Consider the following 113,673-nt stretch of genomic DNA (forward strand, 5'->3'; position numbering starts at 1 on the left):
TCGCCTACTGGTCGCGGTTCGCGGCCACGGGCGACCCCAACGGCGGCGACCTCCCGCGCTGGCAGGCATTCCGCGGCGCGAACGCCCAGTCACTGGCCCCGGGCGCCATCGCCCAGGTCGACGTGGCGGCCGAGCACAACTGCACCTTCTGGCGCTGACAGGGCTCGCTCGCACGAGGAACCCACGACACTCGTCGGACCGCGCCGATATGGTTCGGCTCGTGTCGCCCGATCCGAGTTCACGTCTGGCAATGAGTGAGCCGTTGCCGCGACCAGTGCTGCTGGTGGCGCGTTTCGCGGCTACCGGCCTTCGGTGGCGTCGGTAGCTTGATGTCCGTGGACAACGACTACGACGGCTTCGCGCAGGCGTACGCGCGCAACAACGAGTCCAGCCCGTTCAACGCGCGCTACGAACGCCCCGCGATCATGGCCCTCGCCGGCGATGTGCGCGCCTTGCGGGTACTGGACGCCGGATGCGGGTCAGGGATGCACGCGGCGGAGCTGATCAAGCGTGGAGCGATCGTCACCGGTGCCGATCTGAGTGTGGGGCTGCTCGACACCGCGCGGACACGACTCGGGCCGGAGGTGCCGCTGCACCAGACCGACCTGGGGCAGCCGTTGGATTTCGCCGACGGTGTCTTCGATCTGGTGATGTGTTCCCTGGTCATGCACTACCTGGAGGACTGGGATCGCACACTCGGTGAGTTTCACCGTGTGCTGGTGCCAGGCGGCCGGTTGGTCATGTCCACTCACCATCCCTTCATGGACATGCGGATCAGCGGCAGCGACGACTACTTCGGCACCTACGCCTTCACCGAGGACTGGGTACGTGACGGCCGGACGATGCGGATGCGGTTCTGGCACCGCCCGTTGCGGGCCATGCTGGCGTCCTTCGCGAGGTCCGGTTTCGCCGTCGACGAGATCCGCGCGCCCGAGCCCAGGCCGGAGATGGCCGACGAAGCGCCGGACGACTACCGCCACCTCGTCCACAAGGCCCAGTTCATACTCTTCAGCTTGACGGCCACTGAACTGTGAAGTCCCTGTCCTCGGCGTCAACGGCTTCGCGGGCCTGGCCACATCCGTGCTCTGGCATGCCGCGACAGACGCGTCAGGGACATGGCCCGATGGGCTGCCGGGTCGTGGTGTGGACGCGAAGCCCTTCCCGAATCCGCGTCATTCGATGGAGTGAACCCGCTGGCGGAGCAGTGGTTCCGGAAGATAATAAGTCCTCATGGGACTCCGATCCGCCACCGCTCTCCTCGGGATAGTTGTCTGCGCGCTTGGCGCCGCGGGGCCCGCGCTCGCGGACCCGCCGGCCGCGCGCCCCGCCTTCAGCCTGGTGACGTTCGTGGAGTACACGCCGGGCGCGCACGGGGTCACCTACGACGCCGCGTCGGTTCCGGTCGGCTCGCGCGCCGCGGTGCTCGCCGCTCCTGATCACGGCGGGACCACGGTCGCTCTCCTGGTGCGCGGCCTGCTGCCCGGCCGGGCATACGGGGCGCACGTGCACCAGAAACCGTGTGGTGCCACGGGGGACGCGGCCGGTCCGCACTTCCAGCACGTGCCCGACCCCGTACAACCCTCCGTTGACCCGCAGTACGCCAACCCGCGTAACGAGATCTGGCTCGACCTCACTACCGACATGAACGGGAACGCGCGGTCGTCGGCCGGCGTGGACTGGCAGTTCGGGGACCGCCCCGCCGGTTCGGTGGTCCTCCACGCCGAGCACACGCACACAGGTCCCGGGCAGGCCGGCACCGCCGGTCCTCGGCTGGCCTGTGTAACGGTCGACTTCTGACCGGTCGCTCGTGCGGCGCGCCCGAATCCCGGCGGCCGTCGCGTGCCAGCCCGGTCCGCACGGCGCTGCGGGCCGCCGCGGCGGTGAGGCCAGGACATTCGCCGACGCCGGCCGGGACCGGCGCACCGGCGGCCTGGTGTTTCGAGGGCCGGCGTGGGTGGTGTTGATCAGTGGAACACATCCGCGGGTTCGGGAGTTGGGAATGGCATGAGTCAACTCGTGGACCGCACGATCACCGCCCTCCGTTCTGAGCACGACATGCTCGCCGGTCTCGTCCGCACCTTCACCGACGAGCAGCTGGCCTTCACCAGCGGCGCCGCGGAGTGGACGGTCGCCCAGGTCCTTTCCCACCTCGGCAGTGGTGCGGAGATCGGCCGTGCACCGATCGCCCGGGCCGTCGGGGAGACCGTGGCGGCCGAGGACAACCAGACGATCTGGGCCCGCTGGGACGCGTCCGCACCGCGAGCGCAGGCCGAGGGCTTTCTGGAGCACAACGGCCGCTGGCTCGAGACGGTCGAGGCGCTCACGCCAGAGCAGCGCTCGTCGTTGACGGTCGACCTCGGCTTCTGGCCGGAGCCGGTCCCGCTGCTGAGCGCCCTGGGCATGCGATTCAACGAGGTGGCCAACCACTCGTGGGACGTGCGGGTGGCCTTCGACCCACACGCCGGGGTCGACGCCGACTCGGCCGCGGTGCTCGTCGACCTCCTGGGCGGGCCCATGAGCTTCCTGCTGGGCTTCCTCGGGAAGCCGGCCGAGCTCGCGGCCCCGGTGTCCGTCGCGATCCCCGGCGCCGGTCTGGTGATCGACGACGCGGTCACCGTGGTGGACCACCTCGAGTCACCGTCCGCGAGGCTCGACGGACCGCAGGAAGCGTTCATCCGGCTGATCAACGGCCGCCTCAAGGCACCACACGACAACGGCGTCACCGTCGAGGGCAGCGTCACCCTCGACGACCTGCGCCGCGTGTTCCCCGGCTTCTGACGGAACCGGCCAGACCTCGCGACGTGACCGGTCTCGTCGACAGAGTTCGTCGACGAAGGGTTCGCGGCCGGACACGTCCAACAGTGGCCTGCGTTTGGAAGGGGTGCTCCGGCAGCTGCGCTGACCTGCAGGAATGTGACTCCGGTAGGTCAGCGCAGGTCTTTCTCAAGCAGGGAAGCCGCGGAACTGGTTGTAGCGAAGGGTCTCCGCGCACTTGAAGAGGGCGTAGAACTTCACGAGGCGGTGACGAGCGTTCACGTCCAGGTAGGTGCTCGCGGTCCTGAGTAGCAGGATGTCCATCGCGTCGATTTCGGCTGCGGACTGCTGCTGCACGAAACTGACGACGGCTTGGTGGGCGCTGTCGTCATCGAGTCCGAGCCAGCGATTGACAGTGACGATTTGCGCGGCATCGTACGCCACGTTGGCAACGGTGATGAACAGCTCTTTCCAGTCCATCTGGTGCTTTCGGTCGCGGTGGCTGGACTCGACCGGCCGCGGTCGGCCGATCCGACTCGGCGGTTGGTCAAACCACGAGGTCGTCGCGAACATGCCCTTCGTTACGGCCGGACCGCCGTGGAAACCGGCTGTCCGTGGCTTGGGAACGAATCGGCCGGGTACCGTAACGGCCGGGTCCGCGCGGCGATGATGACGTCGACACGATCTTCAATCTGGCGGGCAGGACATCGCATGCCGATCCCCCTCATCATCTGGGCTGCTGCCGGCGCGGCGGGAACCGCCGGGGCGTACCTCGCCCGGCGCCAGGTACGCAAGCCCCTCGAACTGGCGGTTCTCGGCCAGCGGCTGGTCGGCAAGACCCGGCTCATCAACACGTGGAGGGGAGAGTGGGAGCCGCCCGGGCGCACGCAGGCGCCCACGAAGGTCACGCCGGTCGCGGTCTCCACCGGCAAACAGGTGTTGAACGTGGACAAGAAGTTCGTGTTCCGTCAGCTCGTCGACATCAGCGGTGGCGACGAGTCCGCGAAGTCTCTCGGCACGCTGCTCACAAGTGCGGCGGCTGTGCTGTACCTGCTCGACGCGCGGACCTTGGCGCGGGAGGAACAGCGCGCGCGGTGGCAAGGCCAGGCGGACGACTGGGCCCGTGTGCAGCTCGATGCCAGCAGGCTCGTGCGTGCGACGTCGGCCAGACGGGTGGTGTTCGTCGTGACCCACTCCGACCTCGACGCGCGGTGCGACCGGATGTCGCACGACGACTACCGGGACCTGCTTGCCCGGCAGCTCGCCGATGTCATGGCCACGGTCGGCGACGCGGCGAAGGTTCGCCTCGTGGCCGGCAGCCTCGTCGATCCGCCACGCGCGCGGGCTTTGTCCGACTCGATCATCGAGCACCTGCTGTGAGCGACACCGTCCGGCTGGTCTACACGGAGTTCGACCCCGGTGCGGCTCCGTTTGCCTGGCTTCGCGGCCGCCGCTTGACCACCGACGTGGACCGCTCCGAGATCTACCGGATCATGGCGATGATCTCGGCAGCCGCCAAGGTGGTCGAGCGACCGGGCGCTCGCGCGATGCGCTACCTCGACGACGGGAACACCATGCTCGTCGAGCTGGACCTGTCCGAGCCCGACCCTGGTGGCGCACCCACCCGCCTTACCGTGGTGCTGGTCGTCGACGACAGCACACCGCGGCCACTCGCCGGTTGCGCCGGCCTGATCGTCGCTGAGCTGGCGGGGGCGGGTATATCCGCGGAGGAAGGGCGTGTGCGTGCCGCCCTGGAATGGGGGTGGGCGAACTCCGCCCTCCAATTTCCACGACTCGTTGCGTGGTATCGCCGGCTCATGGCGAAAGTCCGGGGTGGTCAAGGCTTTCACTCGGTACGGGAAGGGAAGGCGGTGTGACTGAACAGGAGCTGGCCCGGCCCGACCGGGTCGTCTTCCTGAGCCACGCCGATTATGTCGACGTGCTCGACCATCACCCGCAGATCCTCAAGGACGATCGGATCGTCGTGGTCCCGTCCCCGCTGATCGGATCGTGGGTGGCGGACCAGGAGATCGCCGCGGTCGAATCCGCGCCGAACACCGTGCTGCTCCGCGACGCGGGGAGCGACAAGCTGGTACCCGCCGAGTCCGCGCTGCGAACGCTGGCCCTCAGCCGGGTCTACGCCTTCATCGAGGTGTGTCAACTGCTTGGCGCGACCAGCCTGCGCACCACCGAGTTGGACGAGTCGACCATGAACGCGCACACAACCAACCAGTTCGGCGCGGGCAGCACCGACCCGGTCACCAGCAAGGGCTCGACAATCCTCGGTGTCACCGCGGATTTCGCCGCCGGATTGCGTCGTGAGGTCCGGAGCCGGATCGAAGCAGTTGGCACGTTCGCCGGTTCCGCTCCGGACGTCCCGGCGGCGGAAGCCGTCGTGGCCAGGTACGAAGACCTGTCCCAGGCACTCGGTTCGCTGATCAAACTGCGCTCCGCGCGGGCCAACACCATGCGCAGGCTGGAAGTCCGGGTCGACTTCCTCAGCGCGACCCACAGCGAGATGGACCTGCTACTCGGCTTCGACCAGGGACTGGGCACCGCACTGGGCAGGAACTCACAGCTGGGTCTGGTCGCTCGCCTGCGCAACCAGTTCCACCGCGACAGCGACGCGACCCGCCATCAGACCATGTCGATCGAGGTGGTGTTTCCGGAACATTGAGCACAAGCCCGGAGTACGCCGCACGTATCACGCACCGGCTGTGGCGGACGGCCATCGAAGGCACCCTACGGGGGATGGACGTCGCGGAGTGGCTGACCGCGGCAGCGGCGGTGACCTGCGACCGTGGTCTTGCCGTGGCGGTGCTGAGCGCGGACCTCGCCGCTGGCGCTCTCTCGCCGGTGGAGTCCGACGGCGCGAAGGCCGTGCTGGCCCAGTACCACTCCGTGCTCGGTGAGGCGCGGGACGACGACCGGCACAGGGCGATCGCCGCGGGCTACTTCCGCGACCTCGCCGGTTCCCGCCCGTGGGCCGTGCCCGGGGCCGGTGACGAAACCGCGGGGATGGCGCTCGCGGTCCAGGTCGACGTTCTGGCGACGCGGGTACACGGCGACCCCGAACCGCTTACGGACGCGGAACTCGACGACGCCATCGAAACCTCGCTCACCGTCGTCAACGGGTTCCCGCCGTTTCGGCCCGACCATCTGCGGGCCGTCAGCCTGCTCTCGGAACTCACGCGTCAGCGCTACACCAGAACCAGGGATCCGGCGGACCTCCTCACGGCCATGGTCGCCGCGGAGGACCTGGGAAAGGCGAACGAGCCCGGCACCGCGGACTTCGTGACGGGGCTGCTGCTCCACGCCGCCGCGACAGCCGAATGGGCGCACACGACGAACGCACCCGACAACCTGGACGTGCTCATCGGCCTGCTGGAGGGGCAACTCGCGGATGCGCGAGCACACGGCCTGGAGGCTGACGTACTGCGTGCCATCGTCATGGTCCGTGGGGTTCGGCTGGAGCTAGAGGGGGAGGACGCCGAGTCCGTCAGCCAGGCGATCGACGAGGCGCTGCGGGCGCAGAATCAGGATTCCTCCGCGGAAGGCCTGGTCAACTATGCTGGACTCGTCGTGAGGCAGGCACTGGCCGCCCCCAGCGACGAGGCGTTCCAGGCAGCTGTTTCCTCGGCGCGCCGAGCCGTCGAAGCCGGCGCGCGACACAACACCGCCGTGCACGCGGCCGCGCTGGGCACACTGTCGTACGCACTGCGCGCCCGGTTCGAGTTCCGAGGCGAGCTTCAGGACATCGCCTCGGCCGTCACCGCCGCGCGGCAGGCGGCGTCGTTGCTCACCGCTTCGGATCCGCGGTTCCCGGAGGTCCCGGCGTAGTTCTTGCGGGCTTTGGCGGTGATGTAGCGGCCGGGATCGTCGCCGAACTCTGCGAGCACCCGGGCGCCGAGGACCGGCCCCAGACCAGGCTGGGACAGGACGATCTCAGCGGCCGGGTGCTGCCCAAAATAGGCCTCGACCTGCCCTTGCAGGGTCTTCACCTGCGTGTCCAATACGGTCAGGACCGCGATCAGCGCCTGGACCGAGGCCGCGTAGGCGGTGGTCACGACCTCGGGTTGGCCGAGATGGTCAGCACGCAGCGCGGCCTGGACGGCCGCCGCTTTCTCCGCAACATTCTTGCGGCGCGCGCGTTTCAACGCGCCGCTGATCTGGGCGATCGTCAACCGGGCGGCCTGAGCCGGGGTGGGCGCCTTGCCGAGCAGTTCCAGGGTGTCGGTGGCGTCCAGGTCCTCGAACGCGACCAGCGCGGCGGGAAAGTAATCCCGCAACGCGTGCCGCAGCCGCTGGGTGTGCCGGGTTCGTTCCCAGATCAGGGTCTTGTGGGTGCGAGCCACGACCTTGACCGCCTCGGCCAGCGCGCTGTCACCGGCGACCGACCGCAACTCGTGGGCATGGGTGCGGACCATGTCGGCCAGCACGTGGGCGTCACCGGCGTCGCTCTTGGCGCCGGAGACCCCGAGCCGGTCACGGAACCGGGCGGCCTGCAACGGATTGACCGCCAGCACCGTGTACTCGGCCGCGACCAGCGCCTGCACCCACGGGCCCCGATCGGTCTCGATCCCGACCAGCACCTCGACCTGGTCGACATCATCACCCACCAACTCGCCGACGATCGCGTGCAGCCGGGCCATCCCGGCCACACCCTCGGGCAGCCGGGCCTTGGCCAGCCGCCGACCCGCACCGTCCATCACCTCCACATCGTGGTGATCCTCAGCCCAGTCATCCCCTACGAACAACCGCAACGGTCCTCCCACCCTCGACGCCGATCACCTACAGCAGCCAGCGGGAGAACCATCAGCGACCTAATCAAGCAGTGCTCACGCCAACCAGCAACGGGCACGACATCCCATCAGCGATCAACTCTCCCGACCCACCGACAGAGGCACGGTCTTTCACCAGGACTCAACGTCCAAGCGCAACGAGTGCTCACCCGCCAGTCGGCTACCAACCAGAAGTTTGCCGGATAGCTCACTCCCAGAACTGATTAGGCGCGTTGACGGCAGAACCGGCGTTTTGAGAAAAATACGCTTTCGGGACGCCGCGCGCCGGGCTCGCTTCACCAGATCTTCACGGAACCAATCACCAGCACAGGTCTCTTCTGGCCGACAGCGCGGTCGTGGTTGCCGTAAGGACGAAGCGGCGGAGAATTCTCTCGTCGCGTGGCCGAGTTCGCGCCGCGCCGAACAACCCTGTGTAAGATCGTTGCGAATTTGTTCGCATTCCTGGGGGAAGTCGCGATGGCTGGACGATCCGCGTGGCTGTGGCCGCTCGCGGTGGCCGTCACCGTGTCGGTGACCGGGATCGCTGTCAACATCGCCACGGAACTCAAGACCAGCGGACTGGCATGGGCTTCCGTGGTGGTGGCCACTGTCGCCGGTGGTGTCGTGACCTTCGGGGCACAGTCGGCGACCAGCGGGACACGGGTGTTCCGGCCCGCGGTCGCGCTTGGTGTCGTGGGTTGCGTGGCGGCGGTCGTGCTGGGGACCTTCGCGGTGGCGGGGGCGGCCGACACCGCGGCGGAGCAGGGTGCCGCAGGCCCGGAACGGGTTGTTCAGGACACGGCCTCCTACGAGCTCGTCTCGTCCGACGGCTTCTGTCCCACGGGCGACAAGGTCGACCTCGACACCGCTCAGTCCGGTCATGGCGGGCAGACCCAGCTCGGTGACTACCTTGGTGAATGCCGGGTCGAAGGCGGGCTGGCCGAGCTGATCCTCGAACAGGACGAGGTGCACGGGCCCGGCAACGCTCCGCTGTTCTCCGTGCCGCGGGCGGGTGCGGCCATCGGCTACGACGAGTGCCGTGCCGCGGTGGATGCGAGTGAGCGGCTCCGGAGCCGGTTGTTCCTGGACGAACTGCGGAACGGGGACACGTTCTGTGCCGTCACCGACGAGGGCCGGGTCGCCCGCATCTCGGTGCTCGACGTCTCCGTTGCTTCGAAAGCACGTCTGACCATCGCCTTCGTGACGTGGGGCTGAAGGAACAACGGTGCGAACGATCCCCTGACAGCCGTCTCGGCCATCCGACCAGTCGACACGAGGAGAGATGACATGACGAACGACATCAACAGCCCGGTGGGGTGGGCATAGCCCTGATCGAGGTCCCCCGCCAGCTCGGGCCTGGGCCTCTTCGCCGATCGGCCGGTTGGTCAGCCCCTCACCGATGAGGTCGAACACCGCGCGCTCCTGCTCGTCGAGCGGGTTCCGCTCCTCGCGTTCGCGGCGAGGACCGTGCTGTGCTCCGGCGTGGTGACAGGCCTGGCCGCGATCGCGTGGAACGATCTCGCGCACCGGCCGCAGGAGGACGTGAAGGGCCGCAAGCGCTTGTGGGCACTGGCGATCGCGGTGAACTTCGTCGGTCCGATCGCCTACCTGCGTTACGGCCGCCGGGAGAACACCACGTGACGGGATGACGGCGGCGACGCGCTGTCCCCGACGGACGCGTTACGTCGCCGAGCCGGTCGCCGATCATGAGAGCCGCCGCGGCGGCCAGGGCCGCACCGGCGGGTCGCAACCTGTCACGTCACCGTCGTCCCCCGCGGCGGCGCGGTGGCAGTGCTCAGGTTACTGGTCCGGCGTGACCATCCCAAGCCTCAGCCGTGTGAACACGTCGTGGTGACGGCCGGAGATCGGCGAACGCGACGTACGGGCCGTGCGCCGGCTTCTCCTCTGTCCGGCATGCCCGGGAAACGCTGTCCACTCCGGACGGACGGGCACCGGCGAGCCGGATCGTCTGGGGCCTGCGCCGGCAGTGGGTGCCGGGTTCTGACGGGGACGTGGTGCTCACCCCGAGCAGTCCACGGTGGACAAGTATCCCGATCGTGATCAGCGGCCTTCGTGATCGTTCCGTCACGCAGCGAAGTGCGTCAGGACGAGTTCGGTCCGCATCTTGTCGGCATCTCACTCGTTGGTGGGGTGGGAAGGACGAAAAGTCCGGATCATGGATGGTGCGGTCCACAATGGTGCTGTCGATGGCGGCCTGCGGGTCGCGACGTGTGTTGTGGGTGGTGAAGTGGCCGACTTCGTCGGACGGGAGTCCGAACTCGACCGTCTCGCCGAGATGGCCGACAAGGTGCGCACGGGACAACCGCAGATCGCTCACGTGCGGGGCGTGGCGGGCATCGGCAAGACGACGATGGTACGCCGGTTCGTCGCCGGGCTCGCCGACTTCACGGTCCTCACCGCCACGGCGGATCTCACCGAGACCGTGGTCGACAACGGGGTTGTCGACCAGCTGGTGCGGCGGGTGCCTTCTGCGGTCCGCGCCGCGGCCCCGTTGCTCGCCAGGGGGGTGCCCGCCGATGCGAGTCCGCTGGCGGTCGGGGCGCAGCTGCTGGACGTGCTGGGCACGCTCCAGGCCACCGGTTCAGTCGTGCTCGTCGTGGACGACGCCCAGTGGGCCGACGTGTCGTCCCTGCAGGTGCTGAGCTTCGTGCTGCGCCGAGTCTGGGCCGACCAGGTCATGGTCCTCATCGCGGCGCGGCCCAGCCCGGACGAGCGCGTGGCGAACCTGCTGACCAGGCTGGTCCGGGCCGGCCCGTCGGCGTCGACGACCATGGAACTCGCCGGGCTCGCCGCACCGGACATCGCGCGCCTGTCCAGGGCGGTCGTCGGCGACGACCTGCCCGCACCGGCCGCCGAACGGCTGCGGTCGTTCACCGGGGGACACCCGCTCCACGTGCGGACGCTGTTGGCCGAGGTGCCTGCCGAGCAACTGCGGGGGCGGCGGATCGCCATGCCGCCGTCGCTGGTGTCGGCCGTGCGCGCCACGATGGACCGGCTGCCCGACGCCAGCCGGAACCTCGTCGAGGCGCTCGCGGTGCTCGGCGCCCGGGGGCCGCTCGCCCGCGCGGCCCGCGTCGCGAACGTGCCGCAGCCCGCGGAGGCGTTGCAGCCCGCGCTCGCCGCCGGGCTCGCCCAGTGGTGGCCGGAGGAGCCGTCGAGCCCGGTCGGCATGGTGCACGAGCTGCAGCGCGAGGCGATCTACACCGGGCTCGCACCGGGCAGGCGGAGCGTCCTGCACGGGCGGGCCGCGGCCGTCGTGGACCGCGGCGCCTCCTGGGCGCACCGGGTCGCGTCGGCGAGCGAACCGGACGAGGCGCTCGCCCAGGAACTGGAGGTCGCCGCCGAGGAACAGGCCGACGAGGCCCACCACGGCCTGGCCGCCACCTACCTGCGGTGGGCCGCCGACCTGTCACCGGAACGCGCCGACCACGAACGCAGGCTGCTGACCGCGGGCGTCCAGGTGCTGTTCAGCCGCGACCGCTCGTCCGCGGCCGGGCTGTGGCCGGCCATGGAGAACTGCGCGCACTCCGCGCTGCGTTCCCTGTGCCTCGGCATGACCGCGCTCCTCGTGCGAGGTGAGTGGGCGGCCGCCCAGCGTTGGCTCGCCGAGGCGATGGAGCTCGGCGCCGACCCCGCGCAGCCGCGGTGGGTCCGGGCGACCGCCGCGGCGGGTCTCGCGGGCGCCTACGCGTGGGGCGGGCGCGTCGGGGAGACAGTCGAGGCGGCGCGGCTCGCCCTGTCGATCGGCGAGCTCCCCGCACTGCTGCACGACTACACCCGCGTGCTGCTCGCGGTCGGGGTGTCCCGGTCGGCCGGGATGCGCGCGGCGCTCGAGGAGATGGCGCACCTGCCGCAGCAACCCGGCGCGGTGCCGACGGCGCAGCTGGACTCGCTCGGCTGCCGGGGCGCGATGCTGACGATGCTCGGCCGCTACCCCGAGGCGGCGCGCGACCTGGCGAACGTGGTGCGCAGGCAGCGGACCGGCACGTTCATGATCAGTGGCTCGGTCCCGCACTGCTACCTCGCCGCGGGGCAGTACCAGCTCGGTGAGTGGGACGAGGCCGCCGTGACGATGGAGCAGGCGCGCATCCTGGAGGAGGAGGACGAACAGCCGCAGAACCAGGTGCTGCGGCGGATGGCCTCCGTGTTCGTGCCCGCGGGCCGGGGTGACTGGGAGGTCGCCGCGGAACACGTGCGGGCCGCGCACCAGCTCGCCCAGCGGATGGGGGGCCCGCAGGACCTGCGGTACGCCGCCATCGGCGCCGCGGTGCTTCACCAGGCGCGGAGCGACCACCCCCGGATGCTCGCGGCGTTGCGGGAGGTGCCCGGGCTGACCGTGGACGACGCGAGCGGTGGCGACGGGGCCCACCGGTGGTGGGATCTGTGGTGGCGGCCGCTGCTCGTCGAGGGGTTGCTGGGGACCGGGCACCTCGACGTCGCCGCCACCCAGCTGGCCGCGCTGACCGCGGCGGCGCGCGACGCGCCCCACGCACGTGCCACGGTCACCCGGTTGTCGGCGTGGCTCCTCGACGCGTCGGGTGACCGGCAGGCCGCACTCGACACCGCGGAGCGGTACCTGCTCGAGCCGGATCGCCCGCCCGCGCCGCTCGCGGAGGGCCTCCTCGAACACGAGCACGGACGCCGCCTGCTCGGCGCGGGCAGGCGCGCCGACGCCACGACCGCGCTGGAGACCGCGAAGGGTCGTTTCGGCAGGCTCGGTGCCGTGCCGTTCGAGCGGCGGGTGGACGTGGACCTGCGGCGCGCCGGTGCGACGGATCCGGTCACCGGCGCGACGATCGCGGGGCTCACCGACCGCGAGTGGGACGTCGCACGGCTCGTGGGCAAGGGATGCACGAACCGGGAGATCGGCGCTCGCCTCTACGTCACGACGAAGACGGTCGAATATCACCTCGGCAACATCTACGCGAAACTTGGGATCGCCACGCGGCGCGCGCTGCGGGTACGACTGGCCGAACGGCCCTCGGTGGACGTCACCCCAACGGCCCTAGGGGATGACTCGATCGGATCCTAGGGTCGGTCCCCAGGGCGCCGGGGCGTTCCGCGCAGCACGCTGTGTCCGTCCGCAACAGTGCGCGCTCGCCCGAGGAGGCACCCGATGTCCGGACGGATCCCTGTCCACGTGCACGCAACCGACGCCATCACCCGGTCCGGCCTGCGATCCCAGCTGCGCCACGAAGTGGAGCTCGACGTCGTCGACCGGGACCGGGTCGGTGACGGCACGGTTCTCGTGGTCGCCACCGACACCATGGACGAGGACACACTGCGGCAGCTGCGGGAGCTCAACCGCCTCGGCGGCAGGAACGCGGTCCTCGTCACCAGCACGCTCGACGACGCCGCGCTGCTGTCGGCGATCGAGGTCGGCATCTGCGCGCTGGTGCCGCGGTCCGAGGCCACCCCGGCCACCCTGACCCGGTTGGTGGTCAAGGCGGCCAGGGGCGAGGCCACGCTGCCGTCCGACGTGCTCGGCAGGTTGCTGCGGCAGGTGTCCCGGCTGCAGCACAACGTGCTCGTGCCGCGCGGGCTGACCGTCGCGGGCCTGTCGCCGAGGGAGACCGACGTGCTGCGGCTCGTCGCGGACGGGTTGGACACCGACGAGATCGCCGAGTCGTTGTCCTACTCGTCGCGGACGGTCAAGAACATCCTGTACGGGATCACGAGCCGGTTCTGCCTGCGCAACCGTTCGCACGCGGTGGCGTACGCGCTGCGCGAGGGCTACATCTGAGCGGGTCTCAGCCAAGCAGCGTGCCGGAGAACGACACCGACGGCGTGCAGCGCGGGGCACCGGCACCCGGCGCCACGCAGTTCACCTCGACCACCACCGGTAGCCCGCCCGCGACGTGCAGCGGGTTGACGTAGTGGTAGTCGAGGTCGCGGAAGTTCGCGAGCCCGGTCTCCAGCACGATGTCGTCGCCGATGCGGATGCGGAGGAACCCGTTGTCGCCACGTGGGTTCTGCAGCACCAGGTCGCCGACGGCCATCGCGCGCCGGTCCGGTGCGGTGAAGGTGAAGCGCTGGTAGGACGCGTCGGTCACGGTGGGCGCGGACGTGGCGATGCGGAAGTCCACCGGCTCCTCGCCCGGTGGCTCCTCGCCCGCCGCGCCGTCCTCGTCCGCGTCATCCGCGCCGCCACCTCCCGCGCCTGCCCCGTTCGCGCCGCCGCCCTCGTCGGCATCACCGCCACCGGCACCGGTGCCCGCGCTCTCCTCGGCCTCGGCGGCCGCGTCCTGCGCCTGCTCCGCCGCCGCGGCCGCCTGCTCCACCTGCGGCGCGACCTGTTCGGCGGCGACGGACTGCACGGTCGGCTTGAGCACGGCGAACCAGAACCCGGCCAGCACGGCCACGCCCGCCGCGACGGCGATCGCCGCGGGCAGGAGCCATTTGGGCAGCAGGCGTTCCTGGACCACGACCCCGTCGATGAGGACCGGCTCCGGCAGGTGGTCGTCGACACTGGACAGTTCCAGCTGGAACGGATGCTGCCGCGGCTCACCGCGCAGCATCCGCCGCCGTGGTTTCGCCGACACCCGCACGACCGTGACGGTGCCGGGCCGGGCGATCAGCTCCGCGGGGGTGAGCCGCAGGTCCAGCTCGTCGCCCTCGGTGTCGAACGCGGTCAGCTCGAGCGCCTCCGCCCGGTTGCCCGTGTTCTCCACCGCCAGCCGGTACCGCGCCCGGCGTCGCGCCCGGCGACGAGGCGGTACCAGCTCCGCAACCAGGTCGGTGAAGCCCTCGACCACCACCTCGCCCTCGGCGACGGTGGCGGAGTCCGGGTACTCCCGCGACCGGACCCGCACCCCGAACGGGATACCCCCCGCCGGTACGTCGGCGGAGCGGGGCGGCGCGAAGGTGAGGGTCACCGTGCCCTCGGTGCCCGGCATGAGGTTCACGGCATCCGTGGCGGTGGTGCACCAGCCCGCCGCGTCGCCGAGGACCTCGACGGTGAGCTGGTCGACGACATCGCCCTGGTTGGCGACGACGAGGTCGGTCGTCGCCTCCTCGCCCGCGGCCACGGCGAGCTCGGTGTGCGAGAGGCGTGCGGTGACGGTCATGGCGGCCAGTGTCGGCCACCCCGGCGGGACCGGGGTGGTGTGCTCGTCCCAGGACTCGGGCAACTCCGGTTGCCCGAAGGAGCACCGTCGAGCCCGCTCTGTTTCCCGATCGGGACAACCTCGATCCGGGTCGGCGACACGCGCCCGCGTGCCGCGTACGTTCGGACACGGCGCTGTCGTCATGGAGGTCCCGTGCGCTCGATATCGTTGCCGTTGCTGGCATTCGTTCTCCTGGCCGGGTGCACCGCCGCGACAGCGGCGGCCGCGGCGCAACCGGACACGGCCGAGCTGGTCACCGGTTCCGGTGACGGGCAGGCGCCGTCGGTCTCGGCGGACGGGCGCCTCGTCGCCTACGAGGCGGTCTCCCCGCGGACCGGGCGGTGGGCGGTGTACCTGCGCGACCGCCACGGCGGGACGGTCGCGCTCACCGAGGACGGCGACGGGGAGAGCCGTCGCCCGTCCCTCTCCCCGGACGGCCGGTACGTCGCGTTCGACACCACCGCCAGTGACCTGTCCGGTGCCCCGGCCGACGAGCTGCGCAGGCCCGGTGACCCGGTGGTGGTGGTCTGCGACCTCGACGACGGCCCCTCGGAGATGCACTGCCTGCGGGTCGGTGACCCCGCCGGTGGCCGCGAGGTCCAGGGTGACACGGCGCCGAGCCTGGCGGGCGGTGCGGTCACGGTCGCCTGGACGAGGGAGTACGCGGGGCTGTGGGAGACCATGGTGACCGAACTCGGCCGCGACGAGAACGGTGACCTCACCGAACTGGGCGCCGCGATCCCGCTCACCCCTGCCGAACCGGACGTCCCGTACGTCCTGGGGACGGGAGAGCCCGCGAGGGTGTCGGCGGACGGCACCACGGTGGTCTTCCCGGGCTCGTTGTGCTTCGAGTACTGCCTGCCCGCGCTCACCGGCCGCAAGCTGTTGTCGCTCAACGGGCAACGCGCGCAGACGCGGATCCCGGCCGTGTACTCCGCGACCCTCCACCCGCTGCGGATGACCAAAGTGGACGAGGACGCGACGGCTCCGGTCGTCTCCGGGGACGGCGGCGTGGTCGCCTACGTCCGGGACGGCCGCGTGGTCGTCGACGGCCAGGACGGGCGGCGTGCGGTCGCCGACGGCACCACGCCTGCCCTGTCCGCCGACGGGCGCTACCTCACCTACCGGGCGCCGGATCTGGTCGCGCGGGACCTCGTCGCCGACCGGGAGCGGGCCGACGCAGGCCTGCCCGCGCTGTCCGCCGAACCCGTGGCCCCCTCGGGCGACGGACCGCCCGCCGCCCTGTCCGCCGACGGCGCGACCGTGGTGTTCGACTCGGCCGCGCGGCTCGCCGCCGCGGACGTGGACGAGGCACGAGACGTGTACGCCCGCGCGTTCGCCCCGGTTCTCGCGGCGTCCGGCACCGACTTCGGCGCGCTGCCCGACGGCACCGGCCGGACCGTGTCGATCACGTTGCGCCACAGCGGGTTCGGTCCGCTGCGCGTGTCGGGGGTGGACATCGACACCGAGGACGCCGACGGCGCGGACTTCGCCGTGTACCCGGAGGAGACCTGCACCGGCGCGACCCTGTACGCCGGCGACGAGTGCGCCGTCGCGGTGCGGTTCACCGCGACGGGGTCGGGGGCGCGGACAGCGGCGCTGGTCGTGACGACCAGCAGCGGCCCGGTGCGGGTGCCGCTGCGCGGCGAGTCCGTCACGGCGGCTCTCGGCACGGTCACCGCTGCTCCGTCATCGGTCGCCTTCCCCGGCGCGCGGCTCCCGCTGACCTCGAGCCCACCGGTCGCGGTGACGGTGACCAACGGCTCCCCGGCGCCGGTGACGATCACCGGGATCGCGCCGTTCCCGGGCCCGCACGCGGCCGACTTCACCGCGACCGGGTGCACCGGGCGCCGCCTGGCGCCGGGGGAGCGGTGCGTGGTGTCGGTCGTCGCCACCCCGCGGGGCGGCGGTGCGCGCACGAGCGCGCTCGTCATCACCACGACCGATCGCCCCGGTTCGCTGGTCGTCGCGTTGACCGCCACCGGCGAGACGCCCGCGCTGGTCCTCGACCCGGGGGTGTCCGCGGGCGGGCGGGTCGTCACCGTCACCGGGGTGAACTTCCCACCGGGGCGGGAGGTGGCGGTGTCGGGCAGCGCGCTGCCGACCGGTCCGGTGCTCGCGGACCAGACGGGCCGGTTCACCGCCGCGCTGGTCGCGGTGGGCAGAACCCCGTCGGGCGGGGTCACGGCGGTGGTCACCGGCACTGACGTGACCGCGTCGGCGCCGCTGCTCGTGGTGGCGGGCACCTACCAGCCACCGGGGTTGCACGGGCGCCGCTGAGCGCGGCGGGACAGCCGGTACGGCGGGACCCGCCGTACCGCCGGACCCGCGGGTCCGGCGGTCCCGTGGTGGTCCGGCTCAGGTCTCGACGGTGTGTGGCACGTGTGCCGGTTTCGCCGCGTCGACGATGGCCGTCACGAGCGCGGGGTCGGCGCCCGGCGCGCGGACCCGCAGCCACGGTTCGGCGGCCTGGTCGTCGGTGGGGGTGGTGGACCAGGCGACGCCGCCGCTGTCCGCCACGGTCACCTCGACACCGGTGAGCGCGGCCAGCAGGTCGCGCAGCCCGGACACCGTGCCGCGGCGGCGGTGCAGGCGTGCCGCGGCGGCGACCGCGGCACGCCGGTGGGCCACCGGCAGGTCGGCTGGCAGGTCCAGACCGACCCAGCCGCCCAGCCAGCCAAGGAAGTCCGGCGGGGTCAGTGCCGGGTCGAGGTAGGCGTCGAGGCAGTCGAGGACCGCGATCGCGGGCGACAGCACGTCGTCGAGGCCCTCGGTCAGGCGCGCCAGCAGCGGGTCCTCCTGCAGCACCGCGGGCAGGAACGCGGTGATGGGGAACGGGTTGGCGATCTCCGGTACGGCACCACGCATGTCGGGGTTCCTCTCACCCGATGGCGAACAGTTCGAGTTCGGTCAGCGCGACCTCGGTGGCGCCCTCGGCCGGGTACACGTCGAGCACCTGGATCCGCACCTGATCCGCGGCGAGCCCGTTGGTCAGCGTGAACTCCTGTGTTTCCGGTGTGTCGCGCACCAGTACCGTGTCCGACTTCTCGTTCGAGTACGACAGGACCACGATCGAGGGCCGGTGCCGGGCTGCGAAGTCGTTCTTCGCGCCGCTCGTCACGATCAGCTTGGCGAGTGCGGTCGGCTTGCCGAGGTCGAGGGTCAGCACCGGGCTCTGGCCGGGGGTCCACTGCGCGGCCCAGTAGGTGTCGGTGAACTGGTCGATGGCTGCCTTCCCCGGGTGGTCCGGCGTTTCGGTGCTCGCGGTGACCGAGACCGGCCGCACCGGGTCGAGCGTCTGTTCCGCCGCGTCGGTCACCTTCTCCCTGGCCGCCTGGAGCCACCCGGTCACGGTCGTGCGCAGCGGCGGGTAGAAGCCCGCCAGCAGGCTGAACACCAGCAGCACCACCCAGAAACCGCGCCGGGCGAACCGCCACACCCGCCGGCCCGCGCCGGCGACGGCGAGGTTCCCCGGGCGCTTTCCCGCGGCGAGCACCTTCGGGCCCCTGCGGCGGAAGACGCGGCGCCACCACGGCACCCGCACCACGGCCGCGTCGGCGAGTGAATGGCCGCAACGGCCGCAGAACTTCCGCGTCGGCTGGTTGCCCTCGCCGCACTCGCCGCACACCTTCTCGCCAGGGCGCAGCTTCCGCGTCGGCGCGGCCCGGGCCACCACGGGGACCTTCGGTGCCTCCGGCTGCGGCGGCAGCTCCTCCTCGACCGCGGTGACGGGCACGACCAGCGCGGCCACCCGGGCCGCGGGCTCCGGGCCCGGTGGCGGCGGTGGTGGCGGTGCAACCGGGCCACCGGGCGGTGGTGGAGCAGGTGGTGGCGGTGGTGGTCCCGCTACTGCCGGGCCACCGGGAGGTGGGGGCGGTGGTGGTGGGGGTGGGGGAGCCGCTCCACCGGGCGGTGGTGGAGGCGGTGGCGGTGGTGGGGGAGCCGCTCTGCTCGGCGGCGGTGGTGGCGGCGGGGGCGCCCCGGGCGGAGCCGGTGCGCCGGCCGGTGTCACCGCGGCGGCCGGCTTCGCGGCCGGGTCCGGTGGCGGGTCCGACCGCACCATGGCGTCGAAGACCCGCTGCAGCACGTTCCGCCGCGGCGGCGTCGCGACGGCCGCGACGGGCTCGGGTGCCGCGGGTGCTGCGATCCGCTCCCCGGTCCATTCCAGGAACCGGCCGCACGACCCGCAGAAGCTGTCGCGGTCGCCGTTGCGGTGGCCGCAGTCGGTGCAGACGATCATCGTTCCTCCGTTTCCACCCGCACCTGGTGGTCGAACGAGAACACGAGGCTGTGCCGCGACACCTCGATGCTCGGTTGCTCGCCGCCGCGTTCCCCGGACACCGGGTTCGCGCTGAACAGGCGCACGTCCTCCACGTACTCGACCCCGCGCACCCGGTGCAGCAGCGCGTAGACGTCGCCGGTGCGCACGGCCCGGCCGAACGGCCAGCCCGCCCCGTCCGGTCCGCCGCCCGGCAGCGGACTGAACATCCGGTACAGCGCGGACACCGCCGCGTTCTCCACCGCCGCCGGGTCGGTCCGCGGCCGGGCCACCAGCCGGGCGACGACCGTCAGCCCGCGGTAGCGGGGCGGTTCGACCAGCACCCTGGTGCCGACGGTGCGCACCGCGTCGAGCCGTTCGGCCACCGCACGCAGCGTCCGTTCGTCGGGCACCAGATCGGCGAAGCGGACCTTGCCGTCCACCTCGGCCGCCGCGGGGACCACGAGCACCTTGACCGTGCCCGCGGGCGTGCCGTCCACACCGGACGGTGCGCACCGCACCCGCGCGAGACCGGGTACCGCCCTGATGGCGAGCGCCTCGTAGTCCTCCGCGGTCACCGCGCGGTCGCGGGTGCGCAGCAGCACGGGGGCGCGGTCGCGTGCCTCGTCGACCGTCTCCGCGTCCGTGCCGCCCTGCGCGGAGCGGCGGTTCTCCACCGCCGACACGAACGGCACCGACGAGCGCAGGGCGGTGACCGTGCCCGCGGCGACGTTGCCGCGGGTACCGCCGCCGGTGGCGTAGCGGCGGACGCGGATGGCGGCGCCGCGCGGTGGCACGGCGCCGTGCTGGGCCACGGTGCCGTCCGCGAGGCGCAGCACCGGCCCGAAGCGCACCTCGCCGAGCACCGCGTCGAGCGCGAAGTGCCGGTCGCCGGGTCCGCTGCCCGCGAAGTCGTCGACCTGCTGCCACTCCTGCCAGCCGTCCTCCGACGACGTCTCCACCACGACACCGCCGCCGAGGTCGGCCGCGTCCCCGAGGTCGCCGAGCACGGGTGCGGACCCGAGCCGCAGGGCGCGACCCGCCGAACCGTCGGCGGTGCCGAGTTCCTCGTGGTCCACGATCTCCGCGTGCACGGCGGGCGCTGTGACACCGACGGTCGACGCCGTGAGCTCCGACAGGACCGGGGGCGCGGTGTAGGCGGGCCGTCCATCGGCGGGCGCGACGACGACCGCACGCAGCCAGGCCGCGAGCGTCCCGTGCTCGAGTGTCCGCCGGTGCCCGGCAGGCACGTGCAGCACGAGGGCACCGGGCCGGTTCAGCCCACCGGTCCCGTCCTCCTCGACCTCGCAGTCGGTCCAGCCGTCGTCGGTCCGCGCCTGCCAGCGCAGCGGCGGGTGCCGGGGATCGACCCCCAGTCCGTCGACGTGCGCGACGACGTCGAACCGCACCGCGCACCCCGGGGCCGGGTCGACGAGGCCGACGAGCAGCTCGTCGCCGACCGCGGGCGGGCCGGAGAACACCGGGATGGGGCCCTCGACGACGGCGCTCTCCCCGTCCGCGCGGGTGCGCAGACCCGCTACCGCGCAGGGCGGCGCGGTGGCGTCCTCGGTGGTGCTGAACACGACCGGCTCGACGCCCTCCCCCCGGACCGTCCCCGCCTGGGTGCCCGCGGGCACCGTCAACGACGCGGTGGCGGGGCTGGAGAACCAGAACGTGAGCGGTGTGCGCGCCGGGGTGGGCGGCCGCAGCCGCAGCCCGATGAGGTCGAGGAACTTCAGGTGCAGGCGGTCGGGCACCCGGTTCAGCCGGTCCAGCAGGGCGTCGGTCAGGTAGGCGAACGTCTCGATCAACGTGATGCCGGGGTCGGACGGGTTGTGGTCCGTCCATTCCGGGCAACGCAGCCGGACGAGCCGCAGCGCGTCGTCGACGAGGTCGTCGTAGCCGCGGTCGTCGAGATCCGGTGCCGGCAGTGCCATCGCTACTCCTGGATGCCGTCGGGGTTGGTGTAGAAGGGGAAGACGAGGTTGCGCCGGTCGTTCGTCGCGCGGACGGTGTAGGTGACGGTGATGTGCAGCAGACCGCCGTGGCCGGGGTCCGGGCTCGTGTGCACGTCCTCGACCACCACCCTCGGCTCCCACCGCCACAGCGCCTCGCGCACCTCGTAGGACACCTCGGCGACGGTGTCGAGCGTGACCGGCCGGAACACGAAGTCGCGCAGCCGTGAGCCGAAGTCCGGCCGCGCGGGGCGTTCCCCGGGGTAGGTGGTCAGCACGAGCCGCATGGCCTGCTCGAGCTTGTCCGTGCCACCCGCGGTCGCGAACCGGCCGCTCGGCCCGGTCCGCAGCGGGAAGTGCCAGCCGGTCCCGACCTGGTCGCCGGACACCGAGTCGATCGACACGCCGCCTCCTAGTTGAGCTTGATCTGCTTGCCGCTGATCGCGACCTCGCCGGTGGCCGCGATCCGCACGGTCTGTGCGGACAGGTCGAGCCTGCTGCCGCCGTCGACCGTGACCGAGCCACCCGCGCCTGCCCGGACGTCGACGGAGCCACCCGCACCGCACTCCACGACGACCGCCCCCGCGCCGTTCTCCGGGTCGCAGCGAACCGTGATGGTGCCCGCCACCTGGTCGATCACCAGGGCGACGTCGCCCTTCGCGGTGCCGAGGACGATCTCGGCGGCCCTGGGCGCGCCCTGGTCGTCGTGGAAGGTCAGCCGGTTGCCCGACGGGCTGACGAAGCCGCGGCGCACCAGGGCGGTGCCGGTCTTGCCGCCCCGCACGGCTGGGCCGCCGAGGGTGTACCCGCTGTCGTCGTTGACGAGCCCGCCCAGCACGTAGGGCCTGCGCGGGTCCGCGCACTCGAACCCGACGAGCACCTCGTCGCCGACCTCGTGCCCGAACAGCGCGCCACCACGGGCACCGGCGCCGAACTGCGCGACCGGCGCCCAGTCGGTCTGGAAACCCGGCGCCAGCAACGGCACGTCGACCTTGACCCGGCCCTTGCCGAGCGGGTCGGCGATGTTGCTGACGACACCGCACACGAGCCCGGGGAACCGGCCGCGTTCGCCGTGCCGGGTACCCGTCACCAGCCCGATGATCGAACGGTCGTGGCGCCCGCTGACCTCGATCTGCGTGTAGTAGTCGGACTGGTCGAACACGTGCCGGGCCCGGGTGAGGGTCCACCGCCCGCAGAACACCTTCGGCACCCCGGACACCTCGACGACGGTGCCTGCGCGCAGCCGGGGGTCGCCTTTGGCCTCACCCTCCGCCTCGGCGAACGTGTCGCCCCAGTGCTCGGCGACCCGCCCGGCGGTGTGTGCCGCGCTCGCGTGGATCGCGGCGCCGTTGGCGACGGGCCGTTCGGTGACGACGTGCCCCGGCACGGGCTCCGGTCCGTGCGGCGAGGACGCCGATGGCGTCTGCCGCTGCGCGGCGAACGGTCGCGCGGCCGACGCCGCGGTGGTGTCGGGCAGGTCGACCGACCGCGCCGCGGTGGGTGTCGTGGCGCTCACGACCTTGCCCGCGATCGGGTCCCACACCCGCACCTCCGCCTCGGCGGCGAGGTTGCCCGCCGTGACCCTCGGCAGGAACGTGCGCAGCTCGTGGGGACAGCGCAACGGCACTGGCGGGGCGGGGGCGCCGCCGGTGTCGAGGAAGAACCGCCCGTCCCGCACCCCGAAGTCGAACCCGGTCTCGGTGGCGCGGGACCGGAGGAACTCCCAGTCGGTCTGGTTCACCTGTGCGACCTGCTCGTGGTGCGTCGGCGTCGGGTCCACGGTCTCCGGCCGCAGTCCCGCCCCGGTGGCGACGCGGCGGGCGATGTCGCTGTCGGTGGCGTTGAGGAACGTCGCGGACCGGCGGGCCCGCATCAGCCGGTGGTCGGCGGAGTAGCCGCGCACCACCGTGTGGTTGGACTCCGCGTACACGCCCTCGATCGCGGTGACCTCGCACACCAGCAACGTGTGCGGCGTGGGGTCCTGCGCACGGGCCGCGCTCACGGTCAGCACCGTCCCGAGTCGGATGCCCGCCTCGTCGAGGATCGTGCCGTCCCGGTCGTGGAAGGTGATCTCCAGCATGTCGGGGAGGTGGCGGTGGCTGTCCACGACGATCCGCGCGATGCGCTGGGCGAGGTGGGCGGGGAGCGGTGTCCCGGTGGCACCGACGGAGACCGCCGGAACCGGCCTGCCCGTTGCCGCGGTCATGTGCCCTGCCTGCTGACGAGCGGATCCCGGGGCCTGCCGTCGCCGCCCGTGCGGGGCTGCGCCCCGCGCTGCGGTTGCAGGGCCACGAAGCTCAGGTCGACGCTCGCCCTGCTCGGCGTGCCCATCCGGGTGAAGCGGGTGAAGGTGAGGCCCACGTTGGTGAGCGCGACGTGGCGGCTCAGCAACGTGTTGCTGCCGTCGCCGAGCCGGACGTCCAGCGGTGTGGGCGCCGTCGCGCGGGCCGGGTCGGGCACGATCCAGCGCCGCAGGAGGTCGGTGGTCGTGCGCACCGTCTCTGCGCCTTCGACGACGAGACCGTGGTAGGCGATGGTCCAGTCGCCGGGCATCCCCATCTCGTACTCGTACTCGTCGCGGCTCTGCTGGCCGAGCAGATTCATCGAGCAGCCGCGGCTCACCGTCACCGAGTCCGGGTTGTACTGGAAGTGGATCGACCCGCCTGGCCCGGACAGCACGAACTTGCCGCGACCGGCGACCGTCGACGAGCCGCCGCCGTCGGTGTCGAGGAAGCCGCCGTGCGCGAGGACGAGCTTCTCGATCGCGACACCGCCGCTCGACGTGGTGAGCGGCGGCGCCGACCACGACACGGGTACGACGTCGCGCAGTCGCCACGACGCGACCGCCGGCTCGTCGAGACGGTGGTACAGCTCGATCTTCGCGGCCGTGCCGGGGTGGAACCGGTCGCCGCCGCCGGTGGGCCCCTTCGGGGCACCGCCCTCGGGCGCGTTGACCCACGCCTCGGTCACGTGCCGCAGCCACTCCTGGACCTTCTTCGAGTCCACGGAGGTCATGGCCCGCTCGAGGGTGATGTTCCCGTAGGACACCGAGCCGGGCAGGACCGTCGGGCGGTCGTAGGTCCCGCCCACCTTCAGGGTCTCGGCCGCGAACTGCACCCCGAGACCGTTGCAGGCCGACCACAGCCCGAGGTTCTCGCCGGGAGCGCCGATACCGACGCTGACGCTGAACCACATGGTCATGCCGTACTGCGGCACGAACATCCCGCTGGAACGCTTGGGGATCGCGGAGCCGAGCGCCACCGGGGCGGCGAACGCGGTCTGGACCGGGCTCGCCGGGATCACGACGTCCTCCGCTCGTCGTCGAGGAAACCGGAGTGTGCGAGCGCCAGCTCCTCGACGGCGGTCTGCGCGGACGCCGAGTCGAAGCCGGTGATGGACCAGGAGATCGGGAAGAACTGCTTGAGCTCCCAGGTGATGATCGGCATGCCGAGGTAGTCGACCATGTGGATCGCGCCGGACAGCGGTGTCCGGCCGGCGGCCGTCTTCGTGAGCCATGCCTTCACCGCCGCCGAGTCCGCGCACGCCGCCCTGGCGAGCTTGACCGGCTGGTACCGCAGGGCGCCGCCGAACACCTCGGCGGTCGACTGCTCGCCGGGCCGGTAACGGACCTGCTCCCAGCCGATCTCGAGCCCGCTGACCCGCGACCAGCTGCCGAAGTTGTAGTCGCTGTCGTCCACACACGCCACGAACCGGTGCGTCATCGCCACCTGGTCGGGCACGAGGTCGAGCAGCGACTTGACTTTCGGGTGCATCCTGGCCTCCTACATGGGGTCGGCGAGCAGCCCGGACCGCTCGCGGTCGACGAGCAGTTCGGTGCGCAGCCGGGTGCGGACGTGCCGGTACAGGCGGCCCGCGAGGTCGTCGAGGGTGTTGGTGTCGTGCAGGTCCGGGCAGGAGTGCGCGGGTTCCCGCGGCGCGGTCACGACCGGCTGCTCCGGTCGCTGACCTGGTTGCGGAACGGCGCCACCGGGCCAGTCGTCGGTGTCCCGGCCCGTGTCCCGGTCGGTGTCCCGGTCCGGGTCGCTGTCGGTGACGTCGGTCATGTCGGCCGGGTCGGCGGGTTCGTCGTCCGGGCGGTCGTCGGTGGCGTGGGTGATCCGGTAGCCGCCGAGGCCCCTGCGCCTGCTCTGGCCGAGGGTGGTACGCGGCCTCGGCGGGGGCGGGGGAGGCTGGTCCTCGGGTGGTTCCCGCGGTGGTTCCGGTGACGGTTCCGGTGCCGTCGTCGCGAGTGCGAGGGCGGCGTCGAGTGGCAGGTTCGAGTACTCGGCGACCATCCGGTCGAACTCGGTGAGGCTGCGGAACGGCTGCTCGGGTGCGACGGGCCGGCCGACGAACCGTTCGTCGGCCACCGTCAGCGGCGGCCGGGTGACCGGCGTCGCGGTGACCACGGGCGGGACGGTGCCGGTGGGAACGCGGTAGCGCAGCTCCACCAGCCGGGCGCCCTGTTGCGCCACGGGTGCGACCACCGGGGGTGCTTCTCCCGGCACGGCGGGGAGTTCCGCCGCGACCACGGTCGCCGCGCCGGGGGTGACCGGGGTCGCGACGTGCCGCGAGTCCGGGAACGTCACCGCGACGGGAACGACCGGCTCGGGGAGCTCCTCCACTGTCACGGGGAACATCGCCGCGATCGGCACCCCCGGCACCGGGGGGGCCGCGCCGGGTACCGGGAGTGGGACCTCCCGCGGGTCCGCGTCCGGCACGTGTTCCACGATGGCGGGTCGCGTCGCCGTGGCGGTACCGGGTGCCGGGACGGCACCGGGGAACGCTGCCGACGGCACGTCCGCCACCGGAAAGGCCGGTGGGGCGGGGTGACTCACTGGGGCGGTGCCGTTCGGCGGCAACGTCAAGGGCGGGAAGGTGGGTACGGCGGCCGGGGTGATCGACGACGTCGGCGCGGCGGGCAGGGTGGTCGCGGGCGGGACCGGACCGGGTGCCGGTGCGACCGGGGGCGGTTCCCCCCGCGTGCGAACGGGTTCGGCCACGACCGGGGCCATCGGTGTGGGCTCGGCGGGCACCGGGACGGTGGCCGCGGGCACGATCGCGAAGCCCACGGGAGTCGTGCCGCCTGGACCCGCGGGCAACCGCGGGGCTTCTGTCGCGGCCGCAATGCCTGGCGCCTCGAAGTCCGCGACCGTGGGGGACTGCGGGGGTTGCGCCATGTTCCCGGCCGCCACGATTCCTGGGGTCGTTGCGAAGTCCGCAGGCCCCGCGAACTGCGGGGAGACCGTGGCGGCCATGACGCCTGGCGGCACCGCGAAGTCCGGTGCTGCCGGGGGTTCCGTGGCCGCCGTGCTTCCTGGCGCCGCCGCGAAGCCCGGTGCGGCCGCGAAGTCCGCGGCAGCCGTGACGCCCGGTGCCGCCGTGACGTCGGGTGTCGACGGGAGGCCCGGTGCCGCTGCGAGGTCGGCTGTTGCCGTGAGGTCCGGTGTCGTCGTGAAGGTCGATGGCGTCACGACACCGGCCACCGTCGCGACCTCCGGCCCGGGGAACGTCATCGTCATCGGCGTGACCCGCTCGTCCGCCACGTCGATCACCCGTGCCAGGCCGCGCACCCGGCCCGTCGGTGGCCTCCCGCCCCGCCTGCGCAGCGGTGGCGGCAGCGGGTCGCGGTTGGTCACCACGCTCGGCGGCCCCAGCAAGGTCAGGGGCGCCGCGTCCACCACGGGCCGCAGAGCGGGCAGCCGCGCCCATGCCCTGCGCTGCCGGGGCACGGCCTCGGCGTGCCGGGCGCGGCGGCGGCGGAACCGGGGCCAGCGCATCACGAACTCCTCACATGCCGTGGGACAGGCGGTTGTTGATGGCGCCGATCTGGCCGATCACCTCGGTGCGGGTGCGGTGGTCCAGGTCGGCGATCTCGGCCAGCGGCCAGTGCAGGTGGTAGGCGACGTACACGACCTCCTCCCAGAGGCGTGCGGTCGTGTACGTCAGCGTTCCCCCGGGCGGTCACCGGCCAGGCTGACGGTGAACTCCTGCGCGCAGGAGGGGCACCGGACCTCGGCCTCGGTGTGGCCGTCGGCGTTGACGCGGCGGTACAGGTCCTGCAGGAACGCCAGATCGGACGCGAACAGGCTCTCCACCACCAGACTGTCCACCGTGGACAGCGTGCCCAGGCGGGTGACGGTCCTGGCGAGCAGCAGCACGGTCAGGTATGCCGGGTTCTGGCGCACCCGCTGGTCGGTCTGCGTGGACAGCTCGTCACGCGCGGTCGCGAGCCGCAGGACGCCGTCGCGGTGGACGGTGCCCTGCTCGTCGACGAAGCCGCGCGGCAGCGTGAACGGGTACTCCGTGCGCAGAACGGTGGCTGGTGCCGGTGTCGTCGTGGTGCTCATCGGTGTCCTTTCCTGGACGTCACAGCAGCCCGGACTCCGGGACCTCGATGTCCTCGCAGGTGATCTTGCATTCGATCATCGCGACGGCGGAGTCGCCGGCCTTCATCGACGTGACCTGCAGTTCCGAGCACCAGCCGCCGTTGATCACGTAGGTGATCTCGTTCTTGCCGGACGCGTCCGAGACGATGAGGGTCCCCGAGGAACGCGCGGCCGGATCGCCCCGGCGCGACATCGCGTGCCACACCATCAGCTTGTGGTTCCCGTCCCAGTCCAGCCCGCGTTTCAGGGTGATCGTCGGCGGCTCGGTCTTCCCGTACTGTTTCGTGTGGACGGTCTCGCCCTTGTCGTTGTTGTAGATGTACTCCTGGGTAGCGACCTTGGTCGTGATGCCACCGAGCTCCGAGAACGCGATCTTGCCGATGTGCGAGAACTCGATGTAGAAGCGCGGTGCGGAGATCACCTGGTCCTGGGTCTTGCCGTCGCCCATGCGCGGAACTCCTTGTCGGGTGGGGGAACTAGAGCATGACGATGTCGTCGCACTCGATCGTGACCTTCATCATCACCACGTTGGAGCCGCCCGCCTGCGCCGGATCGATCTCCAGCCGCGAGCACCACGCGTTCTCCAACGTGCACGCCGCGACCGGCAACCCGCTCGCGGCGAGAATGGTGAACGTCGCGGGCACCTTGCCCACGGGGTTGTTGCCGCGCGCCAACGTGTGCCAGGCGAACAGCTGCGCGAACCCGATCGAGTCGAGCCCGCGTTTCAACGTGATCGTCGGCGGGGACGGCCTGCCGAACTGTTTGGTGCGGACGTTGCCGAGCCTGCCGTTGTAGGAGTACTCGCTCGCGTTCACCGCGGAGTTGAACCCGGCGAGCTCGGTGAACCCCAGACCCTGCGACCAGCCGAGCACGTTCACGAAGAACCGGGACGCGCTCACGGGTTCGACCAGCGGCAGGCTCTCCGTCGTCAGGTCGATCGCGGTCGGGTCGGGAGCGGACAGGTGGGGGAGCACGTCATTCCTCCAGCGCCGCGCCCTCGGAGAGCTGCGACAGGCGGAACACGACGAACTCGGCCGGCTTCACCGGCGCGATGCCGATGTCGACGGTCAGGATGCCCGCGTCGCGGTTCTCCTCCGGGTTGTTCTCCTCGTCGCACTTCACGTAGAACGCCTGCCCCGGTGAGCTCCCGAACAACGCGCCGCTGCGCCACACCCGGCGGAGGAACATGGTGATCGTGCGCCGCACCGAACCCCACAGGAAGCGGTCGTTGGGCTCGAACACCACCCAGTTCGTGCCGTTGAGGATGGACTTCTCCACGTAGTTGAACAGCCTGCGCACGTTCAGGTACCGCCACTCGGGGTCGCTCGACAGCGTGCGCGCGCCCCAGATCCGGATGCCCTGCCCCGGGAACGTGCGCAGGCAGTTGACGCCGATCGGGTTCAGCTGGTCGTGCTCGCCGCGGGTCAGCCCCGCCGTCAGCTCGACGACCCCGCGCACCACCTCGTTGGCGGGCGCCTTGTGCACGCCGCGCGTCTCGTCGTTGCGGGCCCAGACGCCCGCGACGTGCCCGCTCGGCGGCACGTTCATCCGCTTGCCGGTAACCGGGTCCAGCACGGTGAGCCACGGCCAGTAGAGCGTCGCGTACTTCGAGTCGTAGCCGGCGACCTCCATGCGCCAGTGCTTGAGCCGCTGCGGCGACAGGCCCGGCGGCGGGTCGAGGATGGCGACCCGGTCGGCCATCAGCTCGCAGTGCGCGATCATGGCCTGCTGCACGGCGCGCAGCCCGTCGTCGTCGATGAGGCCGTCCCGGTGTGCGCTCATCAGGTCCGGCACGCACAGCATGGTCACGTCGTCGACCGCCTCCAGCCCGGCGAACCCCGTGCGCTCGTCGGCGTCACCCACGTACTCGGCGGCGTCGACCGCCGGCCCCCGCGGGTCGCGGGCGAGCGTGACCCGCGACCCGATCGCCGGTGTCGCGAGTGGACCGCCCTTCACGTCCGCCACGGCCACCAGCGCCGACTCCCGCAGCGCGGTCACCACGTTCCCGGCACCGCGGCGGACGACGACGTTGTCGTACACCTCCTCGACGCCGTCCTTGCGCACCACCAGTTTGAAGGCGCCGTCCCCGGCCTCGGAGGGCTCGTGCACCTCGACGGACACGTCGCCGCCGTCGGCTCCGGGGTGCAGCGCCCGCAACGCGAGGGGACGGCCGGGACCGGCGGTGCCGAGCTGCGCGGGTGCGATCACCTGACCGTCGGCACCCGCCTCGTCGCGGGCCCCGACCCGGACGATGTACGCGGAACCGCCGCCGTTCTGGAAGAAGCCGTACACGGCGTGGGCGAGGTAGCCGCCCTCGACGAACCCGCCGAAGTTCTGCGTGAACTGGGTCCAGTTGGTGACCAGCACCGGCACGTGCGCAGGCCCGCGTTCCGCGAAGCCGACGAACGCGGCGACGGCCGTGCCGACCCCCTCGATGGGTTTCGTGCCCGACGACACCTCCTCGGTGTAAACGCCGGGCGACAGGTAGTTGGGCATCGGCCCTCCAGTGGTACGCGAACTGACGCCGTCGACTGTCCGGTCCGGACGCCGCCGGTTCCAGGTGCCCGGGAGCGAAGCCAATGCGCACGCGAGGTTGCCCGATCGCTTGGCCGGGAGTCCGGCCGGGACCGGCCTGGCCCGGTGACCATGGCGGGATGCTCCGCGACATCGACACCGCGCTCACCGCCCTGCTCACCGCCGCGGTTCCCGGTGCGCCGGTGCAGCTGGGGGCCGGTGGCACCGAGCACGGCCTGCGGGTGCTGCTGCACGACGTGCGTGAGGAGCCCGATGCGCTCGCGGCGACGTGGCAGGACGAACACGACGCGGACGGTCGCGTGGTGGCCCGCCGCCCGCCGGTGCGCCGGTACCGGTTGCGCTACCTGGTGTTCGCCGTCGCGGCCGACCGGGCGGCCGAGCACGACTGGCTCGGCAGGGTGCTCGTCGCGCTGGCCGCGCACCAGGTCGTGCCCACCGGGCTGCTCCCCGGGCCGCCCGCCCCGCTCCAGGTGGCGCCACCCGGCCTGTCCGCACCGGCGCACGCGGTCCTCGCGGCGATCGGCGCCCGGCCCCTCCTCGAGGTGGCCGTCCTCGCGCCCTGCGTCCAGCCCGCCCTGACCGGGCTGCCGTCCGCCCCCGACACCGTGGACCTCGGCGTCACGGCCGGACTGCCGCACCGGGCACCACCCGGCCGCCGGGCTGGTCCGGCCGGCAGGCGGATCCGGGAGGGTGGCCGTGGGTAAGGCGGCGGCCAAGCAGGGCGACCGGGTGGTCGGCACCGACGTGCACGTGGTCCTCGTGCCGTCCTCGGGCGGCCCGGTCCCGACACCGATGTCCCTGCCGTTCAGCGCCACGATCACCGAGTCGTGCAGCACCACCGTCCTCATCGAGGGCAAGCCCGCCGCGGTCGCCGGGTCCGGCACGGTGAACCAGCCACCGCACGTGGCACCCAGCGGCCGGTTCGCGAAGGAACCGGCCAACCGCGGCAAGGTCCTCCTCGGCAGCCCGACCGTGCTCGTGGACGGCAAGCCCGCCGCCCGGGCCGGTGACCGGGTGCTCACCTGCAACGACCCGGCGGACGTGCCGGTGGGGGTCGTGCAGGCCACCAGCACTGTCCTCATCGGACCGTGACGCCCTGTCCCCGGAGATCGGAGTCCCGTGAAACGTTTTCGCAGCAAGCTCTTGCTCGTGGTGGTGGCACTCGCCGCCGTCCTCGTCCCACCCGCGGCGGCCGCCACCGCGCGGCCGTGGGCCGGGACGTTGCTCGACCGCGACGCGGTCGCCGTGTCGCCCGCCGTCGCCGCGGCCGGGGGACAGGCCTACCGGCTGACCTACCTGTCGACGTCCTCGCGCGGCGCGCCCAGGGTCGTGACCGGCACCCTGGTGGTCCCACCCGGACCGCCGCCGCCCGGCGGTTTCCCGGTCGCGTCGTGGGGGCACGGCACGACCGGCGCGGCGGACGCGTGCGCGCCGTCCGCTTCGCCCGCGCTCGGCGGGTACGACACGCTCGTGGCGTCGCTGGTCGACGCGGGCTACGCGGTCGTGGCGACGGACTACGAGGGCCTCGGCACCCCGGGACCGCACGCGTACCTGGTCGCGGAGAGCGCGGGCCGCGGCATGATCGACGCGGTGCGCGCGGGCAGGCAGGCGCAGCGCGGCCTGTCGACGACGTGGGTGGCGCTCGGGCACTCGCAGGGCAGCCAGGCCGTCGCGGCGACCGCGGAGATCAGCGGCACGTACGGCCGCGGCCTGCGCCTGGCCGGTGCGGTCGCGTTCGCGGCGCCGATCAACCTGGCCGGGACCATCGCGCAGCGGCTGCGCGACGTCGAGGGTGACTTCGGCGCGCAGGCGCTCTATCCGCTGATCCTGTCCGGTCTGCGCACCGAGCACCCGCAGCTGCGGTACAGCGACTACCTCGGTCCGCGGGCGGCGGAGGTGCTGCCGCTCGTCGAGACCGCGTGCCTGGCCGACATCTACGGCTGGTTCGCGGCACGCGACCTGCCCGCGTCGGAGTTCCAGCCGGTCACCCAGCAGGCCATGACGCGGCTGGAGGACTGGCTCGCCGGGCAGGGCATCCCACGGCAGCGGACCGCTGCGCCGTTCACCATCCTCATCGGCGACCAGGACGAGATCGTCGGCGTCGACGAGGCGAGTGCCGTCGTCGCCGGCATGTGCCACCTCGGCTCGGCGGCGTCGTTGCGCGTCTACCCCGGCCTGGACCACAACGCCGTCGTCCCGGCCGCGACCGGCGACGCGATGACCTGGCTCGCCGACCGCCTGGCGGGCAGACCCGTCACCACCGACTGCTGATCGACCGACCTCGGGACCGGTGCCCGGCCGCGCGAGCGGCCGGGCACCGTCGCTCGGTCAGCGGATGCCGGTCAGGTCGTACTCCACCGGCACCTTCCCGTCGAGCTGGCCGAAGACCCGCAGCCCCGGGGCGCCCGTGTTGGCCGTGCCGTGCGCCCACTCGCGGGCCCCGCCGGAGGCGTGGACGAACAAGTAGACGGGCTTGCCCTGCCACGGCTGGTGCCACTGGCCCCGCACCATGTCCCCGGGCCTTCCCCCGACGATCTCCTGGTAGCCCTCCGGGGTCACCGCCCGGCGGGACCAGTCGGCGTACGCGGTGTCGTGCGGGCCGGTGACGGTGAACCGGTGTGGCGCGGCGACCGTCACGAAACCGGCCAGGTCCTGGTACCGGGCCCGGTAGCTGTCCTCGCCGGTGTCGGGGTGGGGCACCACGACACCCGCGAACACCTCGCTGAGCTTGCGGCCGAACTCGTCGGTGGTCGGCACGCCGAGGTACCGGGCGCCTTCGTCCTCGTCGTCGTCGACCTTGTCGAACTCGCCTGTCTCCAGCCACCTGCCGACGGTGCCGTCGGCGAGCCGGAGGTACACGTGGCGGCGCGGTGCGCTGCCTTCCACCCCGGACAGGATCGCCGTGACCGCCACGCCGTCGACCTCGGTGGGCAGCTCGAGCCCGGAGAAGCGGTCCTCGACGATCGACGGCTCGAGGAAGCTGGACTGGAGCTGGGCGGTCACGAGGCTCTCGATGTGCCCGCGCAGCGCGGCGCCGTCGATCAGCTCGGCCGGCTTGACGGGCAGCTTCTCGACGACCGCCGCCGCGATCCGGCCAGCGAGCGTGGTGATGAACGCGGTCGCCGCGAGCTTCATGGGGTTGAGCACCGCGAAGACGTTGCCCTTGATGCCCTCGAGGAGCTCGTCCAGGTACTCCTTGCCGAACACCAGGAGGATGTCCTCCTTCTCCGCTCCTTCGCCCACCAGCCGCAGTGCCCGCTGGATCCGTTCCTCCTGGTACTTCTCGACGCACTTGTTGATCACGTCGCAGACCATGGGCCACAGGTCGCCGACGCCGGGCGGGAACTTCACCGCGGCGGCGGTCCAGATCGGCTGGGTGAGCTGCAGGGCGAGCGCCACGTCGGCCTTGCGCTTGGTCGCCAGCCGCTCGGCGATCAGGGTCTTGTCGCTGTCGAGCTCGGCGTAGATCGCCTGCGTGCCGTTCTTCTTCTTGTACTGGGCGATCTGGATGTCGGCGCTGACGCTGTTCATCCACCGGTCGGTGACGGCCTTGCCCGTCTCCGCGACACTGGCGCCCACGGTCAGGCCGATCGACACGCCCTGGGCCTCCTCGTTCGGGAGGTAGCCGAGGATCTCGCCGGTGAGCGCGACCGCGTTGATGCCCTGGTCGGTGGCGGCGAGCGCCGCGGTCATCGCCTTGTGCCCCGCGGTCGGGTGCTTCTGCACCCATGCCTTGATCGCCTCATCGGTGAGTGCCTTCTGCCACTGCTGGGCGACGATGTCGGCGTGCTTGTCGATCACCTCGATCGCCCTGAGGAAACGCGGCACGAACCGGTTGAACGCACCCAGCCGCTCCTCGCTTGGCCCTTCTGGCTTGTTCATCTCCTCGGTGAAGGCGCCGATCTTCTTCCTGAGGTTCTCCGCCTTCGCGCGCGTCGCCCTGAGGTTCTCGACCGCGTGGAGCACGTCCTTGCCGCGGTTGGTGTTCCTGATCACCTCGAGTTCGGCGATGGGGTCGCACGCCGCCACGACCATGTCGATCTTGTCGATCTTCATGTCGACGGTCGGTGCGATGGCCGCGAGCGTGTCGAGTATCTCCTCCTTGCTGTACAGCGGGTCGTTTCTGGTGGCGGCGTGCACCTCGACGTCCTCGATCCTGTTCGAGAGGTACGCGGCCATGGTGTGCACGGTCCCTTTCCCCACTTCCAGGGGGATGAGGTTCTCGACGGCCCCGGTGACGGTCAGGAAACCCTTGTTGAGTTCCCCTGTGAGTTTCGCGACGAGCCTGGTCATGGTGTGGTCTCCGTTCCGTGCTTACCTGTTGGCCATGTGCTGCAGGAGGGCCTCGCGGACGGCCTCCTCCTTCTCGGCCGCGCTGAGCCCCGCGTACTCGGGGTTCGCGGCGAACACCGGCCGTACGACCTTGTCGAAGAGCTCGTCGAGCTCGGGGATCTGCTCGTCGTTCATCGAGTCGTCGGCGACCACCGCCAGGGGCAGGTCGTACGGACTCGCCGGTGTGGCCACGGTGTCCGTGATGGCCGTGGTGTCCGGGGTGGACGGGGTGGACAGCGGTGGCGCGGTCGTGGCGGCGGCGGGGCTCTCGAAGTGCGGGAGCCAGCCCGTCAGGAAGGTGAGGCGGTCGGCCACCGGGGCGCGCTCCCAGCCGACCCAGTTCTCGTCGAGCGCCTTCAGCAGTCCTTCGCGCTGGGTGTCCGGCAGCCGGGCGATGCGGGTGGCGAAGTCACCGGTCGCCCAGCCGAACGTGCGAGGGTCCTCTTCCTCCTGCTGTGGTCGCCCCTCGAAGTGCGGGAGCCACCCGTAGAGCCAGTCGGTCCGCTGTTCCACCGTCGCGCCCTCCCAGCCAGGCCACTGCTGGTCCAGCTCGGTGAGCAGCCACGTCCGCCAGGGGCCGCGGGCGGGGGTGAGCGCGTCGAGACGGGGATGCCAGGTGTCCGGTACCCAGCCCAGGCCGCGCGCCGCGGCGTCGCGTTCGAGGACGGGCAGTGCCTTGTCGAGCCAGTCGGCGAGTTCCTCCGGGCCCTTGCGCGTCCAGCCGGGCACCTCGGCGTCCAGCTCGTTCGGCAGCCAGTCCCGCCACGGACCCGGCGACGTGAGCAGCTCGAGCCGCGCCGACTGCTGCGGCGTGACCCAGTTGAGGCTGCGGTCGGTGAGCAGCTCGCTGAGCCAGGTCGCCCGGTTGTCCGCGGAGAGCTGCTCGATGTCGGCACGGCGGCGCAGGTAGGTGGCGAAGGGCTCGGACCAGCCGCTGCCCCAACGGTTCTCGATGGCGGTGCGCTGGTCGTCGGCCAGCCACGCCGGTTCGCTCTCGGACACGGTCGGGTTCCTTCCTGACGGCACGGTCCGCCTCGGACCGCGGAGTGACCGGACGACACCGGCCGACGTGGTCGCCGTGGTCGCCGCGAGGGTGGGTCGTGGTCCTCGCGCCGGGACCGGGGCACCTCGGGGAAGGGCGGGGAAGGGCCGCGGCACGGGACACCAAGTCAGGCTCGCGGAGCGGGGGCGACGGCAGGAGGGCTCGCGGCCAAGCGTTCGGGCAAAGTGCGGACCAGCCACGTTCGCGTTCGGGCAGCCGACGCGCAGCAGGTAGGGCAGCGCACTGCTGCGGGCCCGGGGGATGGGGAGATCCGGTTCTGCGGCGACACGACAACTCTGCAGCAGGGAAAGGTCTTCCCCGGTTCAGGATCCCGATCCGGTGGCGGGAGCAGGCGAGTGACCCGCTTCGCGCCGCATGCCGCGAAAGGCGCCGTGGGGGCGTTGGGCCGAGGCGCCTTTCGCGGCATCGCGCATGTCCGCGTGGCGACTACGTCGTCTGGAGAACCCGGCAGGCCGTGACGAACGAGATCAGCTCGTCGACCTTGTCGGACTTCGCGTCGACGGCACGGTTGACGACCTTGATCAAGTGGTCGTAGGCCTCCGTGTGGTCGTAACGGGCCGTGTCCGCGATCTTCAGCGCCCAGCGCCAGTAGCCGCGGATGGTGTCCGCGAGCGGCATCCGGAAGTCGGCGATGACCTCCCGGATCGGGCCGACCACGGCGTCGCCGTGGCGCTGGAGGTACAGCCGCACCATGTCCGCGAAGAACGAGAAGTGGCGTGCCTCGTCCTTGCTGAGCCGCACCAGGATCTCCCGCAGCAGCGGGTCGCCGACGACCTGGCGCAGGTGCTGGTAGTAGATCTGCGTCGCCTTCTCCTGCACCAGCGGGTAGGTGAAGAACTGCACGGCGTCGGTGTAGGGCAGGTCGAACGTCTTGTGCCCTTCCTGTGCCAGTGACACCCGCAGCTCGTCCGCACCGGCGATACCCGCGGCGACCTGGTAGCGCTCCAGCGCCCGCGCGTGGGTGTCCTCCTCCTGCGCCCACCGGATCGTGAAGTGGTACAGCTCCCTGTTGTGCGTGAAGGTCTCCAGGTCGACGCTGTCGTCGACCGGGAAGTTCTTCTCGTACAACGCGAAGTAGCCCGGCAGGTGGTCCTCGATGATCGTGATGAACTCGACCGCGGACCGTTCGCCGTCGGTGAGGCGGTTCGCGTCGGCGCCCGACCAGTCGAAGTCGAAGTCGACGTCCCAGCGCAGTCGCGGCGGCGAGGTCCGCAGGAACGCCGACACGGCCGCGTTGACGTCGCCGACCGGCAGCAGCGCGCCACCGACCTGGGTCCGGTGCATCGGTCCTCCTATCGGGACTTCTGACAGGTCAGTGCGTAGTGCTTGGTCGTGAAGCCCCAGCCCGCGTTGGCGGTCTTGAGGTAGCGGACCAGCTTCTCCGACAGACCGTCCTCGATCGCGTCGAGCGCGGCGGCGTTGCGCTCCACATTGGACAGCCAGTCCTCGATCGTGCGGTAGTAGTGCTCGGTGAGGTCGTCCACGGCGATCACCGTGAACCCGGCGTCCTCCGCACCCCGGATGAGGTCGGACAGCGGCCGCATGTCACCCCAGCCGAAGATCGAGTCGCGGACGAACACCGAGTTGTCGCGTCCGGCGAACTCGGCCCGCTTGGCGTTGTTGCGGTAGCAGCTCTCCGAGACGTACAGCCGTCCACGCGGCCGCAGTGACCGCCGGACCTTCTCGTACACGACCCCGAGATCGGGCATGTGCACGATCGACCCGAGCATCGTGATCGCGTCGTACCCGCGCTCCTCGACCTCGATGTCCTCGATCTGGCCGAGGCGGGTGCTGACCGCGCCGGTGAGCCCGCGCTCCGCCGCCCGCTCCGCGATGTAGGCGTGCTGGTTGGGCGCGGGGCTGATGCCGACGGTCGTGGCGCCGTAGTTGGCCGCCATGAACAGGATCAGCGAGCCCCAGCCGCACCCGATGTCCAGCAGCCGGTCGCCCGCCCCGATGCCCAGCCGGTCCGCGACGAAGTGCAGTTTCTGCTGCTGCGCGAGGTCGAGCGTGTCGTCGGGCCGCCGGTAGAGCCCCGAGCTGTACTTGCGGGTCTCGTCCAGGTACAGCCCGAAGACCCGGGGGTCCTGGTCGTAGTGCTGGTTGGTGCCGGCCTCCCCGGTGGTTGCCGTCGTGGTCATCGCGCCGCCACGGTGGACGAGACGGAGGTGGCGACGTCGCGGATGGTCTTGAACCCGAAGACGTCCTCGTCCTCCAGTTCGATGTCGTACGTGCGCTCGATCTTCGCCACTACGCGCAGCACCTTGACCGAGTCGGCGCCCTCGACCGTGCTGAGGTCGACGTCCGCGGTCAACTCGTCCCTCGGCACGCCGAACTCGTTCGAGACCAGGCCGGTGACCGTGTCGATGATGGTGTCCAGCGTTGCGGTGTCAGCCATGGTGTTCGTCTCCTCCGTTGGTGTTCAGGTCGGCGAGCGCCTTCTCGACGAGCGCGGCGTCGTGGTCGGACAGGTCCATCGCCGACCGGGCCTGCTCGGCCGTCATCGGCTGGTACGACCCGGAGGCGAAGACGATCGCCTGCCCGTCCGGGTCGAGGATCTCCGCACGGGCGTGGAAGGGGCCGGTGTCGCCCGCCGTCACGTCGGTCGTGGCGACGCAGCGGTAGTCGTCCCCGATCGCGAGCGGGGAGACGTACCGGGTCCGCAGGCTCGTGGTGAACACCGACCGCCCCGTGCGCAGCACGAGCAGGTTGCCCATGATCTCGTCGCACACGGTCGTCGACATGCCACCGTGCACGACCCCGGGGTAGGACTCGAAGGTCCGGTCGAACCGCAGTGCGCACTCGATCCCGTCCGGTGTGCGGGTGAAGCGCAGCCGCAGCCCGTGCTCGTTCGCGGGCGAACAGCCGAAGCACTGGTAGTCCGGCAGCACCGACCAGGGCACGTCGACGGTCTCGCCCGGCTCGGCCCTCGTCGTCATCCGAGCACGTCCGCGAGTGCGCGCCGCACCTTGCCGTTGCTCGACAGGTCCCGGTCGACCAGCTGCCCGAACACCCGGCGGATCTTGCCCTGCAGCTCCTCCAGTTCCTCGGAGTCGGCGACCTCCGCCAGGAACAGCTCGAACGCGGTGTCGATCGTCTCGTGGTCCGCCAGCTCGGTCAGGTTGCTCTTGAACACACTGACCGGGTGCTTGATCCGCTTGTCGGAGGTGTAGACGTAGAGCGTCTCCAGCACCGAAGCGACCTCCTCCCCGTGCTTGGCGAGGCGCTCCCGGCAGAAGTGGATGAACTCCCTGGCATGGCCCGCCTCGTCGCGGCTCGCCTTCAGCAGCAGGTCCTTGAGCACCGGCTCCTCGACGGCCGTCGCCACCCTGCGGTAGATGTGGTTGACGGTCAGCTCGGAGATGATGTTCGTGGCCAGCGTCGCGGAGGGCGTGGTACCCGGGTCGTACGGCGCGCGCATCGCCTCGACCGGGGCGTCGTCGACGCCCTCGCCGATGGCCTCCAGCCACGCCTTGAACATGTAGTGGTGCTGGACCTCCTGGTAGCCCCAGACGACCGCGAAGGCGGAGAAGTCGTAGTCGTCGACGAACTCGTTCATGAAGCCGTGCACGGCGGCGATCACGTTGGACTCGCCCATGACGGCGCTCTTCGCGATGGCGACGTACTCCGGCTTCACCAGGTCCCCGCGGACCGCCGAGAAGTCCACATCGGACAGTTTCCAGTGGTTGCGCTCGTAGTGCGTGAACACCTCGTAGGTGTGCATTGCCGTCCCTTCCCCTTCGACGCCTACCTGAACAGGCTCCTGGTGGCGAGCCGCTGAAGTTTGCCGCTGCTGGTCCGCGGGATCGACCGCGGTGCGACCGGGACGACGTGTACGTCGTCGAGCCCGGTCGCCGACCGGATGACGCCGCGCAGCCGTGCGGCGAGCGCGGGATGGTCGCCCGCGTCCGCGGTGGTCTCCGCGACGAGCACCATGCGTTCGGCGTCGCCGCGGTCGTCGACGAACGCGACGCATCTGCGGCGGTGCACCGCCGGGTCGTTCCGCACCGCGCTCTCCACGTCGTCGGGGTAGAAGTTGGCGCCCCGGATGATGATCATTTCCTTGCTGCGTCCGGTGACGAACAGCTCGCCGTCGGCGAGGTAGCCGAGGTCGCCGGTACGCAGCCAGCCGTCCGGGGTGAACGGCTGTGTGACCGCGCCCTCGTCGTCGACGTAGCCCTCGGTGACCGAGCCGCCGCGGATCTGCACCTCGCCGACGGTGCGGTCGGGCACGGGCGCGCCGTCGGCGTCCCCGACGCGCACCTCCATGCCGAGCACCGGCATCCCGACGCTGAGCAGGCCGCGCGCACCGGGAACGTCTCGTGCCACCGGGACCGCGACGCCCTCGTCGGACAGGCTGGCGCGGTCGACCCACTCCGCGCGCGGCCCGCGCCGCAGCGGCGGGAACGTCACGGCGAGCGTCGCCTCGGCCAGCCCGTAGACCGGCATCATCGCCTCCTGGACGAACCCCGCGGGTGCGAAATGGGTGAGGAACGCCTCGACGGAGTCGACCGCGATCGGCTCGGCGCCGTTGAACGCGACGCGCCACCGGCTCAGGTCGTAGGACGTGACCTCCTCCGCCTCGACGGCGCGCAGCAGGTAGTCGTAGCCGAAGTTCGGCAGTGGGGCGATGGTGTAACCCCCGTCGGCGAACTCGCGCAGCCAGTTCGCCGGGTCCTTGACGAACGCGGCCGGCTGCCACACCGTGGCCGAGACCCCGGTGAGAATCGACGTCAGCGTGCCGAACAGCCCCATGTCGTGGAACAGCGGCAGCCAGATCGCGGTACGGTCCCCCGGTTGCGGCAGATCGATGCCGGTCCTGATGGCCTGCATGCAGGTCTGGACGTTGCGGTGGGTGAGCCGGACACCCTTGGGATTGGCGGTGCTGCCCGAGGTGTACTGGAGGATGATGTCGCGGTCCGCCGTGACACCGTCCCCGTCGACACCGTCCACAGCGGCATCGAGGTCGAGCAGCTCCTCGGCCGGGATGCGCCGCACTCCCTGGAACACCTCGTCGAGGAACGGCCCGTATCTGCGCAGCCGCCGCGACACGACGACATCGCGCACACCGCCGTCGACCAGGACGCTCTGCGCTTTCGCGACATAGCCGCCGTCGTCGGCCCTCGTCGGCAGCGGCAGTGGGCAGACGCACGCGCCGAGCCTGCTCAGTGCGAACAGCACCAGCAGGAAGTCGGGCTCGTTCGTGCACAGCACACCGACCCGGTCACCCGCTCCGACTCCGAGATCGCGGAACCTGGCCGCGACACGGGCGGAATCCCGGCTGAGCGTGTCCAGCCGCAAGTCGATCCGCTCCGCGGGGAAGCCGACGACGACCTCGGGACTGTCGGCCGCGACCTTGTCCAGCGCGGCATGCAGTGTGGTGTCCCGCATTCCCTACCGCCTTTCCTGTGACAGCTCCGATGTGAGAGTTCTGGAGACGGCGGCGAGAGCGGCCGGTGCCTTCTCCGCTTCCGCCAGCCACCAGCGCCCGTGCGCCCTCGCCGGGCGCCAGACGCTGACCCGCACCGTCGGGGCGACCGCCCGGGCGGACACGGTGAGTGCGAGGTGCCGGGCGCCGAGGTCCACCGCGCGGGTGCGCAGCGGCATGCGGTCACCCCGCCAGGTCACCGGCGCCCAGCCGGCACCCGGATCGTCCTGGAACCGGATTGTCGCCAGCCCGGCGCGCAACCCGCGGCCGATCGCCTTGGCCGCGCTTTCCTTCGCCGTCCACGACTGCCGTGCGGACACCGGCACCTCGTCCACGCCGCAGAACCTGCCGACCAGGCCGCGCAGGTCGGACTCGGCCGTGTCCTCGACGTCGACGCCGCACGGGCCGGACCCGGAGACGAGGACGACGAGCCCGCCGTCGTGGCTGATGTTGGTGTGGGGGCTCCCCGTCACCGAGGGCCGCCCCCACCCGTCGACGGTGACCTCGACGGCACGGGGTGGTGTCCGGAGCGCGTGCCCGGCGACAGCGCGAGTGAGCAGCCGCGACACCGTGGCCTGGGCCCGCCGCGGGGCTCCTCGGTAGCGCGCCACCATCGCGAGTTCCGCGTCCGGCAGGTCAGCGACCGCCCCGTGGGCCGCCACGAGCGTCTCGGCGAGGTCCACGACGTGCACGCCGAGAGACTCGCCGGCATGGCCGGGCAATCGCTATCCCCTGCCCGACGCCGCGGGAAGCGTCGCCAGACCGCGGAACTGCAGGTTGTCGGCGCGCCACCGGTGTGGCCGGTCCCCGATGAGCTGGAGGTCGGGCATCCTCGTGCTCAGCTCGGTGAGCGCCAGCGCACCTTCCATGCGGGCGAGCCCCGCTCCGATGCAGTAGTGCACACCGGCGCCGAGTGCGACGTGCCCGGTCTCCTTGCGTCTGATGTCGATGCGGTCCGGGTCGGAGAACTTGGCGGGGTCCCGGTTGGCGGCGCCGCGCACGAGGTAGACGAGTTGCCCCTGCTCGATGCGGCGGCCGTGCAGCTCGACGTCCTGGGTCACGAGGCGGTGGGTGAGCTGCACCGGCCCGTCGTAGCGCAGCACCTCCTCGACGGCTCCGGGGACCAGGCTCGGGTCGGCCTTGAGCAGGTCCCACTGCTCACGCTGGGTCAGGAGACCGAGCAGGCCGTTGCCCAGCAGGTCGATCGACGTCTCGAACGTGGCGACGAGCAGCAGCAGGAGGTTGGAGCACAGTTCCTCCTCGTCGAGCCGGTCGCCGTTCTCCTCGGCCTGGACGAGGCGGGAGACGAGGTCGTCGTCCTTGGGTGACCTGCGGCGCTCGGCGATCACGTCGGTGAGGTAGGTCATCATGTGCTGCAACGACTCGGCGGCCGGCCCGCCGGACGCGGCCAGGTCGGGCGCGCCGCCGAGGAACACCTTGATCGTGTCGCACCACTGGGTGATCAGCGGGGCGTCCGAGCGAGGCAGGCCGTACAGCGCGCACAGCACGAGCGCGGGGACGGAGTAGGAGAAGTCCGGGATGAGGTCGAACTCGCCCTGCTCCACCATCACGTCCACGAGGTCGGTGACGATCTCCTGGACGAGTGGTTCGAGGTTGCGGACGTCCCTCGGGCTGAAGCCCTGGTTCATCAGTTTTCTGACCCGGGCGTGCTCGGGTGGGTCCAGCATCCACATCCAGCCGGACGCGAGCCGGATGAACTGCCGCATCGGTTCGGACGGGTCGGCACCACCGCGGGCGGCGAGCAGTCCGATCCGGCGGGACGAGAAGGTCCCGTGGTCGCGCAGGGCGCCGTAGACGTCGTCGTAACGGGTCAGCACCCAGCCGTTGAGCTGGGCATCCCAGTGCGCCGGGGATTTGTCCCGGAGCAGCGCGTAAGTGGGATACGGGTCGAGGAAGACTTCGTCGCTCAGTAATCGAACACCGATTTTCTCGGCCGTGCTGGACACGCCGTCCGACATTGGTTACCTGCTTTCGACTGATAACGCGCCGAATTCCGAATTGGCTTCCTGGGCGGACATCTGCGCCACGCCGGTGCCACGCAGCACCTCGGCGCCCTCCGCGTTCTTCACCGAGACCGAACAGGACAGCGCCACCTGGTCGTCGCCGATGTCGGCCGCCCCCGTCACCTCGACGACGGCGGTCACGGTGTCGTCGGCGAACACCGGGGCGAGGAAGGTGAGGGACACCTCGGACATGTGCACGCCGGGCCGCCCGAACAGCGGCGCCACCCCGACGGTGAGCAGGCCCTGCGCCATCTGCCTGCCCGCGAGCCCGCTGACGTGGTGCGACCCGAGGTCGCCGGTCAGCCTGCCGCACGCGGCGATGTCCTCGCCGGTGATCGTGCGGGTTGCGGTGAGAGTCGTTCCCACGTACCGATCCTTCGACTAGTCCGTTGTGTCGTGCCGCCGCGTCACGCCCCGACGATGAATCCCTTGCTGCGGCCCCTGCTGACCACCTCGTCGCCGACCACCAGGCGCGCGTCGAAGGCGATCTTGGTCATGCCCTCGGTCGGTTCGAGCCTGGTCACCTCGAGTTCGGCGGTGACGGCCTCGTCCCGGCGGACCGGTCTGGAGACGGTCCAGTCCATCCGGCCGGACAGGTAGTCGAGGTCGCCGCCGAGCTTGGTCAGCGGCGCGACGACGAGCAGGTACGGCAGGTGCTCGGGGACCTCGTCCGACGCGCCGCCGGTCAGTGCGAGAAAGTCGCGAATCTCGTCGTCGGTGTAGGACCTCGTCCAGGACAGGACGGTGCCGACCGAAATGTCTCCGTGCTGGGAGTTCTTGACACTCACCACCGAAAATGCCCCCATTTGCCGAAATCGAACGCGAATTCCGCGCACATCCCTGCCCTCAGCCGACACGAATCTACACAACGCAAATAGACGACCGTCCCGGGAGTGTGATCCACGTCATATGTCGCCGGTTAACATTCGACCGCACGCTCTGCAAATGTCATCCGATCGGCGTAGAACCGTCGCTCTGCGTCGACTTTCGCCACGGTATTTCGACGCGGCGAAACAGCAGCATCACCTATTCGGACGTAGCACCCGCTCGGGACGATCAAGTATTGAGTCGTCCACCTCGCCCAGGACCCACCCGGAGTCCGCTCACGCGGCCCGCGACCGGGTGCCGGTCGGGCAGATGGATGCGGCTACATGAGGACGACGTCACCGCGTGTGCCACGCCCAGCCGTCCCGGACAGCACCCCAGGACGCGGGACTGGAGCTGAGGGCGGTTGTCTGACCGTCCGCGAGATGGCGGAGCGGCCTGGCCTGGCGGGTGGGGACGGTGATCCGCCTTCCGCGACCATCCCGGGCCAGGCAACAGGGAACGGTATCTCGCTGTTGCGGGAAGGTGCAGTTCCGGCCCCCGTCGCAGGTGGTCATCGCGCCGATCCAGGACCGCCTGCTCGGTGCGGTGGGTCCGGCTGCCCGCCGAAACCTACAGTTCACCCATGTCGGTGAACGAGGGGCGCAGGGCCGCCCAAGCTGGGGAGTGGATCGCCGCAGGCCACGCCTTCGTCCGGGCCGCCGTGGCGGGCAGCGCGGAGGGCGCCGAACTGGCGGTCGAGGTGACCGTCGAACTGGTGCCGCTGGCGGACGGCGGGTCGGCGGAGGCCGCCGCGTTGCTCGCGGGCATCTATCTCGAGTACTCCGACCACGCGGCCCGGCCCACGGCCATGTCCTACGCCCGGGCGGCCGCTGAGGCGGGGTTGCCCGCCGGGCAGCGCATCTATGGGCACCTGCTGGCGATGGGCCTCGGTGTCGACGAGGACCGCGCGCGTGCCGTCGAACTGTTCCGGTCGGCGGCCGATGGTGGGGACGCGCTCGGTATGTACGACCTCGCCCTGCTGACCGATGACCCCGAGAAGTCCCTGACGCTGTTCGAGGCCGCCGCCAGAGCGGGAGTTGTGGTGGCGGGCGCCTCGCTCGCCGCCCGGCTCTCGGCGCTGGACCGGGACGCCGAGGCGCTCGGCTGGTACGTCTGGGCAGCCCAGCGCGGACACCTGGGGGCGATGAACGCCGCCGCCTGCTGGTATCGCGACGGCTTCGGCACCACGCCGGACCCGGTCCAGGCGGTCCGCTGGTTCTTCGGCATGCTCGCCAACGGCAACGGAGACGGCGTCCACGAGGCGGTCGATCTGGCGAAAGCCGGTGCCGTGAACGAGAAGCAGATCCGCGAGGCCGGGCGGCTCGCCGGCACCCCCACGGCCGCGGAGTCGCTGATCGGCACGGTGTTCCGCGGCGGCCAGGGCTGAGTTCCTGACCGGCTGGAGCCGCTACGCGCGCACGGGCCGTCGCCCAGCGCCTTCGGAGCAAGAGACGAGACCGGAACCTTGTAGCCGATGACCCGGCTCGCCGACGTCGACGAGCCGCTGCCGCGGCGGGCCTCCAGGGCCTGCGCGACCTCGGCTGTTCCGGAGCCCGCACCTCTGCACGCGATCTCTGTGGTGGCGCTGCGGAACGCCGCGACAGGCCGCTCGTCTCTTCTGAACCCCGGACTCGCTAGTCCATTCGAGTGAACGCATGGTCTAGACCCTTGTTTCTGCGTGGTCTAGACCACACATTTTGAGCAATGTCCCCTGCGTCTCTCGACGAAGGAGTTCGATGAGAAGACTGAGATGGGCCCACATGGTGGGGCTTTGCACCGTGACCGTCGCGCTCGTGCTGGGTGTCACCGCGGCACCGGCGAGTGGCGCGGGCGGTGTGTCGGCGACCTTCACGAAGGGTTCCGACTGGGGCACCGGCTACGAGGGCAAGTACACGATCACCAACGGCTCCTCGGCCGCGCGCTCCTCCTGGCAGGTCGAGTTCGACCTGCCCTCCGGCCACCGGCTCTCGAGCCTGTGGGACGGCAGTCACACCACGAGCGGTCAGCACGTGACCGTCATGGGCACCTGGAACGGCACCATCGCACCGGGCGCCTCGGTCAGCTTCGGCTTCAACGTCGCCTACTCCGGCGCGTTCGCCGCGCCCGCGAACTGCAAGCTGGACGGCGGCTCGTGCAGCGCCACCGGCAACCCGCCGACCGACCCGCCGCCGACGGATCCCCCGCCGACGGACCCGCCGCCGACCGACCCGCCGCCCAACCCCGGCGGTGCCAAGAAGCTCGGCTACTTCACGCAGTGGGGCGTCTACGGCCGCCAGTACTTCGTCAAGAACATCAAGACGAGCGGCTCGGCCGCGAAGCTGACGCACATCAACTACGCGTTCGGCAACGTGACGAACGGCCAGTGCGTCCTCGGTGACACCTACGCCGACTACGACATGGCCTACACCGCGGCCAACAGCGTCGACGGCGTGGCCGACACGTGGGACGCAGGCGCGCTGCGCGGCAACTTCAACCAGCTGCGCAAGCTCAAGCGCGAGTTCCCGCACCTCAAGGTGCTGTTCTCGTTCGGCGGCTGGACCTGGTCCGGTGGCTTCGGCCAGGCCGCGCAGAACCCGGCCGCGTTCGCCGACTCCTGCTACCGGCTGGTGGAGGACCCCCGCTGGGCCGATGTGTTCGACGGCATCGACATCGACTGGGAGTACCCCAACGCCTGCGGTCTGACCTGCGACACCAGTGGGCCCGCCGCGTTCAAGAACATGATGCAGGCGATGCGTGCTCGCTTCGGCAACAACAACCTGGTGACCGCCGCGATCACCGCCGACGGCTCCAACGGCGGCAAGATCGACGCGGCCGACTACGGCGGCGCCGCGCAGTACCTCGACTGGTACAACGTGATGACCTACGACTACTTCGGAGCCTTCAACCCGCAGGGCCCTACCGCCCCGCACTCGCCGCTGACGTCGTACGCCGGCATCCCGCAGGCCGGCTTCAACTCCGACGCGGCGATCCAGAAACTCAGGAGCAAGGGCGTCCCGGCGAGCAAACTGTTGCTGGGCATCGGGTTCTACGGGCGAGGTTGGACCGGCGTCACGCAGGAGGCGCCGGGCGGCACCGCGACCGGTGCCGCGCCGGGCACGTACGAGGCGGGGATCGAGGACTACAAGGTCCTCAAGAACCGCTGCCCCGCGACCAGGACGATCGCGGGCACGGCCTACGCCAAGTGCGGCAGCGAATGGTGGAGCTACGACACCCCGGCGACGATCCGCGGCAAGATGTCCTGGGCCAGGACCCAGGGCCTCGGCGGCGCGTTCTTCTGGGAACTGTCCGGCGACACCACCAACGGTGAGCTGATGACCGCCCTCAGCGGCGGCCTCGGCTGACCCGTCCCCCTGTGACCGCAGTCCTCGTGAGCGGGGCACCACCCCCGCTCACGAGGACTGTTCCACGTCCGGTGCGGCTACGGTGCGCGCGTGGAGACCACAGAGGACCAGACCTTCGCCGCCCCCGCCGTGCTCGCGGCGCTGGCCGGCACCGAGTACCGAGCGACGCTCGGCAGCATCGACTACGAGCCTTCCGAGGGAGTTCGAGTCGCCGAGGAAACAACGGCCTGGCTGCGGTGTGTACCGGCGACACCGACCTCGACGGCGGCGCGTGCGCGGTCGGCGAGGAGCACTCGGGCATCGCGCCACGCACGGCCGCCGAGGTTCCGGCGAGCGGTGGCCATGGCACTGACGGTCACACTGCCGGGCACACCGGAGGCCGCCGCCGGGCAGAACCGGCCGGAGTTGCAGGACGCCACGCAGGCGTTCGTCGACATCGGGTCGCCGGGATGCGTGATCAGTACGGCGCGTGCCCGCTAGACCAAGGCGTCTCTGTTCTCCCCACCCATGGTCACGTGCGCCGAGCGAGCCGCTCATGTTTCTCCGCGGCAGAGACACGAGTCGTGCGCTGGTGCGAGCGTCAACCGAAGTGCAGGTCGCGGGCGGTTCTGGATCGCCGGCCTTCACCGCATCGTCGAGGCACGGTGTCTAGAACGACCTTCCCCCAGGCGCCGGCGAGTTGCGGTCCTGCTGATGTGGGACGCGAGATACACGGGCAAAGAGGTCGGCGGGTAAGTACGGCCACGCGGTGTCGCGCTCGCCGTCGGCCGGCTCGCAGCGACGGTCGATCCGCGGCGGTCTTGCCCAGCGGATGTGTCGGCTGGTAAACCTTCTCGACTCGTGAGATTTCTGGGGGAGACGTGCGCGCTCGTGGCGTGGCCGCTGTGATGGCTCTGGTGTTGCTGGCTGGGTGCGCGGCCGAGGAAGGGGCCCCGCCTTCGGCTCCGTCGATGACCACGACGCAGTCGTCGTCCGGGCCGTCGGCGCCCGAAGTTGCGCATCCGATCGATCTGTCGGAGTACGACGCGTGTGACCTGGTCGGTCCGGCTGATGTGGGCATCGTCGGGTACGACTCGGACGTCCAAATGGGTTTGGGTGACGACGAGTGCTTCTACATGCCCAACAGTGGTGGTTCGGGCGGCATGGTGCTCACTGTCTACCGGGAGGCGTCACCGCTGGTGTCGGCTTACGAGCGGGACGCGGAGACGTACGAGAAGTTCGAGCCGTGGGACTTCCACGGTTACCCGGGTGTGGTCGAGGCCGAGACGATCGAGAGCGGGGTGTGCATCGTCATTGTCGGGACGGCTGACGACCAGGGCGTGATGGTGCTGAAGTACCCGGACGTGGGCCGCGACCCGGAGATGATCGACGCGGCCTGCGGCCTGCTGACGTTGCTCGGCGAGCGGATCGTGGAGAACCTCGGCGTCTGAGCCAGTCGCCTGTTGGCATCAGCTACCAGTTCCGCCACCGAGAACCAGGAACAGCGCGATGTCGCCCGGGCACTCCGGTCGCGCCGGACGGCTGTGCACCGGCGACGGGTACCGGCACTGGGTTGCCGGTGTCGAGCGCGCGCCAGATCTCGGCCAGCTGCGGCAGGTACCTGTCGTGGTAGACCGCGATCTCGATCGTCTGCCCGCCGGGGTCGCGGTAGTCCAGCGGGACGTCGAGCGTGGTGCACTCCAGCCCGGGCTTGGCGACGTCCGTCGGGCACAGACCCCAACTCAGCGGCGTCGTCGCCGACGCTGAGTTGGGGTCACCGCCGCCACCACGGTGGCGACGAGAACAGACAGGGTGGATCTGCGCACCGGCCCGTTCATCGGCGGGGCTCCCAGCGGAAGAGCCGGGTGGCCAGGGCGACGGCGACGACGACCCAGGCCAGGGTGGGCGCGAGCAGGAGCAGCGAGTCGGTGACGGCGACGCCGCCGTTCCAGGCGTTGACGGCCAGTTCGGTGGCCGAGCCGCCGGGCAGCAGCCGCTTGAGCAGGGCGAGGTCCTCGGTGCCGGTGATGCCGACCCAGCTGGCGACGGCGATGACGCCGAGGCTGACGGGCAGGGTGGTGACCTGGGCGTGCTCGGGGGAGTTGGTCAGTCCGGCGGTGGCCAGGCCGAGCCCGACCATCATGGCCACGGTGGCCAGTACGGCCACCGCCAGAAGGCCGATGTCGTCCGGCGTGCCGGTGACCACACCCAGCACGGTCAGGATCGCGGTCACCTGGACCAGTGAGATGACGGTGACGGGCAGCACCAGCCCGGCCAGGATGCCGGCGTCACCGGCTGCGGTGGAACGCAGCCGCTTGAGGAACAGGTTCTGCCTGCGTGAGGCCAGTGTGGTCACCGCGCTGGTGTAGAGCCCGAACGCGCACACGGTGAACAGCACGATCGCCGCGATGTAGCCGAGGCTGCCGATCTGGGCGAAAACGTCGTGCTGGTAGATGAAGAACGCGCTGATCGCGACGGGTATCACGAAACTGTTGATCAGCACCGACCGGTTTCGGAAGATCTGGATCAGCTCGCCATGAGCGATCGTAAGCATGACTGTGGTGTCCCTTTCTGGGAAGAGTGCGGTTGGCTGGTGGGGCGTCCACCGACGTCGGTGGACGCTCCTAGACGATTGATTCCGTGAAGATCATGTGAAGTGGCTTTGGCGTACGAACCCGGCATCAGACACGACACCCACACCCCCTGCGGTCGCCCGAGACGGGGCTGGGTCGATGCCGTGAACGCGCCTTTCGCAGCACCAAAGCCCGAGCGCCCCGGCACGGCGGACCCGCGAAGCGGGGCCCAGCCCACGCACCCTGATGGTGGCGCAAGCCCACCACCAAGGGGCTCCCTGCCATCCCGTCGACCTGCCCGTCCGGCGAGGACAACACCACAACGCGAACCGGAGCCAGCACTCCCACCCAACCGACGCGACCAGCACACGACGACCGACCACCCACTCACACCGACCTCACGGAAATCATCTAGTTGTCGATGGCGCGGAACACGTCGTCGAGCCGCGTCGGGCCTGCCTGCAGCTCTCGCAGTTCCACCGCGTGGTCCTGCGCCCACCGCAGCAGGGTGAACAGGTCCTTCTGCAGGGCGAAGGTCTCGACGAGGAACGTGCCGTCGCTCGCGCGGCTGCCCCGCAGCGGCAACGCGGGCGCCGAGGCCGGAAGGACGAAGCGGATCACGGCGGGCAGGGTCTGTGTCAGTTCGGCGACGGTGCCCTCCCGGTGGAAGGTGCCCTGGTGCATCAGGCCGACGCGGTCGGCACGCTGCTGCGCCTCCTCCAGGTAGTGCGTGGTGAGCACGATGGTCGAGCCGTCCTCACGCAGCTTGTCCACCGCGTCCCACAGCGCGTCCCGGGACTGGATGTCCAGACCGGTCGTCGGCTCGTCAAGGAACACCAGCTCCGGCGCGCCGTACACGGCGGTGGCGAAGTCCAGCCGCCGCTTCTCACCGCCCGACAGCTGCGACACCTTCGTGTTCGCCTTGCGGGTGAGGTCGACGATGCCGAGCACCCGCTCGACCCGGTCGGTGCGCTGGGTGAGCGCGCCGATCAGCCGGACCGACTCCTTCACCGTCAGGTCCGGGGAGAACCCGCTCTCCTGCAGCATGATGCCCATCCTCGGCCGCACCGCGGCCCGGTCGGTCGGGCTCTGCCCGAGCACCCGCACCGTGCCGGAAGTGGGTGTGCGGTGGCCTTCGACGGTTTCCAGGGTCGAGGTCTTGCCCGCCCCGTTCGTGCCGAGCAGGGCGTAGAACTCACCCCGTCCCACCTGAAAGGACAGATCCTTCACGGCGTGGAAGTCGCCGTACGTGACGTTCAGCCGGTCAACGTCGATCACAGGTGTCGAAGTCATGCTTCTGATCTCAGCGGCCTGAGTGGACAACCACCAGTGCGACCATGTCATCAGGTCGCATGACATTTCTTGGGGCAAGATATGACGCAGTGTCACTGGTGCCCGCCACCGGACTGAACGATGCTGAGGAGCAACCGCTGTTCGATCCCGGAGAGCCACCCATGGACGCCGAGCCTGCGCGGGGACAGCTGCGCAAACTCAACCTCACCATGTTCCTGCCGCTGCTCGCCGTGGCCGGGACGATCTCCGTGGCGGCCTACGCCCGGTCCTGGTGGGAGGCCGTCGTCCTCGGCGTCGGTGTGGTGGCGACCCTGGTCTGCTTCACGCGGTGGGCGGCAGGCGAGGTGCTGCGCGTCGCGCTGCCCTGCCTGGTCATCACCGCGGTCGTGTGGCCATTCGCGGTGCTGGTGGTCGGCAGCTCGACGGCGTTCTTCGGCATCTCGTGCGTGGGCTCCTACGTCGTACCCCAGCTGCCGCGGCACCGGATCGCGGCGGCTGCCGCGCTCACCGCCTACGTCGCCGTGATGGGCGCGGCGCGACTGCTGGTGTCGCATGAGGACATTCCAGGTGTCCTGTTCCAGTTCGTACTCGTCCCCACCGGCGTCACCGTGGCGGTGATCGGGCTGATGTTCCCCAACAAGGGGTTCTACGACATCGTCGAGGAACTGGAGGAGGCACGGGAGCGGGACGCGGAACTGGCCGTCATCCGCGAACGCGTCCGGTTCGCCTCAGACCTGCACGACATCCAGGGCCACACCCTCCACGTGGTGAAGCTGAAGGCCGCACTCGCCCAGAAACTGGTCGACAGCAACAACGGCAACGACATCGAACGAGCCAAACAGGAACTGCGCGAGATCCACACCCTCGTCAGCGACACCATCACCCAGACCAAGGAACTCGCCTACGCGCAACGGCGGCTCAACCTCTCCGCCGAACTGGAGAACGCGCGAAACCTCTTCGAGGCCGCGGGAATCCACGTGCGCGTCAACCGCGAAGCCGACGTCGACCAGGACGCGGGCGAACTGCTCGGCCAGGTCCTCCGCGAAACGACCACCAACATCCTGCGCCACGCCCAGGCGACACGAGTGCGGATCACCCTGACCGCGTCGAGCATCACCATCGTCAACGACGGCGCCCAGCAGACACCACTGCCCGAACTCCGAGGTCTGGCCGCCCTCGAACAACGCGTCACCGCCAACGGGGGTGAACTGACCGTCGAACAACACAACGGGCAGTTCCTGACGGCCGCGGCGATCCGTTCCGAAGCACAGGAGAACCGATGACCACGGTGGTACTCGCCGACGACGAAGCCCTGCTCCGCAAGGCCATGGCCGCGCTACTGCCGCTCGAGGGCGAGATCACCGTGCTCGCCGAAGCGGAGGACGGCCAGGCCGCCGTCGACGCCACCCTGCGCCACCAACCCGACGTACTCGTCGTCGACCTGGAGATGCCCGGTGTGGACGGTCTCGACGCCGTCGCGGAAATCCGCCGCACCCGACCGGACCAGGTCATCCTCATGCTCACCCGCCACGCCAAACCCGGAGTGCTCCGCAAGGCCCTCAAACTCGGCGTCCAGGGCTTCGTCAGCAAATCAGCCGAACCCGCGCACATCGCCACCGTCATCACCACCCTGCACGCAGGCAAACGCTGGATCGACCCGGATGTCTCCGCGCTCGCCGTCGTCGACGACTGCCCACTCACCGACCGCGAACTCGACGTGCTGCGCGCGACCCGAGACGGCTACTCGGTCGCCGACATCGCCACCCAGCTCCACCTCGCGGAAGGCACCGTACGCAACTACCTCTCCAACGCCATGCAGAAAACCCAGACCCGCACCCGCCACGAAGCAGCCCGCTACGCCCGCGAACACGACTGGCTGTAGGTGTCGCGGCCGACCGCGACGCCGTGTCGCCACCGCTGTCGAGGAACACACAAGCGATTCATCTCGACCCGAGCACGCGAGACACTGGCCGCGGGTCGGGCTGACCGGCAAGCGGTGTCATGGCGATTCCGGAGGAATCTGCTCGAGGAGGGTGTTCAAGCGTTGCAGGACGTCGATCTGCGCGGGGTTGTACAGCTCCACAAGCCCGTGGAGGACGACCGGCTTGCTGAGGGCCTCGCTCACCGCCACGTCCTTCAGGTCCGGGTGCTCCTCGAACTGGCGACGTACCACCGGTGCGTAGGCCTCGGCCAGCCGTTGCCGCGTGGCCTCGTCGGCGTCCGCGGGCAGCGTGTCGAACTCGTCCTGTTCCGGTGGCCGGGGTCTCGAATGCAGGTCCCGGAGCACGGCCATCTCCGGCTCGTCGAGCGCCCGCGAGTAGACCGTCAGCAGTGAACGCTCGGTATCCGACAGCTCGGCGACGTTCCCGACGAAGCCCGCGGGCAGGTCGAGGAGGTCGGGATGCCGCAGGAGCACCGCCAGCTCCTCCCGTATCCGCTGCTGCCGTTCGATGTTCGCCTTCAGCTCGGCGTCCAGCGCTCGCAACGTCTGCTCCGCGTTCTCGTCCGACGCCGCCATCGCCGGGATGCCGGACAGCGGCACCCCCAGGTCGACGAGCCTGCGGATGCGCAGCAACCGGATCAGGTGCTTGACGCGGTACCGCTTGTACCCGTTCGCCGCGCGTTCTGGCTCCTCGAGCAGTCCGATCCGGTGGTAGTGGCGGACGGTCTTCAGCGTCGTGCCTGCCAGCTCGGCCAGTTCCCGCGTGCTCCACGCCATCCGCGCGCGCGTCCTTCCGTCGTCGGCTCCCACCCATTCGACACCGTGCCCCTGGGGCACGCTCAAGCGTGGCACAGGGTGCTTGACCATGCCCCAGGGGCACACGTTCGACTGAGCGCGTCAGAGGAACTCCAGGGAGATCGGGGAGACCGGAGATGAGACGACGAAGGCGTGACGCGGTCCGGGGTGTGACCCTCGCGGTCGTGGTCGGCCTGGCGGGTGCGGTGGTCGCGGTGCCCGCGGCGGCCGACGAACCCCAGCCGGGGCTGACATGGGGTGCGTGCCCGGAGGACGTGGTGACCAAGGTGGCTGTCCTGCAGTGCGCCACGGTGCCGGTGCCGCTGGACTACAGCGAACCCGGGGGTGAGCAGATCGAGATCATGGTGTCCCGGCTGGCCAGCACGAAGCCGGACAAGCGGCGGGGCGTGCTGATGCTCAACCCGGGTGGCCCCGGCGGCTCCGGGTTGTCGTTCGTGGACGACCTGGCGTGGTTCGGCATGCCGGCGAGTGTGCTGGACAGCTACGACATCATCGGCATGGACACCCGCGGGATCGGGCACTCGGCACCGATCAGTTGCGGCTTCACCGCCGAACAGGACTACCTGGGCAACATCCCGCCGTATGCGGTCGACGAGCAGGCGGTCGCCGACCAGGCGGAGATCGCGAAGGGGGTCGCCGAGCAGTGCGCCGCCCACGACGACGGCCGGCTGCGGCACGTGTCGACGGCGAACATGGCGCGTGACCTGGACCGGATCCGGGCCGCGCTCGGCGAGGAGAAGACGAGTTTCCTCGGGTACTCGTACGGCACGGCGCTCGGCGCCGCGTACGCGTCGATGTTCCCCGAGCGGTCCGACCGGATCGTGCTCGACAGCAACATCGGCGACACCCACCTCGACCAGGACGGGATACGCAGGTTCGCGATGGGAATGGAGCAGACGTTCCCGGACTTCGCGAAGTGGGCCGCGGCACGACACGAGACCTACGGTCTGGGCCGCACGCCGGAACAGGTGCGCAAGACCTACCTCACGCTCGCGGAGCGGCTCGACGGGGCACCGGAGAACGGCGTCGATGGACGCCTGTTCCGGCTGGTCACGTTCGCAGGGCTGTACGGGAGGACGAAGTACGGTCTGACGGCGCAGCTGTGGCAGTCGGTACGGGACGGTGACGAGGCGGCGATCGAGAAGCTGGCCGCGGCCGCGACACCGTCCCCGACCGACAACGCGTGGTCGGTGTTCCTCGCCGTGACGTGCAACGACGTCGACTGGCCCTCGGATGTGCGGACCTACCAGCGCGCCGTGGCAGTGGACCGCGAGCGGTATCCGCTCTACGGCGCGGCGAGCGCGAACATCGTCCCGTGCGCGTACTGGCCCCACGAGCCGGCGGAGCCGCCGGTGGCGGTCGACGACGAGGGCCGGGCGAACGTGCTGGTGCTGCAGAACCGGCGCGACCCGGTGACCCCGCACCGCGGCGGGGAACTACTCGACGAGAAGTTCGGCGACCGGTCACGGCTGGTGAGCGTCGATGGCAGCGGTCACGGCGTCTACGTCACCGGCGACAACGCGTGCGCACTGAACACCACGACCACCTTCCTGGTCGACGGCACGTTGCCCAAGCGCGACATCTCCTGCAAGTGATCGACCGGGGCTGGCGGTGCGAACCGTGCCGCCAGCCCTCTGATCAGGCACCAGCGGCAGGCGGTGCGGAAGGTCCCGCAGCGTGACCAGCGCCGGCGACGCCGATCCCACCGTTCTTCGCGAATCCGGTCCCATCAGGCGCTTCCCGGCCCACGTCTCCCGGTGCGACACCCGCAACGCGTGCATCACGCCATGCCGCACCTGAGGCGATCTTGGTGAGATCACCTTATTGCCGACGGAATTGTTCTTGACAACCAGAGTCGGGGATGTGGAGACTGCCGTAAGGCAGTATGGGGATTCCTGAGCAGCATTTCGTGCATTCGGGGCAGAGTGGGGGAAACGTCTTGCGAGGAGAACTCGTCACGCTGGTCAATCCGAACAAGATCAGGCCGGTCGTGACTCCCTACGCATTGGACATACTCACCACCTCGCTTGAACAAGCCGGGTTCGTCGTCGACATAGTGGACCTGAACCTCCGAGTGGACGATTGGTCAGACGCCCTTTCGGAGTATTTCCGCACCCATGACCCGAGGTTGGTCGGGATCACGTTCCGGAACACAGATACGATCTACCCGCAGGAGCAGAAGGTCTTCATCGGTGAGCACCGTGAGGTCACGCGGCGCGTCCGCGAGTTGACCTCCGCCCCGATCGTCGGCGGTGGCGTGGGGTTTTCGTCCATGCCCTTCGCGTTGGTCGACTACCTCGGCCTCGATTTCGGCGTGAAGGGCCCGGGTGAACGCGTGGTCACCGAACTGGCGACCGCGTTGGCCACCGGCACGTCAACCCGCGCCGTGCGCGGGCTCATCTACCGCGACGGTGACCGGGTGTGTCGCGTGCCCGCCGAGGCGTCCGAGGACACCTCGCTGCTCACGCTCGCCGGGTTCGGCGAGAAGCGCTCCTGGCAGGTCAACACCGACACCCCGTACACCCGCCGTTCCGGGGTACCGCACAAGGTCGACAACCTCGCCTATTACCTGAACGGCGGACTTGGCAACATCCTCACCAAGAGCGGGTGCCCGTTCACCTGTACCCACTGCGTCGAGCCGGATGCCAAGGGCAGCGGTTTCGCCCGGCGATCGATCGATGCGGTCGTCGACGAGGTCGAATCCCTTGTCGCGCAGGGCGTGCACGATCTGCATACCACCGACAGCGAGTTCAACCTGGCCACCGCCAACACCAAGGCCTTGCTGAGGGAGATCATCCGCCGCAAGGACACCGACCACTCCTCGCCACTGCACCGGCTGAACCTGTGGATCTACTCCCAGCCCGCGCCGTTCGACGAGGAGTTCGCCGAACTGCTTGCCGGCGCGGGCTGCCGCGGTGTCAATGTCGCGCCCGACCACGTGCGTGACGACCTGCTCGACTCGTGGAAGGTCACCGGCCGTGGCACTCGGTTCTACACGTTCGCCGACACCGTGCGGGTGGTAGAGCTCGCACATCGGCACGGCATGCTGACCATGGTCGAGGTCCTGCTCGGCATGCCGGGCGAGAACGAGGACACGTTACGCGAATGCATCGACCGCACGATGGCGCTCGACGCCACGGTCACCGGCTTCACCCTCGGACTGCGGGTGTTCCCCTACTCGCCGTTGGGCATGAGCTTGGCCAAGCAGTGCGCCGGCCTGCGCACCGTGCCCGGCCTGCAGTCCAACACCGCCAACGAGCCGATCGTGCTGCGTACCAGTGAGCAGTGCGCCGACGTGGTGGAATACGAGCGACAGTTCATGTTCCAGTCCGACGGAAGTTTCCGCCCGCTCTACTACTTCTCGCCCGACCTGCCCGAGGATTCCACGACGATCGCCCGGCCGGACGGCCGCTGGTTGAAGACGCTCGAATTCATGTGGGAGTACATCCCGCCCGCTGACTACCCTCGCGTGATGCTGCCGACCGCGCCCGGGCTCAGCAGGCACGACAACAACTACGCGGACAACCCGTTCCTCACCATTCTCGCCCAACTTGGCTACCATGGCGCGTTCTGGTCGCGGTGGCGGGACCGGGACGCGATTATCGAGGAAGGGCGAGCCAGGAACATCCTGGTACCGGCCGACGCCTGACCCCAATATCATCGAGCACCATGAGCGAAGAAACCCCGGACGGCGACGTACGCCCGTTGTTGATACTCGTCAGTCCGATGGGCCGCACCACCCGCGGATATCTGCTGTCGTCGGTTGCGCAGGACCACCGAATCTGGTTGTTCTCCGACACCGAACCAACCTGGGAGCGGCCCCACATCGTCGGCCACACCGTCGTCGACACCCTCGATACCGACCTGATGGCCCAGGCTGCCGCGCACGTGCCGGCCGACGCGATCCTGTGCTGGGACGAGACCCGCATCCTGCCCGCGGCCCGGCTCGCCCGGGAGGTTGGCCTGCCCGGGATGGACCCGGAGGTCGTCGGTGTCTGCCGGGACAAACACCTCACCCGGATCGCCTGTGCCGCGGGCGAGGTGCCGCAGGCCGCGTCGTGCGCGGTGGCGACCCAGGCGGAAGCCGCGGCGGTCGCAGCCAGGTTCGGCTACCCCGTGGTGATCAAGCCGAGGGCGTTGGTCGGCAGCTTCGGTGCCGCGCTCGTCCGGTCGCCGGAGGAACTGGCTGCCGCCTTCCCGCACACCCACGACATGGCCATGCCCGAGGTGCGCGAGCGGTTCGAGCGGCCGGTGCTGGTCGAGGAGTTCCTGGACGGCCCGGAGATCAGCGTCGACGCGCTCTGCCATGGCGGTGAGGTCACCCCGCTGTTCCTGGCCCGCAAGGAACTCGGCTTCCCACCGTACTTCGAGGAGGTCGGCCACTTCGTCGACGCGGCCGACCCGCTGCTGTCCGACGATCGGCTGCGGACCTGCCTCACCGCCGCCCACCGTGCCGTCGGGCTCACGGCGGCCTGGACGCACACCGAGTGGCGGCTGACCGCGACCGGTCCGCGTCTCGTCGAGATCAACGCCCGCAGCGGTGGCGACCTCATCCCGTACCTCGGCCTGCTCGCCACCGGGGTCGATGCCGGTCTGGTCGCCGCGGACCTCGCGCTGGGCCGGGCACCCGACATCCGGGTCCGGTCGTCCGGGGTCGCGGCCGTGCGCTTCCTGTACCCGCCGCAGGACATGGTGGTCGGCGACGTGCGGGTGGATCCGGCCCGGTTGCCAGCGCTGGTCGACAGGGCCGAGGTGTTGGCCCAGCCGGGCCAACACCTCCGACTGCCGCCGCGGGCCCACGTCAGCGGTCGGCACGCGTTCGTCGTCGCCACTGGTGCCACCGTGGAGGAATGCCGCCAGGTGCTCGACGAAGCCGCCGCCGCGGTGGTGCTCGAACCCGCCGACGAGGTCATCGAAGGGGCCGTGGCCAGGCGGTGACCCGAACCAGCCCACCTCCCACCGGAATACGCGATACCTGGCGGGCAGCGCCGCTGCCGGTCCGGGCCGTGATCGCCGGCATGCTGATCAACCGGCTCGGCGGCTTCCTCCAGGTGTTCTTGGTGCTCTACCTGATCGAGCGGGGCAACAGTGCGGGCCAGGCTGGCGCGGCGCTGGGCGCCAACGGTGTCGGCGCGATCGCGGGTGTGCTGGCGGGCGGCTGGCTCACCGCCCGGTTCGGTGCCCGGACCACCATCGTGGCGTCGATGACCGCGACCGCCGTGCTCACCGCCGCGCTGCCCTACGTCGGTGGATACGTGTTCGTGGTGGTCGTGGTGGCCCTGGTCGGGGTGACCAGCCAGGTGTACCGCCCGGCGTCGGCGGAGGTGATCAGCCGACTCATCCCAGAGGAACGGCAGGTCATGGTGTTCGCCATGTACCGGCTCGCCACGAACATCGGCACCGCGGCGGCGCCGCTGATCGGGATCGCGCTCGTCGCGATCTCCTATGAGGTGTTGTTCTGGGGCGAGGCGGTCGCCGCGCTCGGCTGCGCGCTGGTGGTGCTGATCGCTCTGCGCGACATGGCCGACGGCCACGGGAGTTCGGGCCGCGAGCAGATCACCGGACCGCGATCGGGCTACCTGGCCCTGATCCGCGACGGTCGCTTCCTGGTGTTCCTGTTCGGGATTCTCGGCTATGCGACAGTGTATTCGCAGTACCTGTCGACGCTTCCCCTGACCGTCCGCGCGAATGGCATGCACGAGGCGGTGTACGGCGTCCTGGTCTCGACCAACGCGGTGATCGTCATCGCCTGCGAACTGCTGGTGACCAGGTACGTGCAGCGGTGGCACACCCGGGTCGCGGTGTTCGTCGGCGCCGTTCTGGTCGGGCTCGGCGTCGCGATGTACGCACTTCCGGCGGGCGTGGCGGTTTTCGTCGTTGCCACGGTGATCTGGTCGCTGGGGGAGACGGTGAGCGCCCCGTCGCTCGTCGCCTATCCCGCCAGGGCGCAGCCGTCGGCGGAGCTGCGCAGCCGCTACCTCGGCAGCTCTCAAGCGGCCTACGGCATCGGCTCCGCGGCTGGTCCGGCAGCCGGACCCGCGCTGTGGAGCGGGATCGGCGACGCGGTGTGGCTCGTCAACGGCGCGGTCGCCATGGTCGCCGCTGCCGCTGCCGCCGCAGGCGTGCGCCGCCACCGGTAGCGGCCGACAGGAACTGGAGCAGGTGGATGGCCCCGCCGAGGCCGAAGTCCGCGCCCGGCGGAACACATCGAGCCATTGCGCGTAACGGTGGGTCGTCGGCCACACGTCGGAGGTCCACAATGGCCAGCTGGCCGGGGGGGTGGCGACCTGGACGTCGACCTCGTGGTCGTCACCCCGCTGCGCCGCTTCTCCCGCGCCGTTGCGGGGGAGGAGGGCAGCAGCCGACGTCCTTCTTGTCCGACAGGGAAAGCGATCGCGTTCGGCTACCTTGAAACCGTGGCGAGCAGCGGGGAGTCGGCTGGTTGGCGGGTCGCGCGGTTGCCAGCGAACACCAATCCGGCGACCAGGGCGCCGAACGCCAGCAGCGTCCAACCGTCGGGGTCGGTCAGGGGCTGGCCGCGGTACGCCTGCCACGTCAGCAGGGCGAGCAGGCCCGTGAAGCCGGCCGCGCCGATGCGCACCAGGCGGGACCGGACCGGTTCCGGCCACCGGGTCCGTGCCAGCAGCGCGTGCCACAGCAGCACCGCCTGCAGCGCGTGCATGCCGACGAAATGGGGGATGCGCAGGTCGCCTCCGGTGGTGCTCCACCCGAGCAACGGCAGGCCGGGGCCGCCGTCGGGCGCACCCACCGTGTGCGCGCCCATCGAGTGGAAGCCCTGGCCCGCGTTGGCCGCCGCGATCTGGTCGCCGGTGGGGATGGTCATCAAGGCGCCCACCCCGATGCCGACGAGGGAGATCACCGCGCCGAGGCCGACGGCCAGCCTGAGCGGGCGGTCCTGGATGTCACTGCGGAACACCAGCACGGTGAGCACGAGCGTGCCGCACCACACGACGGCGATCGACGCGGCCATGATCTGGTACAGGACCGTGTCGAACGGGGTTTCGAGGTTGAAGTGGCTGCGTCTGCCGCGCAGCACCTGCCCGACGATGACCACCAGTTCCAGGCTGAGGAGGCCGACGATCACGGCGGACACCCTGCGCACGACGCGTTCGCGGCGGTCGATCAGCCCGCACAGCCACGACCACGTCGCGCCGTACACCACACCCGAGATCGCGAACTTGAGCGGTTTGGCCCAGATCGGCGCGCCGCCGAGAACGCGGTCGTCGATGAGCAGCCCCGCTGTGGCGACGACCGCGAGCACCGCGCACGCACAGGCGAACACGAACATCGGCCGGTTCCAGCTAGACATGACCGGCCACCACCCCGAGGGCGAGCGCGCCGCCCAGTGTGAGCACGAGACCCTGCGACGCGTTCATGAACTTCCTGTCTATCGGCGGGAGCTCCTCGGGCAGCGCGAAGATCCGCAGCGGCCACAGATGCCAGGACACGTACACGAACAGCAGCACGACCCCGATGAGCAACACGGACTTCGTCGCCATCAGCGACAACCACACCGTGCCGGTGTCGGCCGTCGCGATCCGCAAGGCGATCAGCGCGACCCACGTCGGGAAGATGACCGCCATGGTGCCGAGGACAATCCAGCGCACCCCGTGCACCATCTCGGTGACGAACACCTCCCATACCGCGGGTTCCCGCGCGCGCATCGGGTGCCGCTGCACGAACATCACGCTGTAGCACATGCACCCGAACCAGCTCGCCAAGGCGGCTGTGTGCACGGCTTCGAGGACGGCGGTGATCATGTTTCCATGGTGTGCCAAGGAACTTGACTATCGCATGACGTGCGTCGGTGCATAAGTCGTGGAGATTTTCATTTCACTCGGCCTTATCACAGGTAAAGGGCGCGTCCGGGAATTCCCGGACGCGCCCTGCTGCAACGGATCAGTGCACGATCGCGTGCGTCTTGAATGGACTGTCGCGTCGGCACTCACACCATCCCTCGCCGTGGGACAGTGGGGTTGAGATTCATCGAGCTTTGTCTGCGCGCCTGTGCGCGGTGTCCGAGGTGCGCCGGTGAGCGATCAACGGCGCTTTCGGGACTCAGACCAGGGCCTCCTCCCGCTGGGGGATCAGCCGCAGCAGAGGTGCCGCCATGAGCGTCGTCACGAGCGCCATCAGCAGCATGATCGTGAACACCGTGGGGGTGATGACGCCGAGTTCGAGCCCCACGGTGAGGATGACGATCTCGGTCAGCCCTCTCGTGTTCATCAGCAGCCCGAGTGTCACCGACGTATGCCAGGTCTCGCCCGTCGCACGCGCCGCCAGCGCCGCGCCGCCGAACTTGCCCGCGACGGCCACCGCGATCACCAGTGCGGTGACCGCCCACAGCGCGGGCGAGGTGAGCAGGTCCACGCGTGTGCTCAGACCCGCGACCACGAAGAACACCGGCAGCAGCAGGTAGGTCACCAGCGACTCGAGGCGGTCGTGCACCTCCTGGCGCCACGGCTCCCGCTTCGGCATCACCACACCGGCCAGGAACCCGCCGAAGATGGCGTGGATGCCGATCTGCTCGGTGGTCCACGCGCTCACCAGCACGAGCGCCAGCACCGCCCACAGCGGCACCCGCTCGAACCTGGCGAGCAGCGGCGCGACGACCTTGAGCATCACGAGCACGTACACGACGGCCAGCCCGATCGTCAGCAGGGCGTCTCCCATGCCGGTCGATGACGTGACCGCCACGATCACCGCCAGCAGGCACCACGCCGTCACGTCGTCGATCGAGGCACAGGTCATGGCAAGGACACCGGTGCGGGTCTTGAGCAGGCCGGTCTCCCGCAGCAGCCGTGCCAGCACCGGGAACGCGGTGATCGACATCGCGGCACCCAGGAACAGGACGAAGGCCAGCCGGTCCGCCCCGGCGCCGTAGGCCGGGTACAGCCACAGCGCGACACCGGCGCCGAGCACCATGGGTACCACGATCGACGCCTGGCTGATCGCGACCGCCCTGCATCCCCGGCCACGCAGTGACCGGAAGTCCAGTTCCATCCCGATGAGGAACATGAACATCGCGAGCCCCAGGTTGGCGATCGCCTGCAACGCACTGATCACGCCGGCGGGGAAGAGGAACTCGAGTGCCTCCGGCCAGACCAGCCCCAGGAGGCTGGGGCCGAGAAGGATGCCCGCGATGATCTCGCCCATCACCCTGGGCTGGCCGACCTTCGCGATCAGCGAGCCGACGGCGCGGACACTCACCACCACGACACCCACGGACAACAGCACCTGCACGTTCGCCGCGGCAGCGGACATCGTGTCTCCTCCAGCGTCAGAGCCGGTTGTAGCGACCGGGAGCGAAGATGTTGGCCGGGTCCGAAGCACCCTTGAGAAGTCCACCGGCGGCCCAGACCGGGGTCTCCTGCCCGGTCGGGTAGGCCATGTTCGCGATGTCGACGCGGTAGAAACGGAACCCGTCCCCGTACAGCGCGGTGCGGGGCTGCGCTGCGCTCGTGCGCGTTGCGCACCTGGGCCGGAGCAGTCCGCATCGATCACTCCCCGTCCGAGACCACGACTTCGGTACGTGTTCACGACAACGCCGCGGCCGGCGCACGATGGCCGGCCGCGGCGGTGTTCACTTCAACCGCAGAGCCTTCATGATCTTGTAGACCATCGTGTTCTGGCGGGCCGCCTGCTCGCGGGTCACCCCCGGCTTCAGGTCGAAGCTGATGCCGTGCTGGCTCGCGACGGTCTGCAGCTCACAGAACGACAGCAGGCCGTACTCGCCGTGGCGGCGACCGAGGCCGGAGGACTTCATGCCGCCCTGTGGGGCGTCGTTCGAGATGTGGACCGACGCGAAGCTCTCGTTGATGTTGATCTGGCCCGCTTTGACCCGCGTGGCGATGTCACGGGCGTGTGCGACGTCGCGCGACCAGATGCTGGCGCCGAGGCCGTACTCGGTCGCGTTGGCGAGCGCGACGGCCTGGTCCTCGTCGGCGAACGAGTAGATCGACACCACCGGGCCGAAGGTCTCCTCGGTGTACACCGTCATGGCGGGAGTGACTCCGGTCAGGATCGTCGGCTCGTAGAAGTACGGGCCGAGATCCGGTCTGGCCTTGCCGCCTGCCTCGACCTTCGCGCCCTTGGCGACCGCGTCCTCGACGTGGCGCACGGTCTTGTCGAACTGCCGCTGTGAGGACAGCGAGCCGATGTCGTAGCCGAAGTCCAGTCCGGAGCCGAGCGTGAGCGTGCGGGTGTGTTCGACCATGCGCGCGAGGAACGTCGCGTAGACCGACTCGTGCACGTAGATCCGCTCGTTGGACAGGCAGTTCTGGCCACTGCTCGTGAAACCGGCGCGGGCCGCGCCCTTGACCGCCTTGTCCAGGTCGGCGTCGGCGAGCACGATCATCGGGTTCTTGCCGCCGAGTTCGAGTGTCGCGCTGATCAGCTTGCTGCCCGCGGCCTCGGCCACCTTGCTGCCCGAGGCGGTGGAGCCGGTGAAGCACACGTGGTCGGCGCCGTCGATCAGGGCCTGACCGATCTCGTCCGGTTCGCCGACGACGATCTGCCACAGACTGGCGGGAAGCCCCGCCTTGATCATCAGCTCACGCGAGAGCAGCGATGTCAGCGCGACCTGGGTGTCCGGCTTGAACACCACGGCGTTGCCCGCCATGAGCGCCGGGATGACGTCGGTGTGGCCGTCCGCCAGTGGGTAGTTGAACGGCGCGATGATCGCGACGACGCCCTTGGGGTGGCGCAGCTCGGTCGGCCTCGTGGCGATCGGCAGACCGCCCTTGCGGCGGCGCGGCTCGAGGAACCGGCGCGCGTGGCGCGCGTAGTAGAGCGACATGCCCGCGACGTCGAGGCTCTCCTCCACCGCGTTGTAGCGCGCCTTGCCGGTCTGCGCCTGCACCACGTCCAGCAACTGCTGGTTGCCGAGCACGAGGTCGTGGTAGCGGCGGAAGACCTTGGCCCGCTCGGACACCGGCACGGCCGCCCATCTCGCCTGTGCACCACGCGCTCTGGCATATGCGGCAGCGACGTCCTCGCTGGTCGAGGTCCGGACGTCGACCAGCGGATCGCCCGTCCACGGCGCGGTGGCCGTCACGACCGGTCCGGTACCCGTGAGCTGCCCGGCGAGGTGCTGGGTCAGTGTCCTGGAGAGCAGTGGGCTCGCGCTGATGGAACGTGTCACGTTCGCAGTCCTTCCAAGGCGTCGCGATGCACGAGGTTTCGAGTCATAGGCCGGGTCCGGTTTCCGCAGACCTGCCGCGGTCAGCAGCCGAGCACCGCCGACTGCCGCGGTGAGAAGCGCTGTCTGGGCGACACTGAATCCCGACGGGAGGCTCAGGATCGTTTTCCGTGCGTTCCTGTGATCGCTGTGCGGGCCGAACAACCGGTAGGCCGCCGGCACCTGGGAACCGCTCCACAAGCGGTAGGCCAGCGCAGGGCTGGCCAGGATCTCCGGCCGCCACGGCGAGCATCCGATCAGCTTCGCCATGCCGATCATGAACCGGTTGTAGTGAACCAGCGTCCGCAGGTCGGGGTTGCCGAAGAAGACCTCGTTCTCGAAGGCCGCTTCCTGCTCGATGAGTTCCTCGAGCCGCGCCGGTTCCGGCAGCGTCCTCTTGCCGCTGCACAGGAGCGCGAAGTAGCGGCTCTGCATCTCGGAGCAGGCGGGCACGCCACCGGCGGTCGGCCTCGCCCATCCGATGAAGACCACACCGGTGCCGAGCTCCGGATGGATCATGTGCTTGTACATCTTTCGAACGTCGTCGATGTCGACGTCCTTCACGAGGCTGAAATCCTCGACGTACCCCGTGTTCAACATGATGGTGTCGACCGTCTCCCGGCGGCCGTCCTTGAACACGACGTAGTCCTTGCCAAGCCGCTCGATGCCCGATGCGTTGACCGTCAACGTGCCGTCGGTGATCCGGTGGAGGAAGGCCTCGTTCTTGGTGATGAAGTGGTTGAAGTAGTGGTCGTTCTTCGAGTTCCACGCGGCCACGGCCCTGGAAGCGACGGTCTTGCCGAACCGCTTGGCCAGCTTCGTCCCCAGGCGCTGGAACGGGGTGATGACAGACAGCGGCATCGCATTGAGCAGGTAGCTCGTAAAGGTGTCGTTCGTGTGTTCCCGTCCTCGCGGGTACCTCGCGATGACCGGCTGGTAACGCCGGACGGACAGGGCGCAGTGGTCCGCGACCTGGGCGATCTCACTGACGACGTCCGCCGCTGTCTCTCCGATCCCGATGCAGAGGACCCGCTTCCCGCGGAATCGCTCCGCGTTCCGGTAGTGCGCCGAATGCGTGATCTCGCCGGTGAAGTCGTCCTGGCCGGGGAGGTCGACGTAGTTCGGGACGCGGTGCGTTCCGGTGGAGACGACGACCGCGTCGAAGCGATGCACCGTCCGCGCGGCGGGATCGTCCACCGGGGCGACCTCGACGACATAGCCCTCGCCGCTTTCGTCCTTCGTCACGCCCAGCACGTCCGTCCCGTACCGGATGCTGGGGCCGAGATCGAACTTCTCGATGAAATCCAGCAGGTACTGCCGGTATTCGGCGGCCGACCAGTACCGCCGCTCGTCATCCCGCGGCGGGAAGCTGGAGAAGGTCATCATGTAGTTGGAGATGGTCAGTTTGGTCGAGTCGTAGGCGCCCGGTTCGTCGGACCCGACCCCGGCGCGGAACATCCCGCCGGGGCTCGCACTGTGTTCGAAACAGGTGACTGAATGATTTTCGGCCAGCAGCTCTTTCGTCGCGACCAAGCCCGACGGGCCCGCGCCGATCACGCAGACGTTCTTTCTCATTCCAACCTCGATATCTCGAGCGGTGCCTTGTCCGGATGACTGCGTTCTGTCGTGGCCGGCCTGCCGGGTCAGCATGGTGCGAAGCAAACCCTTCGGACTGTCGTGGCCGGCGATCAAGTTCGAGCTTTTACACCGGATCCACCATCACCGTTCGGTGGTAGCGGGGTCCTCACCCTTCGATAGTGTCAGCCACGGTTCCGCGTCCGGGTCAGCGCCAGGTCTCGCCCTCCTTTAACTCTGGTCGCAGGCGGCTGGGTTTTCCGCGCGACTTCATCCGCCTGATGTCGGCGGCGAGGGCGCGGAGCAGGGAATTCAGCCCAGTCCAGCCGAGGAAAGCGCCGAGGCGATTGTGGGACCGTGGCCGAAGAAAATTCTTGCCGAGCGAGTGGAACAGGGTGAACCGGCGCGGTTCGGCGAGAAACCGGCTCGTCATCGCTGCCGAGATGTTCCACACGGCGACGCGCTTCCGGACCGGAACTGTAAGACGTTCGGGGTAAATCCTGATCTTGAAAGTGTATTCGACGGCCGACGTGAGTTGCCGGTTCTGACTCAAAACGACCGCGGTTGCGCCGCCATTCGGCGGTACCCCGAGCTCCGTTCCGGTGCCCGATGCGTGGGTGCGGTGCAGTGTTCTGGTCGGCCACAGAACGGGAAGACCTCGCCGTTCTGGAAGGCCCGGACGAATTCGGAGCCCGGTATCTTCGATCGATGTAGTCGATACGCGAGCAGAACCAGGCAAGATCACAACCTCGCTTGTCTCCCCGCATGGACTGGGATCATGGCGACAGGTACGTACCTACCGCCAGGAGCGACAACGCGCGTGGCTGTCGATTCGCATTCAGCCGTATCGATACCGCCCGGACTCGCGAGACGTCACGACATGCTTGATCGAAAGACCAATTGCAGGTCCAGGCGCATCTTGATCAGTGCGCCGCTCGTACGCATACGCCGCTCGCGCGCGCCGACTACGCCAAGCAGACTCACCTCGCGTGCCCGATCTGCTATAGGTATTGAGGTGGTCGGCCTCTCAGGATGCGAGGCGCGGCGGCAAAGGCGAGGGTGGTGGTGCAAGCGCGATCGAAGCCGCACATCTGGTACCCCGGCGGACTGGCCCGTCAGCCGTGATCGCGGGAACACGCCGGGCTCGGATGGAGTGGTCGAGCACGCCTGTTCATCGAACACGTATCTGTATGGGGGAGAACCGCCATGGGGTCCCAGCACGGCCACCTGGTGCCGGCCGACGATTCGGAACCGGCCCAGCAGTCGAACCGCATCGCGGTGCGACTGCTGGGCCCGCTCACGGTCGTCGTCGGCGGACGGACAGTGGAGCTGACCACCGGACGGCTCCGCACGCTCGTCGCCGCATTGGCCCTGTCCGCAGGGCAGCCCGTGACCGTCGGCCAACTGGCGACCGCGGTGTGGGGCCAGAACCTGCCGGTCGACGTGCGACGGACAGTGTCGACCTACATGGCCCGGCTGCGTACCGCTCTCGGAGCGGAGTCCATCGTGTTCGACCCGGCGGGTTATGTCTTGCGGGCAGTGCCGGACGACGTCGACCTTCTCCGGTTCGACCGGCTGCTGGATGCCGCCGCGAAGACCGCCGACCCTGCTCGGGCAGCCGAGCTTGTCGACGAAGGGCTGGCACTGTGGCGTGGCGTACCGTTCGAGGGGGTGCAGTCGGCCTGGCTCGAGACCACCGAGGCGCCGCGCGTCATCGACCGCTACCTCTCGGCGGTCGAGCATCGGGTCGACCGACTCATCACGACGGACCGCGCCGCCGACCTGCTGCCCCAGCTGCGGCAGCTGACGACGCGGTTCCCTCTGCGGGAGTCGCTGTGGGCGCGCTTGCTCCTGGTGCTGGACCGGTGCGACCGGCCGATCGAGGCGCTCAAGCACTACGAGCTGATCCGGGCACGGATCGATGTGGAACTCGGCGTCGATCCTGGGCAGGAACTTCAGCGGATCCACCGGGAACTCCTGGGCCACACGCTGGTCAGCTCGACGGCAGTGCGCGCGCCAGGACTCAGGATCGTGCCGCGCCAGCTGCCGGCCGACGTGAACGGCTTCGCCGGTCGCGCCGCCGAGGTCGAGGAGTTGGACGACCTGATCGGCGGTGGTGACGCCAGGATGCGGTCAGCGCGGATCGTGGTGATCGGCGGGATCGCGGGCGTGGGGAAGACCGCGTTGGCGGTCCACTGGGCCCACCATGCCGCCCACCGCTTTCCGGACGGCCAGTTGTACATCGACCTGCGCAGCCATGACCCGGCCGGCGCGGCGATGACTCCGGCCGAGGCGATGGATGTCCTGCTCGACTCCCTGCAGGTGCCCGCACAGGACCGTCCGCGCTCCGTCGAAGGCCAGGCCGCGCTCTACCGCAGCGTGCTGTCGGGCAGATGCGTGCTGACGGTGGTGGACAACGCCAGGGACGCCGATCAGGTCCGACCCTTGCTGCCCGGGGGACCCGGCTGCGTGGCCGTGGTGACCGCGCGGAACCCGCTGACCGGCATCGTCGTCAGCCTCGGCGCCCGAGTGCTGCAGTTGAACCGCCCGACGGTCGAGGAGGCGCGGCAGCTCCTGGTCAACCGGGTCGGCGTCGAGCGGGCTTGTGCCGAGCCGCAGGCCGTGGCGGAGATCATCGAGTCCTGCGCGCGGCTGCCGCTGGCGCTGGCACAGGTGGCCGCCGCCTCTTCGGAGCGTCCACTGTCCGACGTGGCCGCGCACCTACGCGAGAAATGCGGATGAAGGCGATCTGAAGCCACTCGTTCCTAAGCTCTGATGGCATGACCGATTCCGCAGCCGGAACGAACGAGTCCGCACGCCGCGAGGCCGCCGAGGACCTGGCCGAGCTCGAATTCACCCCCCTCACACCGGAAGAAGCCGCCGAGGTGGACGACCGTGTCTACCTGCTGGGTGTCTGCCGGGAGTACTACAACGTCCGATAGCAGAGTGTGAGAGATCATTCTGTGCCGATCATGGACCCGGCCACGACCACCGCCGAACGGACAACGGACACCACGCAGGATCTCCGGACACCGATCAGCGGCGGAACGCTCGCGGAATCCGTCGCCACCCGCCACGCACGCGGTGAGCTCAGTTCAGCGCAGGCCCTCGCGGCCCTCGACCCGCGCGAACTGGAGCGTGCCCTGACGTTGACAGCGGACGTCAGCGGCCTGGTCACCGTGGTGCGTGGCCTCGGTGTGTCACCGGGCGTCGCGAGCGGTGTCCTGGTGTTCGACGGGCAGGCGGCGGTCGCAGCACGCGAGGACGGCCTCGAACCCGTCCTCGCGCTACCCGAGTCACGTCCCGAGGACCTGCCGGGGTTGCTCGCTTCCGCGGCCGTCGTGACAGAGCATGGTGGCCAGACCACCCACGCCGCCGTCGTCACACGTGCGCTGGGCCTACCGTGTGTCGCCGGCCTCGTGGACGGTGTCATCACCGATGGGAGAGGTCTCAGAGCCGCGCGCGGAGAGGTGCTTGTGGCAGGCGACGTCGTGACGGTCGACGGAGCCTCCGGGAAGGTGTACCGCGGCCGCCCGGCTGAGCCGCTCGCAAAGGGGAAGAAGAACGCGGAGCTGCTGCACTGGCTCGACGTCGTGCTCAAGGACATGCCGGGCCTGTCCGTGCAGGTCAACGCCGACTCGGCGGAAGCGGCGGCACGAGGGCGGGATCTTGGTGCGGTCGGCGTCGGGTTGTGCCGGATCGAGCACATGTTCCTCGGTGACCGTCGGTCACTACTCGAACGAGTCATGGTCGCCCGCCCCGGACCAGAACTGACCGAAGGTCTCGCCGAGCTGTACGCGGTGCTGCGCACCGAGCTCACCGAGCTCCTCGTGGCCATGGATGGTTCGACAGTGGCGATCCGGCTGCTCGACCCGCCCCGGCACGAGTTTCTCCCCGACCCCGCGTCGATCGCGGACCACGGCCTTCGAGTGGTGCTGGACAGGCTGCGCGAGCACAACCCGATGCTGGGGGTGCGCGGTGTGCGGCTCGGCATCCTCGTGCCCGCACTGACCGTGGCCCAGATCCAGGCATTGGTCGACGCGACGATGGCGGTTCGCCGGATGGGACACGATCCACGACCGGAACTGCTGGTGCCGATGGTCAGCACGCCCGCCGAGGTGGATGTGGTCCGGCGTCTGCTGGACGACGTCTGCGCACAGGTGAGGGTGTCGGCGGCGGACCTGCCGGTCACGGTGGGCGCGATGATCGAGACGCCGCGCGCAGCCCTGCTCGCCTCTCGGCTGGCCGAGCGAGTCGACGCGATCTCGCTGGGGACGAACGACCTGACGGCGCTGATGTGGGGACTGTCCCGCGACGATGCCGACCGGCACCTGCTGCCGGCCTACCGGGATCTCGGTGTGGTGGAACGGTCGCCGTTCGAGCGGCTCGACATCGAGGGTGTCGGTGCGTTGATCCGACAGGTGATCCGGGACGCGCGGAAGGTACGCCCCGGCATCCGGATCGGAGTCTGCGGCGAGCAGTCGGCCGAACCCTCGGCGGTGAGTTTCCTCGTCGCAGCAGGAGTCGACCACATCTCCTGTGCGGCACCCAGGATTCCCCTCGTGCGGCTCGCCGCGGCGCGGCAGCGGTTGCTGGACCAGGGGGGAGCCGGGTGAACGGCACAGCGATCGAGGTCGAGGGCGTCAGCCGGACGTTCAAGGCGCGCGGTGGGGATGTCAACGCGTTGAACGACGTGCACCTGCGAGTCGGGCAGGGCGAGATCGTCGGACTGCTGGGGAGCAATGGCGCGGGCAAGACGACGTTGACCAAGATCCTGGCCACCCTCCTGCTGCCCTCCAGCGGGACGGCGCGCATCTTCGGCCTCGATGTCACCAGAAAGCGGCGGGAGGTCCGCCGGATGACCGGCGTCGTCCTGGGTGGAGAACGCGGCCTGTACGGAAAGTTGAGCGGCCGGGAGAACCTGCGGTTCTTCGCGATGCTCGCCGGTGTCGGCCGGCGTCGCCTCACGACGCGGCTGGAGGCGGCGTTGGAGCACGTCGGGCTCGCCGACGTGGCGGACCGCGCCGTGGAGACCTACTCCAAGGGCATGCGCCAGCGGCTGCACCTCGCCATCGGCATGATCAACGAGCCGCCGGTGCTGCTCCTCGACGAGCCGACCGTGGGCCTTGACCCCGTCGAGGCCGAGCGCCTGCGACACGATGTCGCCGCCCTCCGGGACCAGGGCACCTCGGTGCTGCTGACCAGCCATCTCCTGCTTGACATCGAACGTCTCGCCGACCGGGTGGCGATCCTGGCCGACGGCCGGGTGGTGGCCGACGTGGGGGTCGCGGAGTTCGGGAAGCTGGCCGGATACACGGCGATCGTCACGGTCCGCGGCACGGGAACCCCGCCCGCACCCGAGGTCGGCTGGTCCTCGCAGGTCATGGTGGACGACCTCGTCGAGACGAGTGGGTTGTGGACGCTGCGCCTGCGAGTACGGGACTGGAGCGCCGAGTCGTTCGGCCGGCTGGGTGCGGCGCTGGGTGACGCCACGATCCTCGGCGTGGACGTAGCGGCGCTGCGGCTCGAGGACGTGTACTCCCACGTCGCGGCACAACTGGCCGCGAGCGACCGGACCGAGTTCGGCGAGGTGCGCCGGTGAGGGACCTGCTGACGTCACCAGATCGCCTGCAGAACGCGGTCTGGACCTTCTTCACCGCGGCGCGCACCGAACAGCGAAGCATGCGCGGAAATCCGCTGCTGTTGGTCAACGCAGGGTTTCTGCCCGTCGTGCTGCTCGTCATCGCGGTGGAAACGAAGCGTCCCGCGCCCGATGGCGCCGCGGAGGTCGTGGCATCGGTGATGCTCACAGCGCTGTGGGGTTCGACCGTCTGGACCAGCGGTGGCGTGCTGCGCCGCGAACGCACCTACGGAACGCTGGCCCGGTGCGTGTGCGGGGTCGAGTCACCCACGCTGGTCCTGTTCGGCAAGAGCCTCGGTGCCACGCTCTACGGTGTCGGCACGATCCTGGTCTCGACGATCGGAACCCTCCTCCTGGTAGGCCTGCCGGTCGCCGTCGCGCACCCGTTCTGGACGGCGCTGGGGCTGGCCGTCGTCGTCGTCTCCGCGACGGCGCTCGGGGCGCTGCTGTCCTGTCTCTTCCTCCTGACCCGCAACGGACTGATCTGGTCCGGCGCGCTGATGTACCCGGTGTTCGTGCTCGGCGGGTTGTTGATTCCCCAGGACGTGCTTCCCACGTGGTTGCGCTGGGTGCCGCAGCTGCTGAGTCTGCGCTGGATCAACGAGTTCCTCGCCGGTGCGGCGGGCGGCCGGCTCGCGGCCGCCCCGCTGGTGATCGCGGTGCTGCTGACCGCCGGGTACGGCGTGATCGCCTGGCGCACCTACCGGTGGTCGATCAACAAGGCGCTGGAGCGAGGCTCCCTTGACTACACGTGAGCGGGCGCAGACGAGCCTGTCGCTGTGGCGGGTCGCCGAGGCCGCACGATTCGGCTGGCGGGAGTACGCCGCGAACCTCCCGCCCGCCGCCACGATCTTCGCCACCATCCCCAAGGGCGTGCTGCAGATCGTGTTCTTCACGGTGCTCGGTGGTGTGGTCGCAGGCGAGCACCACACGCAGTACGCGTTCGTCGGTGGTCTGGTCATCGCACTGACCACGACGAACACGGTCAACGTCATCAACGTGCCGTTCGGGGACAAATACCACGCGACCTTCTGGCGGATCCGCACAGGTGACATGCCTGTCGCCGCGGTCCTGTACGCCCGGGCGGCGCCCTATCTCGCAGTAGGCTTCGGCCTCTTCCTCATCGAGGCGACCATCGCGGCAGCCCTGCTGGGACTGACGAACCTCGGCCTGCACGTGTTGCCCTGGCTGCCCATCTTCGCGCTGATGGCCTGTGGCTACGCCCTGCTGGGCATCGCCGCCGCGACACTGACGATCGCCAAGCGAGCCGACGTGCTCGCCCCGAACCTGCTCGGCTACCTGACAATCCTGTGCAGCGGCGCGTTTCTGCCACCGGACAAGGTCGGCTGGATCGACACGATCGGGTCGGTACTACCGGTGAGACACGGCTTGGCCGCCGTCCACGCGGGCATGGCAGGACGACCCTGGCTGGCCGAGGCACTCCTGGAACTCACGATCTGCCTTGTGTCGGCGGTGCTCGGCCTGTTCGCCGTCGCCGTCCAGACCCGCCGCGCGACCAGACACGGACACGACGACTTCGCCTGACCCCGGACACGACGAGTTCGTACCGACGAATTGGGGGATCTGATGACCCGTACCGAGATCCTGCTGTCGCCGTCGCGCCCGGCGGCGCCGTCCACCGAGCCGGACGTCGCGCCGACCCGGTCCCTGCGTGTCGCCATGGTGAACATGCCCTGGGCCCGGGTCAACGCTCCGTCCATCCAATGCGGACTCCTCCAGTCGATCGCCCGCCGCGCCGGGCACCACTGCGACACCCACTACCTCAACATCGAGTTCGCCGCGTTCCTCGGCGGACCCGGCTACGACAAGTTCGCCATGATGGACTCCCTGCGGCTGCACTTCCTCGGCGAGTGGCTGTTCTCCTACGCCGCGTTCGGCGAGGTGATGCCGACATCGGAGTACCTGACCACCTATCCCGAGGTCGTGGCCGACTGGTCGGAGTGGATGGGCGGGGATGCCGACCACCTCGTCACGACCCAGCGCGAAACGCTGCCGGAGTGGATCGCCGATTGTGCGGCACGCCCCGAATGGGGCGGCTACGACGTCATCGGGTTCACGTCGACCTTCCTGCAGACCACCGCGGCGCTCGCGCTCGGACGAGCGATCAGACAGGCACACCCGCAGACGGCACTGGTCTACGGGGGCGCGAACTTCGACAGCGACATGGGGCTCGAGTACGCGCGGAAGCTGCCCTGGCTGGACTACGTGGTCGCAGGCGAGGGAGATGTCACCTTCCCGGCTCTCCTCAACGCCATCGCCGACGGCCGGGAGGTACGGATCCCCGGTGTGCACCGATACGGCGAGCCCCCCGAACCGCCGTCGACCGGTCTGCTGGGACCATCCGGGCTCGACGAGCTCCCGGTGCCGGCCTACCGGGACTACTTCGACGCCCTGGACCGGTTCGGTCGCGAAGAGGTGCTGGTACCCAAGGACCCGATCAGGTTGCCGGTCGAGTTCTCCCGCGGGTGCTGGTGGGGGGCCAAGCACCACTGCACGTTCTGCGGGCTGAACGCGTTGAACATGGCCTTCCGGTCCAAGTCGGGACCCCGCGCGGTCGACGAGCTCGCGTCGCTACTGCGCGAATACCGGGTCGTGCACGTCGACGCCGTGGACAACATCCTAGACATGCGGTACCTCACGTCGTTCTGCGCCGAAATGGCAGAACGTCACTGGGACGTGAACATGTTCTTCGAGGTCAAGGCCAACCTCACCCGCGAGCAGGTCAGAACGATGAAGCTGGCCGGGATCATGCGGGTCCAACCCGGAATCGAGAGCCTGAGCAGCAACGTGCTCCGGTTGATGCGCAAGGGCTCGAGCCTGCTCATCAACGTCCGGCTGCTCAAATGGGCGCGCTACTACGGCATCCGCGTCGCCTGGAACCTGCTCGCCGGCTTCCCCGGTGAGAAGGACGAGGACTACACCGAACAGCTGCGATTGATCCCCTTGCTCCACCACCTCGAACCCCCAACCGGATGCCAGCGAATCTGGCTCGAGCGGTTCAGCCCCTACTTCACCGACGAGTCGTTCCCGATGCAGAACAAACAACCACAGGAGTCGTACCGGCACATATTCCCCGCCTACCTGGATCACGCCAAGATCGCCTACTTCTACCGGTACGAGTCGCCGGGGACCTGTTCCAACGCGACGATCGCGAAGATGAACGACGCCATCGACACCTGGCAGGAACGCGACGAGCAGAACGCCACCCTGGTGGTGCAGCGGCTGCCCGGCCGGCTCACGATCATCGACAAACGGACATCCGAGCCCCGTCGCCTGGTGCTGACCGGCTGGCGAGCAGACGCCTACGACGCGTGCGGTGACACGGCGCGTACACCGGCCAAGGTGCGGGAACGAGTGGGCGCCGACGAGTCCGAAGTGTCCGTCGAACGCGTGACGGACTTCCTCGACGGATGCTGCCGTGCCGGCATCATGATCTCTGACGAGGGCATGTACCTCGGTCTCGCCCTGCCCGAGAACCCGGGCTGGTGATGAAATGCGCGCAGCCGATGGGGCTGTGGCGGGAGACGGTCGCCGAACTGGCGGCAGCCGAGGGCGCTGACGCCGCGTTCGTGGCGGGCAGCAGGGTGGTGGGGCTGGGCAACACCTCCAGCGACGTCGATGTCTACCTGGTTGGGCCCGACCTGCGCGAATCCCGGCGGCAGCTGTTCGTCGAAGGCACCCGGGTCGACGTCAAGACACTCGCCACCGAGTGGTTGACCAGCCTGGTGGGCCGGGTCCTTGCCGACTACCCCGCTCCCGACGGCAGCCGGGTGACCGACGCGGATCTCACGATCGCCGTCCGACTGCTCACCGCGGACATCGTCACCGACACCGGTTGCCTGACCAACCAGCAGCAGCGGCTCCGCGCCTCCCCGCTGCCCCTGCGCCGCAGGATAATCAGCAGCTGGACTCGAATCGCGTACTCCGCCGTCGAAGACGTGGCCGGCTTCCGGCACTCGGCGGACCGGCTCGACCTGGACGCGGCGATCACAGCCGGACGCAGAGCGCTGCTCGCCGCGGGCAAGGCCCTGGCGGCGGGCTGCGGTGACCTCCACCAAGGGGACAAGTGGGTCTGGCACCAGCTCGCCCGAAGCGCCCCGGTGGGCTTCCCACTCGCCGAATACCGACGCCTCATGCACCACGACACTTCCGAGGGCCTCGGCGAACTGATCTCTCTCGTCCAGACCAGCGTTGTCGCCGCGATGACCCTCGGCTGGTGGGACGTGCCGCTCGCGCACTGGCCGGTGTGGACGGACTGCGGCGGGCCATTGCGGCGGGCCGCGTACTCCCTCCCGTGTGCGTCCGACCGGGAGACGCTCATCGTCGTACCTGGCGCGCGGGTGTTCCGGGTGCCTGGCGAAACCCTGTTGATCTGGGGCCTGTGCCATGGCTCGTCACCGGACCGAGTGGCCGACGCCGCGGCAGCGCTGGGCCCGCTCGTCAAGCCCTGGAACACGGTCACCACCCGACGGTGCCACGCTGTTCTGAAGGAACTGGCCGACGCGGCTCTGATCACTGGAGCACACCGTGAGGATTGACCACACCCGCAGCCCCGTGCTTGACCTCTTCCTCCTCATGCAACGCGAACTGCACGACCGCTTCTCGTTCGAGGCGATGCTGCTGCCTCGTCCGCAGGTTCCCGAGGTGGCAGCGTTCTGGAACGGGTTCGAACTGTGGGCACCGATCGTCCGTAACAACATCCCGTCCGCCGTCGCCGACGCACCCGAGCCGGCGAAGCTGACGGCGCTCATCACCGACGAGCGACTGGCTGCTGGTGCCGAGCTCATCACCACCGCGATGGTCGCGGCCGAACCCACCCTCATGCCCGTCATCGCCCAGCACGAAGAGCTCCGGGCCCGGGCGGCTGCCGACCTGGACGAGGTACTCGACCCAGATCACTACCTCGGTCCGCTGTGCCAGGCGCTGGGAACACCCGCGACATCCAGGACCTTGGCCCTCCACCTGGTGCCCTACGCACCACACACGCCATCGGTGGGCTACCTCGTAGAGTCGGAGACACTGACCGGCCTGTACGTCGACTGCAACCGCTTTCGCGGCGCCACCATGGCGGACAGCGTGCTCACACTCCTGGGCTGGGCGCACCTCATCGAGACGCGGGACGACCCGGCCAACCTGTCGGTCGAGCTGGCCAGGCGGCTGCCCGGCTCCGCACCGTACCAACGCAGACTGCGGGTGCTGCTGAGCAAGATCCTCGTCGAGATGCTGGCGGGCCACCTGGTCCGCGACGTACGCCCGGAGCACCGCCCCTGCTTCGACGTGCTCGGCTCACAGTGGCGCTACCCGAGGCTCTTCGCCGTCGCTCAACGGCACTGGGCCCGCTACCTGCGCGGCGACCTGAGCCGGGCCGACGCACTGGTCGGCATCGCCGACGACCTCGCGGCGTACAGTCCACGCTGGTTCGTCGACCACATCGACCCGTCCAGCCTCGCGGCGGATTTCTACCTGCTGGAATGGATGGCAGCCGAGGGCAACGGTGCGGCCCGAAAACACCTGGCCGCGTGGCTCCCCCAACTGTGCGCCGACCTCGCAGGCCACCTCGACGTCGCCATCGGGAGTGAACTCGGCCATTTCGGCCGGATGCCGCTGGACCTGTGTGCGCCACCGCTGGCGCATTTCCTGCGTGAAGTCGGCACCGGGGACAGCCGGGTGGCCTGGCCGCGCCTGCGATCGGAACTCGGGCACGCGACCGCCCTCGAGTTCGCCCGTCAGGCCTTCGCAGGCCCTGGGGTCGAGTTCGGCGGCATGGCCTGGCACCCGATCACCGAGATGGTGGAGCGCTACGTCACCAGGGAGCTCCCGGACCGGGTCTTCGTCGACCAGTGCTTCACGCTCGAGCACAACAACGGCTCGGTCTTCGACAAGTTCTACGACGTCCAGGACATGCCCACGGTGCTCGACGCACAGGCCAGGACAGACGTGGACACGCTGTCACGGCACGCCTCGGCGGCGGTGCGGTCGTTGCTGCGACACCACCGGGAACGGTCCCAGGCATCGGTTTCGGAGCCGGACAACTGGTTCGAGCTGAGCCTGCACCAGGCCCGCCCGGGAGGGCTGGGTTGCGGCAACCGCGCCGAACCCGGTGAGTTCGACCCGGTGCACGACCCATTCCTTCACAACGCGGTCAACGTGCGGCGAATGCGCGTCCGGTCACCCGTGCCCTCCTCGCTCACCACCTACCGATCAGCCCGCGTGGTTCTGCACACCACCATGGGAGACGTGTGCGTGGAACTCTGGCCGGACACCGCGCCGTACACGGTCGACAACTTCGTCGGGCTGGCAGGCGGGGGCCGGGAATGGGTCGATCCGCGCACCGGGAAGCCGGGGGAGGGTGGCTTCTACGACGGCACCGCCTTCCATCGGCGAGTGCCCGGCTTCTGCGTCAACGGTGGCGACCGGCGCGGTACCGGCGAGGGCAGCGCGGGCTACCGCTGGTTCGAGGAGATAACCACCGGCCCTGCGTTCGACCAGCCGTTCCGGGTGGCGATGCTCAACCGTGCCGGGCCCGGGTCGGGCAGCACGGGCTCGCAGTTCTTCATCACCGTGGCACCGGCACCGCACCTCGAGGGTGCGTACGCGGTCTTCGGCGAAGTGTCCGGCGAGCCGTGCAGGCAGGTCGTGCTGCGCATCTCGGAATCCCCGGTGCCCGTCGTGATCGAGTCCACAACGGTGACTGCCACACCGGCCACCTGAAACCAGAACCGCTGGGAGTGAGCATGGAAGCACAGGTGCGGGCGATCCTGCGGGAGCGCTCCGGTCTCGGCGACGCCGTTCGGGGCATCGGCGTTCACGACAGCCTGTGGGTGCTGGGCATGACGTCGCTGGCCAGCGTCGAGGTGATGCTCGACCTCGAGGCGACATTCGGCTTCGAGTTCCCGGAGAACCGGCTGCGGCACGCCACCTTCGCGACGATCTTCAACATCGTCCGCTGCGTCAGGGAACTGACCGAGAGCAGGGTGCGGTGAGGTCCGGCGGCGCGCTGGTGCCCACACCCGTCCCCGGCGTGCACCTCTCGACGGGTGCCTTCGAGTCGGTCGTGCACGGACTCGCCGCAGCACTGGGGACACTGGAGCCCGACGGCGTGCAGCGACTGCGCACACCGCCCGTGATCGCCCGCGAGATCATCGAGAAAGTTGGCTACCACCGGAACTTCCCGCACCTGCTGGGCAGGGTCTACACGAGGACGTCGACCGGGACGCCGATCGAGTCGGACCTGGTTCTGTTGCCCGCCGGTTGCTACTGCGTCTATCCCCTCTTCGCGGACACGGCACTGGCAGCCACCACCGAGCGCAGCGTCGAGGCGACCTGCTTCAGGCAGGAAGCGGATGCCGAGGTGGGGCGGTTGCGCTCGTTCCGGATGCGCGAACTCGTCCGGCTCGGCACAGCCGAGAACTGCCTCGGCTGGCGCGACGACCGCCTTGCCGCGGCCCAGCAGATGCTCGCCGACATGGGATTGCGGACGGAGAGCGCGGTAGCGGGCGACCCGTTCTTCGGCAGTGGCGGGCGAATGATGCGGGCGTTGCAACAGGAACGGAAACTCAAGATCGAGCTGCTGGCCGAGGTCGGCCCAGGACAGACACAGGCGGTCGCCTCCGGAAACTATCACGTCGACCAGTTCGGCCGGCTGTTCGCGATCACCGGTCCAGACGGCGCGGTCGCCCACACCGCGTGCCTCGCACTGGGCTACGAGCGGCTGGCGCTTGCCCTCCTGCACCGCCACGGCCCCGACCCGAGCCGGTGGCCTGAGCACGTACGGAAACTTCTCACCCTGGAGAGGCCGTGATGACGGTGACCACGCTCCGGCCCGAGAACGACCTCCTCCTCGCCCTGGCCGAGCCTCGATGGAGCAGGGACAGCGCGGACGCCGTCCAGAAGTGGCGAGATGCCAGGGAACCGATGGACTGGCCCTACTTCCTCGACCAGGTGCTGTGCCAGCAAGTGATCTGCACAGTCGGGCGCAACCTCGGTCGGCAGTTGCCCAGGGACAAGTCGATACTGCCGCATCTGTGGATCTACTCGGCCGCGTACGAGACGAACGTCCGACGCAACCGGAGCCTGTTCGCCGAGTTCGGACGGGTCCTCCAGGCATTGAACCAGCGCGAAGTGCGGTACGCGGTGCGCAAAGGCCCCGCACTGTGCGCCCTTGTCTACGACGATCCCGGGATCCGGCGGATGAGCGACCTCGACATCCTCATCGACCGGGAGTCCCTGAACACCGCCGCCGAAGTACTCGCAGAACTCGGCTACGCGCAGGGCGTCCCGTCACCTGGTGGCGACCGCGTCGTCCCCCACGAGCGACGGACTCGGATGTTCTGGGCCGTACACCTGAACAACGCGTTGCCGTTCCTGAAAACCACCAGCGACCCCGACGTACGGTGGTTCGAGATCGACCTCTGCTTCGACCTGTTCCAGAAGCGGTCGGCCGGCAGCGTCGATGTCCGCGCCGTGCTCGACCGCGCCCGGCAGGTGGTGATCTGCGGGGAGCCGTCCTTCGCGCTGGACCCGCTGGACCAGCTGCTCGATCTCTGCCTGCACCTCTACAAAGAGGCAGCCAGCCTGCTCAGCATCACCCAGGGGAGGGACCTGAACCTCGCGCGCTTCCTCGACGTGCGGGAGACCGTCCGCGTCACACCACAAGCCCTCCTCGACCGCCTGCCCCGGTACGCCAAGGAGATCGGTGCCGATCGTGAGCTCTACTTCGCGCTCCACCACACCTGTCAGCTCTACCCCGGTGCCGTTCCCGACCACGTCGTCGACCAACTGGAACCGCAGGACCGCGCCTATCTGGACGAGTACGGCGGACTTGAAGGCCGCACCGGACGATGGAAACAGGGCTTCGTCGACAGACTGTTCAACTCCGACCGCTGGATGGAACTGCCCAGCGCCTCGTCCATCCCGATGACCTGAGCCCGCGTCATGTCCAGTCATCTCGAAGTGATCGGTACCGCCACCGTGCCGTGGCTGCCGCCCACACACGACTTTCGTCCCGGGCTGGCGGCGCTCGCCCGCCGCGCGGAGGACAACGGTTTCACCGGGCTGCTGGTCTTCTACGACCACATGGTCCTCGACCCGTGGGCGGTGGCCGGTGTCCTACTGCAGGAAACCACCACCCTTGTCCCGCTGGTCGCGATGCAGCCGTACACGATGCCACCGTTCACCGCGGCGAAGACCATCGCCAGCCTGACCTCCCTCTACCACCGCCGTATCGATCTCAACATCGTCACAGGCGCGGCACCAGAGGAACTGCACCAGATCGGTGAATCACTCGACCATGACGGGCGTTACGAGCGAGCTGTCGAATACGTGACCCTGGTGCGGCGACTGCTCAGCTCCGGCGGTCCGGTCACCTGGGACAGTGGGCACTACCAGTACCGGAACCTGCGGACGAACACCAGGCTCCCAGAACACCTCCTGCCACGGATCTTCGTACCAGGATCGTCCGCTGCCGGCCGCGACCTCGTGGACAGCGTCGGTCACGTCGCGATCACCCACCCCGAACCAGTGGACCGGTTCGCCGAGAGCTTCGCGGCCACCCACAATGGCTCCGGGGTGAGCATGGGTATCCGGGTCGGAATGGTGGCACGGCCCACGGACGAGGAGGCATGGGCGTTCGCTCTCGATGGTCACCAGGTCGACCGCGCGTCCAGGCTGAGGACCTTGCTCAAACGTGAGTCCGAATCCGACTGGAACCGGCGGCTCGCCCTGCTGGCTTCCGAGGCCGACGTCCATGACGAGGTCTACTGGACCGGCCTCTACAGCACCGGCCGGACGGGCGCACCCCTGCTGGTCGGCAGCTACGACCAGGTAGCTCGATACCTCGGCCGCTACCTCGCGCTCGGTGTCACCAAACTCCTGCTGACCAGAGTCGACTCCGAACACGACTTTCACCACACGAACGCGGTCCTGACTCGGCTCGGCAACTGAATCCGCGGCCGGAGCAGGCGTAGTAGCGCGAACGCGTTGGTCACGCCCAGGACCGGGCGGAGCAGCATGCCCACATCGGACGACCGCCGGGCTGCGCGCACCTGGCGCGTGATCCAGGTCACTGGTCAGTCCAGCTGTGGATGTTGAACGGCCCCGGCTTTCCCTCCGTACCACGCAGGTAGAGCCGCGCATTCCGGCGGCCGGAACGACCTTCTGTGGAAAGGAAGCCAGCACACGTCGGTACTCGGAACCGAGCCAGCGCGGGTGGAATGCGAACGACCGACGTCGTCCACGCGCGCAGGGCCCGGGGCGAACGAGTGACTCGGCAGGCAAACGACAGCAAGGAAACTCATGTCACGACACCAGAAGGAGCGCCGTGCACGGCGCCGCTTGACGATCGCGGTGGTCGCCGCGACCGCGCTCATCGGTACTTCGGTCACGGTCGGCATTCTCGGCAGCGCCTCTGCCGGCGAGGAGAACCAGGTCGCCGAAGAGCTGTGCGTATCCAGGGACCAGAACGGCGAGCAGCAGAGCAACCTGCCGCAGGAGGACCAGAACGCTGGTCAGGAGCAGGGCGCTGGTGGTCAGGGACAGGACGAGCAGAACCCCGAGGAACAGCCGGACGAGCAGCAGTCGGATGAGCAGAACCCCGAGGAGCAGCCGGACCAGACCTACGGCCTGACCGCGCCGCAAGCCGCGCACCCGGACAACCCTGCCAGCGGCGACGGCAGCAACCAGGATGGCGGCGATCAGGATGGCGGCGGCCAGGATGGCGGCGATCAGGATGGCGGCGATCAGGATGGTGGCGGCCAGGACGGTGGCGGCCAGGACGGTGGCAACCAGGACGGTGAGGACCCGGACGACGGGGACGGGGGTAATCAGGACGGCGACGACCAGGCGCAGTGCGTCGGGCCGTTCCCCGAGGACTTCGTCGACATCACCACGGTCGAGCCGAACGTCGTCACCCCAGAGCCCGGTGAGGACGCGTCGACCGGCACGTTCGTCTCGGCGTGCGGCAACAACGAGGACCTGCACCAGAACAACGACAACATCGTGATCGCCCCCGGCACGCCCAACGGCGCCGAGCACCTGCACGACTACGTCGGCAACGTGGACACCACGTTCGCGTCCACCGAGGAAAGCCTGGCGGCCGCGGAGACCACGTGTGACAACGGCGACCAGTCGACCTACTTCTGGCCGATTCTGCGCAACCGCGAGGCCGGCGACGGTTTCGACCAGCCTTCGGTGAAGGACGAGAACAACATCGGTGAGCCGGTGCTGCCGGCCGAGGTGCTGGTCGAGTGGCGTGGCAACGCAACGACGCAGGTCGTTGCCGCACCGCGGTTCCTGCGACTGTTCAGTGGTGACGCCAAGACGATCACCAACGGGCTCGGTAACGCCCGGCCGACCTACACGTGCACCGGGTTCGAGGACCGGCTCATCGACAAGTACCCGCTGTGCCCCGAAGGCAGCAACGTCGTGAGCATCCACGACTACCCTGGCTGCTGGGACGGGGAGAACGTGGACAGTGCGAACCATCGCGACCACCTGGCGTTCGCCGACGAGGAAACCGGCGCCTGCCCGGAGGGCACCGTGGCCATCCCGCAGCTGCGGGTGACCCTGCTCTACGGCGACAACCTCAACAACGTCGCCCAGGGGTTCGCTGTCGACGGGTTCTTCACTGAGGAGCACGACCCGGCCAGCGACCACGCCGGCGCCATCAACGTGATGTCCGAGGAGCTGATGGCCGAGGCGGTCGACGTCATCAACAGCGGCGAACAGCCCTGATTCGGCCCGGCTTACCGAACGGAACAACGGCGGTAGGAGACCGGCAGGACACCCTGAAGGGGGTGACCGGGGACAACCCGGTCACCCCCTTCGACTGTGTCCTAACGACCTTTGGTTCTCCCCGCTTGCGGGGGACTTGGGGAGGGGCGTGTTCCCCGCCAACACCCTTGCGGGCCCTGGGACTTGTGGTCCCACTGCTGGCGCGGCGGCTCGCTTGGGGGTGGGTCGAGTCCTTCCCTCTGTCCCGTGTCGCTTGTGGGAAAGCGGTGGGACAACGAAAGAGTCCGGGATGCTCGTGGCATCCCGGACTCCTTCTTGTGAAGTTGCGGAGGGCAGTGTCAGGTGTGTCGCCGCTTGCGAAGCACCAGCAGTGCGCCAATGCCCGCTCCGACCAGCACAAGCCCCACCAGCCCGGGAACGAGGATCGACGCACCCGTCTCGGCGAGGTCGCTTGTGTTCTTCGCCTGCGGTTCGGGCTGGTTCTCTCCGGTGGCCTGGTTCTCGTTCGGTGTCGCGCTCCACGCACCGCTGGCCGTCGCGGTCAACCGGCTCGTGTCGGACTCCGCGACGATCAGCGACTGTGTCTTGTCGCCCTCGCCGTAGTTCTGGCCGACGAACAGCCTTCCGGTCTCCACCCGCGCCGTCGCGGTCAGTTCCACGCTCGCCGAACCGTCCGCGGTCCCGGCCACCACGTCGAAGAACAGCAGCGTGCCGTCCTTGACGTCGTCGGCGTTGAGTTCCGCGCCGTTGCCGTCGACGACGGTGACGCCTTCTGGCACGTCGGCGATGAACTCCTCGATGGAACCGTTGGTGCGCACGGTGAACGGGCCGATCTGTTCGCCTGCTGCGCCGGACCGCTCGTCCGGCTCGATCTCCAGCGACGCCGCGGGCTGCTCCTCGATGCCGACGTTGTCCAGGCCGGTGAGGTGGTCATAGAGGGCGAGCACGTCCTGTCCGGCGGCTTCTTGGCCCGGTACCGGGTTCTCGCGGTTCAGGTCGGTGGCGTCGCTGAGGTGCCAGATGGCGGCCTGCGTGCCCGCGATGGCTTCCTCGGTGGACAGTCCGTCGTTGAGCTTCGCGCCGTCGTCGGTGAGCCGGGTGGCCAGCTCTTCGGCGTCGACCACCGGAAATCCGTTGTGCAGGACCCAGTTGATGCCTGCCTGGTTGGCGTTGAACGGCGAATCCGCATCCGGGAAATCCGCCCAGTCCTTCTCCACCATGGGTTGTCCCGCGTCGATCCCGGTGCGGATCTCGACGCAGTACACGCCCAGTGTGCTGCCGTCGGACAGGCGCAACCCGATCAGTCCCGTGGACAGGTCGGCGAAATCGCCGTCTCCCACGTTGACGTTGAGTCCCGGGGTGGTGTCCTCGAGCACCGTGGCGGTCACGGGGTCGGCTGCCGCCTGCGTGGCCGTGGCTGTGGCCAATGCCAGTACCGCGGCGGCTCCCGCCCCTCTTCGCACGAAGGTGAACCTTCTGGTCATGTTCCTCCTCGTCGCTGCTGGCGCACCTGTTCCGCGGTTGCCGGTCACCCTCCTATACGGAATTGGTCACCCGACCGTTCACGACGAGCACGAATTCCGTTCACGAAGTAGCGTGCTGTCGCCCGGTGGCCACCGGGCGACAGCGGTGCCGAGGCCCAGCACGGCAGTCGGGTCGAGCACCCGGGCGGACGACACCGGCGGATCCAGGCGACGACACGACCAGAACGGCGGAAGCCGCGGCGAGGGCGAGCTGTGACTGTGAGCCGTCTCCGTCACCAAGGTCGATGTCGATTCATCCGTCGGTTGATGCGCGGCGTGCGCCGGCGCCCCGGGGCCGGGCCCCGCGACACCGGGATCGTCAGTTCTGGTCAGTTGTCCGGGGATGATCGGTGGGAGGTCGTCGGTCCAGTCCGTCTCCAACAGCTGGACCAGCAGCTGCCGCCGTGCGACCTGTTCGTCCTCTCCAGGGCGAGCCGTCGTGCTCGCCCCATTCTCTATCCGTGATCGGGACTCTCTGGGTGGGACAGCTGCACGATCGGGCGTTGTGGGTGCCCGAAAGTCCGTACGCCGTGGCTGTATGCCGGTCCGTCCGCCTGCCAGGCTCGAGCCGCGACAGGACGAAGGGCGGGCGGATGGACGTGAGCGTGTGGCGTGCGCTGGTGCCAGACCTCAAGCAGCTGCTTCGGCTCCCGGTCGAGGACGGCGAAGGGGTGCGGCTGCAGCGGGCGGCGCAGGTCGAGACGGTGCACGGTGATCTCGCGGAGCTGGTCTTCGGTGGAGCGGGCGACTGGACCGACCAGGACGACGGGTGGGTCGCGGCCGCGCTCGTGGCCCGGTTGACCGCCGACCAGGACCGGCAGTTGCGCGCCGTGCTGGAGAGCGATCCCGGGGCGGCGCTGACCGTCCTCGCCGACGAGTGCGTGTCCGCGTGGCGGACGGAGCACACGGCGGACAGGGGGCTCACCGGCACGGACAACAGTGCCAACTGGGCGGCTAATCGCGTGCCTGGCACGTTGTACTTCGTCCACGACGGCACCCAGTACCGGTACTCCGACCTCGAGCGCGGCCCCGACCACGCGTGGCTCACGCTCGACGAGCGCGTTGGGGCCGCGGCCGAGCGGGCGCAGCAGTGGGGCACCGGCTGGTACACGACGGCGGGGGAGGACCCCCGCTACGGCGGCGCTTACGTTTACGCCGTCGACCGGAACGGGCCGTGGCTCACACAGGCTGAAGCGGAACAGTTGCTGACGACGACAGCAGCCGAGAGCACACAGGCGGCCACACAGTCCGAGGCACAGCAGTGGGCCGACGTGTGGGTGGCGCAGCAGGGCGGCCAGTGGCGCTACGGCCTTACCGACCAGGGCCCGTTCACCTACGAGGACGGCGCCAAGGCCCAGCAGGACAAGGCTTTGCTCGACCAGGTGACCGCGACGCTGCTCGACCAGTACCCCGACGCCGACTCCGGTTATGTGCGCGCGCTGGCCGCGCAGTACGTCGCCGAGACCGCATAGGAGACGCCGTGCTAGGTCCGACCGGGACGACGAACCCGACGCCAGAAGAGATCATGGAGCTCGTCCGGCAGGTCCGCGCGTCCGGCGACAGCAGCCGGGCACGGGCGATCGGCGCGGAGGCGAACAAGGCCGGGGCCGACCGGGCCGAGAGCGACAAAAAGGAGGTCGCGGACTTCTTCGACACGTACCAGAACAACACGGGCGGGTACGCCGGATTCTTCCCCGACCACGACAGCACCGTCATGGGGATCATGTCCGAGGTCGGCTGCCAGCCCGGGCCCACCGACATCATCGTCGTGCCCGCCGACGTCGGCATGGGGCTCTCCTCGGGCGCGAACCCCGCGGTGGCGCTGATGACCGAGGACAAGGTGGCCCTGTTCCGCAAGATCGCGGTCACCAACTACGGCCCGGGCAAGGTCGAGGACGGCGAGCCGAACCCCGACTACCAGGCGCTGGTGGCGCGCTTCACGATCGGCACCATCGTGATCGCGAAGAGCCTGATGTCCCAGGAATTCAAGCTGAAGGGCACCATCTGGCACGAGTGCGGCCACAAGCTCCGCGGCATCAAGGAGGAAGCCGGCCTGGTCTTCGTCAGCGAGATCAGTGCGATGCGGGACGCGTTCGGCAAGGAGGCCGCGTACGAGTGGGCGCTGAAGCTCGGTCGCACCGCCGACTACCACCGCACCTACGGCCTCGCGAAGGACCCCGGCCGCAAGGAACTGCTCCTGCTGCTGCAGGAGATCTGCCCGGAACACGTGTTCTACGACGAGTTCCGCAAGCAGTACGAGGACATCATGGGCGAGCCGCTGAAGCTCTCCGACGACCTCGGGCAGCGGTTGCGCAAGGAGAAGGAGGAACGCGACGCGGCACGCAGACCCGTCGAGGTCGGCACCGTCCTGACCGGCACGCTTCCCGAGCTGTGCGCCCAGGTGCCGGAGCAGGACGTGGCCGGTGCCCTGGGCGTCATCCGCCCGGCTGGCGCGAAGCTCGGCGACACCGTCACCTTCGCGGGCAAGAAGTGGGTGGTGCGAGGGCTGGGCAGTCGCGCCGGCAAGACCTTGTACACACTCGAGTGCACGGTCACCGAACTCCCGACGACGGTCGTCAAGAAGGAAGAGGTCTGGGAGAAGACGGTCGGCCCCGCCAAGTCCTACGGCCTGGCCGAAGCCGGACCGTGGTCCTACACGAGGTACATCGACGCCATGAACGACTCCCGCGTGGTCGAGGCGGTCATCGCCAAGGTGCTGGAGATGTACCCACAGATGTCCCGGGAGACGCTCTACCCGCTGGTGCGCGACGAGGTGACGAGGACGGTGAAGCAGTGACACAGCCATCGATGGAGGAACTGGCCGAGACGATCGCGCGGCTGGTGGCGCAGACCCGGGAGGAACTGCCCGCACCCCCCGCCGACCAGTCCGACACCGACTGATCAGCCGATGTCACCGCCCCTCGCCGAGAGGGGTGGTGTGCGCCGGTCCCCTTGCTGGCTCGGCGATAGCGGCCGTGTCGAGTTACTCCTGGTTCGCGCCGATGGTGGTGGTCCACGGTGCGTGTAGTAGGGGCCGGTGGCTGCCCATCGGCTGTAGGAGCCGTGGTCGCGGATCTCGTTGGCGAAGATCCATGGGCGGCGTGGTGCCGTGACCGAACAGGTCGCCCATGTAGGGCTCGACCAGGCCGTTACGGGTCGTTGCCCGGCACTTCCTCCGGAAGGTCGACGTGTGGCCGGCCGCCGCCCAGTGCGGCCAGTACGGTCCGGTAGGTCAGGTCGGTCCGTGTGCCTATTTCGCCCGCCGCCTCGCCCAGCATCGGTGAGTTCGTCGGCAGCTGTGCTGCTTCGTGGACGACGGCCAGGTAGATGGCGCAGCACCACGCCGTGTCGGTGGCGGTGATTTCGCCGGCTTCGCGCAACCGCCTGAACAGCAGTTCGAGCCCGGCCGTGACCTCGGGGCTCAGGGGTGTCGTCTTGGTGGCCGGGTCCACGGTGAGTTCCATGATCGCCCGGTTGTCGGCCTTGAGCTCGAAGAGTAGCTCGGTCAGCCGGTACAGCGCCGCGACGGGCGGCGCTGTGGCCACTCGCGCCTGGTCGAGCCCGCGCAGGTACCGCTCGTTGAGCAGGCCGGTCAGCGCCTCCAGCAGCGCCTTGCGGGAGGAGAATCGGCGGTGGACGGTGGCGCGCGCGAGTCCCGCGGCGTCGGCGATCCGCTCCAGCGTGGCGGTCGCGTCGATTGCGAGCAGTTCCTCGGCTGCCGCCAGGATCCGCGCCGTGCTGCGCTCAGCGTCCGCCCGCAAGCGCCGCGGTTCGGCGTCTGCGCTCACCCGGAGCCCCTCTTTCCCGCTCGGCTCGTCCGAGACGTCCCGGATCAGCTTACATCCGAAGCGTGAACGTCTCGACTCCTCGACTAAATGAGACTTACGTGTAGCATTTATCGAGTCAAGTCAGACGCGAATGGAGTACCACCATGGATCTGGATCTTGCGGGCAAGCGTGTCCTCGTGACGGGGGCGAGCAGGGGCATCGGACTGGCGACTGCCGGGGCGTTCATCGCCGAAGGCGCCGAAGTCGTCGCCGTGTCGCGGAAGAGCACTCCTGAGCTCGAAGCCACCGGCGCGACGTTCGTGGCGGCCGACCTCCTCGAGGCTGGCGCGTCGCAGCGGGTGCTCGACACCGTGCTCGCGGACGACCCACGCCTCGACGTGCTCGTCAACAACGCCGGCGGTGGCGAAGCGGCCGACGCCGACCTCCTCGACCCCCTCGGCGGTGCCAGCGCGGCGTGGGACGACATCGTCGCGCTGAACCTCCGCGCCGCCGTGGAGATGACGCGGGCCGCGCTGCCGGCGTTGTCGCTGGCACAAGGAGCGATCGTGAACATCGGCTCGAGCTCCGCGCGTGACCCGCGCGGGGTGCCGCTGTCCTACAGCGCGGCCAAGGCCGCGCTGAACGCGTTCTCCCGCGGGCTGGCGGAGAAACTGGGGGACACGGGCGTCCGGGTCAACGTCGTCACACCCGGCGCCACCCGAACCGCGATCCTGACGAGCCCGGACGGCTACATGGGACGGCTGTCGGCGACCATGGGCATCGACCACGAGACGTTGCTCGCGGCCATGCCCGAGCAGTCGGGAATGGTGACCGGCAAGCTGATCGAACCCGCTGAGATCGCCCGGGCGGTGCTCCTGCTGGCGTCGCCGACGATGCCCAGCGCGGTCGGCTCCAACTGGAGCGTCGATGGGGGCGTCCTCAAGACGCCGTAAAAGGTCGACCTGCGGAGTAGCTCCCCGTCGGCGGATGACTAACACCGCATCCCGTCCTCGGCTCAGAGTCCTGGCCCGGTGGGGCCGCAACGACCGAGGCGACGCGGCACAACCGCGGCGAGCTGCCTTCGGTCCCGTTCCCACCGGAGGGCGGCAGCGCCCTGCACCCGCTCCCGGTGACGCCGCCCTTTCGGGCAACCGGTCACAACCGCCTCACAACCGGCGCCGCGTACACCTTCCGCCATGAGTTCCGTGAGAAGGAGTGGGCGGATGCGTGCGAGGGTGCTGGCGTTGGCGGCGGCGGCCGTGCTGGGACAGGTCGTGGCGGGTGGAGGAACCGCGACGGCGGAGGTGTGTGCGCCGCCGACGGTGACGATCGCCGACGCGCACCCGATGTACGAGGGCTCAGATGGCGGCACGAACGTCGCCACGCTCACGGTGACGATGGCGGTGTCCAGGGCGGGCTGCCCGGCGGCGGGTTCGGTGCGTTACTCGACCGTCGGCGGGACGGCGGAGGCCGGCCAGGACTTCGTGGCCACCACCGGGACGCTGGGCTGGACCGGCCCCGGCCCTCGCGTGGTCCAGGTGCAGCTGGTGCGTGACGACCTGTACGAGCAGGACGAGCAGTTCAGCGTGACGTTGTTCGGGCCGCGCGGCGTGACGATCGCCGACGGTTCGGCGGTCGTGCCGGTGCTCAACGACGACGCGAGCGCGTCCAGACCCGGTGTCGTCGTCGCGGTCCCGGCGAGCGGGATCTGCTGGTGGCCGTCCGACCACTGCGCGCTTCCGCTGGGGGTCAACACCGTCGCACGGGCACCGGTCGCCGTGCGTCTGCGCACGGCGGACGGGACCGCGGTGGCCGGCAAGGACTACCTGCCGATCAAGGACCGCGTGGTCACCGTCCCGGCCGGTGCGGACCGCGTCCAGGTGCCGGTCGAACTGCTGGCAGGCGCGGAACCGGGGGAGTACTTCCGGATCGAGATCAGCGGCACCAACGCGGGCACGATCGGCACGGCACGCATGACGGTCACGATCCAGGCTCGCTGAGGGCCTCCGCCTCGGCCGTGGCGTTGACCCGGAGGTAGAGCCGCACGGCGCGGTCGCGGTGCGGACCCGCGGCCGCGTCGTCACCGCGTGCGGCCGCGAGCGCGGCGAGGTCGCGGTGGATGTGCGCCTCCTCGTAGCCGTCGGGTACCTGGGCGCGGACCGAAAGGGCCTGCTCCAGGCGCTCGGCGGCCTCGGCCGTCCGCCCGGCCAGCAGGTGGACGTGGCCGATCAGCGCCAGCGCGATCGCCTCGCCGTTGCGGTCGTGCACGGCCCTCGTGACCGTGAGCGACTGTCCGAAGTGGTCCAGCGCGGCGGCGAGGTCGCCCACGGCGAGGTGGGTGAGCCCGCGGTCGCGCAACAACTCCCACTCCAGCCACCGGTCCCCGATCTCGCGGCTGATGGCCAGCGCCTCGGCGAAGTCGCGCAGCGCTTCGGTGTGCCTGCCGAGGTCGCGGTGCGCCTCGCCCAGGGTGTCGAGCGTGCCAGCGCGGAGCCGGGCGTTGCCGAGGTCGTCGAAGATCGCGAGCGCGGCAGTCAACGGTGCGAGGCTCTCGGCGGCGCGCCCCATCCGCACGAGCGCGTGGCCGAGGTTGCGCTGGGACAACGCGACACCGATCCGGTTCCCCGCGGCCGTGGCGCACTCGCCTGCCTCGCGGAACACCGGGACCGCCTCGTCGAACCGGCGCAGCTCGGCGTAGGCGTTGGCGAGGTTGTTGAGCACGTGCCCCTCGCCGGCGAGGTCGCCCACCTCACGCACGACCCGCAGCGCGGTCAGGTTGGTGTCCACCGCCTCCGCGAGCCGCCGGGTCATGTAGTACGCGACGCCGAGCGCACGCAGCATCTCCGCCTCCGCGGACAGGTCGCCGGTGTCGCGGGCGGCGGCGAGCCCGGCGCGGCACAGCTCGACCCGCTCGGTCCAGCGGCCGCTCACCTCGTAGAAGCTGGTGAGCAGGTACACCAGGTGCCACGCCTCGGTGGGCATGCCCTGTTCGCGTGCGTACTGGACCACCGGGAGAAAACCGTCCCGTTCGGACTCCAGGAACGCCGTCGCCTCGTGCCTGCCCGCCGCGAAGGGCAGCGCAGGCAGGGGAAACCGGAACGTGGGCTTCACCGCGTCCCGGTCGGGGTTGACGAGCCGGTTCGCCTCGTCGGCGATGAACAGGTACCAGTCGAGCAGCCGCCCGGCGATCGCGGCGGGCTCGGGTTCCTCCGCGTCGGCCCGGTCGCGGGCGAACTCGCGGATGAGGTCGTGGAACCGGTAGCGGCCGTCGCCCGCGTCGATCAGCAGGTGCGCGCCGGTCAGCTCGCCGAGCACCGGCACCGCGGTGGGCGCGTCGGCCAGCGCCGCACCGAGGTGCCCGCTGACCGTCGGCGTCGGCGAAGTGCCGAGCAGCCGCAGCATCCGGGCCGCGTCGGGCGACAGCGGCCGGTAGGCGCCCGCGAGCACCGCGCGGACGGTGCGCGCGTCACCCTCCACGGCGAACCCGTCGAGCCGGGCGGCGGACAGCTCGTCGGCCAGCTCCGCCACGGACCGGGAGGGCAGGCCGACGAGGCGTGCGGCCGCGATCCGCAGCGCGAGCGGCATGCCGGCGCAGACCCGTGCCAGCCGCGCGGTGGCCTTCGGTTCGCGTGCCACCCGCTTCTCGCCGAGCACCTTTCCCAGCAGCGCCACCGAACTGGCGGCGTCGAGCGCGTCGAGCACGACGTGGTGCACGGCGTGCCGGGCCACGAGCCCGGTGAGCGAACGCCTGCTCGTCACCACGAGCACGCTCGTGTCCGAACCGGGGACGAGCGGCAGCACGTCGTCGACCGTGCCCGCGTTGTCCACCAGCACCACGCACCGCCTGGCGTGCAACAGGGTCCGGTACAGCGCCGAGCGTGCGCACTCCCCGGCGGGTATGCGGTCCTCGGGCACGTCGAGGCCGCGCAGCAGGCGCGCGAGCGCCTGTTCGGCCGGGACGGCGTGCTCGGGGTCGTGGCCGCGCAGGTCGAGGAACAGGTGGCCGTCTGGGAACCGCGCGGTGATCCGCGCCGCCCACTGCACCGCCAGTGCCGTCTTGCCCATGCCCGCCGGGCCGGAGATCACCACGATCGGCAGTTCGTCGCCGGTGAGTACGTCGTCCAGGCCGGACAGTTCCGCGTCGCGGCCGGTGAAGTGCCCGACCCTGGCCGGGATCTGCGCGGGCGTGTGCGTGGCCGGCGCCGGCGGTGTCGCGACCGACACGTCGCGCCGCAGGATCGCGGTGTGCAGTTCGGACAGCTCCGGGCCGGTGTCGGCGCCCAGCTCGTCGGCGAGCCGGGCGCGCAGCCGTTCGAAGACGGTGAGCGCATCGGCGTGCCTGCCGCAGTGGTGCAGCGCCAGCATCAACAGCCCGGTCAGGCGCTCCCGCAACGGTTCGGCGGCCACGAGCCGCGGTAGCTCCAGCACCGCAGCGGCGGCCCCGCCGGTGGCGATCTCCGCCGCCCAGCGGTCCTCGGTGGCGGACAGGTACAGCTCCCGCAGGCGGTCCACCTCGTGGTGGCCCCATTCGCCGAGGTCGGTGCCCGCGAACGGTTCACCGCGCCACAGCTGAGCCGCCGCACGCAGTGTCTGGACCGCCGCGCCGGTGTCCCCGCGGTCCAGGTCGGCGCGGGCGTGCCGGACCGTCAGCTCGAACCGGTGCGCGTCCACGCGTTCCCTGGGCAGCTCCAGGACGTACCCCGGGTCGCGCGTCGTGACCACCGAGTCCACCCCGGACGCCGCGAGCGCCTGGCGGATGCGTGCGACGTGGCTGTGCAGGGTCTTGAACGCGGTGCGCGGTGGCGACTCGCCCCACAGGACGTCGACCAGTTCGGTGTAGGGCACGACCGCACCGGCGCGCAGCGCCAGCACCCCGAGGATCACCCGCCGCGTGCTGGTCAGCGCGACCGTCCCGTGCGGACCGACCGCCTCCACGACGCCGAGGACCCGGATGTCGAGATCGGTCACCCATCGCTCCTTCCAGCGGCGCAGCCACCCGGCAACCGCACCACAGCCGCCCGGCAACCGCCGGTCCGTAGACCTTCTCGCGGGACGGCGGACACCCGGCGCCGCCCCACCCCAGGAAAGGAACTTGTCCATGCGTACACGCCTATGCTCTCGTCCGGGCGCACTACGTCGCTACGGGCTACCCCTGATCGCGATCGCGGCGGTCACGGCGGCGCTGATCCCCGCGCAGGCCGCCGCCACCGCCCCGCCCCCGAGGGTGGCGGCCGGGGACCCGGAGTACCCGGCCCCGCCAACGCCCGGTGACCTGCGGTCCGACCCCGAGATCGCGTCGATCGTGCAGGACGCCGACTACGCGCTGAGGTACTCGATGGCCGTCGTCGCCGCCGATCCGTCCACGCCGTACCCCGTCGGCAGCATCGAGGAGGACCTGCGCACCGGCATCCTGTCGATGCCGGCCGACCGGCAGAAGGCCGCCGCCGCGGCCGCCCGGCAAATGGTGAGCGACCCGGCCACCCGCAAGCGGGAGTTCGGCAGGCACGGCGCCATCGACCCGGCGAGGTACGCGCGGCTGGGCTTCTCCGGCGTGTTCACCCCGGACACCGTGCCGTTCGACCGGGCCGCACTCGAGAGCAGGCTCACCGACCGCGCGGCCCGGATCGAGGCGACCCACCGGATCGAGGAGGCAGGCGCCAGGGAGATGGCGCTGAAGTACCAGGTCCCGGCGCACCTGCGGATCCCCACGCTCACCAGCCTCGACTACCGGGTCGAGCGGGTGAGGTGCGCGGACGAGACCAACCCCGAGTGGCCGGGCGACGACGAGATCGCGATGGGCGGCGTGGCGGTCGGCCACCACGGCGCCACGACGAAGATCAACCCGTTCACGGTCGCCGACGACTTCGACGACGACGAGGTCAAGGTCTACGCCGACCCCGGCAAGCTCTTCCACCGCTTCGACCTCACCGACGCCGGCGCGTGGCCGAGGACCTACAGCACCGTGGTCATGCTCGCCGAGAAGGACGGCTCCGGCTTCGCCGACGCGATCAACTCCGTGTGGGTCAAGGTCAAGGACGACGTGCTCGCGGTGATCGAGAAGGCCGTCGCCGGTGTGCTCACCGGCTACCTCGGCGCCGCGCTCGCCGAAGCCATCGGCAAGGCGGTCGCCTGGCTGGTCGGCGTGTTCTTCGACTGGCTGTTCGAGCTGTTCCAGGACGACCTGTTCGACCCGGGCACCCACTACGTGTACCTGCCCAACCGGTACGAGTGGATGTACAAGAACGGCTCCGACTACGGCTGGACGAACTTCCGCCTCCCGACCGGCACGTTCACGTTCAACGGTCACGGCGGCAGCTACAAGGTCAACGTGCACTGGCAGGTCAACCCCTGACGTCCACGCCGAGGCGCCCGGATATCCGGGCGCCTCGGCGTCCCGCGTTCCTGCCCGAGACCCGGGCCTGCCCCGGGGCGCGGTCGCCGCGATCCTCGACGCGGGCACCGGGATGCCGGTCAGCGGCGAGGTAAACGCCCCGCTGGAGGAACTGCGGCTACGCAAACCGGTGCGAGACGCGGGTGGGCGGTACCGGCTCCCCCAGGAGATCCGCGGACCGATCGTGCGCACCACGTTGCTCGAGTGGCACAGCGACGTTCGCCCGCCCGGCCCGGTCACCGGAGGAAAGGCAGGGAGAATCCACGCCATTGTGTGACCTTGTGGTTCGTCGGAACGGTCTTTTCCGGTCGACTTCCGGCGCCGTGTCCGGGTTCATCCTTTCCAGTGAACGCGGACCGGACTTCCTGTGGTGGAGCGGGTTTCTGGCATAGTCGTGAGCGGTTCACCGGAGTGGCTCGGAAACCGGTGGAACGTGTCGGGAAACGCTGGAAGGTGGGAGCGGATGCGCGCTGAGGCAGTTGACCGGGTCCGGTTGATCTTCACGTTGTTCGACGTCGACGGTTCCGGTTCGCTCGAGGAGGACGACTTCGAACTGATGGCCGGCCGGGTCGTCGACGCGGCTTCGGCGTCGGACGACGCGGCCAGGGAAGCGATCGTCGCCGCGTTCCGGCGGTACTGGAGGACCCTGACCACGGAGCTGGACACCAACGCGGACAACCGGGTCAGCTACGAGGAGTACCAGGCCTGCGTGCTCTCGCCCGAGCGGTTCGAGGACACCATCGACGAGTTCGCCCGCGCGCTGGCCGCGCTGGGTGACCCGGACGGCGACGGGCTCATCGAGCGCCCGGTGTTCACCGCGCTCATGACCGGCATCGGCTTCGAGCGGACGAACATCGACACGTTCTTCGACTCGCTGGGGCCCGACGGGGACGACCGCGTCAAGGTGACCGACTGGGTCGGCAGCATCCAGGACTACTACCGGCCGGAGGCGGCCGGGATCGTCGGCGACCACCTGGTGCCGAGCGCGGGATAGCAACGGCGTCCGACGAGGAGGACACGTGGTCGGCAGTGGCGTCGGGCTGACGGCACTCATGGTCGCCGCGGCCAGGGCGATCGAGACGCACCGCCCGGACTCCCTGGCACAGGACGAGTACGCCGAACACTTCGTGCGGGCCGCACCGGCGAGCAGCGACTGGCCGGTGCGGCCGCAGGACGTGGCGGACGGCGACGCGAACCCCCTGTGGGGCAGGCTCGGCCGCTACTTCGGGCTGCGCACGCGGGTCATCGACGACGTCGTGCTGGAGGCGGGCAACCGCCAGACGGTGCTGCTCGGCGCGGGCCTGGACACGCGGGCGTTCCGGCTGCCCTGGGTAACCGGCTCCGCGGTGTACGAGCTGGACCAGCCGAGCGTGCTCGCGTTCAAGCAGCGGGTGCTCGACGGTCTCGGCGCGACCGCGAGGACCGAACGCCATTCGATCCCCACCGACCTGCGCCACGACTGGGCCGGGCTGTTACCCGGCTTCCGGCCCACCGAACCCACGACGTGGCTGGCGGAGGGCCTGCTGCTGTACCTGCCCAGCGACGCGGAACGCAACCTCGTCGAGACCGTGGACCGCCTGGCCGCCCCCGGCAGCACGTTCGTGTACGAGGTCAAGCTGTTCCGCGAACCCGCCGAGGTGCGCGACAGCCCGGTCTACCGGGCGACGAAAGCACAGATCGGCGTCGACCTCATCGCCCTCTTCGACCGCGATCCCCGCCCGGACTCCGCCGCGCACCTCGGTTCGCTCGGCTGGACCACGACGACCCACCTCCCCTACGACTTCACCCGCCGCCACGGACGCGGCCCGTTGCCGCTGCCCGACGACGCGCTCAACGCCAACCGCTGGGTGATCGCCACCAAGAGGTGACCAGGCAACGAGCCCGGCGGAAATGGACGTCGGTCATGTCGACCACCACCTGGACGATCTGGGACATGGCGCGCTGAGAGCCTCACCCAGCTGGGGGAGGAACGGCCGGACAACTGCCCGGCGAACGGCCAGCTTTACTCGATCGGTTGATGTAGCTCTCCGCTTCCTCGTGGCGATCCGGACTTCTCACGGAAATCCGGTCACCCGACCGCCGGGTGACGGGGTCGGAGAGCTTCACCACGTGGCGGCGGGAGAGCTGGGCCAGCAACAGCCCGGTGAAGGTCTTGGACGCCGACCGATCTCACCGGCATGGCTCCCTCCTGGGTCTGCGCGGCCGCGAAGTACCGCCACACCGCGTCGTCGAGCGCGGGCTCGGGCAGGCAGGCGTCCACGACCAGCAGCTCGCCGAGCAGGTCCCAGTGCCGGTGTGTGGCCCACTCGTCGATCCAGACCGGCAGCCAGAGGCTGAGGTAGTCGGCCAGCTCGGCGGGCAGGTGGTCCGGATGCCGCCCCCAGTCGAATCGAGCATCGCGGCGACGGTCCACGTCCGGGCAGGCGTGGTCGCCGGTAATCACCCTCGTGAGTCAGACGAAGGAGTGGATCGGCCGGATGCGACGCTGCCGGCGCCTGTCTCACAGCTGCCACCCGCGCTCAAGGTCGACCGCTGCCAGTCACCCGTTCGAGGGTATCGCCGACCAGCCAGAGGGTGGGCGGCCAGAGCCCGACGAACAACGCACGGCGTTCGGCGTTGGCGCGTTCGTCCTGGTCGACGGTCTTGGCGCGCAGCCACAGACCGACACACAGCCCGAGGGCCGCACCGGCCATGACGTGCAGGTGGGCGGCCCGCAGACCGGCACGGTGCAAGAGCCGCGGGATCGGTGATCCCTGCAGAGGTGTGATGGCACCCATCGCGGGCACTCCCTTCGAGCCGAAGACGGCCTTCGGCATCGCCTCGGTGGCGTTGACGGGGGAGAGTGCCCATGCCGCGACGTTTCATGCTCGGGGACACGGCGCGGATGCTGGCGCGGTGGCCGCTCGGGCTACTGCTCGTCTCCTGGCGGTACCTGTGGATGACGACCCCGCTCCATCGTTGCGAGCAACCCGGCGATCTCGACGACCTGCCGCCGACGTTGCCGGCGGCACTGGTCGATGACCGAAGTCAGCCGATCGCGGACGGGGAGGGAGCGCTGTGGCACCGTGTCTTCGAGGTGTGCATCGTGGACGGTGAACTCGGTCCCACGGAGTTGATGGCGAAGCTGGCTTCGGATCTGAACGCCGCCGCGCCGACCGAGGCAGTGTTGTTCTGCAAGCTCACTGGTCATGATCAGTCGTTGAGGGTCGGGGACGAGTACGTGGTGCGCATGCCCGCGCCGTGGGACGGGCCGGTGCGAGTGGTCGACTCCACCGATGGCTCGTTCCGGTTGGCGACGCTGGTAGGACATCTCGAAGCCGGGCAGGTCGAGTTCCGTGCTCGTTCCGACGGCCCGGCGCTGCGGTTCACCATCGAGACGTGGCACCGCTGTGCGAACCGGCTCGTCGAGTGGCTGTACGCGCGGCTGCGGCTGGCCAAGGAGATCCAGCTCAACATGTGGGTGCGTTACTGTGTCGGTGCGGCGCGTGTCACGGGGGGTCACGTGCGCGACGGTGTGCACATCACCACCCGGTGGATCGACACGGGACGCGACCTTCACGAGGCCCTCAGCCGAGAGCGCGCCGGGTCGTGACGGTAGAGCGCGAAGCGGTCAAGGGGGTGTGGGTCCACACCAGACGGTACCGCCACCAACCCGTCATGCCCTTCGACGGGACGGCGCGGAGGTGTCGTGCCTGTGGCGTCAAGTCGCTGCCGCACGAGGTCCCGCAGGCGACGCTGGATCTCGCCGTAGAACCGCAGCTGGGTCCGGCGGCCGAAGAGAAGCCAGCCGAGCCGCAGTACTGGTCCGAGCCGAGGATCGACCTGAGAATGCGAGGTCGCGCAGAACTCGACACGTCCTGACGGTCGGTGCTTGATCACCCGGTAGACGACCTCACCGCGTTCGAGGTGACCCGCCAGCGTCTCGTAACCCCAGCCGAACACGTCGTGCTCGGGGTCGCCGGACAGGATGAGCGAGGTGATCCGCACGCCCATCTCGAAACGCAGCGCACTGAACCGGCCTTCCAACAGCATCTCGCGGCCCAGCAGCGGCACCGTCGGGTCGTACACCGCCCGTACGATGGCCGGTGGTGTGAACTCGTAGTCACGGAGCAGGTCGCACGCAACCGCCCAGGGCCCACCCACCGACGCAGGCCCAGGCGGCTCGACTCCGAGCGTGCAGCGGTGCTCATCGAGATTCCACTCCGGACGACGCACCTCGGCGCGGTCGTAGTTGACCTCGCGTCCGCGCAGCGCGGCCAAGGCGGCGGGAGGGTCCGCGTGCACGGAGCTACGCCACCTGGACGACATCATGGTTCGTGTTTACCCACTCGCCGGTGCAGCGACACCCACGAGGAGGGCGTTGCTGTCAGCAGAGCGTCGGCAGGGGTGGGATGACGATCCGACTGCTTCGGACTTGGCCGGCAGCAACTGCGCGGACGGCTGCGGAGTGGGATCGATACCCGCGAGTGGCGGCACCCAACGGAATGCCGCCACTCGGCATGGGTACGGAGGTCAGGAACGGTGATCCTGCACGGAGTCCCTGGCGTCCCCGGCGCGATCGGTGACGTCGTCGACCGCGGACCGGGAATCGTCCCGGACGGACTGCGCGGCGTCGGTGGTCGTCGACTTCACCGCCTCGGCCGCGTGCTGTGCCGGCTCGCGGAGGTTGTCCTTGAAGTCCTCGGCGACCTGGCCGAGTTGTTCCTTGACCGGACCGCTGTGCTCGCGCGCCCACTCGGTCGCCTCCCCGGCCAGTTCCTGTTCCCGCCTGGTGGGCGGAGCGAGGGTGGAGAGCAGCCAGCCGGCGCCGAACGCGATCAGACCTGCGGCGATGGGGTTGCCTTCCGTGCCACGGCGGATAGCCTGCGGGGCCTCCTGCATCGCGTCCTTGGCGCCCTGCGCGGAATCACGCACCGTGTGGGCGGCGTCTCCGGCCATGGACGATGTCGAGTCCGCGACCGAGGAGGCCGTGTCGCTGACGTGGTCCCTGGTGGAGGAAGCGGTGTCAGTGGCCGCACCCATCACGCGATCGCGCATGGAGGTCACCGCTCTGCGGGCCCGGCCGAGCCTCCGCTCCATGACTCGTGACGGCGTGACCTTCTCGGCGAGCAGGTCGACGTCCGTACTCAGGTTGTGCTGGGTGTGTTCGATCTGCCTGCGAAGCCGTTCAGGGTCGGCTGCGGTCATGACATGTCTCCTTTCAGCGCATCCGGCACCTGTTTCACGGTGTCCACGGTGCGTTCCGGTGTCGGGTTGACGGTGCGCAGCGTTTTGCGCCCGCTCATGTACAGCACGGCGCCCGCGACGGCCCAGAGCACCGCGACGATGAGCGCGGCAAGCCCCTCGTCCATCACGTTGGCGAGTGCCCACCACACCGCGATGGAGAGGAACAGCACGCACAGCCACGCGGCCATGCCCGCTCCGGCCATCATTCCCGCGCCCTTGCTCGCCTTGCCCGCCTCCGCGCGAATCTCGGCCTTGGCGAGCGAAACCTCCTGACGCATCAGCGTCGACAGGTCACGAGACACGTTGCCGAGAAGATCGCCGACCGACAGGTTCTCCACATCCGGACGTTCTCGAGCGCTGCCAGGCTTCTCGGTGGGAGCGGTCATCGGTTCACCGGTCCCATCCGTGGTTCCCATGGCGCCGATGCGGGTGGCAGGGGCGCCGTCTGAGGGTCGGTCCCCGTCGGCGCCTGGGGCTCGTACGGTCCCGCCGCGTGCCTCGGCGTGCTGGGTGCCGACGTTTGCCGGGGGATCTGATCTTCCGCGGTACCCGTCCTGGTGTGATCAGCGGGCCGGTCGTCGCTCTGCGCGGCGGCCGCGCCACGGGTCAGGCGCCCGACCGCCACCCCGGCCAGAGCGGCCCCGAGGAGGAAGACGCCGGGCTTGCGGCGAGCGAACCGACGCACCTCGTTCAGCAGGTCACCCGGTTCACGGTGCTCGAGCCAGGACGCGGCGCTGTTGGTGCGGTCGGCGACCTGCCTGGCCACCTCCGACGCGACGCCCTGGTCGTCGCTCTTGTCCGACATCTGCTGCAACTGGCTGGCGACCGTGCGGAGACCCTCCGCTGCCCGCTGCTGGCCCTGCCGAGCCTGACCGGTGAGCTGTTCCCTGCTCTCATGGAGGAGATTGCGTGCCTGCCTGTCGGCCTCCGAGGCGACGCGGTTCGCCTGCTCTCCCACGGTGCCCGCGACCTCGCCACCCTTGTCCGCGGCCCTCCGGGCGACCCCGGCCGCCTCGTCCCGAGCGACCTCGGTCGTCGATCGTTGGGACTCCGGTGTTGTCTGATCATCGTATTGTTGCGTCATCTTGCGCCTCCACGTCATGAAACGGTTCGTGGTGGCGCAGGCATACCCTCGGAAAGGAGCCATAATCCGCGCGGCTTCGATCGCCTACCGCGTCTTCCTCGACGAGCTGGCCTGTTTATACTCCGGCCGCACCCCGGCGCCGCCGGTCCAGTTCGCCGAGTTCGCCCGGGCACAGCACGCCTGACTCGCCTCGCCGGCCGCGGACGTCGCCGCGGGGCACCGGCGGGCCGCGCTCGCGAACGCACCACTACCCACCGTGTTCCCCCGGCTCGCCTCCGGCGCGAACGCCGACGCCGACGCATGGCCGGGGGCAGTGGCAGCCTGCTCCGGCGCACGGTCCCCGGCCGCACCCCCCGCCACGTCGCGGAACTCGCCGCCGCGCTCGGTGCGACGCCGTTCCAGGTGATGTTCGGGGCCTTCGCCTCCCTGCTGTCCCGGCACGCGGGCACCGGAGACCTCGTCGTCGGGACCACGACGGCCAACCGGTCCAGCGTCGCGTGGGAACGCGTCATCGGGATGATCGTCAACCTGGTCCGGGCCGGGGCCGCGGCGAGGATGCCCACACCACCGGCGAGTACCTCGCCGCCGCCCGCGACGGCCTCCTCGACGCCCTCCGCTGGGGCGACGACATTCGGCCGAGGCCTGTCGGACAACTCCTGTCCACCCGGACGGGTGCCAGCCAGGCCTGACCGTCTCGGACCAACACGGCGACGTCATAGCCAGCCTCCCGACCACGGACCACGAGGTGTCCGACAGCACGGCCCACGTCCCGTACGGCAAGGTCCCGACGGCCCGTGCACCTGGAGCGGCGCCGACCTGGGCTTCAGCCTCGGCGGAGCAAGCGACTCATCGCACTGCGTGATCCGTACCGGCGTGGCCGTCACCGCCCTGCGACGACAGGCTGATCGGGCCCGCCTTCGCTACCACGGCTGTCGCAGCGAGGCGACGGTTCTACCGCCTGAGTTTGTCCGCGTGTGGTGGACGCGCTCGCCACGTGCCCGCGGTTAGGTTTCCCACGGTTCGGAAATCGACACGTTCGGGAAACGACACCGAAGGGGGCGAGACGATGACCGGATTCAAAGTGAAACCGGATTACCTGCAGGACGCGGCGAACAAGCTCGACGGACTGGCCAGGACCATCACGAATGCCAAGGACACCCTGTCGAGCAAGGGCGACCTGCCCACGCTCGACCCGCTGTCCAAGGCGATGGCCGTGGCCGGGATGCTGCTGGGAGGCATTCCGTTGGGTCCGTTGGTGGGAATCGCCGGGCGTTTCGGCGGGAAGGCCATCTCCGGCGCTCACGACCCGTATCCGGAGATCCGCGCCGCATGGCTGTCCGCGTTGCCGCGCTACGCGCGGCTCCTCGCCCGCGACGCGGACCAGTTGCGGAAGTCCGGCGACGACTACTGGCGGCAGGACCACGCGGGCGGCAACCGGTTCAGGGGGATCGACCCGACCTACCCGATGCCACGGGTGCCGGCCGGGCCGGTTGCGCCCATGCCACGCAGGCGGGGTGGTGGCCCGGTCCCGACCATGCCGACGCCGAAGCCAGGCCCGATCGGCAACGAGCCGATCTGAGCGACCGGCAGCGAATGGAGGACGGTATGGCACCGATCAGCGTCACACATCCCCATGTCATCTGGGGCATGGGAGACGTCATTGGCAAGGTCCTGTCGAAGGCCGGGATCGACGAGGCCGTCGGCGACTTCTTCAACCTGATGCCGCAGGTCGATCTCGACGAGATCCGGCGAGTCGGCAAGGAGGTGTGGGGCACCGACCTGGAGGCGCCGGGCGCGATCACCGACGCGCTCGACCAGACCGCCCGCGACCTGCCGAGGATCGTCGACGACCTCGGCGAGGGATGGCGGGACAGCGACGCGTTCGCCAGGTTCAAGAAGCACATCGACATCGACACGCCGCTCTACGCGAAGGCCGCCAAGACCGCGCAGAACGTCGGCCAGGCGCTGGTGGACTTCGCCGACGCCGCGGACTCGACGCTGGCGGACAAGCTCGCCGCGATCGTCGGCGGTCTCGGCGCTCTCGTCGGCGCGGGCCTCGGCCTGCTGCTCGGACCTCCCGGCGCGGCGGCAGGCGCGGGCGTCGGTGCGCTGGTGGGTCTGGTCGTCGGGATCGCGTTCGCCTATTTCGGGGTGCTCCTGCCGAAGGTTGCCAGCGCCTTGCAGACGTTGGACGACCTCGGTGACCAGTTCCCACCCGACCACGACGCCTGAGCGAGAGGAGCAGTATCGATGAACCCGACGATCGACATCAGCCAGCGGGTGAACGAGTACGCGGTCGTGGCCGCGCGTACCTATGTCGCGAGCCAGTTGGCGCGGCCGGGCGCGACCGGCCTGTCGCCGGACGGTGCCGTGGCGGTGACCGTGAACGGTCTTGGCGACGTCACCGACGTCCGGGTGACGGCGTCGGAGGTCACCCCCGAAGTCGCCGCCCGTCTCGCCGGCCAGTTCAGGGCCGCGTGGGCGGCCGCAGCCAGGTCGCAGGCGGTGGCGGCGGCCGACGACAACCCGCTCGCCCGGCAACCGGGCCTCGCCGAGTTCTTCGACGAGCAGATCGACGAGCGGTACCACCCGCCCGTGCCGGACCAGCCGCCGTCGACGCGTCAACCCGCCCGCCGGGTGCCGGCGGACGACGACGTCGACTTCAGCGACAACACCATCATGAGCTGACTGTTCACCGTGGACCGTCGGTGCCGGGGACGACGAGACCGGACTCGTAGGCCACCACCACGGCCTGCGCCCGGCTGGTCAGATCGAGCTTGGTCATGGCGCGGTTGAGGTGGGTCTTGACGGTGGCCTCGCTGACGGTCAGGTCGCCCGCGATCTCCTGGTTGGTCCGCCCGGTGCCGACGTGCCGCAGCACCTCCAGCTCGCGCGGCGTCAGCCGGTCGAGGCTGACCGCCGCAGGAGGGGCGAGGTGGCGGGCCGGGCGCCCGACGTAGGCCTCGACGAGCCGGCAGGTGACCGACGGCGCGAGCAGCATGTCCCCGTTCACGACCATCTGGACCGCGGCGATCACCTGGTGCGGCTCGGTTTCCTTCAACAGGAAGCCGGCCGCGCCCGCGCGCAACGCCGCGTAGACGTACTCGTCGAGGTCGAACGTGGTCAGGACGATCACCCGTGGTTCGGGTTCGGCTGAACCGGCGAGGATGCGCTCGGTGGCCGCGATGCCGTCCATGCCGGGCATCTTGATGTCCATCAGGATCACGTCGGGACTGGTGCGCGCGGCGAGCGCGACGGCCTCCTGGCCGTTCGCCGCCTCACCGACCACCGTGATCCCCGGTGCGGCACGCATCAGCGCGGCGATACCGGCACGGATCAGCACTTCGTCGTCGGCGACGAGGACTGTGATCGGTTTCGTCACCACAGTCCCTTATACCGCAGAGGGCCGGTCGTCCGCACCGGTCGGCAGGGTCAGATCGACCACGAACCCGCCGTCCGCGTTTCGCTCGGCGACAAGGGTTCCGTGGTACAGAGCGGCCCGCTCACGCATGGAGACCAGGCCGTGGCCAGTACTCAGGCCCGCCGACGACACCGGCTGCCCCGGCTTGTTGCTGACCCGCACCGTGAGGTGGTCGACCCCGCGCACCACGGTGATCTCGGTGGATGCCAGCCCGGCGTGCTTGATGACGTTGGTGAGCGCCTCCTGCACGACCCGGTACGCGCACTGCTGAAGACCGGGGGACAGCTCATCGAGGCCGTCGGCGGGCAGGTCCATGCTGACGGGGAGTCCGGTGGCCCGCATCCGCCTGACCAGCTCCGGCAGGTGCGCCAGGTTCAGCGCGGTGTCGTCCGGCTCGTCGTCGGTGCGCAGCAACACCAGCAGCCTGCGCATCTCCCGCAGCGCCTCCCGGCTGGTGGCAGAGATCGTGTTCACAGCGGCGCGGGCGGTTGGCGGGTCGTCGTCGAAGACGTACCCTGCCAACCCGGTCTGCACGGCTATCACGGACATGTGATGCGCGACGACATCGTGTAGTTCCCTGGCGATGCGCACCCGTTCCTCGGTCACCGCACGCTCGGTCCGCGACTCCTGCTCGACCCGCAGCTGTTCGGTCAGCACCGCCAGCTGCCGGTTGCGCAGCTCCAGCTGGCGGCCGACGTTGCCCAACGCCCACGCGGTGAGCGGAAACACGACGGCCTCGGCGACGGCGATGTACCACGGCAGGGTCAGCCGCAGCCCCGCCCAGAGCAGCACCGGCACCACGGTCGAGTAGCACAGCGCCACGATCTTCGGCGGTCGCAGCGACGCCACCGAGTAGACCGCGAGGACCGGTCCCCAGAAGTTCATTCCGAGCTGGGGGTAGCCGAGTCCGACGAAGACGAGCAGGGCCGAGTTGCTGAGCGCCAGCGCGAGCACCGGCACCTGCCTGCGCACCGCGAGCGGCAGGAAGATCAGCACGGTGAGCGCGTACGCGACCGGGTCAGGACCCCACCCCAGCGGTGAGTACTGGCTGCCGACCAGGCACGCGATCGCGGCTGTCGCGACCGCGATCACGGGGTCCGCGAACGGGACGACTGTGCTTTCCCTGCCGCGCATGCGCATCAGCATAGGAACGACATGCGGCGTACACGTCGCACCTACGGTGTAGCCGCCCTACCGCACAGGTTGACGACGCGTCGCCGCCCTGTCCGAGCCGTTCCGCCACCACACCACCGACCGGCTCGTGACCGCCAAGGGCGCCGGCCTCGGACTGTCGATCGTCCGCTCCGTCGCCACCGCCCACGGTGGAACAACCGCCGCCCGCCCCCGCCCTGGCGGCGGCCTCACGGTCACCGTGTCACTACCAGCCGAATGACCGGGCCCGCTCAGGTCACCAAATGCCGCCCCAGCGCCACGATCGGCCTGACGCTGGTGTCGTGGTTGGCGAGGACCACCACCGCCCGACCGCCGTCGGGGAACACGTCCGAATCGGTCGCCCGGCCCGGGCCGCTGCCGGAGTGGCCGACGACGCGGCGGCCGGCGGCCACCGTCTCGGCCTGGCCGTAGCCGTGGAACTGGAGTTCACTGTGCCGTTCATGAGGTGAACCGCGTTGAACGGTCCTGACCTACTTTGTTTGTTCAGGGGTTCTTTATTCCTGTAGGTCAGGGAACTCCGATTTCACGGCGGCGCCGCCGCTTTCGCCGGGGGTGGATTGCGCCGTTCGTGCAGTGCGTTGGTGGATATCGCACCGGGTAGTAAGGTGGCAAGATCGGTCTGAGGGGGGCGGGGGATTGTCCAGTGCGTCCGGGGCAGCGGTAAAGCCGCGGGTCCGTAAGTGGGGCAGGAACTTCTGGTTGTTCCTCGTGGCGCGGGGCGCCGCACGGCTCGGCGACATGATGTTGCCCGTCGCCCTCGCCGCCGGGCTTGTCGCGTATGGGCACGGGGCCGGGGCGGTGGGTGCCGCCATGGCTTCCTTCTCCGCCTGCTTCGCCGGGTTCGTGATCTTCGGCGGCGTGATCGCCGACCGGGTGGACACGCGTTCGCTCATGGTGTGGGCCGACGTCGTGCGAGTCGGTACGCAGTCGCTCGTCGCCCTCATGTTCATCAGCGGGCACGTCGTGCTCTGGCAGATCTGCGTCATCGGTGCCGTCAACGGGATCTGCGCCGCGCTCTTCCAGCCCGGTGTCGCCAGCACGATCCCGCGCGTCGCCCAGGACGTGCAGGGGGCCAACGGCGCGATCCGGACCGTCGAGTCCGTCATGACCGTTGCCGGGCCCGCGGTCGCCGGGACGCTGATCGCGGTCACCACCGTCGGTGGGGTGTTCGTCGCGCACGCGCTCACCTACGCGATCAGCGCCGCCTGCCTGTTCGGGCTCCGGCTCGGCAAGGCCATGGAACGGGAGCGGGCCTCGTTCGGCCTCGACCTCGCCGAGGGGTGGCGCGAGTTTCGCGCGCGGACATGGATGTGGAGCGTCATCCTCGTCTGGATGATCCTCTGGATCACCACGTTCGGGCCAACGACACCGCTCGTCGCCACGTCGCTCGTCGGCGACCACGGCTCGACGGTCTACGGCGTGGTCAACTCGGTCAGCGGGCTCGGCATGGTGCTGGGCGGACTGATCGCCATGCGGGTGCGGCCGGACCGGCCGTTGCTGGCAGGCGGGATCGCGGTGTTCGGGTTCGCGGCCCAGCCACTGTCCGTCGCGTTCGGACTGTCAGTGCCGTTCATCGCCGGTGGGTTCGCGGTTTCCGGGGCCGCGCTGGCGTTCTGGGGTGTCATGTGGTCCACCAGCGTGCAGACGCAGGTGCCCGGCACGATCCTCAACCGCATCCACGCCTACGAGGTCGCCGGGTCGCTCGCCATGGCGCCTGTCGGGCAGGCGCTCGCCGGGCCGGCCGCCGCCCTGCTCGGCACGTCGTCGGTGCTGATGGTGAGCGGGGTCGGGCTGCTCGCGGCGGTCGCCGGGCTGCTGCTCGTGCCCGCGGTGCGCGACCTTCGCCGGGTCGACCGGGCGTATACCTAGGGGTGCATCGCTTCCACCAGGTCCTCCGCCGCTGAGCGGAGTGTGGTGGGGGACAACGTTCCTCCGGGTTACCGCCGTGTTCGGCGACGACGTGGTGATGACCAGGGCCGCGGCGGCGGGCAGGCGGACGGGCACGGCCGGTGCCGCCATCAGGCCGGGGACGACCGCGGTGTGACGGTCGCGAACGCGATCTCACCGCTGCCGGACGTGGTCAGCTCCGACACGGACGCCACTCGCGGCAGTCACTCCACTTCGGACAGGACGGTGTCCGCGCCGGTGATCCCGAAGTCGCGCCGGAACACCACCCGTATCGCTTCCGGTTGCCGCTCCTGCGCCGCGAACGCGTCCGTGACCTGCTGAGACTCGGTGCCCGGGAGTGTGTGATCGTCGCGGTAGTCGGCGCCGACGGCCCGCGCGGCGACCGTGATGCCGCCCAGGACGGCGCCCACAGTGCCAGCGCCAGCCAGTGTCGTCGCTGCGTCCGGCCCGCGAGGCCAGTCGTGATGGTGGTGAGGTCATGCCGGGAAGGTTTCGCGTGCGACCCGGGATGGCGTCGTCCGGCTGTGGCGGTCATTTGGTCGCAACCGGTAGCCCCCTATGGTGATGCCGTACTCCTGGAGTTGTCCTAAAGAGGACTTGTCCTCGCCGGGAGGGTGACTCGCTTTCACCGTGAACCGGCCCGGTGAAAGTCCGGCGAAAGCGTGACAGTGCACAGTTGTCGGCGCGGTGTCGCTACCGCACAATGCTGTCGACCACGTCGAGTGAGGGAGGCGTTCCCCGTATGGACCAACGATCACCTTCTTGGCGGTAGCTGACGGTCGATGGTACGACACGAATTGGCGACCGTCGTGATTACGGTCACAGCGACGATTCGGCAATGCATTGCTAGCATGTCGACGGCGTATATGGGGGCATTGCGGGGCGCACATTCTGGGGGCAGATATCTCGGCGACAACTGTGGGGACCCGAAAAACAGTGTTTGTCGCCCTTCATGGGTGATCAATCGACATTCTGTAGCCATCTCCCAGAGGCTGCCGCGGCGTGCGGCGGCCATGTTCTGCATTGGCCTCGAATGGCGGCCCGCCTTGGCGAGGACACCGCGAGGACGAATCGGGGACACAATTGGCAACACTGGGGTGCGCTGGTGCGGCAACGACTTGAGCAGAGATGGGATCGCGTTTGATGCTGGTAGGACACGAGAATGATGATCGCGAACCAGCGAACTCAGCCTTCGGCGGGGAACGAATTCAGCTTCGGGTGCTGGGGCCACTCGAAATGTGGATCAACGGAAAACCGGTCCGGATCGGTGGCCGGAAAGCGGAGAAAACACTCGGCGCCCTCGCGATCGACACCGACAACACCATGTCGTTCACCCAGCTGGTCGATGTGCTGTGGGACGACGAACCACCGGCCAGCGCCATCCGGCAGGTGCAGAACACGGTCTCCGCGTTGCGCAGGACACTGGCGGGCGCGGGCGTCGACGACGCCGACGAGGTGATCACGACCGTCGGCCGTTGCTACCGCCTCGACCGGGGCCGGGTCGCGGTCGATCTCGACGTTGCGCGGACCTGGGCGGCGAAGGCGCGGACCGCGCTCGCCACGGGTGACCTCGTGGCGGCGGCGGACTACTTCCGGCGGACCATCGACGTCGCACGGGGCCCCGCGCTGGCCGGTATCGGCAGCCACACACTTTCCGCCGCGTCGCTGCGGCTCGACGAACAACACCTCGGCGCCTGCGAACTGTGGGCCGACGTCGAGCTGCGGCTCGGCCGGTACCGCGAGGTCATCGGCGAGCTCACCGCGCTCGTCTCCCAGCATCCGCTGCGCGAACGCTTCGTCGCGCAGCTCATGCTCGCGCTCCACCACACCGGCCGCGCCGCCGAGGCGCTGGACGGCTACCGCCGCCTGCGCAACCGGCTCTCCGACGAAATCGGTCTCGACCCGGGCGCCGAACTGCAGGACCTGCACTCGGCGATCCTGCGTGGCGACGTCGATCTCGTGCCCGAGTCGGTGACAGTGCTGACGGGCGTCGACGGCAGACGCTGAGCCCGTGCCTCACAGCGCGCTCCAGCACGTGGTCCATCCGAGGTCCGCGGGTACCGCCGCGCCACGCAGCCGGTCCGGTCCGAACAGCGCCGCGGCGACGATCGTCTTCCCGGAGGCCTCGAGGTCGTGGCGGTGCAGCCCGGCGAGCCGGGCGCTCGGCACCGCACCGCTGCGCACCGCGTGCACCCGCCCGGCAGGCAGCACGAGGTCGAGCACGCACCGCACCCGGGTCGCGTGAAACTCCGAGGTCACCACGGTCACGGCGGCGGGACGCCGCGCCAGCACGACTGCGCGTAGCAACAGGATGTCCTCGTAGGTGTGGCGCGAGTTCACCACCGCCACGACCGTCTCGCGCGGCATCCCCTGCTGTTCAAGGAATCGCACCGCGTACTGCCAGTGCGGCAGCGGCGCCGGATTGGAGTGCGACCCGAACCCACCGGTCAGCACGAGCCGAGCCGTCGGGTCGGCACGGACGAGGTCCGCGGCGGCCAGCAGCCGATCGACGGCCATGGGACTGAGGCGGCCGTCCTCGTCGTTGGTCGATCCGAGCACGGCGACGAGCGGCGGCCCGTCGCCGGGCACGACCACATCGGACGCGGGCACCGTGCTCATCGCCTGGCACCACGCCTGGAAGAACGGCCCGGCCGTCGCGCCCGCGGCGGCACGGGTCACCGACGACCACGCGCCGACGGCCCGAGCCCTGCCGGACATCACCGTCTCGGTGCCGGAGGCGTACCCGGCCCGCACCGCGCCGAGCAGCGCGCCGTCCACCTCGATCCGCAGCCCACCGTCCCAGGCTCTTGGCCCCCGCACCCGGCGCAGGTCCGTCTGCCCGAGTTCGAGGACGAAGCTCCGGGTGTGGTCGGCCAGGACCGTGACGTGCACCGGGAACAGGCGATCGCCGACCACCAGCCGCGACGTCTCCGGCAGGGCCGCACGCACCTCACCGAGCGCTGACGACGTCATCCCCCGCCACCTCTGCTCGCGCCACCCCGGTGGCCACGGTCACCAGCGGCACCCACCTGGACGTGTCCGCGCCGGCGAACGCGAGCAGGTCACCGGCCTGGACGTCGGCGGGCAGGCGCACGCCGTCCACCGAGGACCCGTCCCACCCGACCACGGTGAGCGCACGCGTGTCCCTGGCCGCCGACCGCCCCGTCACCTGCGCTCGCCGGCTGCCGACCGGCCCGTCGACGACCACGAGCCGCCCGTCCGCGACCGCGACCACCCGCCGCACCGCGACCCCGGCCCGCGCCGTGAACGCCCGGCCCGGCTCGACGAGCAAGCGCGGTGGCCGCAGCCGGTGCCGCGCGCACTCCAGCCCCAGTGCGATAGTCACCCGCGCCGCGAACCCGCGCAGGTCGAACCCGCCGGTCCCGCGATGTTCCCCCGCGATCCCCAGCTCCCGCGTGGCCACGCCGTAGGTGTCGCGCATCTCGATCGTCAACCGGACCAGCCGCCGCACGACGGCCTCGATCCCGGGTACGTCCGTCCCCGGCACGACCACGCACCGCAGTCCGGTGAACCGCAACGACTCCTCGGCGAGCAGCCGTCGCACCACGCTCATCGCCCGGTCATAGTCGATCAGCACCCCGGCTCCTCGGCGGCGGCCGACGTCCACGAGCACGTCCTGGCGCCCGTCCGCGAACCGCGCGACGGCACGGACGTCCCGCAGCGTCCCGACGGTCACCCGGCCGCAGCCACCGGCGATGGCCTGCTCGCCGCCGGCCGGGGAACCGGCGACGAGCAGACGGTGGGCGGGCACCCCGTTCGCACGGGCCAGCGCCGCGTCCCGCCCCGAGCCGACCGCGAGCGCCATGCCCTCCTCGGCGAGGCACCGCAGCGCATTCGACGAGGGGACGAACTGGTCGCCCGCGAGCATGATCTCCGCGTCCGGCAACGCGTTCCGGTAGTCCCGGCACCGCGCGCGCAGCTCCGCATCGTCCAGCACGTGCAGCGGAGTGCCGAACCGGTCGGCGAGCGCGTTCAGCCCGACGCCGCCGACGACCAGGTCACCGTCCGGCGTGCGGGTCGTGCCCGAGGGCCACGTCTCTGGTTCGAGCCGGGTGACCAGCATCCCGCCAAGCGACGGCAGAATCTCCGAAAGCGTCATCGACCCGCGTCACCGTCGGCCACCGCGACGGCGGGCAGGACCGCGGCGGTGACCTGCTCCCGCTCCTTCGGCGGGATGGTCAGGATGAGCACCATCGTCGAGAGGACGGTGTTCACCGCGGCGGGCACCAGCATCACCATGTCCCAGCCGATGACCGCGTAGACCGTCCACATCGAGTTGCAGAAGACACCGAGCCCCCATCGCAACCGGGACACCCCGCGTACGTCGTAGTCGCCCCGGCGCCGCCGCCGGACCAGGTGCAGCACCTGCGTGCCGATCGAGATGATCGCGCCCGCGGCCACGATCGACCCCATCACCGCCGCGCCGAACAGGAACCGCGTGCCGAGCAGGATCACCAGGCCCGCCAGCAGAACCGGCAGCCAGCGCCGCGTCAGCGGCCGCGCGAACCAGACGTTGCCCACCAGGATGAGCAGCATGCCGAGCAACCCGTTCAGGTTCGTGACGACCACCGACGGGCTGGCGATGCTGATGCCGTACACGACCCAGCCGAACGAGTAGAGCGCGCTGATCGTGTTGGCCTGCACGGAAAGACCGCTGTGCTGACGACCCTTCCAGATCCGCCAGACCTGCGGGTAGAGCAGAATCGCACCGGCGGAACCGCCGAGCCAGCCGAAGATCTCCTGGGTGTTCATGGTGTCAGTCCAGCCCTCTCGCGCGCGTTCATCGCCGGTACTTCGGCACCGACGGGTCGGCGGCCACCGCGTCCACGAGCGCCTGGCACTCGTCGCCCCACTCCCGCACGGACAGCTCGCGCCTCATCAGCCGGGCGGTGACGTCACCGATCGCGTAGTAGGGGTCCCGGTACCACAGGAAGAACATGAGGAAGCACGTGTTGTCGCCCGCCGCGTCGAGCACGTCGCGAACCGAGGCCAGCAATGTCGAGCCACCGACGCCGTCCGCCGCGCCCGCGACGTTGCTCGGTGCGGACGTCGCCTCGGTGAACCGCCGCCCGCCCGCGCGGGAGGTGAGCAGCCGGAGCAGCTCGAACCCGCCCGCGGCGTTGGCCGCCTTGGCCGGCACCGCGAACGGCTCCGCGGCACCGGCGACCACGGCCGAGTAGGGCACCACGCCGTTCTCCGACAGCATCGGGCTCGGCGACAGCACCATCTCGAAGTCGGTTGGCAACTGGTCGCGCATCTCGCTCTCGAGCCAGGAACCGCAGGGGATGAACGCCGCCTTGCCCTCGACAAACCCCGCCTGTGCCTCCAGGAACGTCATGCCTTCCGTACCGGGCAGGAGCCAGCCCTTGTCCGCGAGCACCCGGACGGCGGCCGCCGCTTCCAGCACCGCCTCGGACCGCCACGCGTTCGGCGCCAGGTTGTCGATGTCGGTGATGACCTGGTGCCCGCCGGTGCGGACGGCCGTCATCAGCAGCATCCGCAGGAACGGCAGGAGGTAGTCACCGGCGTAGGTCC

107 protein-coding genes (2 of these 107 cut by a window edge) are annotated in these 113,673 nt (G+C 70.0%); 54 read left to right on the forward strand and 53 right to left on the reverse strand.

What is annotated here, in order from left to right; genetic code table 11:
* The 4 genes from ACFPCV_RS27445 to ACFPCV_RS27460 all read left to right on the forward strand — a co-directional run.
* On the forward strand, nucleotides 1–158 hold the 3' portion of the coding sequence (locus tag ACFPCV_RS27445) for a carboxylesterase/lipase family protein (protein ID WP_378059235.1). Its footprint begins 1,363 nt before the window's first position; only the last 158 of its 1,521 coding nucleotides appear in the window; the start codon falls outside the window, past its left edge; the stop codon is at nucleotides 156–158.
* Between the two features lie 177 nt (nucleotides 159–335).
* Nucleotides 336–1,034, forward strand: a complete 699-nt coding sequence (locus ACFPCV_RS27450; protein ID WP_378059236.1) for a class I SAM-dependent methyltransferase — start codon at nucleotides 336–338, stop codon at nucleotides 1,032–1,034.
* Between the two features lie 196 nt (nucleotides 1,035–1,230).
* The gene (locus ACFPCV_RS27455) at nucleotides 1,231–1,797 is read left to right on the forward strand and encodes a superoxide dismutase (protein WP_378059237.1); all 567 of its coding nucleotides are present in this window, start codon (nucleotides 1,231–1,233) and stop codon (nucleotides 1,795–1,797) included.
* Between the two features lie 207 nt (nucleotides 1,798–2,004).
* Nucleotides 2,005–2,778, forward strand: coding sequence for a maleylpyruvate isomerase family mycothiol-dependent enzyme (locus ACFPCV_RS27460; protein ID WP_378059239.1), 774 nt, complete (start codon nucleotides 2,005–2,007; stop codon nucleotides 2,776–2,778).
* A 165-nt stretch (nucleotides 2,779–2,943) separates the two neighbouring features.
* Here the strand turns inward: ACFPCV_RS27460 and ACFPCV_RS27465 are convergent, their stop codons facing one another.
* Complete coding sequence (locus tag ACFPCV_RS27465; protein WP_378059240.1) at nucleotides 2,944–3,327, reverse strand: hypothetical protein; 384 nt, start codon at nucleotides 3,325–3,327, stop codon at nucleotides 2,944–2,946.
* A 138-nt stretch (nucleotides 3,328–3,465) separates the two neighbouring features.
* Between ACFPCV_RS27465 and ACFPCV_RS27470 the strand changes: the two genes are divergently transcribed.
* From ACFPCV_RS27470 to ACFPCV_RS27485, 4 genes are all read left to right on the forward strand, one after another.
* Nucleotides 3,466–4,134: a GTPase domain-containing protein gene (locus tag ACFPCV_RS27470; protein ID WP_378059241.1), complete on the forward strand. Its 669-nt coding sequence runs from the start codon at nucleotides 3,466–3,468 to the stop codon at nucleotides 4,132–4,134.
* Nucleotides 4,131–4,631: a hypothetical protein gene (locus tag ACFPCV_RS27475; protein WP_378059242.1), complete on the forward strand. Its 501-nt coding sequence runs from the start codon at nucleotides 4,131–4,133 to the stop codon at nucleotides 4,629–4,631. Before ACFPCV_RS27470 ends, ACFPCV_RS27475 begins: the two co-directional genes overlap by 4 nt.
* Entirely contained in the window at nucleotides 4,628–5,431 is an 804-nt protein-coding gene (locus tag ACFPCV_RS27480; RefSeq protein WP_378059243.1) for a hypothetical protein, read from the forward strand. The genes ACFPCV_RS27475 and ACFPCV_RS27480 overlap by 4 nt, the downstream gene beginning before the upstream one ends.
* A gap of 74 nt (nucleotides 5,432–5,505) precedes the next feature.
* Complete coding sequence (locus tag ACFPCV_RS27485; RefSeq protein ID WP_378059244.1) at nucleotides 5,506–6,594, forward strand: hypothetical protein; 1,089 nt, start codon at nucleotides 5,506–5,508, stop codon at nucleotides 6,592–6,594.
* Here ACFPCV_RS27485 and ACFPCV_RS27490 read toward each other — a convergent pair.
* Nucleotides 6,504–7,529 carry an IS110 family transposase gene (locus ACFPCV_RS27490; RefSeq protein ID WP_378059245.1) on the reverse strand — a complete coding sequence of 342 codons (1,026 nt, stop codon included), beginning with the start codon at nucleotides 7,527–7,529 and terminating at the stop codon, nucleotides 6,504–6,506. The two genes, ACFPCV_RS27485 and ACFPCV_RS27490, sit on opposite strands and share 91 nt — an antisense overlap.
* Before the next feature lie 483 nt (nucleotides 7,530–8,012).
* Between ACFPCV_RS27490 and ACFPCV_RS27495 the strand changes: the two genes are divergently transcribed.
* The 4 genes from ACFPCV_RS27495 (at nucleotide 8,013) to ACFPCV_RS27510 (ending at nucleotide 13,299) form a co-directional block, all read left to right on the forward strand.
* Nucleotides 8,013–8,750 (forward strand): hypothetical protein, encoded by a 738-nt coding sequence (locus ACFPCV_RS27495; protein WP_378059246.1) that lies wholly within the window; start codon nucleotides 8,013–8,015, stop codon nucleotides 8,748–8,750.
* A gap of 267 nt (nucleotides 8,751–9,017) precedes the next feature.
* Entirely contained in the window at nucleotides 9,018–9,176 is a 159-nt protein-coding gene (locus ACFPCV_RS27500; protein WP_378059247.1) for a PLDc N-terminal domain-containing protein, read from the forward strand.
* A 607-nt stretch (nucleotides 9,177–9,783) separates the two neighbouring features.
* Entirely contained in the window at nucleotides 9,784–12,588 is a 2,805-nt protein-coding gene (locus ACFPCV_RS27505) for a helix-turn-helix transcriptional regulator (protein ID WP_378059248.1), read from the forward strand.
* 84 nt (nucleotides 12,589–12,672) lie between these two features.
* The gene (locus ACFPCV_RS27510; RefSeq protein WP_378059249.1) at nucleotides 12,673–13,299 is read left to right on the forward strand and encodes a helix-turn-helix transcriptional regulator; all 627 of its coding nucleotides are present in this window, start codon (nucleotides 12,673–12,675) and stop codon (nucleotides 13,297–13,299) included.
* Between the two features lie 7 nt (nucleotides 13,300–13,306).
* On the opposite strand, the gene ACFPCV_RS27515 is transcribed toward ACFPCV_RS27510, so the two are convergent.
* Nucleotides 13,307–14,623 (reverse strand): COG1470 family protein, encoded by a 1,317-nt coding sequence (locus ACFPCV_RS27515; protein WP_378059250.1) that lies wholly within the window; start codon nucleotides 14,621–14,623, stop codon nucleotides 13,307–13,309.
* Nucleotides 14,624–14,815: 192 nt separating this feature from the next.
* On the opposite strand from ACFPCV_RS27515, the gene ACFPCV_RS27520 reads away from it, so the two are divergent.
* Entirely contained in the window at nucleotides 14,816–16,942 is a 2,127-nt protein-coding gene (locus tag ACFPCV_RS27520) for a choice-of-anchor D domain-containing protein (RefSeq protein ID WP_378059251.1), read from the forward strand.
* A 78-nt stretch (nucleotides 16,943–17,020) separates the two neighbouring features.
* On the opposite strand, the gene ACFPCV_RS27525 is transcribed toward ACFPCV_RS27520, so the two are convergent.
* Genes ACFPCV_RS27525 through ACFPCV_RS27585 form a run of 13 tightly spaced genes read right to left on the reverse strand, consistent with a single transcriptional unit; the run spans nucleotide 17,021 to nucleotide 29,760 of the window.
* A complete protein-coding gene (locus tag ACFPCV_RS27525) occupies nucleotides 17,021–17,530 on the reverse strand; it encodes a phage tail protein (protein WP_378059252.1) in 510 nt (169 codons plus the stop codon).
* 13 nt (nucleotides 17,531–17,543) lie between these two features.
* Nucleotides 17,544–18,902 carry an NADase-type glycan-binding domain-containing protein gene (locus ACFPCV_RS27530; protein ID WP_378059253.1) on the reverse strand — a complete coding sequence of 453 codons (1,359 nt, stop codon included), beginning with the start codon at nucleotides 18,900–18,902 and terminating at the stop codon, nucleotides 17,544–17,546.
* A complete protein-coding gene (locus ACFPCV_RS27535) occupies nucleotides 18,899–20,857 on the reverse strand; it encodes a putative baseplate assembly protein (RefSeq protein ID WP_378059254.1) in 1,959 nt (652 codons plus the stop codon). Before ACFPCV_RS27535 ends, ACFPCV_RS27530 begins: the two co-directional genes overlap by 4 nt.
* A gap of 2 nt (nucleotides 20,858–20,859) precedes the next feature.
* Nucleotides 20,860–21,279: a GPW/gp25 family protein gene (locus tag ACFPCV_RS27540; RefSeq protein WP_378059255.1), complete on the reverse strand. Its 420-nt coding sequence runs from the start codon at nucleotides 21,277–21,279 to the stop codon at nucleotides 20,860–20,862.
* Between the two features lie 8 nt (nucleotides 21,280–21,287).
* Nucleotides 21,288–23,081, reverse strand: a complete 1,794-nt coding sequence (locus ACFPCV_RS27545) for a VgrG-related protein (protein WP_378059256.1) — start codon at nucleotides 23,079–23,081, stop codon at nucleotides 21,288–21,290.
* Nucleotides 23,078–24,178, reverse strand: a complete 1,101-nt coding sequence (locus ACFPCV_RS27550) for a phage tail protein (RefSeq protein WP_378059257.1) — start codon at nucleotides 24,176–24,178, stop codon at nucleotides 23,078–23,080. Before ACFPCV_RS27550 ends, ACFPCV_RS27545 begins: the two co-directional genes overlap by 4 nt.
* The gene (locus ACFPCV_RS27555; RefSeq protein ID WP_378059258.1) at nucleotides 24,175–24,648 is read right to left on the reverse strand and encodes a phage tail protein; all 474 of its coding nucleotides are present in this window, start codon (nucleotides 24,646–24,648) and stop codon (nucleotides 24,175–24,177) included. Before ACFPCV_RS27555 ends, ACFPCV_RS27550 begins: the two co-directional genes overlap by 4 nt.
* A 9-nt stretch (nucleotides 24,649–24,657) precedes the next feature.
* Nucleotides 24,658–26,655 (reverse strand): hypothetical protein, encoded by a 1,998-nt coding sequence (locus ACFPCV_RS27560; protein ID WP_378059259.1) that lies wholly within the window; start codon nucleotides 26,653–26,655, stop codon nucleotides 24,658–24,660.
* 10 nt (nucleotides 26,656–26,665) lie between these two features.
* Nucleotides 26,666–26,824 carry a DUF6760 family protein gene (locus ACFPCV_RS27565; RefSeq protein WP_378059361.1) on the reverse strand — a complete coding sequence of 53 codons (159 nt, stop codon included), beginning with the start codon at nucleotides 26,822–26,824 and terminating at the stop codon, nucleotides 26,666–26,668.
* Complete coding sequence (locus ACFPCV_RS27570) at nucleotides 26,821–27,225, reverse strand: phage tail assembly protein (protein ID WP_378059260.1); 405 nt, start codon at nucleotides 27,223–27,225, stop codon at nucleotides 26,821–26,823. Before ACFPCV_RS27570 ends, ACFPCV_RS27565 begins: the two co-directional genes overlap by 4 nt.
* Before the next feature lie 19 nt (nucleotides 27,226–27,244).
* Nucleotides 27,245–27,712 (reverse strand): phage tail protein, encoded by a 468-nt coding sequence (locus tag ACFPCV_RS27575; RefSeq protein ID WP_378059261.1) that lies wholly within the window; start codon nucleotides 27,710–27,712, stop codon nucleotides 27,245–27,247.
* A 28-nt stretch (nucleotides 27,713–27,740) separates the two neighbouring features.
* Nucleotides 27,741–28,238 carry a phage tail protein gene (locus tag ACFPCV_RS27580; RefSeq protein ID WP_378059262.1) on the reverse strand — a complete coding sequence of 166 codons (498 nt, stop codon included), beginning with the start codon at nucleotides 28,236–28,238 and terminating at the stop codon, nucleotides 27,741–27,743.
* A 1-nt stretch (nucleotide 28,239) separates the two neighbouring features.
* On the reverse strand, nucleotides 28,240–29,760 hold the full coding sequence (locus tag ACFPCV_RS27585; RefSeq protein WP_378059263.1) for a phage tail sheath family protein: 1,521 nt from the start codon (nucleotides 29,758–29,760) through the stop codon (nucleotides 28,240–28,242).
* Between the two features lie 158 nt (nucleotides 29,761–29,918).
* Here ACFPCV_RS27585 and ACFPCV_RS27590 point away from each other — a divergent pair, with 158 nt between their 5' ends.
* From ACFPCV_RS27590 to ACFPCV_RS27600, 3 genes are read left to right on the forward strand one after another with little or no spacing between them, the layout of a single operon-like run.
* Nucleotides 29,919–30,503, forward strand: coding sequence for a Pvc16 family protein (locus tag ACFPCV_RS27590; protein WP_378059264.1), 585 nt, complete (start codon nucleotides 29,919–29,921; stop codon nucleotides 30,501–30,503).
* Nucleotides 30,496–30,891 (forward strand): PAAR domain-containing protein, encoded by a 396-nt coding sequence (locus tag ACFPCV_RS27595; protein WP_378059265.1) that lies wholly within the window; start codon nucleotides 30,496–30,498, stop codon nucleotides 30,889–30,891. Before ACFPCV_RS27590 ends, ACFPCV_RS27595 begins: the two co-directional genes overlap by 8 nt.
* A 57-nt stretch (nucleotides 30,892–30,948) precedes the next feature.
* Nucleotides 30,949–32,070, forward strand: coding sequence for a lipase family protein (locus tag ACFPCV_RS27600; RefSeq protein ID WP_378059266.1), 1,122 nt, complete (start codon nucleotides 30,949–30,951; stop codon nucleotides 32,068–32,070).
* A gap of 57 nt (nucleotides 32,071–32,127) precedes the next feature.
* Here the strand turns inward: ACFPCV_RS27600 and ACFPCV_RS27605 are convergent, their stop codons facing one another.
* The 12 genes from ACFPCV_RS27605 to ACFPCV_RS27660 all read right to left on the reverse strand — a co-directional run bounded on the left by ACFPCV_RS27605 (nucleotide 32,128) and on the right by ACFPCV_RS27660 (nucleotide 43,437).
* On the reverse strand, nucleotides 32,128–34,092 hold the full coding sequence (locus tag ACFPCV_RS27605) for a hypothetical protein (protein WP_378059267.1): 1,965 nt from the start codon (nucleotides 34,090–34,092) through the stop codon (nucleotides 32,128–32,130).
* Nucleotides 34,093–34,113: 21 nt separating this feature from the next.
* Nucleotides 34,114–35,133: a hypothetical protein gene (locus tag ACFPCV_RS27610; RefSeq protein WP_378059268.1), complete on the reverse strand. Its 1,020-nt coding sequence runs from the start codon at nucleotides 35,131–35,133 to the stop codon at nucleotides 34,114–34,116.
* 487 nt (nucleotides 35,134–35,620) lie between these two features.
* A complete protein-coding gene (locus tag ACFPCV_RS27615) occupies nucleotides 35,621–36,478 on the reverse strand; it encodes an acyl-ACP desaturase (RefSeq protein WP_378059269.1) in 858 nt (285 codons plus the stop codon).
* A gap of 8 nt (nucleotides 36,479–36,486) precedes the next feature.
* Nucleotides 36,487–37,335 carry an SAM-dependent methyltransferase gene (locus ACFPCV_RS27620; protein WP_378059270.1) on the reverse strand — a complete coding sequence of 283 codons (849 nt, stop codon included), beginning with the start codon at nucleotides 37,333–37,335 and terminating at the stop codon, nucleotides 36,487–36,489.
* Nucleotides 37,332–37,592, reverse strand: a complete 261-nt coding sequence (locus ACFPCV_RS27625) for an acyl carrier protein (RefSeq protein ID WP_378059271.1) — start codon at nucleotides 37,590–37,592, stop codon at nucleotides 37,332–37,334. Before ACFPCV_RS27625 ends, ACFPCV_RS27620 begins: the two co-directional genes overlap by 4 nt.
* Nucleotides 37,585–38,133: a PaaI family thioesterase gene (locus tag ACFPCV_RS27630; protein WP_378059272.1), complete on the reverse strand. Its 549-nt coding sequence runs from the start codon at nucleotides 38,131–38,133 to the stop codon at nucleotides 37,585–37,587. Before ACFPCV_RS27630 ends, ACFPCV_RS27625 begins: the two co-directional genes overlap by 8 nt.
* Entirely contained in the window at nucleotides 38,130–38,918 is a 789-nt protein-coding gene (locus ACFPCV_RS27635) for a ferritin-like domain-containing protein (protein WP_378059273.1), read from the reverse strand. Before ACFPCV_RS27635 ends, ACFPCV_RS27630 begins: the two co-directional genes overlap by 4 nt.
* A gap of 23 nt (nucleotides 38,919–38,941) precedes the next feature.
* On the reverse strand, nucleotides 38,942–40,585 hold the full coding sequence (locus ACFPCV_RS27640; protein WP_378059274.1) for an AMP-binding protein: 1,644 nt from the start codon (nucleotides 40,583–40,585) through the stop codon (nucleotides 38,942–38,944).
* A 3-nt stretch (nucleotides 40,586–40,588) separates the two neighbouring features.
* Entirely contained in the window at nucleotides 40,589–41,314 is a 726-nt protein-coding gene (locus tag ACFPCV_RS27645) for a 4'-phosphopantetheinyl transferase family protein (protein ID WP_378059275.1), read from the reverse strand.
* A 33-nt stretch (nucleotides 41,315–41,347) separates the two neighbouring features.
* Nucleotides 41,348–42,601 (reverse strand): cytochrome P450, encoded by a 1,254-nt coding sequence (locus ACFPCV_RS27650; protein WP_378059276.1) that lies wholly within the window; start codon nucleotides 42,599–42,601, stop codon nucleotides 41,348–41,350.
* A 3-nt stretch (nucleotides 42,602–42,604) separates the two neighbouring features.
* Nucleotides 42,605–43,012, reverse strand: a complete 408-nt coding sequence (locus ACFPCV_RS27655; RefSeq protein WP_378059277.1) for a hotdog family protein — start codon at nucleotides 43,010–43,012, stop codon at nucleotides 42,605–42,607.
* Between the two features lie 41 nt (nucleotides 43,013–43,053).
* Nucleotides 43,054–43,437 (reverse strand): hotdog family protein, encoded by a 384-nt coding sequence (locus ACFPCV_RS27660; protein WP_378059278.1) that lies wholly within the window; start codon nucleotides 43,435–43,437, stop codon nucleotides 43,054–43,056.
* Between the two features lie 659 nt (nucleotides 43,438–44,096).
* On the opposite strand from ACFPCV_RS27660, the gene ACFPCV_RS27665 reads away from it, so the two are divergent.
* From ACFPCV_RS27665 to ACFPCV_RS27680, 4 genes are all read left to right on the forward strand, one after another.
* Nucleotides 44,097–44,900 carry a tetratricopeptide repeat protein gene (locus ACFPCV_RS27665; RefSeq protein ID WP_378059279.1) on the forward strand — a complete coding sequence of 268 codons (804 nt, stop codon included), beginning with the start codon at nucleotides 44,097–44,099 and terminating at the stop codon, nucleotides 44,898–44,900.
* A gap of 349 nt (nucleotides 44,901–45,249) precedes the next feature.
* On the forward strand, nucleotides 45,250–46,854 hold the full coding sequence (locus ACFPCV_RS27670; protein ID WP_378059280.1) for a glycosyl hydrolase family 18 protein: 1,605 nt from the start codon (nucleotides 45,250–45,252) through the stop codon (nucleotides 46,852–46,854).
* Nucleotides 46,855–46,944: 90 nt separating this feature from the next.
* Nucleotides 46,945–47,334 (forward strand): hypothetical protein, encoded by a 390-nt coding sequence (locus tag ACFPCV_RS27675; RefSeq protein ID WP_378059281.1) that lies wholly within the window; start codon nucleotides 46,945–46,947, stop codon nucleotides 47,332–47,334.
* A 407-nt stretch (nucleotides 47,335–47,741) separates the two neighbouring features.
* The gene (locus tag ACFPCV_RS27680; protein WP_378059362.1) at nucleotides 47,742–48,284 is read left to right on the forward strand and encodes a DUF3558 family protein; all 543 of its coding nucleotides are present in this window, start codon (nucleotides 47,742–47,744) and stop codon (nucleotides 48,282–48,284) included.
* Nucleotides 48,285–48,667: 383 nt separating this feature from the next.
* On the opposite strand, the gene ACFPCV_RS27685 is transcribed toward ACFPCV_RS27680, so the two are convergent.
* The gene (locus ACFPCV_RS27685; RefSeq protein ID WP_378059282.1) at nucleotides 48,668–49,387 is read right to left on the reverse strand and encodes an ABC transporter permease; all 720 of its coding nucleotides are present in this window, start codon (nucleotides 49,385–49,387) and stop codon (nucleotides 48,668–48,670) included.
* 430 nt (nucleotides 49,388–49,817) lie between these two features.
* Nucleotides 49,818–50,699, reverse strand: coding sequence for an ABC transporter ATP-binding protein (locus ACFPCV_RS27690; RefSeq protein WP_378059283.1), 882 nt, complete (start codon nucleotides 50,697–50,699; stop codon nucleotides 49,818–49,820).
* A 161-nt stretch (nucleotides 50,700–50,860) separates the two neighbouring features.
* Here ACFPCV_RS27690 and ACFPCV_RS27695 point away from each other — a divergent pair, with 161 nt between their 5' ends.
* Nucleotides 50,861–51,982 carry a sensor histidine kinase gene (locus ACFPCV_RS27695; protein ID WP_378059363.1) on the forward strand — a complete coding sequence of 374 codons (1,122 nt, stop codon included), beginning with the start codon at nucleotides 50,861–50,863 and terminating at the stop codon, nucleotides 51,980–51,982.
* Complete coding sequence (locus ACFPCV_RS27700) at nucleotides 51,979–52,581, forward strand: response regulator transcription factor (protein WP_378059284.1); 603 nt, start codon at nucleotides 51,979–51,981, stop codon at nucleotides 52,579–52,581. Before ACFPCV_RS27695 ends, ACFPCV_RS27700 begins: the two co-directional genes overlap by 4 nt.
* Nucleotides 52,582–52,698: 117 nt before the next feature.
* On the opposite strand, the gene ACFPCV_RS27705 is transcribed toward ACFPCV_RS27700, so the two are convergent.
* Nucleotides 52,699–53,418, reverse strand: a complete 720-nt coding sequence (locus ACFPCV_RS27705; RefSeq protein WP_378059285.1) for a helix-turn-helix domain-containing protein — start codon at nucleotides 53,416–53,418, stop codon at nucleotides 52,699–52,701.
* Nucleotides 53,419–53,573: 155 nt separating this feature from the next.
* Here ACFPCV_RS27705 and ACFPCV_RS27710 point away from each other — a divergent pair, with 155 nt between their 5' ends.
* The 4 genes from ACFPCV_RS27710 to ACFPCV_RS27725 all read left to right on the forward strand — a co-directional run bounded on the left by ACFPCV_RS27710 (nucleotide 53,574) and on the right by ACFPCV_RS27725 (nucleotide 59,597).
* Nucleotides 53,574–55,052, forward strand: a complete 1,479-nt coding sequence (locus ACFPCV_RS27710) for an alpha/beta hydrolase (RefSeq protein ID WP_378059286.1) — start codon at nucleotides 53,574–53,576, stop codon at nucleotides 55,050–55,052.
* A 290-nt stretch (nucleotides 55,053–55,342) separates the two neighbouring features.
* Nucleotides 55,343–57,106 carry a tryptophan 2-C-methyltransferase gene (tsrT, locus tag ACFPCV_RS27715; protein WP_378059287.1) on the forward strand — a complete coding sequence of 588 codons (1,764 nt, stop codon included), beginning with the start codon at nucleotides 55,343–55,345 and terminating at the stop codon, nucleotides 57,104–57,106.
* A 20-nt stretch (nucleotides 57,107–57,126) separates the two neighbouring features.
* The gene (locus ACFPCV_RS27720) at nucleotides 57,127–58,395 is read left to right on the forward strand and encodes an ATP-grasp domain-containing protein (RefSeq protein ID WP_378059288.1); all 1,269 of its coding nucleotides are present in this window, start codon (nucleotides 57,127–57,129) and stop codon (nucleotides 58,393–58,395) included.
* Nucleotides 58,396–58,463: 68 nt separating this feature from the next.
* Nucleotides 58,464–59,597 (forward strand): MFS transporter, encoded by a 1,134-nt coding sequence (locus ACFPCV_RS27725; RefSeq protein WP_378059289.1) that lies wholly within the window; start codon nucleotides 58,464–58,466, stop codon nucleotides 59,595–59,597.
* 263 nt (nucleotides 59,598–59,860) lie between these two features.
* Here ACFPCV_RS27725 and ACFPCV_RS27730 read toward each other — a convergent pair whose 3' ends face one another.
* From ACFPCV_RS27730 to ACFPCV_RS27750, 5 genes are all read right to left on the reverse strand, one after another.
* Nucleotides 59,861–60,787, reverse strand: a complete 927-nt coding sequence (locus ACFPCV_RS27730) for a hypothetical protein (RefSeq protein WP_378059290.1) — start codon at nucleotides 60,785–60,787, stop codon at nucleotides 59,861–59,863.
* The gene (locus tag ACFPCV_RS27735) at nucleotides 60,780–61,238 is read right to left on the reverse strand and encodes a hypothetical protein (RefSeq protein ID WP_378059291.1); all 459 of its coding nucleotides are present in this window, start codon (nucleotides 61,236–61,238) and stop codon (nucleotides 60,780–60,782) included. The genes ACFPCV_RS27730 and ACFPCV_RS27735 overlap by 8 nt, the downstream gene beginning before the upstream one ends.
* Nucleotides 61,239–61,536: 298 nt before the next feature.
* On the reverse strand, nucleotides 61,537–62,742 hold the full coding sequence (locus tag ACFPCV_RS27740; RefSeq protein ID WP_378059292.1) for a cation:proton antiporter domain-containing protein: 1,206 nt from the start codon (nucleotides 62,740–62,742) through the stop codon (nucleotides 61,537–61,539).
* A gap of 319 nt (nucleotides 62,743–63,061) precedes the next feature.
* The gene (locus ACFPCV_RS27745; protein WP_378059293.1) at nucleotides 63,062–66,232 is read right to left on the reverse strand and encodes a succinic semialdehyde dehydrogenase; all 3,171 of its coding nucleotides are present in this window, start codon (nucleotides 66,230–66,232) and stop codon (nucleotides 63,062–63,064) included.
* Nucleotides 66,233–66,440: 208 nt separating this feature from the next.
* Complete coding sequence (locus ACFPCV_RS27750; RefSeq protein ID WP_378059294.1) at nucleotides 66,441–66,785, reverse strand: hypothetical protein; 345 nt, start codon at nucleotides 66,783–66,785, stop codon at nucleotides 66,441–66,443.
* A gap of 653 nt (nucleotides 66,786–67,438) precedes the next feature.
* Between ACFPCV_RS27750 and ACFPCV_RS27755 the strand changes: the two genes are divergently transcribed.
* The 14 genes from ACFPCV_RS27755 (at nucleotide 67,439) to ACFPCV_RS27820 (ending at nucleotide 83,624) form a co-directional block, all read left to right on the forward strand.
* Nucleotides 67,439–68,974: an AfsR/SARP family transcriptional regulator gene (locus ACFPCV_RS27755; protein ID WP_378059295.1), complete on the forward strand. Its 1,536-nt coding sequence runs from the start codon at nucleotides 67,439–67,441 to the stop codon at nucleotides 68,972–68,974.
* Between the two features lie 38 nt (nucleotides 68,975–69,012).
* Nucleotides 69,013–69,174: a hypothetical protein gene (locus ACFPCV_RS27760; RefSeq protein ID WP_378059296.1), complete on the forward strand. Its 162-nt coding sequence runs from the start codon at nucleotides 69,013–69,015 to the stop codon at nucleotides 69,172–69,174.
* 30 nt (nucleotides 69,175–69,204) lie between these two features.
* Nucleotides 69,205–70,848, forward strand: a complete 1,644-nt coding sequence (locus ACFPCV_RS27765; RefSeq protein WP_378059297.1) for a putative PEP-binding protein — start codon at nucleotides 69,205–69,207, stop codon at nucleotides 70,846–70,848.
* Entirely contained in the window at nucleotides 70,845–71,834 is a 990-nt protein-coding gene (locus tag ACFPCV_RS27770; protein WP_378059298.1) for an ABC transporter ATP-binding protein, read from the forward strand. Before ACFPCV_RS27765 ends, ACFPCV_RS27770 begins: the two co-directional genes overlap by 4 nt.
* A complete protein-coding gene (locus ACFPCV_RS27775; RefSeq protein ID WP_378059299.1) occupies nucleotides 71,831–72,628 on the forward strand; it encodes an ABC transporter permease in 798 nt (265 codons plus the stop codon). Before ACFPCV_RS27770 ends, ACFPCV_RS27775 begins: the two co-directional genes overlap by 4 nt.
* Nucleotides 72,615–73,418 (forward strand): ABC transporter permease, encoded by an 804-nt coding sequence (locus ACFPCV_RS27780; RefSeq protein ID WP_378059300.1) that lies wholly within the window; start codon nucleotides 72,615–72,617, stop codon nucleotides 73,416–73,418. The genes ACFPCV_RS27775 and ACFPCV_RS27780 overlap by 14 nt, the downstream gene beginning before the upstream one ends.
* A gap of 42 nt (nucleotides 73,419–73,460) precedes the next feature.
* Nucleotides 73,461–75,383 (forward strand): RiPP maturation radical SAM C-methyltransferase, encoded by a 1,923-nt coding sequence (locus tag ACFPCV_RS27785; RefSeq protein WP_378059301.1) that lies wholly within the window; start codon nucleotides 73,461–73,463, stop codon nucleotides 75,381–75,383.
* Nucleotides 75,380–76,432, forward strand: coding sequence for a nucleotidyltransferase family protein (locus ACFPCV_RS27790; protein WP_378059302.1), 1,053 nt, complete (start codon nucleotides 75,380–75,382; stop codon nucleotides 76,430–76,432). Before ACFPCV_RS27785 ends, ACFPCV_RS27790 begins: the two co-directional genes overlap by 4 nt.
* Entirely contained in the window at nucleotides 76,422–78,605 is a 2,184-nt protein-coding gene (locus tag ACFPCV_RS27795) for a peptidylprolyl isomerase (RefSeq protein WP_378059303.1), read from the forward strand. Before ACFPCV_RS27790 ends, ACFPCV_RS27795 begins: the two co-directional genes overlap by 11 nt.
* Nucleotides 78,606–78,628: 23 nt before the next feature.
* Nucleotides 78,629–78,877, forward strand: a complete 249-nt coding sequence (locus tag ACFPCV_RS27800; protein WP_378059304.1) for a phosphopantetheine-binding protein — start codon at nucleotides 78,629–78,631, stop codon at nucleotides 78,875–78,877.
* The gene (locus tag ACFPCV_RS27805) at nucleotides 78,874–79,695 is read left to right on the forward strand and encodes a class-II aminoacyl-tRNA synthetase family protein (RefSeq protein WP_378059305.1); all 822 of its coding nucleotides are present in this window, start codon (nucleotides 78,874–78,876) and stop codon (nucleotides 79,693–79,695) included. Before ACFPCV_RS27800 ends, ACFPCV_RS27805 begins: the two co-directional genes overlap by 4 nt.
* Complete coding sequence (locus tag ACFPCV_RS27810; protein WP_378059306.1) at nucleotides 79,695–80,819, forward strand: nucleotidyltransferase family protein; 1,125 nt, start codon at nucleotides 79,695–79,697, stop codon at nucleotides 80,817–80,819. Before ACFPCV_RS27805 ends, ACFPCV_RS27810 begins: the two co-directional genes overlap by 1 nt.
* A 27-nt stretch (nucleotides 80,820–80,846) precedes the next feature.
* Nucleotides 80,847–81,836 carry an LLM class flavin-dependent oxidoreductase gene (locus ACFPCV_RS27815; RefSeq protein WP_378059307.1) on the forward strand — a complete coding sequence of 330 codons (990 nt, stop codon included), beginning with the start codon at nucleotides 80,847–80,849 and terminating at the stop codon, nucleotides 81,834–81,836.
* Between the two features lie 351 nt (nucleotides 81,837–82,187).
* Nucleotides 82,188–83,624, forward strand: a complete 1,437-nt coding sequence (locus tag ACFPCV_RS27820) for a DUF1996 domain-containing protein (protein ID WP_378059308.1) — start codon at nucleotides 82,188–82,190, stop codon at nucleotides 83,622–83,624.
* A gap of 338 nt (nucleotides 83,625–83,962) precedes the next feature.
* Here ACFPCV_RS27820 and ACFPCV_RS27825 read toward each other — a convergent pair whose 3' ends face one another.
* Nucleotides 83,963–85,108 (reverse strand): Cys-Gln thioester bond-forming surface protein, encoded by a 1,146-nt coding sequence (locus ACFPCV_RS27825; RefSeq protein ID WP_378059309.1) that lies wholly within the window; start codon nucleotides 85,106–85,108, stop codon nucleotides 83,963–83,965.
* A 632-nt stretch (nucleotides 85,109–85,740) separates the two neighbouring features.
* On the opposite strand from ACFPCV_RS27825, the gene ACFPCV_RS27830 reads away from it, so the two are divergent.
* Entirely contained in the window at nucleotides 85,741–86,619 is an 879-nt protein-coding gene (locus ACFPCV_RS27830) for a hypothetical protein (protein ID WP_378059310.1), read from the forward strand.
* A gap of 8 nt (nucleotides 86,620–86,627) precedes the next feature.
* Nucleotides 86,628–87,944, forward strand: a complete 1,317-nt coding sequence (locus tag ACFPCV_RS27835; RefSeq protein ID WP_378059311.1) for a hypothetical protein — start codon at nucleotides 86,628–86,630, stop codon at nucleotides 87,942–87,944.
* Between the two features lie 352 nt (nucleotides 87,945–88,296).
* On the opposite strand, the gene ACFPCV_RS27840 is transcribed toward ACFPCV_RS27835, so the two are convergent.
* Nucleotides 88,297–88,935, reverse strand: coding sequence for a TetR/AcrR family transcriptional regulator (locus ACFPCV_RS27840; RefSeq protein WP_378059312.1), 639 nt, complete (start codon nucleotides 88,933–88,935; stop codon nucleotides 88,297–88,299).
* A gap of 143 nt (nucleotides 88,936–89,078) precedes the next feature.
* Here ACFPCV_RS27840 and ACFPCV_RS27845 point away from each other — a divergent pair, with 143 nt between their 5' ends.
* Nucleotides 89,079–89,867 carry an SDR family NAD(P)-dependent oxidoreductase gene (locus tag ACFPCV_RS27845; RefSeq protein ID WP_378059313.1) on the forward strand — a complete coding sequence of 263 codons (789 nt, stop codon included), beginning with the start codon at nucleotides 89,079–89,081 and terminating at the stop codon, nucleotides 89,865–89,867.
* Nucleotides 89,868–90,137: 270 nt separating this feature from the next.
* Complete coding sequence (locus ACFPCV_RS27850) at nucleotides 90,138–90,914, forward strand: Calx-beta domain-containing protein (RefSeq protein WP_378059314.1); 777 nt, start codon at nucleotides 90,138–90,140, stop codon at nucleotides 90,912–90,914.
* Here ACFPCV_RS27850 and ACFPCV_RS27855 read toward each other — a convergent pair.
* The gene (locus tag ACFPCV_RS27855; protein ID WP_378059315.1) at nucleotides 90,895–93,882 is read right to left on the reverse strand and encodes an AfsR/SARP family transcriptional regulator; all 2,988 of its coding nucleotides are present in this window, start codon (nucleotides 93,880–93,882) and stop codon (nucleotides 90,895–90,897) included. The two genes, ACFPCV_RS27850 and ACFPCV_RS27855, sit on opposite strands and share 20 nt — an antisense overlap.
* Before the next feature lie 130 nt (nucleotides 93,883–94,012).
* Between ACFPCV_RS27855 and ACFPCV_RS27860 the strand changes: the two genes are divergently transcribed.
* From ACFPCV_RS27860 to ACFPCV_RS27870, 3 genes are all read left to right on the forward strand, one after another.
* Nucleotides 94,013–95,266: a hypothetical protein gene (locus tag ACFPCV_RS27860; protein ID WP_378059316.1), complete on the forward strand. Its 1,254-nt coding sequence runs from the start codon at nucleotides 94,013–94,015 to the stop codon at nucleotides 95,264–95,266.
* Nucleotides 95,267–95,768: 502 nt separating this feature from the next.
* Nucleotides 95,769–96,299 carry an EF-hand domain-containing protein gene (locus tag ACFPCV_RS27865; protein WP_378059317.1) on the forward strand — a complete coding sequence of 177 codons (531 nt, stop codon included), beginning with the start codon at nucleotides 95,769–95,771 and terminating at the stop codon, nucleotides 96,297–96,299.
* Nucleotides 96,300–96,324: 25 nt separating this feature from the next.
* On the forward strand, nucleotides 96,325–97,173 hold the full coding sequence (locus tag ACFPCV_RS27870) for an SAM-dependent methyltransferase (RefSeq protein WP_378059318.1): 849 nt from the start codon (nucleotides 96,325–96,327) through the stop codon (nucleotides 97,171–97,173).
* 200 nt (nucleotides 97,174–97,373) lie between these two features.
* On the opposite strand, the gene ACFPCV_RS27875 is transcribed toward ACFPCV_RS27870, so the two are convergent.
* Together ACFPCV_RS27875 and ACFPCV_RS27880 are read right to left on the reverse strand one after the other, a co-directional pair.
* Nucleotides 97,374–97,748, reverse strand: a complete 375-nt coding sequence (locus ACFPCV_RS27875) for a DUF6895 family protein (protein WP_378059319.1) — start codon at nucleotides 97,746–97,748, stop codon at nucleotides 97,374–97,376.
* A 76-nt stretch (nucleotides 97,749–97,824) separates the two neighbouring features.
* The gene (locus ACFPCV_RS27880) at nucleotides 97,825–98,082 is read right to left on the reverse strand and encodes a hypothetical protein (RefSeq protein ID WP_378059320.1); all 258 of its coding nucleotides are present in this window, start codon (nucleotides 98,080–98,082) and stop codon (nucleotides 97,825–97,827) included.
* Nucleotides 98,083–98,153: 71 nt separating this feature from the next.
* On the opposite strand from ACFPCV_RS27880, the gene ACFPCV_RS27885 reads away from it, so the two are divergent.
* Nucleotides 98,154–98,897: a DUF1990 domain-containing protein gene (locus ACFPCV_RS27885; protein ID WP_378059321.1), complete on the forward strand. Its 744-nt coding sequence runs from the start codon at nucleotides 98,154–98,156 to the stop codon at nucleotides 98,895–98,897.
* On the opposite strand, the gene ACFPCV_RS27890 is transcribed toward ACFPCV_RS27885, so the two are convergent.
* The 4 genes from ACFPCV_RS27890 to ACFPCV_RS27905 all read right to left on the reverse strand — a co-directional run bounded on the left by ACFPCV_RS27890 (nucleotide 98,861) and on the right by ACFPCV_RS27905 (nucleotide 101,615).
* Nucleotides 98,861–99,589, reverse strand: coding sequence for a DUF1990 family protein (locus tag ACFPCV_RS27890; protein ID WP_378059322.1), 729 nt, complete (start codon nucleotides 99,587–99,589; stop codon nucleotides 98,861–98,863). The two genes, ACFPCV_RS27885 and ACFPCV_RS27890, sit on opposite strands and share 37 nt — an antisense overlap.
* A 228-nt stretch (nucleotides 99,590–99,817) precedes the next feature.
* A complete protein-coding gene (locus ACFPCV_RS27895; protein WP_378059323.1) occupies nucleotides 99,818–100,492 on the reverse strand; it encodes a DUF3618 domain-containing protein in 675 nt (224 codons plus the stop codon).
* Entirely contained in the window at nucleotides 100,489–100,917 is a 429-nt protein-coding gene (locus ACFPCV_RS27900) for a phage holin family protein (protein ID WP_378059324.1), read from the reverse strand. The genes ACFPCV_RS27895 and ACFPCV_RS27900 overlap by 4 nt, the downstream gene beginning before the upstream one ends.
* Nucleotides 100,914–101,615, reverse strand: a complete 702-nt coding sequence (locus ACFPCV_RS27905) for a hypothetical protein (protein ID WP_378059325.1) — start codon at nucleotides 101,613–101,615, stop codon at nucleotides 100,914–100,916. The genes ACFPCV_RS27900 and ACFPCV_RS27905 overlap by 4 nt, the downstream gene beginning before the upstream one ends.
* Before the next feature lie 1,066 nt (nucleotides 101,616–102,681).
* Between ACFPCV_RS27905 and ACFPCV_RS27910 the strand changes: the two genes are divergently transcribed.
* From ACFPCV_RS27910 to ACFPCV_RS27920, 3 genes are all read left to right on the forward strand, one after another.
* A complete protein-coding gene (locus ACFPCV_RS27910) occupies nucleotides 102,682–103,194 on the forward strand; it encodes a hypothetical protein (RefSeq protein ID WP_378059326.1) in 513 nt (170 codons plus the stop codon).
* A 68-nt stretch (nucleotides 103,195–103,262) separates the two neighbouring features.
* On the forward strand, nucleotides 103,263–103,847 hold the full coding sequence (locus ACFPCV_RS27915) for a hypothetical protein (protein WP_378059327.1): 585 nt from the start codon (nucleotides 103,263–103,265) through the stop codon (nucleotides 103,845–103,847).
* 18 nt (nucleotides 103,848–103,865) lie between these two features.
* The gene (locus tag ACFPCV_RS27920) at nucleotides 103,866–104,303 is read left to right on the forward strand and encodes a hypothetical protein (protein ID WP_378059328.1); all 438 of its coding nucleotides are present in this window, start codon (nucleotides 103,866–103,868) and stop codon (nucleotides 104,301–104,303) included.
* Nucleotides 104,304–104,307: 4 nt separating this feature from the next.
* Here ACFPCV_RS27920 and ACFPCV_RS27925 read toward each other — a convergent pair whose 3' ends face one another.
* On the reverse strand, nucleotides 104,308–104,997 hold the full coding sequence (locus tag ACFPCV_RS27925; protein WP_378059329.1) for a response regulator: 690 nt from the start codon (nucleotides 104,995–104,997) through the stop codon (nucleotides 104,308–104,310).
* A gap of 9 nt (nucleotides 104,998–105,006) precedes the next feature.
* Nucleotides 105,007–106,170 carry a sensor histidine kinase gene (locus ACFPCV_RS27930; protein ID WP_378059330.1) on the reverse strand — a complete coding sequence of 388 codons (1,164 nt, stop codon included), beginning with the start codon at nucleotides 106,168–106,170 and terminating at the stop codon, nucleotides 105,007–105,009.
* A gap of 88 nt (nucleotides 106,171–106,258) precedes the next feature.
* On the opposite strand from ACFPCV_RS27930, the gene ACFPCV_RS27935 reads away from it, so the two are divergent.
* Nucleotides 106,259–106,429, forward strand: a complete 171-nt coding sequence (locus tag ACFPCV_RS27935) for a sensor histidine kinase (protein WP_378059364.1) — start codon at nucleotides 106,259–106,261, stop codon at nucleotides 106,427–106,429.
* A gap of 10 nt (nucleotides 106,430–106,439) precedes the next feature.
* On the opposite strand, the gene ACFPCV_RS27940 is transcribed toward ACFPCV_RS27935, so the two are convergent.
* Entirely contained in the window at nucleotides 106,440–106,601 is a 162-nt protein-coding gene (locus ACFPCV_RS27940) for a hypothetical protein (RefSeq protein WP_378059331.1), read from the reverse strand.
* A 316-nt stretch (nucleotides 106,602–106,917) separates the two neighbouring features.
* On the opposite strand from ACFPCV_RS27940, the gene ACFPCV_RS27945 reads away from it, so the two are divergent.
* A complete protein-coding gene (locus tag ACFPCV_RS27945) occupies nucleotides 106,918–108,078 on the forward strand; it encodes an MFS transporter (protein WP_378059365.1) in 1,161 nt (386 codons plus the stop codon).
* Nucleotides 108,079–108,320: 242 nt separating this feature from the next.
* Here ACFPCV_RS27945 and ACFPCV_RS27950 read toward each other — a convergent pair whose 3' ends face one another.
* Nucleotides 108,321–108,527: a hypothetical protein gene (locus ACFPCV_RS27950; RefSeq protein ID WP_378059332.1), complete on the reverse strand. Its 207-nt coding sequence runs from the start codon at nucleotides 108,525–108,527 to the stop codon at nucleotides 108,321–108,323.
* A gap of 808 nt (nucleotides 108,528–109,335) precedes the next feature.
* On the opposite strand from ACFPCV_RS27950, the gene ACFPCV_RS27955 reads away from it, so the two are divergent.
* Nucleotides 109,336–110,124 carry an AfsR/SARP family transcriptional regulator gene (locus ACFPCV_RS27955; protein WP_378059333.1) on the forward strand — a complete coding sequence of 263 codons (789 nt, stop codon included), beginning with the start codon at nucleotides 109,336–109,338 and terminating at the stop codon, nucleotides 110,122–110,124.
* Nucleotides 110,125–110,133: 9 nt separating this feature from the next.
* On the opposite strand, the gene ACFPCV_RS27960 is transcribed toward ACFPCV_RS27955, so the two are convergent.
* The 4 genes in view from ACFPCV_RS27960 to ngcE are tightly spaced (at most 28 nt apart) and all read right to left on the reverse strand, a layout consistent with a single transcriptional unit that may run on beyond the window.
* Nucleotides 110,134–111,090, reverse strand: a complete 957-nt coding sequence (locus ACFPCV_RS27960) for a YdcF family protein (protein WP_378059334.1) — start codon at nucleotides 111,088–111,090, stop codon at nucleotides 110,134–110,136.
* Nucleotides 111,068–112,237: a hypothetical protein gene (locus ACFPCV_RS27965; RefSeq protein WP_378059335.1), complete on the reverse strand. Its 1,170-nt coding sequence runs from the start codon at nucleotides 112,235–112,237 to the stop codon at nucleotides 111,068–111,070. Before ACFPCV_RS27965 ends, ACFPCV_RS27960 begins: the two co-directional genes overlap by 23 nt.
* Nucleotides 112,234–112,890 carry a hypothetical protein gene (locus ACFPCV_RS27970; RefSeq protein WP_378059336.1) on the reverse strand — a complete coding sequence of 219 codons (657 nt, stop codon included), beginning with the start codon at nucleotides 112,888–112,890 and terminating at the stop codon, nucleotides 112,234–112,236. Before ACFPCV_RS27970 ends, ACFPCV_RS27965 begins: the two co-directional genes overlap by 4 nt.
* Nucleotides 112,891–112,918: 28 nt before the next feature.
* Nucleotides 112,919–113,673, reverse strand: partial view of an N-acetylglucosamine/diacetylchitobiose ABC transporter substrate-binding protein gene (ngcE, locus tag ACFPCV_RS27975; RefSeq protein WP_378059337.1) — the 3' portion only. Its footprint extends 520 nt past the window's final position; only the last 755 of its 1,275 coding nucleotides appear in the window; the start codon falls outside the window, past its right edge — the gene reads right to left on this strand; its stop codon occupies nucleotides 112,919–112,921.

This window comes from Actinophytocola glycyrrhizae, assembly GCF_042653545.1.
GTDB lineage: Bacteria > Actinomycetota > Actinomycetes > Mycobacteriales > Pseudonocardiaceae > Actinophytocola > Actinophytocola glycyrrhizae.

Bases quoted from the DNA above. Each gene is read 5' to 3' on its own strand.
- ACFPCV_RS27455 (WP_378059237.1), top strand. From the start codon at position 1,231: ATGGGACTCCGATCCGCCACCGCTCTCCTCGGGATAGTTGTCTGCGCG.
- ACFPCV_RS27460 (WP_378059239.1), top strand. From the start codon at position 2,005: ATGAGTCAACTCGTGGACCGCACGATCACCGCCCTCCGTTCTGAGCAC.
- ACFPCV_RS27465 (WP_378059240.1), bottom strand. From the start codon at position 3,327: ATGTTCGCGACGACCTCGTGGTTTGACCAACCGCCGAGTCGGATCGGC.
- ACFPCV_RS27470 (WP_378059241.1), top strand. From the start codon at position 3,466: ATGCCGATCCCCCTCATCATCTGGGCTGCTGCCGGCGCGGCGGGAACC.
- ACFPCV_RS27485 (WP_378059244.1), top strand. From the start codon at position 5,506: ATGGACGTCGCGGAGTGGCTGACCGCGGCAGCGGCGGTGACCTGCGAC.
- ACFPCV_RS27495 (WP_378059246.1), top strand. From the start codon at position 8,013: ATGGCTGGACGATCCGCGTGGCTGTGGCCGCTCGCGGTGGCCGTCACC.
- ACFPCV_RS27510 (WP_378059249.1), top strand. From the start codon at position 12,673: ATGTCCGGACGGATCCCTGTCCACGTGCACGCAACCGACGCCATCACC.
- ACFPCV_RS27515 (WP_378059250.1), bottom strand. From the start codon at position 14,623: ATGACCGTCACCGCACGCCTCTCGCACACCGAGCTCGCCGTGGCCGCG.
- ACFPCV_RS27525 (WP_378059252.1), bottom strand. From the start codon at position 17,530: ATGCGTGGTGCCGTACCGGAGATCGCCAACCCGTTCCCCATCACCGCG.
- ACFPCV_RS27530 (WP_378059253.1), bottom strand. From the start codon at position 18,902: ATGATCGTCTGCACCGACTGCGGCCACCGCAACGGCGACCGCGACAGC.
- ACFPCV_RS27535 (WP_378059254.1), bottom strand. From the start codon at position 20,857: ATGGCACTGCCGGCACCGGATCTCGACGACCGCGGCTACGACGACCTC.
- ACFPCV_RS27545 (WP_378059256.1), bottom strand. From the start codon at position 23,081: ATGACCGCGGCAACGGGCAGGCCGGTTCCGGCGGTCTCCGTCGGTGCC.
- ACFPCV_RS27555 (WP_378059258.1), bottom strand. From the start codon at position 24,648: ATGCACCCGAAAGTCAAGTCGCTGCTCGACCTCGTGCCCGACCAGGTG.
- ACFPCV_RS27560 (WP_378059259.1), bottom strand. From the start codon at position 26,655: ATGCGCTGGCCCCGGTTCCGCCGCCGCCGCGCCCGGCACGCCGAGGCC.
- ACFPCV_RS27570 (WP_378059260.1), bottom strand. From the start codon at position 27,225: ATGAGCACCACGACGACACCGGCACCAGCCACCGTTCTGCGCACGGAG.
- ACFPCV_RS27575 (WP_378059261.1), bottom strand. From the start codon at position 27,712: ATGGGCGACGGCAAGACCCAGGACCAGGTGATCTCCGCACCGCGCTTC.
- ACFPCV_RS27585 (WP_378059263.1), bottom strand. From the start codon at position 29,760: ATGCCCAACTACCTGTCGCCCGGCGTTTACACCGAGGAGGTGTCGTCG.
- ACFPCV_RS27590 (WP_378059264.1), top strand. From the start codon at position 29,919: ATGCTCCGCGACATCGACACCGCGCTCACCGCCCTGCTCACCGCCGCG.
- ACFPCV_RS27605 (WP_378059267.1), bottom strand. From the start codon at position 34,092: ATGACCAGGCTCGTCGCGAAACTCACAGGGGAACTCAACAAGGGTTTC.
- ACFPCV_RS27615 (WP_378059269.1), bottom strand. From the start codon at position 36,478: ATGCACCGGACCCAGGTCGGTGGCGCGCTGCTGCCGGTCGGCGACGTC.
- ACFPCV_RS27620 (WP_378059270.1), bottom strand. From the start codon at position 37,335: ATGACCACGACGGCAACCACCGGGGAGGCCGGCACCAACCAGCACTAC.
- ACFPCV_RS27625 (WP_378059271.1), bottom strand. From the start codon at position 37,592: ATGGCTGACACCGCAACGCTGGACACCATCATCGACACGGTCACCGGC.
- ACFPCV_RS27630 (WP_378059272.1), bottom strand. From the start codon at position 38,133: ATGACGACGAGGGCCGAGCCGGGCGAGACCGTCGACGTGCCCTGGTCG.
- ACFPCV_RS27635 (WP_378059273.1), bottom strand. From the start codon at position 38,918: ATGCACACCTACGAGGTGTTCACGCACTACGAGCGCAACCACTGGAAA.
- ACFPCV_RS27640 (WP_378059274.1), bottom strand. From the start codon at position 40,585: ATGCGGGACACCACACTGCATGCCGCGCTGGACAAGGTCGCGGCCGAC.
- ACFPCV_RS27650 (WP_378059276.1), bottom strand. From the start codon at position 42,601: ATGTCGGACGGCGTGTCCAGCACGGCCGAGAAAATCGGTGTTCGATTA.
- ACFPCV_RS27665 (WP_378059279.1), top strand. From the start codon at position 44,097: ATGTCGGTGAACGAGGGGCGCAGGGCCGCCCAAGCTGGGGAGTGGATC.
- ACFPCV_RS27670 (WP_378059280.1), top strand. From the start codon at position 45,250: ATGAGAAGACTGAGATGGGCCCACATGGTGGGGCTTTGCACCGTGACC.
- ACFPCV_RS27680 (WP_378059362.1), top strand. From the start codon at position 47,742: ATGGCTCTGGTGTTGCTGGCTGGGTGCGCGGCCGAGGAAGGGGCCCCG.
- ACFPCV_RS27685 (WP_378059282.1), bottom strand. From the start codon at position 49,387: ATGCTTACGATCGCTCATGGCGAGCTGATCCAGATCTTCCGAAACCGG.
- ACFPCV_RS27690 (WP_378059283.1), bottom strand. From the start codon at position 50,699: ATGACTTCGACACCTGTGATCGACGTTGACCGGCTGAACGTCACGTAC.
- ACFPCV_RS27695 (WP_378059363.1), top strand. From the start codon at position 50,861: ATGGACGCCGAGCCTGCGCGGGGACAGCTGCGCAAACTCAACCTCACC.
- ACFPCV_RS27700 (WP_378059284.1), top strand. From the start codon at position 51,979: ATGACCACGGTGGTACTCGCCGACGACGAAGCCCTGCTCCGCAAGGCC.
- ACFPCV_RS27705 (WP_378059285.1), bottom strand. From the start codon at position 53,418: ATGGCGTGGAGCACGCGGGAACTGGCCGAGCTGGCAGGCACGACGCTG.
- ACFPCV_RS27710 (WP_378059286.1), top strand. From the start codon at position 53,574: ATGAGACGACGAAGGCGTGACGCGGTCCGGGGTGTGACCCTCGCGGTC.
- tsrT (WP_378059287.1), top strand. From the start codon at position 55,343: ATGGGGATTCCTGAGCAGCATTTCGTGCATTCGGGGCAGAGTGGGGGA.
- ACFPCV_RS27720 (WP_378059288.1), top strand. From the start codon at position 57,127: ATGAGCGAAGAAACCCCGGACGGCGACGTACGCCCGTTGTTGATACTC.
- ACFPCV_RS27730 (WP_378059290.1), bottom strand. From the start codon at position 60,787: ATGTCTAGCTGGAACCGGCCGATGTTCGTGTTCGCCTGTGCGTGCGCG.
- ACFPCV_RS27735 (WP_378059291.1), bottom strand. From the start codon at position 61,238: ATGATCACCGCCGTCCTCGAAGCCGTGCACACAGCCGCCTTGGCGAGC.
- ACFPCV_RS27740 (WP_378059292.1), bottom strand. From the start codon at position 62,742: ATGTCCGCTGCCGCGGCGAACGTGCAGGTGCTGTTGTCCGTGGGTGTC.
- ACFPCV_RS27745 (WP_378059293.1), bottom strand. From the start codon at position 66,232: ATGAGAAAGAACGTCTGCGTGATCGGCGCGGGCCCGTCGGGCTTGGTC.
- ACFPCV_RS27755 (WP_378059295.1), top strand. From the start codon at position 67,439: ATGGGGTCCCAGCACGGCCACCTGGTGCCGGCCGACGATTCGGAACCG.
- ACFPCV_RS27760 (WP_378059296.1), top strand. From the start codon at position 69,013: ATGACCGATTCCGCAGCCGGAACGAACGAGTCCGCACGCCGCGAGGCC.
- ACFPCV_RS27765 (WP_378059297.1), top strand. From the start codon at position 69,205: ATGGACCCGGCCACGACCACCGCCGAACGGACAACGGACACCACGCAG.
- ACFPCV_RS27785 (WP_378059301.1), top strand. From the start codon at position 73,461: ATGACCCGTACCGAGATCCTGCTGTCGCCGTCGCGCCCGGCGGCGCCG.
- ACFPCV_RS27800 (WP_378059304.1), top strand. From the start codon at position 78,629: ATGGAAGCACAGGTGCGGGCGATCCTGCGGGAGCGCTCCGGTCTCGGC.
- ACFPCV_RS27810 (WP_378059306.1), top strand. From the start codon at position 79,695: ATGACGGTGACCACGCTCCGGCCCGAGAACGACCTCCTCCTCGCCCTG.
- ACFPCV_RS27820 (WP_378059308.1), top strand. From the start codon at position 82,188: ATGTCACGACACCAGAAGGAGCGCCGTGCACGGCGCCGCTTGACGATC.
- ACFPCV_RS27825 (WP_378059309.1), bottom strand. From the start codon at position 85,108: ATGACCAGAAGGTTCACCTTCGTGCGAAGAGGGGCGGGAGCCGCCGCG.
- ACFPCV_RS27830 (WP_378059310.1), top strand. From the start codon at position 85,741: ATGGACGTGAGCGTGTGGCGTGCGCTGGTGCCAGACCTCAAGCAGCTG.
- ACFPCV_RS27845 (WP_378059313.1), top strand. From the start codon at position 89,079: ATGGATCTGGATCTTGCGGGCAAGCGTGTCCTCGTGACGGGGGCGAGC.
- ACFPCV_RS27850 (WP_378059314.1), top strand. From the start codon at position 90,138: ATGCGTGCGAGGGTGCTGGCGTTGGCGGCGGCGGCCGTGCTGGGACAG.
- ACFPCV_RS27860 (WP_378059316.1), top strand. From the start codon at position 94,013: ATGCGTACACGCCTATGCTCTCGTCCGGGCGCACTACGTCGCTACGGG.
- ACFPCV_RS27865 (WP_378059317.1), top strand. From the start codon at position 95,769: ATGCGCGCTGAGGCAGTTGACCGGGTCCGGTTGATCTTCACGTTGTTC.
- ACFPCV_RS27880 (WP_378059320.1), bottom strand. From the start codon at position 98,082: ATGGGTGCCATCACACCTCTGCAGGGATCACCGATCCCGCGGCTCTTG.
- ACFPCV_RS27885 (WP_378059321.1), top strand. From the start codon at position 98,154: ATGCCGCGACGTTTCATGCTCGGGGACACGGCGCGGATGCTGGCGCGG.
- ACFPCV_RS27895 (WP_378059323.1), bottom strand. From the start codon at position 100,492: ATGACCGCAGCCGACCCTGAACGGCTTCGCAGGCAGATCGAACACACC.
- ACFPCV_RS27900 (WP_378059324.1), bottom strand. From the start codon at position 100,917: ATGACCGCTCCCACCGAGAAGCCTGGCAGCGCTCGAGAACGTCCGGAT.
- ACFPCV_RS27905 (WP_378059325.1), bottom strand. From the start codon at position 101,615: ATGACGCAACAATACGATGATCAGACAACACCGGAGTCCCAACGATCG.
- ACFPCV_RS27910 (WP_378059326.1), top strand. From the start codon at position 102,682: ATGACCGGATTCAAAGTGAAACCGGATTACCTGCAGGACGCGGCGAAC.
- ACFPCV_RS27915 (WP_378059327.1), top strand. From the start codon at position 103,263: ATGGGAGACGTCATTGGCAAGGTCCTGTCGAAGGCCGGGATCGACGAG.
- ACFPCV_RS27920 (WP_378059328.1), top strand. From the start codon at position 103,866: ATGAACCCGACGATCGACATCAGCCAGCGGGTGAACGAGTACGCGGTC.
- ACFPCV_RS27930 (WP_378059330.1), bottom strand. From the start codon at position 106,170: ATGCGCGGCAGGGAAAGCACAGTCGTCCCGTTCGCGGACCCCGTGATC.
- ACFPCV_RS27960 (WP_378059334.1), bottom strand. From the start codon at position 111,090: ATGACGTCGTCAGCGCTCGGTGAGGTGCGTGCGGCCCTGCCGGAGACG.
- ACFPCV_RS27965 (WP_378059335.1), bottom strand. From the start codon at position 112,237: ATGACGCTTTCGGAGATTCTGCCGTCGCTTGGCGGGATGCTGGTCACC.
- ACFPCV_RS27970 (WP_378059336.1), bottom strand. From the start codon at position 112,890: ATGAACACCCAGGAGATCTTCGGCTGGCTCGGCGGTTCCGCCGGTGCG.